The organism is Rhodococcus sp. F64268, from assembly GCF_023015605.1.
Classification (GTDB): domain Bacteria; phylum Actinomycetota; class Actinomycetes; order Mycobacteriales; family Mycobacteriaceae; genus Rhodococcus.
In genome coordinates this window covers 740,805-855,277 of the sequence record NZ_JALKAI010000004.1, presented here as the reverse complement: position 1 = coordinate 855,277, position 114,473 = coordinate 740,805, and the positions used below count along the sequence as shown (strand labels likewise).

At 65.4% G+C, this 114,473-nt stretch carries 111 protein-coding genes and 2 pseudogenes (2 of these 113 cut by a window edge); 43 read left to right on the top strand and 70 right to left on the bottom strand.

Annotation, left to right across the window (positions count from 1 at the left end; all coding sequences use genetic code 11):
• The 4 genes from MWU77_RS14415 to MWU77_RS14400 all read right to left on the bottom strand — a co-directional run.
• Nucleotides 1-241: the 5' portion of an ABC transporter ATP-binding protein gene (locus tag MWU77_RS14415; protein WP_247274041.1), read on the bottom strand. It extends 464 nt beyond the left edge of the window; the window shows 241 of its 705 coding nt (coding positions 1-241); its start codon is at nt 239-241; its stop codon lies off the left edge, out of view.
• Nucleotides 238-981: an ABC transporter ATP-binding protein gene (locus tag MWU77_RS14410; protein WP_169690822.1), complete on the bottom strand. Its 744-nt coding sequence runs from the start codon at nt 979-981 to the stop codon at nt 238-240. The genes MWU77_RS14415 and MWU77_RS14410 overlap by 4 nt, the downstream gene beginning before the upstream one ends.
• The gene (locus MWU77_RS14405) at nt 974-3,244 is read right to left on the bottom strand and encodes an ABC transporter permease (RefSeq protein ID WP_247274040.1); all 2,271 of its coding nucleotides are present in this window, start codon (nt 3,242-3,244) and stop codon (nt 974-976) included. The genes MWU77_RS14410 and MWU77_RS14405 overlap by 8 nt, the downstream gene beginning before the upstream one ends.
• A 62-nt stretch (nt 3,245-3,306) precedes the next feature.
• Entirely contained in the window at nt 3,307-4,683 is a 1,377-nt protein-coding gene (locus MWU77_RS14400) for an ABC transporter substrate-binding protein (protein WP_281499399.1), read from the bottom strand.
• Between the two features lie 309 nt (nt 4,684-4,992).
• Here MWU77_RS14400 and MWU77_RS14395 point away from each other — a divergent pair, with 309 nt between their 5' ends.
• Nucleotides 4,993-6,657, top strand: coding sequence for a class I adenylate-forming enzyme family protein (locus MWU77_RS14395; protein WP_169690819.1), 1,665 nt, complete (start codon nt 4,993-4,995; stop codon nt 6,655-6,657).
• Nucleotides 6,658-6,762: 105 nt separating this feature from the next.
• Here the strand turns inward: MWU77_RS14395 and MWU77_RS14390 are convergent, their stop codons facing one another.
• The 4 genes from MWU77_RS14390 to MWU77_RS14375 form a co-directional block, all read right to left on the bottom strand.
• Nucleotides 6,763-7,638: an amidohydrolase family protein gene (locus tag MWU77_RS14390; RefSeq protein ID WP_169690818.1), complete on the bottom strand. Its 876-nt coding sequence runs from the start codon at nt 7,636-7,638 to the stop codon at nt 6,763-6,765.
• Nucleotides 7,639-7,753: 115 nt separating this feature from the next.
• Complete coding sequence (locus MWU77_RS14385) at nt 7,754-9,127, bottom strand: MFS transporter (RefSeq protein ID WP_247274038.1); 1,374 nt, start codon at nt 9,125-9,127, stop codon at nt 7,754-7,756.
• Between the two features lie 29 nt (nt 9,128-9,156).
• On the bottom strand, nt 9,157-9,504 hold the full coding sequence (locus MWU77_RS14380) for a carboxymuconolactone decarboxylase family protein (RefSeq protein ID WP_169690863.1): 348 nt from the start codon (nt 9,502-9,504) through the stop codon (nt 9,157-9,159).
• A 186-nt stretch (nt 9,505-9,690) separates the two neighbouring features.
• Nucleotides 9,691-10,701: an AraC family transcriptional regulator ligand-binding domain-containing protein gene (locus MWU77_RS14375; RefSeq protein ID WP_247274037.1), complete on the bottom strand. Its 1,011-nt coding sequence runs from the start codon at nt 10,699-10,701 to the stop codon at nt 9,691-9,693.
• 199 nt (nt 10,702-10,900) lie between these two features.
• Here MWU77_RS14375 and MWU77_RS14370 point away from each other — a divergent pair, with 199 nt between their 5' ends.
• The 9 genes from MWU77_RS14370 (at nt 10,901) to MWU77_RS14330 (ending at nt 20,198) form a co-directional block, all read left to right on the top strand.
• Entirely contained in the window at nt 10,901-11,875 is a 975-nt protein-coding gene (locus MWU77_RS14370) for a quinone oxidoreductase (protein ID WP_169690815.1), read from the top strand.
• 96 nt (nt 11,876-11,971) lie between these two features.
• Nucleotides 11,972-12,820 carry a TauD/TfdA family dioxygenase gene (locus MWU77_RS14365; RefSeq protein WP_169690862.1) on the top strand — a complete coding sequence of 283 codons (849 nt, stop codon included), beginning with the start codon at nt 11,972-11,974 and terminating at the stop codon, nt 12,818-12,820.
• Nucleotides 12,821-12,876: 56 nt separating this feature from the next.
• The gene (locus tag MWU77_RS14360) at nt 12,877-13,929 is read left to right on the top strand and encodes a 3-keto-5-aminohexanoate cleavage protein (RefSeq protein WP_169690814.1); all 1,053 of its coding nucleotides are present in this window, start codon (nt 12,877-12,879) and stop codon (nt 13,927-13,929) included.
• A gap of 79 nt (nt 13,930-14,008) precedes the next feature.
• Nucleotides 14,009-14,593, top strand: coding sequence for an alpha/beta hydrolase (locus tag MWU77_RS14355; protein WP_247274036.1), 585 nt, complete (start codon nt 14,009-14,011; stop codon nt 14,591-14,593).
• Between the two features lie 39 nt (nt 14,594-14,632).
• Nucleotides 14,633-16,189, top strand: a complete 1,557-nt coding sequence (locus MWU77_RS14350) for a long-chain fatty acid--CoA ligase (RefSeq protein ID WP_247274035.1) — start codon at nt 14,633-14,635, stop codon at nt 16,187-16,189.
• Nucleotides 16,190-16,324: 135 nt separating this feature from the next.
• Nucleotides 16,325-17,329 carry a siderophore ABC transporter substrate-binding protein gene (locus tag MWU77_RS14345; protein WP_169690812.1) on the top strand — a complete coding sequence of 335 codons (1,005 nt, stop codon included), beginning with the start codon at nt 16,325-16,327 and terminating at the stop codon, nt 17,327-17,329.
• Between the two features lie 76 nt (nt 17,330-17,405).
• Nucleotides 17,406-18,386: an ABC transporter permease gene (locus tag MWU77_RS14340; RefSeq protein ID WP_169690811.1), complete on the top strand. Its 981-nt coding sequence runs from the start codon at nt 17,406-17,408 to the stop codon at nt 18,384-18,386.
• Complete coding sequence (locus tag MWU77_RS14335) at nt 18,379-19,446, top strand: iron chelate uptake ABC transporter family permease subunit (protein ID WP_169690810.1); 1,068 nt, start codon at nt 18,379-18,381, stop codon at nt 19,444-19,446. The genes MWU77_RS14340 and MWU77_RS14335 overlap by 8 nt, the downstream gene beginning before the upstream one ends.
• Nucleotides 19,443-20,198 (top strand): ABC transporter ATP-binding protein, encoded by a 756-nt coding sequence (locus MWU77_RS14330; protein ID WP_169690809.1) that lies wholly within the window; start codon nt 19,443-19,445, stop codon nt 20,196-20,198. Before MWU77_RS14335 ends, MWU77_RS14330 begins: the two co-directional genes overlap by 4 nt.
• An 18-nt stretch (nt 20,199-20,216) precedes the next feature.
• Here the strand turns inward: MWU77_RS14330 and MWU77_RS14325 are convergent, their stop codons facing one another.
• Complete coding sequence (locus MWU77_RS14325; RefSeq protein ID WP_169690808.1) at nt 20,217-20,741, bottom strand: ribonuclease H; 525 nt, start codon at nt 20,739-20,741, stop codon at nt 20,217-20,219.
• A gap of 91 nt (nt 20,742-20,832) precedes the next feature.
• On the opposite strand from MWU77_RS14325, the gene MWU77_RS14320 reads away from it, so the two are divergent.
• Entirely contained in the window at nt 20,833-21,738 is a 906-nt protein-coding gene (locus MWU77_RS14320) for a DNA-3-methyladenine glycosylase (protein ID WP_247274134.1), read from the top strand.
• 58 nt (nt 21,739-21,796) lie between these two features.
• Entirely contained in the window at nt 21,797-22,273 is a 477-nt protein-coding gene (locus tag MWU77_RS14315) for a MarR family winged helix-turn-helix transcriptional regulator (RefSeq protein ID WP_169690807.1), read from the top strand.
• A 3-nt stretch (nt 22,274-22,276) separates the two neighbouring features.
• Here the strand turns inward: MWU77_RS14315 and MWU77_RS14310 are convergent.
• The 12 genes and pseudogenes from MWU77_RS14310 to MWU77_RS14255 all read right to left on the bottom strand — a co-directional run.
• A pseudogene (locus MWU77_RS14310) lies at nt 22,277-22,840 on the bottom strand (acyl-CoA dehydrogenase family protein); the annotation flags it as partial.
• Nucleotides 22,841-22,889: 49 nt separating this feature from the next.
• On the bottom strand, nt 22,890-24,404 hold the full coding sequence (locus MWU77_RS14305) for an acyl-CoA synthetase (protein WP_247274034.1): 1,515 nt from the start codon (nt 24,402-24,404) through the stop codon (nt 22,890-22,892).
• 66 nt (nt 24,405-24,470) lie between these two features.
• On the bottom strand, nt 24,471-25,250 hold the full coding sequence (locus MWU77_RS14300) for an enoyl-CoA hydratase (protein ID WP_206040564.1): 780 nt from the start codon (nt 25,248-25,250) through the stop codon (nt 24,471-24,473).
• A gap of 78 nt (nt 25,251-25,328) precedes the next feature.
• Nucleotides 25,329-26,174 carry an NmrA family NAD(P)-binding protein gene (locus MWU77_RS14295; RefSeq protein ID WP_247274033.1) on the bottom strand — a complete coding sequence of 282 codons (846 nt, stop codon included), beginning with the start codon at nt 26,172-26,174 and terminating at the stop codon, nt 25,329-25,331.
• A 3-nt stretch (nt 26,175-26,177) separates the two neighbouring features.
• A complete protein-coding gene (locus MWU77_RS14290) occupies nt 26,178-28,130 on the bottom strand; it encodes a hydantoinase B/oxoprolinase family protein (protein WP_247274032.1) in 1,953 nt (650 codons plus the stop codon).
• Complete coding sequence (locus MWU77_RS14285) at nt 28,127-30,229, bottom strand: hydantoinase/oxoprolinase family protein (protein WP_169690802.1); 2,103 nt, start codon at nt 30,227-30,229, stop codon at nt 28,127-28,129. The genes MWU77_RS14290 and MWU77_RS14285 overlap by 4 nt, the downstream gene beginning before the upstream one ends.
• 197 nt (nt 30,230-30,426) lie before the next feature.
• Entirely contained in the window at nt 30,427-31,107 is a 681-nt protein-coding gene (locus MWU77_RS14280) for a carbon monoxide dehydrogenase subunit G (RefSeq protein WP_169690801.1), read from the bottom strand.
• A complete protein-coding gene (cutA, locus tag MWU77_RS14275) occupies nt 31,104-33,614 on the bottom strand; it encodes an aerobic carbon-monoxide dehydrogenase large subunit (protein ID WP_169690800.1) in 2,511 nt (836 codons plus the stop codon). Before cutA ends, MWU77_RS14280 begins: the two co-directional genes overlap by 4 nt.
• Nucleotides 33,611-34,285, bottom strand: a complete 675-nt coding sequence (locus MWU77_RS14270) for a (2Fe-2S)-binding protein (RefSeq protein ID WP_247274031.1) — start codon at nt 34,283-34,285, stop codon at nt 33,611-33,613. Before MWU77_RS14270 ends, cutA begins: the two co-directional genes overlap by 4 nt.
• The gene (locus tag MWU77_RS14265; RefSeq protein ID WP_169690798.1) at nt 34,282-35,196 is read right to left on the bottom strand and encodes a xanthine dehydrogenase family protein subunit M; all 915 of its coding nucleotides are present in this window, start codon (nt 35,194-35,196) and stop codon (nt 34,282-34,284) included. Before MWU77_RS14265 ends, MWU77_RS14270 begins: the two co-directional genes overlap by 4 nt.
• Before the next feature lie 87 nt (nt 35,197-35,283).
• Nucleotides 35,284-36,723 (bottom strand): uracil-xanthine permease family protein, encoded by a 1,440-nt coding sequence (locus MWU77_RS14260; protein ID WP_247274030.1) that lies wholly within the window; start codon nt 36,721-36,723, stop codon nt 35,284-35,286.
• A gap of 163 nt (nt 36,724-36,886) precedes the next feature.
• Nucleotides 36,887-38,506 (bottom strand): helix-turn-helix domain-containing protein, encoded by a 1,620-nt coding sequence (locus tag MWU77_RS14255; protein WP_247274133.1) that lies wholly within the window; start codon nt 38,504-38,506, stop codon nt 36,887-36,889.
• Between the two features lie 284 nt (nt 38,507-38,790).
• On the opposite strand from MWU77_RS14255, the gene MWU77_RS14250 reads away from it, so the two are divergent.
• The gene (locus MWU77_RS14250; protein WP_247274029.1) at nt 38,791-39,978 is read left to right on the top strand and encodes a CaiB/BaiF CoA-transferase family protein; all 1,188 of its coding nucleotides are present in this window, start codon (nt 38,791-38,793) and stop codon (nt 39,976-39,978) included.
• 12 nt (nt 39,979-39,990) lie between these two features.
• Here MWU77_RS14250 and MWU77_RS14245 read toward each other — a convergent pair whose 3' ends face one another.
• The gene (locus tag MWU77_RS14245) at nt 39,991-41,352 is read right to left on the bottom strand and encodes an amidase (RefSeq protein ID WP_247274132.1); all 1,362 of its coding nucleotides are present in this window, start codon (nt 41,350-41,352) and stop codon (nt 39,991-39,993) included.
• Nucleotides 41,353-41,511: 159 nt separating this feature from the next.
• Here MWU77_RS14245 and MWU77_RS14240 point away from each other — a divergent pair, with 159 nt between their 5' ends.
• Entirely contained in the window at nt 41,512-42,693 is a 1,182-nt protein-coding gene (locus MWU77_RS14240) for an MFS transporter (protein ID WP_247274028.1), read from the top strand.
• A gap of 15 nt (nt 42,694-42,708) precedes the next feature.
• Here the strand turns inward: MWU77_RS14240 and MWU77_RS14235 are convergent, their stop codons facing one another.
• Nucleotides 42,709-43,605, bottom strand: coding sequence for an alpha/beta fold hydrolase (locus MWU77_RS14235; protein ID WP_169690794.1), 897 nt, complete (start codon nt 43,603-43,605; stop codon nt 42,709-42,711).
• Between the two features lie 90 nt (nt 43,606-43,695).
• Entirely contained in the window at nt 43,696-44,694 is a 999-nt protein-coding gene (locus tag MWU77_RS14230) for an LLM class F420-dependent oxidoreductase (protein ID WP_247274027.1), read from the bottom strand.
• A 58-nt stretch (nt 44,695-44,752) separates the two neighbouring features.
• On the opposite strand from MWU77_RS14230, the gene MWU77_RS14225 reads away from it, so the two are divergent.
• The 3 genes from MWU77_RS14225 to MWU77_RS14215 all read left to right on the top strand — a co-directional run bounded on the left by MWU77_RS14225 (nt 44,753) and on the right by MWU77_RS14215 (nt 46,517).
• A complete protein-coding gene (locus MWU77_RS14225; RefSeq protein ID WP_169690792.1) occupies nt 44,753-45,481 on the top strand; it encodes an MOSC domain-containing protein in 729 nt (242 codons plus the stop codon).
• A 185-nt stretch (nt 45,482-45,666) separates the two neighbouring features.
• Nucleotides 45,667-46,299 (top strand): hypothetical protein, encoded by a 633-nt coding sequence (locus MWU77_RS14220; protein ID WP_247274026.1) that lies wholly within the window; start codon nt 45,667-45,669, stop codon nt 46,297-46,299.
• Entirely contained in the window at nt 46,299-46,517 is a 219-nt protein-coding gene (locus tag MWU77_RS14215; protein WP_169690790.1) for a helix-turn-helix transcriptional regulator, read from the top strand. The genes MWU77_RS14220 and MWU77_RS14215 overlap by 1 nt, the downstream gene beginning before the upstream one ends.
• A 65-nt stretch (nt 46,518-46,582) precedes the next feature.
• On the opposite strand, the gene MWU77_RS14210 is transcribed toward MWU77_RS14215, so the two are convergent.
• The 11 genes from MWU77_RS14210 to MWU77_RS14160 form a co-directional block, all read right to left on the bottom strand.
• Nucleotides 46,583-47,230 carry a CoA transferase subunit B gene (locus tag MWU77_RS14210; protein WP_247274025.1) on the bottom strand — a complete coding sequence of 216 codons (648 nt, stop codon included), beginning with the start codon at nt 47,228-47,230 and terminating at the stop codon, nt 46,583-46,585.
• A gap of 2 nt (nt 47,231-47,232) precedes the next feature.
• Nucleotides 47,233-47,991, bottom strand: coding sequence for a CoA transferase subunit A (locus MWU77_RS14205; RefSeq protein ID WP_247274024.1), 759 nt, complete (start codon nt 47,989-47,991; stop codon nt 47,233-47,235).
• Entirely contained in the window at nt 47,988-49,178 is a 1,191-nt protein-coding gene (fahA, locus tag MWU77_RS14200) for a fumarylacetoacetase (protein WP_169690918.1), read from the bottom strand. The genes MWU77_RS14205 and fahA overlap by 4 nt, the downstream gene beginning before the upstream one ends.
• A complete protein-coding gene (locus MWU77_RS14195; protein ID WP_281499327.1) occupies nt 49,175-50,113 on the bottom strand; it encodes a hypothetical protein in 939 nt (312 codons plus the stop codon). Before MWU77_RS14195 ends, fahA begins: the two co-directional genes overlap by 4 nt.
• Nucleotides 50,056-51,258: a homogentisate 1,2-dioxygenase gene (locus MWU77_RS14190; protein WP_169690916.1), complete on the bottom strand. Its 1,203-nt coding sequence runs from the start codon at nt 51,256-51,258 to the stop codon at nt 50,056-50,058. Before MWU77_RS14190 ends, MWU77_RS14195 begins: the two co-directional genes overlap by 58 nt.
• Before the next feature lie 118 nt (nt 51,259-51,376).
• Complete coding sequence (locus MWU77_RS14185; RefSeq protein WP_169690915.1) at nt 51,377-51,904, bottom strand: MarR family winged helix-turn-helix transcriptional regulator; 528 nt, start codon at nt 51,902-51,904, stop codon at nt 51,377-51,379.
• A 111-nt stretch (nt 51,905-52,015) separates the two neighbouring features.
• Nucleotides 52,016-53,347 (bottom strand): MFS transporter, encoded by a 1,332-nt coding sequence (locus tag MWU77_RS14180; RefSeq protein WP_169690914.1) that lies wholly within the window; start codon nt 53,345-53,347, stop codon nt 52,016-52,018.
• A 36-nt stretch (nt 53,348-53,383) separates the two neighbouring features.
• Nucleotides 53,384-54,844 (bottom strand): FAD-dependent oxidoreductase, encoded by a 1,461-nt coding sequence (locus MWU77_RS14175; protein WP_247274022.1) that lies wholly within the window; start codon nt 54,842-54,844, stop codon nt 53,384-53,386.
• Nucleotides 54,841-55,638, bottom strand: a complete 798-nt coding sequence (locus MWU77_RS14170; RefSeq protein ID WP_247274021.1) for an SDR family NAD(P)-dependent oxidoreductase — start codon at nt 55,636-55,638, stop codon at nt 54,841-54,843. Before MWU77_RS14170 ends, MWU77_RS14175 begins: the two co-directional genes overlap by 4 nt.
• Nucleotides 55,631-56,461 (bottom strand): SDR family NAD(P)-dependent oxidoreductase, encoded by an 831-nt coding sequence (locus MWU77_RS14165; RefSeq protein WP_169690911.1) that lies wholly within the window; start codon nt 56,459-56,461, stop codon nt 55,631-55,633. Before MWU77_RS14165 ends, MWU77_RS14170 begins: the two co-directional genes overlap by 8 nt.
• Nucleotides 56,462-56,514: 53 nt before the next feature.
• Nucleotides 56,515-56,946 (bottom strand): nuclear transport factor 2 family protein, encoded by a 432-nt coding sequence (locus MWU77_RS14160; protein WP_169690910.1) that lies wholly within the window; start codon nt 56,944-56,946, stop codon nt 56,515-56,517.
• Nucleotides 56,947-57,122: 176 nt separating this feature from the next.
• Here MWU77_RS14160 and MWU77_RS14155 point away from each other — a divergent pair, with 176 nt between their 5' ends.
• A complete protein-coding gene (locus tag MWU77_RS14155) occupies nt 57,123-57,785 on the top strand; it encodes an IclR family transcriptional regulator (protein ID WP_206040583.1) in 663 nt (220 codons plus the stop codon).
• 72 nt (nt 57,786-57,857) lie between these two features.
• On the opposite strand, the gene MWU77_RS14150 is transcribed toward MWU77_RS14155, so the two are convergent.
• A complete protein-coding gene (locus MWU77_RS14150; RefSeq protein WP_169690908.1) occupies nt 57,858-58,487 on the bottom strand; it encodes a TetR/AcrR family transcriptional regulator in 630 nt (209 codons plus the stop codon).
• A 92-nt stretch (nt 58,488-58,579) separates the two neighbouring features.
• Between MWU77_RS14150 and MWU77_RS14145 the strand changes: the two genes are divergently transcribed.
• Complete coding sequence (locus MWU77_RS14145; RefSeq protein ID WP_247274020.1) at nt 58,580-59,581, top strand: ABC transporter ATP-binding protein; 1,002 nt, start codon at nt 58,580-58,582, stop codon at nt 59,579-59,581.
• A gap of 121 nt (nt 59,582-59,702) precedes the next feature.
• Nucleotides 59,703-60,380 carry an ABC transporter permease gene (locus MWU77_RS14140; protein ID WP_247274019.1) on the top strand — a complete coding sequence of 226 codons (678 nt, stop codon included), beginning with the start codon at nt 59,703-59,705 and terminating at the stop codon, nt 60,378-60,380.
• A gap of 99 nt (nt 60,381-60,479) precedes the next feature.
• Here the strand turns inward: MWU77_RS14140 and MWU77_RS14135 are convergent, their stop codons facing one another.
• The 7 genes from MWU77_RS14135 to MWU77_RS14105 form a co-directional block, all read right to left on the bottom strand.
• The gene (locus MWU77_RS14135; protein ID WP_247274018.1) at nt 60,480-61,424 is read right to left on the bottom strand and encodes a permease prefix domain 1-containing protein; all 945 of its coding nucleotides are present in this window, start codon (nt 61,422-61,424) and stop codon (nt 60,480-60,482) included.
• Entirely contained in the window at nt 61,421-61,771 is a 351-nt protein-coding gene (locus MWU77_RS14130; RefSeq protein WP_308198799.1) for a helix-turn-helix transcriptional regulator, read from the bottom strand. Before MWU77_RS14130 ends, MWU77_RS14135 begins: the two co-directional genes overlap by 4 nt.
• Nucleotides 61,772-61,840: 69 nt before the next feature.
• Complete coding sequence (locus MWU77_RS14125) at nt 61,841-63,397, bottom strand: polyamine aminopropyltransferase (RefSeq protein WP_247274130.1); 1,557 nt, start codon at nt 63,395-63,397, stop codon at nt 61,841-61,843.
• Nucleotides 63,398-63,428: 31 nt separating this feature from the next.
• Nucleotides 63,429-63,899, bottom strand: coding sequence for a DUF350 domain-containing protein (locus MWU77_RS14120; protein ID WP_169690904.1), 471 nt, complete (start codon nt 63,897-63,899; stop codon nt 63,429-63,431).
• Nucleotides 63,900-63,932: 33 nt separating this feature from the next.
• Nucleotides 63,933-64,343, bottom strand: coding sequence for a DUF4247 domain-containing protein (locus MWU77_RS14115; protein ID WP_169690903.1), 411 nt, complete (start codon nt 64,341-64,343; stop codon nt 63,933-63,935).
• Entirely contained in the window at nt 64,331-64,837 is a 507-nt protein-coding gene (locus MWU77_RS14110; protein WP_247274017.1) for a DUF2617 family protein, read from the bottom strand. The genes MWU77_RS14115 and MWU77_RS14110 overlap by 13 nt, the downstream gene beginning before the upstream one ends.
• Nucleotides 64,834-65,427, bottom strand: coding sequence for a DUF4178 domain-containing protein (locus MWU77_RS14105; protein ID WP_247274016.1), 594 nt, complete (start codon nt 65,425-65,427; stop codon nt 64,834-64,836). Before MWU77_RS14105 ends, MWU77_RS14110 begins: the two co-directional genes overlap by 4 nt.
• Nucleotides 65,428-65,572: 145 nt before the next feature.
• Between MWU77_RS14105 and MWU77_RS14100 the strand changes: the two genes are divergently transcribed.
• Nucleotides 65,573-66,916: a YhgE/Pip domain-containing protein gene (locus MWU77_RS14100; RefSeq protein ID WP_247274015.1), complete on the top strand. Its 1,344-nt coding sequence runs from the start codon at nt 65,573-65,575 to the stop codon at nt 66,914-66,916.
• 4 nt (nt 66,917-66,920) lie between these two features.
• Nucleotides 66,921-68,522, top strand: a complete 1,602-nt coding sequence (locus tag MWU77_RS14095; RefSeq protein ID WP_374229864.1) for a bifunctional 3'-5' exonuclease/DNA polymerase — start codon at nt 66,921-66,923, stop codon at nt 68,520-68,522.
• Here MWU77_RS14095 and MWU77_RS14090 read toward each other — a convergent pair.
• Genes MWU77_RS14090 through MWU77_RS14075 form a run of 4 tightly spaced genes read right to left on the bottom strand, consistent with a single transcriptional unit; the run spans nt 68,459 to nt 70,944 of the window.
• A complete protein-coding gene (locus tag MWU77_RS14090) occupies nt 68,459-69,370 on the bottom strand; it encodes a DNA-3-methyladenine glycosylase (protein WP_247274014.1) in 912 nt (303 codons plus the stop codon). The genes MWU77_RS14095 and MWU77_RS14090 overlap by 64 nt on opposite strands.
• A complete protein-coding gene (locus MWU77_RS14085) occupies nt 69,367-69,954 on the bottom strand; it encodes a methylated-DNA--[protein]-cysteine S-methyltransferase (RefSeq protein ID WP_247274013.1) in 588 nt (195 codons plus the stop codon). Before MWU77_RS14085 ends, MWU77_RS14090 begins: the two co-directional genes overlap by 4 nt.
• Nucleotides 69,951-70,460 (bottom strand): RNA polymerase sigma factor, encoded by a 510-nt coding sequence (locus MWU77_RS14080; protein ID WP_169690898.1) that lies wholly within the window; start codon nt 70,458-70,460, stop codon nt 69,951-69,953. Before MWU77_RS14080 ends, MWU77_RS14085 begins: the two co-directional genes overlap by 4 nt.
• Nucleotides 70,441-70,944: a methylated-DNA--[protein]-cysteine S-methyltransferase gene (locus MWU77_RS14075; protein WP_247274012.1), complete on the bottom strand. Its 504-nt coding sequence runs from the start codon at nt 70,942-70,944 to the stop codon at nt 70,441-70,443. Before MWU77_RS14075 ends, MWU77_RS14080 begins: the two co-directional genes overlap by 20 nt.
• A gap of 93 nt (nt 70,945-71,037) precedes the next feature.
• On the opposite strand from MWU77_RS14075, the gene MWU77_RS14070 reads away from it, so the two are divergent.
• Nucleotides 71,038-71,637 (top strand): ribulose 1,5-bisphosphate carboxylase large subunit, encoded by a 600-nt coding sequence (locus tag MWU77_RS14070; RefSeq protein ID WP_247274011.1) that lies wholly within the window; start codon nt 71,038-71,040, stop codon nt 71,635-71,637.
• A gap of 77 nt (nt 71,638-71,714) precedes the next feature.
• On the opposite strand, the gene MWU77_RS14065 is transcribed toward MWU77_RS14070, so the two are convergent.
• The 5 genes from MWU77_RS14065 to MWU77_RS14045 all read right to left on the bottom strand — a co-directional run bounded on the left by MWU77_RS14065 (nt 71,715) and on the right by MWU77_RS14045 (nt 76,574).
• A complete protein-coding gene (locus MWU77_RS14065; RefSeq protein WP_169690896.1) occupies nt 71,715-72,452 on the bottom strand; it encodes an SDR family oxidoreductase in 738 nt (245 codons plus the stop codon).
• Entirely contained in the window at nt 72,449-73,480 is a 1,032-nt protein-coding gene (locus MWU77_RS14060; RefSeq protein ID WP_169690895.1) for a phosphotransferase family protein, read from the bottom strand. The genes MWU77_RS14065 and MWU77_RS14060 overlap by 4 nt, the downstream gene beginning before the upstream one ends.
• Nucleotides 73,477-74,694: an acyl-CoA dehydrogenase family protein gene (locus MWU77_RS14055; protein ID WP_247274010.1), complete on the bottom strand. Its 1,218-nt coding sequence runs from the start codon at nt 74,692-74,694 to the stop codon at nt 73,477-73,479. Before MWU77_RS14055 ends, MWU77_RS14060 begins: the two co-directional genes overlap by 4 nt.
• Nucleotides 74,695-74,783: 89 nt before the next feature.
• Complete coding sequence (locus MWU77_RS14050) at nt 74,784-75,410, bottom strand: TetR/AcrR family transcriptional regulator (protein WP_247274009.1); 627 nt, start codon at nt 75,408-75,410, stop codon at nt 74,784-74,786.
• 36 nt (nt 75,411-75,446) lie between these two features.
• Nucleotides 75,447-76,574: an NDMA-dependent alcohol dehydrogenase gene (locus tag MWU77_RS14045; protein ID WP_247274008.1), complete on the bottom strand. Its 1,128-nt coding sequence runs from the start codon at nt 76,572-76,574 to the stop codon at nt 75,447-75,449.
• A 156-nt stretch (nt 76,575-76,730) separates the two neighbouring features.
• Between MWU77_RS14045 and MWU77_RS14040 the strand changes: the two genes are divergently transcribed.
• Nucleotides 76,731-77,174, top strand: a complete 444-nt coding sequence (locus MWU77_RS14040; protein ID WP_169690891.1) for an SRPBCC family protein — start codon at nt 76,731-76,733, stop codon at nt 77,172-77,174.
• Between the two features lie 5 nt (nt 77,175-77,179).
• On the opposite strand, the gene MWU77_RS14035 is transcribed toward MWU77_RS14040, so the two are convergent.
• On the bottom strand, nt 77,180-77,806 hold the full coding sequence (locus tag MWU77_RS14035; protein WP_169690890.1) for a maleylpyruvate isomerase family mycothiol-dependent enzyme: 627 nt from the start codon (nt 77,804-77,806) through the stop codon (nt 77,180-77,182).
• Between the two features lie 68 nt (nt 77,807-77,874).
• On the bottom strand, nt 77,875-79,080 hold the full coding sequence (gene hppD, locus MWU77_RS14030; RefSeq protein ID WP_169690889.1) for a 4-hydroxyphenylpyruvate dioxygenase: 1,206 nt from the start codon (nt 79,078-79,080) through the stop codon (nt 77,875-77,877).
• 187 nt (nt 79,081-79,267) lie between these two features.
• Here hppD and MWU77_RS14025 point away from each other — a divergent pair, with 187 nt between their 5' ends.
• From MWU77_RS14025 to MWU77_RS14015, 3 genes and pseudogenes are all read left to right on the top strand, one after another.
• Nucleotides 79,268-79,777, top strand: a complete 510-nt coding sequence (locus MWU77_RS14025) for an Lrp/AsnC family transcriptional regulator (RefSeq protein WP_169690888.1) — start codon at nt 79,268-79,270, stop codon at nt 79,775-79,777.
• Nucleotides 79,778-79,980: 203 nt separating this feature from the next.
• Nucleotides 79,981-81,156 (top strand): ATP-binding protein, encoded by a 1,176-nt coding sequence (locus MWU77_RS14020; protein ID WP_247274007.1) that lies wholly within the window; start codon nt 79,981-79,983, stop codon nt 81,154-81,156.
• 200 nt (nt 81,157-81,356) lie between these two features.
• Nucleotides 81,357-81,779: pseudogene (locus MWU77_RS14015) on the top strand (amino acid transporter); the annotation flags it as partial.
• Between the two features lie 136 nt (nt 81,780-81,915).
• On the opposite strand, the gene MWU77_RS14010 reads toward MWU77_RS14015, so the two are convergent.
• The 3 genes from MWU77_RS14010 to MWU77_RS14000 form a co-directional block, all read right to left on the bottom strand.
• Nucleotides 81,916-82,437 carry a GNAT family N-acetyltransferase gene (locus MWU77_RS14010; RefSeq protein WP_247274006.1) on the bottom strand — a complete coding sequence of 174 codons (522 nt, stop codon included), beginning with the start codon at nt 82,435-82,437 and terminating at the stop codon, nt 81,916-81,918.
• 47 nt (nt 82,438-82,484) lie between these two features.
• The gene (gene rsgA / locus MWU77_RS14005; RefSeq protein WP_169690885.1) at nt 82,485-83,564 is read right to left on the bottom strand and encodes a ribosome small subunit-dependent GTPase A; all 1,080 of its coding nucleotides are present in this window, start codon (nt 83,562-83,564) and stop codon (nt 82,485-82,487) included.
• Nucleotides 83,565-83,822: 258 nt separating this feature from the next.
• Complete coding sequence (locus MWU77_RS14000; protein WP_247274128.1) at nt 83,823-85,382, bottom strand: FUSC family protein; 1,560 nt, start codon at nt 85,380-85,382, stop codon at nt 83,823-83,825.
• A gap of 124 nt (nt 85,383-85,506) precedes the next feature.
• Between MWU77_RS14000 and MWU77_RS25135 the strand changes: the two genes are divergently transcribed.
• Together MWU77_RS25135 and MWU77_RS13990 are read left to right on the top strand one after the other, a co-directional pair.
• The gene (locus MWU77_RS25135; RefSeq protein WP_169690884.1) at nt 85,507-85,776 is read left to right on the top strand and encodes a helix-turn-helix domain-containing protein; all 270 of its coding nucleotides are present in this window, start codon (nt 85,507-85,509) and stop codon (nt 85,774-85,776) included.
• 30 nt (nt 85,777-85,806) lie between these two features.
• Entirely contained in the window at nt 85,807-86,910 is a 1,104-nt protein-coding gene (locus MWU77_RS13990) for a hypothetical protein (RefSeq protein WP_247274005.1), read from the top strand.
• Here MWU77_RS13990 and MWU77_RS13985 read toward each other — a convergent pair.
• The gene (locus tag MWU77_RS13985) at nt 86,849-87,193 is read right to left on the bottom strand and encodes a CD225/dispanin family protein (RefSeq protein ID WP_169690882.1); all 345 of its coding nucleotides are present in this window, start codon (nt 87,191-87,193) and stop codon (nt 86,849-86,851) included. The genes MWU77_RS13990 and MWU77_RS13985 overlap by 62 nt on opposite strands.
• A gap of 157 nt (nt 87,194-87,350) precedes the next feature.
• On the opposite strand from MWU77_RS13985, the gene MWU77_RS13980 reads away from it, so the two are divergent.
• Nucleotides 87,351-88,358 (top strand): ABC transporter substrate-binding protein, encoded by a 1,008-nt coding sequence (locus tag MWU77_RS13980; protein ID WP_247274004.1) that lies wholly within the window; start codon nt 87,351-87,353, stop codon nt 88,356-88,358.
• Nucleotides 88,359-88,452: 94 nt separating this feature from the next.
• Here the strand turns inward: MWU77_RS13980 and MWU77_RS13975 are convergent, their stop codons facing one another.
• The 5 genes from MWU77_RS13975 to MWU77_RS13955 are packed head-to-tail and all read right to left on the bottom strand — an operon-like array spanning nt 88,453 to nt 94,334.
• Nucleotides 88,453-90,003: a bifunctional 3-(3-hydroxy-phenyl)propionate/3-hydroxycinnamic acid hydroxylase gene (locus tag MWU77_RS13975; protein WP_247274003.1), complete on the bottom strand. Its 1,551-nt coding sequence runs from the start codon at nt 90,001-90,003 to the stop codon at nt 88,453-88,455.
• The gene (locus MWU77_RS13970) at nt 90,000-90,350 is read right to left on the bottom strand and encodes a DoxX family protein (protein ID WP_247274002.1); all 351 of its coding nucleotides are present in this window, start codon (nt 90,348-90,350) and stop codon (nt 90,000-90,002) included. Before MWU77_RS13970 ends, MWU77_RS13975 begins: the two co-directional genes overlap by 4 nt.
• On the bottom strand, nt 90,347-92,239 hold the full coding sequence (locus tag MWU77_RS13965) for an acyl-CoA synthetase (protein ID WP_247274001.1): 1,893 nt from the start codon (nt 92,237-92,239) through the stop codon (nt 90,347-90,349). Before MWU77_RS13965 ends, MWU77_RS13970 begins: the two co-directional genes overlap by 4 nt.
• A complete protein-coding gene (locus MWU77_RS13960; RefSeq protein WP_247274000.1) occupies nt 92,236-93,177 on the bottom strand; it encodes a fumarylacetoacetate hydrolase family protein in 942 nt (313 codons plus the stop codon). Before MWU77_RS13960 ends, MWU77_RS13965 begins: the two co-directional genes overlap by 4 nt.
• Nucleotides 93,174-94,334, bottom strand: a complete 1,161-nt coding sequence (locus MWU77_RS13955; RefSeq protein ID WP_247273999.1) for a VOC family protein — start codon at nt 94,332-94,334, stop codon at nt 93,174-93,176. The genes MWU77_RS13960 and MWU77_RS13955 overlap by 4 nt, the downstream gene beginning before the upstream one ends.
• Nucleotides 94,335-94,433: 99 nt before the next feature.
• Here MWU77_RS13955 and MWU77_RS13950 point away from each other — a divergent pair, with 99 nt between their 5' ends.
• The gene (locus MWU77_RS13950; RefSeq protein WP_247273998.1) at nt 94,434-95,078 is read left to right on the top strand and encodes a TetR/AcrR family transcriptional regulator; all 645 of its coding nucleotides are present in this window, start codon (nt 94,434-94,436) and stop codon (nt 95,076-95,078) included.
• 165 nt (nt 95,079-95,243) lie between these two features.
• Here the strand turns inward: MWU77_RS13950 and MWU77_RS13945 are convergent, their stop codons facing one another.
• The 3 genes from MWU77_RS13945 to MWU77_RS13935 form a co-directional block, all read right to left on the bottom strand.
• Nucleotides 95,244-96,092 (bottom strand): SGNH/GDSL hydrolase family protein, encoded by an 849-nt coding sequence (locus tag MWU77_RS13945; protein WP_374229878.1) that lies wholly within the window; start codon nt 96,090-96,092, stop codon nt 95,244-95,246.
• 135 nt (nt 96,093-96,227) lie between these two features.
• Entirely contained in the window at nt 96,228-96,800 is a 573-nt protein-coding gene (locus MWU77_RS13940; RefSeq protein WP_247273996.1) for a hypothetical protein, read from the bottom strand.
• A 155-nt stretch (nt 96,801-96,955) separates the two neighbouring features.
• Nucleotides 96,956-98,401 (bottom strand): PLP-dependent aminotransferase family protein, encoded by a 1,446-nt coding sequence (locus MWU77_RS13935; protein WP_247273995.1) that lies wholly within the window; start codon nt 98,399-98,401, stop codon nt 96,956-96,958.
• A gap of 80 nt (nt 98,402-98,481) precedes the next feature.
• Between MWU77_RS13935 and MWU77_RS13930 the strand changes: the two genes are divergently transcribed.
• The 4 genes from MWU77_RS13930 (at nt 98,482) to MWU77_RS13915 (ending at nt 101,354) form a co-directional block, all read left to right on the top strand.
• Nucleotides 98,482-99,129, top strand: a complete 648-nt coding sequence (locus tag MWU77_RS13930; RefSeq protein WP_247273994.1) for a pyridoxamine 5'-phosphate oxidase family protein — start codon at nt 98,482-98,484, stop codon at nt 99,127-99,129.
• Nucleotides 99,130-99,191: 62 nt separating this feature from the next.
• Nucleotides 99,192-99,821, top strand: coding sequence for a hypothetical protein (locus MWU77_RS13925; protein WP_247273993.1), 630 nt, complete (start codon nt 99,192-99,194; stop codon nt 99,819-99,821).
• Entirely contained in the window at nt 99,822-100,466 is a 645-nt protein-coding gene (locus MWU77_RS13920) for an RES family NAD+ phosphorylase (protein ID WP_247273992.1), read from the top strand. It begins immediately after the preceding gene.
• A 42-nt stretch (nt 100,467-100,508) separates the two neighbouring features.
• Nucleotides 100,509-101,354 carry an aminoglycoside phosphotransferase family protein gene (locus MWU77_RS13915; RefSeq protein ID WP_247273991.1) on the top strand — a complete coding sequence of 282 codons (846 nt, stop codon included), beginning with the start codon at nt 100,509-100,511 and terminating at the stop codon, nt 101,352-101,354.
• A 29-nt stretch (nt 101,355-101,383) separates the two neighbouring features.
• Here the strand turns inward: MWU77_RS13915 and MWU77_RS13910 are convergent, their stop codons facing one another.
• Nucleotides 101,384-102,427, bottom strand: a complete 1,044-nt coding sequence (locus MWU77_RS13910) for an LLM class F420-dependent oxidoreductase (protein ID WP_247273990.1) — start codon at nt 102,425-102,427, stop codon at nt 101,384-101,386.
• An 886-nt stretch (nt 102,428-103,313) separates the two neighbouring features.
• Entirely contained in the window at nt 103,314-103,880 is a 567-nt protein-coding gene (locus MWU77_RS13905; RefSeq protein WP_247273989.1) for a helix-turn-helix domain-containing protein, read from the bottom strand.
• Nucleotides 103,881-103,968: 88 nt separating this feature from the next.
• Between MWU77_RS13905 and MWU77_RS13900 the strand changes: the two genes are divergently transcribed.
• Both MWU77_RS13900 and MWU77_RS13895 read left to right on the top strand, forming a co-directional pair.
• Entirely contained in the window at nt 103,969-104,586 is a 618-nt protein-coding gene (locus MWU77_RS13900) for a bifunctional 2-polyprenyl-6-hydroxyphenol methylase/3-demethylubiquinol 3-O-methyltransferase UbiG (protein ID WP_247273988.1), read from the top strand.
• On the top strand, nt 104,583-105,071 hold the full coding sequence (locus MWU77_RS13895) for a DinB family protein (RefSeq protein WP_247273987.1): 489 nt from the start codon (nt 104,583-104,585) through the stop codon (nt 105,069-105,071). Before MWU77_RS13900 ends, MWU77_RS13895 begins: the two co-directional genes overlap by 4 nt.
• Before the next feature lie 12 nt (nt 105,072-105,083).
• On the opposite strand, the gene MWU77_RS13890 is transcribed toward MWU77_RS13895, so the two are convergent.
• Complete coding sequence (locus MWU77_RS13890) at nt 105,084-105,698, bottom strand: TetR/AcrR family transcriptional regulator (protein WP_247273986.1); 615 nt, start codon at nt 105,696-105,698, stop codon at nt 105,084-105,086.
• Between the two features lie 90 nt (nt 105,699-105,788).
• Between MWU77_RS13890 and MWU77_RS13885 the strand changes: the two genes are divergently transcribed.
• Nucleotides 105,789-106,901 carry an ABC transporter permease gene (locus tag MWU77_RS13885; RefSeq protein ID WP_247273985.1) on the top strand — a complete coding sequence of 371 codons (1,113 nt, stop codon included), beginning with the start codon at nt 105,789-105,791 and terminating at the stop codon, nt 106,899-106,901.
• 25 nt (nt 106,902-106,926) lie between these two features.
• Here the strand turns inward: MWU77_RS13885 and MWU77_RS13880 are convergent, their stop codons facing one another.
• Entirely contained in the window at nt 106,927-108,183 is a 1,257-nt protein-coding gene (locus MWU77_RS13880) for a VWA domain-containing protein (protein ID WP_169689612.1), read from the bottom strand.
• Nucleotides 108,184-108,485: 302 nt separating this feature from the next.
• Between MWU77_RS13880 and MWU77_RS13875 the strand changes: the two genes are divergently transcribed.
• From MWU77_RS13875 to MWU77_RS13855, 5 genes are all read left to right on the top strand, one after another.
• On the top strand, nt 108,486-109,322 hold the full coding sequence (locus MWU77_RS13875) for a CPBP family intramembrane glutamic endopeptidase (protein ID WP_169689662.1): 837 nt from the start codon (nt 108,486-108,488) through the stop codon (nt 109,320-109,322).
• Complete coding sequence (locus MWU77_RS24965; RefSeq protein ID WP_206040252.1) at nt 109,319-110,485, top strand: histidine kinase; 1,167 nt, start codon at nt 109,319-109,321, stop codon at nt 110,483-110,485. Before MWU77_RS13875 ends, MWU77_RS24965 begins: the two co-directional genes overlap by 4 nt.
• Nucleotides 110,482-111,144, top strand: a complete 663-nt coding sequence (locus MWU77_RS13865) for a response regulator transcription factor (protein WP_169689611.1) — start codon at nt 110,482-110,484, stop codon at nt 111,142-111,144. Before MWU77_RS24965 ends, MWU77_RS13865 begins: the two co-directional genes overlap by 4 nt.
• Nucleotides 111,145-111,278: 134 nt before the next feature.
• Complete coding sequence (locus tag MWU77_RS13860; RefSeq protein ID WP_247273984.1) at nt 111,279-111,944, top strand: TetR/AcrR family transcriptional regulator; 666 nt, start codon at nt 111,279-111,281, stop codon at nt 111,942-111,944.
• Nucleotides 111,944-114,473: the 5' portion of an ABC transporter ATP-binding protein/permease gene (locus tag MWU77_RS13855; RefSeq protein WP_247273983.1), read on the top strand. Its footprint extends 47 nt past the window's final position; the window shows 2,530 of its 2,577 coding nt (coding positions 1-2,530); its start codon is at nt 111,944-111,946; the stop codon falls past the right edge of the window. The genes MWU77_RS13860 and MWU77_RS13855 overlap by 1 nt, the downstream gene beginning before the upstream one ends.

Genomic DNA, 114,473 nt, shown 5'->3' with positions numbered 1-114,473 from the left:
GGCGTGCCAATTCTGCCGCGGACGCGCCGTTGACAACGCTTCCGGCCAGCCGGAACTCTCCCGAAGTCACCGGATGAATTCCGGAGCACACCCTCAGCGTTGTCGTCTTACCGCCGCCGTTGGGCCCGAGCAGCGCGACGACAGCTCCCGGTTCCACGACGATGTCGACGCCGCGGAGAACCTCGATCGATCCGTACGCCGCTCGCACATCGACGAGTTCGAGCAACGGTTCGGTGCTCATACCGCCTCCTCCTCGGTTCCGATGTACGCGTTGATCACTGCCTGATCGTTCTTGATCTCGTCCGGGTCGCCGCTGGCCAGAATCGCGCCGTAGTCGAGCACGTGGATCGTCGAGCACAGCTTCATCACCAGAGGGATGTCGTGTTCGACGAGGCAGATCGAAAGCCCTTGTTCTGCAAGGCCGGTGAGCAGTTCGGCGAACTGCTCTGTTTCCTGCTCCGTCTGGCCGGATGCGGGCTCGTCGAGCAACAGAACCCGTGGTGACGTCATCAGTGCTCGCGCCACCTCCACCACACGAGCACGTCCGGTGGGGATGTCTGAGACGTCTTGGCCTGCAATATCGGCAAGCCCAGTGAGCTCGAGAAGCCGGTCGGTCTCGGATTCCACATCGATACGCGCCCGGGTGTTGGCGTTGTGGATGTCGCCTGCCACGCGCAGGTTGTCCCGCACCGACAGCGACACGAACAGTTCGAGTCGCTGGAAGGTGCGGGCAAGGCCCTGCCTGGCTCGCTTGTACGGCGGCGCGGAGGTGACGTCGCGGCCGTCGAGGAACACCTTGCCTGCCGTCGGCTTCTGTAGTCCCGTGATGGTGTTGAACAACGTGGTCTTGCCGGCACCGTTCGGGCCGATCAGTCCGGTGATCGTCCCATTCGAAATCTGGATGCTCACATCTTTGACTGCTTTGTGACCACCGAATTGAACAGTGACACCTCGTGTTTCGAGGATCGGTGTGTCAGCCATTGGTGACCAGCTCCTTATCGCTCCGTGCGGGAGGCGTCGACAGGTACTCCGCTATGCCGAGTTCGCGGTCGATCTCGTCGCGCACCTGCTCGCTGTAGGGCTCGTCCACACCCACACGCTCCGGCACCAGCGGCTCACGGCGCTTCGCTTCCTCTGCTCCGAGCACGGCCTCGGGCATCAGCCATTGTCCGACGACGGGGAGCATGAACACCGTCGCGATGGTGATCGACGCAAACCACCAGTTGTCCAACACACCGACGAGCGCAAGGAGATACGACACCAGGACCACGACCGCGCCACCGGCCAGTACCGGCTTCGCGTTCGCGAGGGTGCGGTAACCCTCGATCACCTGGTGCACACTACCGCTGGGGTTGAGCGCAACGCCGATACCGATCAGCGCCGGGCTCACCGCCGCGATATTGCCGAAGAGCGTCCACATGTCGGCGTGCCCGGGCTGCGACGTCGCGAGGTTCGCGAACGTGGTCATGATGACCGCAAAGCCGATACCCGACATCAGGCCGCCGAACAAGGCACCCGAGACGTAGCCGATGCCCGCCACGACGGTGAGCATCAACAATGACAGGCTCACCATGATCGAGAAGCTTTCGTTCGACACCGACCCCATCGCGCTCGCCATGAAGAGTCCGCCGAGACCGGCGATACCGGACGACAACGCGAAGACGCCGAGTTTGAGCCGGACGAGGCTCTGCCCGAGCATCGCGGACGCCGCAGGGCTGTCCTTCATCGCGGCCAAACGCCGGCCGTAGCCACTGTTGCGCAGGGCGATCACGCCCACGCCGAGTACTGCAAACAGGACCGTCATGGTCATGAGGAACACGGTCTCGTTGCGCAGATCGAGTGGTCCGACCTTCAATGGCGGGATCGCGATGTTGCCGTCGGTGAAGATCGAGAACTGGACACCGAAGAGTTCACGCTGGGTGGTGTCGCGCAGCACCATGTTCGACAGGAACACGCCGAACGCCATCGTCGCCAATGCCAGATACAGGCCGCGGAGTCGCAGCGCAGGCAACGCGATCAAACCACCGATCACCGCGGCCGCGGCGACGCCGAGCGCCACGCCCCACAAATTGAGGTGGGCAGCAAGTCCGGCACCCGATATACCGAAGTGGAACGCAACGATCGTGGAGATCGCACCGAACGACACCGGCGCGAGGTTCATCTCGCCTGCGTATCCGGTGAGAAGCGTCAACGACAGCGCGATGATCGCGAATGTCATGCCGATCGTCATCGTCGTCACCGCCGAAGTCACCATGAGCAGGCGGATCGCGTAGACGATGATCACCAGCGCCACTGCCCACGCCACCGCCTTGCGTACCGACGGCACGTGGTAGCGCTCGCGGGTTCGGGTGACCGCACCGCGCAGACGATCCTGAGGCAGCACGATCAGCACTACGAACAGCGCGATCATCGGCAGTGATACACGGAAATTCGACGTCCAGTTCCAGGAGGTCGGGAAGTACGCGAGTACGTAGGTGGCCGCCAGACCCAGAAAGATCGCTCCGGCGAACGTCCGAGGAATACTGCGCAGGCGGCCGAACATCGCTGCGGCGAAAGCGTCGATGACGAGCAACGTCAGCATGTTGGCTTCGAGCGTGCCGCCATTGATGGGGGTGATCAGGATACCGGCGAGCACCGCGAGCGTCGATCCCATCACCCACGACAGCGCAGCGAGACGATCCGGGTCGTGTCCGTTGAGCCGCAGCAGATCCGGATCGTCGACGACGCCGCGCATCGCCACGCCCGTACGGGTGCGGGTGAACATGATGCGCAGGCCCACTGCAATGAGAATTGCGACGCCGATGCAGATCAGTTCGTGGTAGCGGATGCCGACGCCGAGGATCTCGATTCCGCTCTGGTCACCGAAGAACATCGCCATGGTGCGCGGTTCTTCCGGATGCCAGAACCAGTGCGAGATCGAGACCATGCCGAGAAGGATCGAGACGGTGACGACGATCTTCGTCACCTCGGCCGTGTCACGCATTCCACGCATGATGACCGTGTAGAGGAACAGGCCCATGAGCGGGCCGAGGAGGCCGAGCACGATGAGTAGCGCCACGGGAGTGGGCAGGCCCCAGCCGACTTTGAACTGCCAATAGGCGAAGGCCCCGAGCATCGCCTGCGCGCCGTGTGCGAAGTTGAAGATGCCCGATGTGTTGTAGGTGAGAACAAGGCCCGATGCTGCGATCGCATATACCGATCCGAGCACCAATCCCAGAACTGTGAAGGTCAAGAAGGTGTCCATACGAAAACCTCTGCTCGTCGGTGCCGGCGGCGCGTACGCCGCCGGCACCGGTCGTCATCGGATCAGGAAACCGGCCTGATGACGTTGGGATTCAGGTACTTCGTCGAGATACGGTCGGGGCCGAGCTCGGTTCCCCAAGTGCTCGCGTCGGTCGCAACCAGGTAACGGTCGTCGCACTTGAACGTGCCCGCCTCCGCAGGGAATGCCTGCGAGAACTCCGCACCGGTCATCGTGGTGACCAGGCCACACTTCGCCGGCATGTTGGCACCCGGATCGGTCACCGCGTGCAGTCCGCCGCCGTCCCACTCGTGGATCTTCGACAGTTCGTCGACCATGCACTGGCGGGTCAGATCCGAGCCGCATTCGTCCGCGGCGGTCGCCCACAGCAGGAACGAGGAGGTCGCCTGCATGCCGAGCAGCGCGGTCTTACCGCCCTTCTCACTGATGATGTCGACATAGTCCTGCACAGCAGGAACAGTGTCGGCGGACTCGATCATCTGGAAGGTCATACCGGCGTTGAGGTTGTCGAGCAGACCACCGTTCGCGCCGTTCCACTCGCGAGCAGCGTCGCCGTACCACGTGGCCTCACCCATGAGAATGGGATCGATTCCGACCTGGTCGAGAGCCTTGACGAAGTTGAACTCGGCGGGCACCGGCGACCTCGACGTCCACAAGCCCTTGACGCCGCATTCTTTGAACTTCTCGGCGAATGGGACGTAGCTGGACTCACCCTCGTAGTTGAGGGTTACGCCGCAGTCCTTCAGACGGAAGCCCGCCGCCTCCGCGATCGAGCGGATCTTGGTGGTCGAGGTGATGATCGTCGGCATCGTGGAGTTGACGACGTCGAAGTCGTTCAGCATGTCGGGGTGCATTTCGGCCATCTGGAACCACTGCGACCCGTTGGCGAAGTCCACAGGGAACGGCACACCTTGGAAGGTCATCGGCCCGTTCGCCGCATCCGGGGAGACAGTGAACGCCGGGACCGCCGCAAGGTTGCAGGCGACACGGGTCTGCTCGGACGTCTGATCCATTGCGAAACCGTGCCCGACCAGCATGAACTCGGCGCCGCAGGCGTTCTGCATGACGGCGTTCGCCTGAGTCATCGCGCCGTCGTAGTAGGTGCCCACGATTTGCCGGCCGTTGATGCCGCCCTGCTCGTTGCACCAGTCGATCATCGCGGAAACAGCGTCGCCCATCTCCTTGTTCAGGCCCGGGCTCTTGGTGTAGCCGCTGTCGTCGCCGTAGCCGATACGGATTTCCTTGTCGGTGACACCCTGATCGGTCGCGCCGGCGGCATCTCCTGCACCACAGGGAGACTCCAGAGTTCCGAACTTCACGTCGGACGGCGCGGCGGCCGCTTCCGCGGCAGCGACCGGGGCCAGGCCGGCAGCAGCCGGATCCGTCCCTCGATCCGACGCACAGGCCGAGGTCACCGCCATGGTGGCAGCCAAACCGGCCACCAGTTTGGCCGCAGTACTTCGTTTCACGATGTGGAGCTCCTTCGTCCGGGGCGCGCGCCGAAAATGGCGAGGATCGGGACCTCGCGGCGGCATGTCGGTGCGGCGAAAGTAACCACCGTCACGCAACGGACATCCCGGACTCCCGGTGAGTGAGACTCCCAAGTGATCGTCACCACAGCCCACTCCCGGTCAGTGGTAGCGATCACGCCATACTGGACACCGAGCATGAGATCGTCGCCCCGCAAAGTTGTTCAACCCCCACGGCGACACCGACGAAAGGCGATCGAAGTGACAGCACCAGCGGACGTCCAACAGATGCTGCAGAAGGTCGTATCCCAGCTGACAGGACCCGGCGGACGGTTCGAGATTGCCGTGGAAGAAGTTCGTGGTAATCGCATCCCGGTGATGGTCAATCGCGACCGGCGTGTCAGCGATGTGATCGCGAAGTCGAAGGAGTGGGGAGACCGCGACTACATCGTTACGGCAGATCGACGCATGACCTTCGCGCAGCACGCCGACGCGGTCGCTGCGCTGGCCACAACCCTGCGCGACGACTACGGCGTGGGCAAGGGCGATCGGGTCGCACTCCTCGGAGCCAATTCTCCCGAGTGGATCGTCGCGTTCTGGGCGGCACAGGCCCTCGGCGCGATCTCTGTCGGGCTCAACTCGTGGTGGGTGCCCGCCGAGATCGCCTACGGTGTCGACCTCGTGAAGCCGAAGGTGATCGTCGCCGACGCCAAGCGCGCCGAGTTGCTCGCCAAGGCGGAAGTGTCCGGGTTCGAGTTGCTCACGATGGAAGAGGATGTGCCTCGGATCGTCGCCGCGGCATCCGGCGCCGAACTCCCGGCAGCCGACGTCGCCGAAGACGATCCCGCCGTCATCCTGTTCACCAGCGGCACGAGCGGCCGGCCCAAGGGCGCAGTGCACTCCCAGCGAAATCTGCTAGCCGTCATCGACTACCACCGTTTCAACGATGCAATGATGTCGGCCATGTACGGGCGTCCGTACGACGATTCCACGCCGAGCGACCTCCGCTACCTTCTGACGTCGCCCCTGTTCCACATCGCGAGCCTCCACAACCTCGCTGTTCCCCGGCTCGCCACAGGTAGCGCTCTCGTCATGACCGAGGGCGCCTTCGACGTCGACAAGGTCTTCGCCTTGATCGAACGCGAAAGGGTCACCAACTGGGGCGCCGTCCCGACCATGGCGTCACGCATGCTCGACCATGAGAACACCGACAAGTACGACCTGTCGTCACTGAGTGCATTCGCGCTGGCATCGGCGCCGTCGTCGCCTGCCTTCAAGAAGCGGTTGCAGGAGAAGTTCCCCTTCGCTCAGCAAGCACTGGTGGACAGCTACGGCCTGACCGAGTGCAGCACCGCAATTGCGGTGGCAACCGCACCCGAGATCGAAGCGTTCCCCGGCACGCTCGGCAGTCCGATCCTCACCGTGAGCATGGAGATTCGCGACCCGTTCGGCGAGAAGGTCGACGAGGGTGTCGAGGGTGAGATCTGTGTCCGTAGCCCGTTCGTGATGCTCGGCTACTGGAACAACGACGCCGCGACCGACGGTGCGATCACTTCCGATGGCTGGCTGCGGACCGGCGACTTCGGAACGCTGGAGAACGGCAGACTCCGGTTGACCGGCCGACGCTCGGATCTGATCCTGCGTGGCGGCGAGAACGTGTACCCGACCGAGATCGAGCAGGCCCTCGACGAGCATCCGGATGTCCAGGAATGCGCAGTCATCGGTGTCGACGACGACGACCTCGGGCAGGAGGTCGGTGCGGTAGTTGTACTTCACGCAGGCAGCAGTGCCACCGAAGACGATCTTCGGGACTTCCTGAAGGAACGTCTGGCCTACTTCAAGATCCCGAAGACCTGGAAGATCACGCAGGATCTGCTGCCGCGCAACGCGACCGGCAAGATCATCCGGCGCGACCTCACCGTCTGACACCGATCGGGTCGCCCAACCGAACGTCTTCACAAGAGAAAAAGGCAGATACAGAACTCCGGAAGGTCTGTATCTGCCTTTTTCCGTTGCATCGGGCGGGCGCTGCTATCCCAGGCCGAACAGCGCGGCGGCGTTGTCATGGCACACCTGACGTACCCACGCGGAATCCGGCGCGAACCGCTCGACCGCCTCGAGTTGATGGAGGTAGCCGTACGGGATGTTGGGGAAGTCGGTGCCGAGAAGGATCCTCGACCGGAGGGTATCGAGCCTGGGCAGTGCCGCCTCGGGGAACGGCATGTCCGCTTCCACGAAGTCCGTGAACGCCATCGTGGTGTCGAGGTACACGCGTGGGTATTCGTCCGCGAGGTCGAGGAAGGCCTCGTACTCCGGCATCCCCATGTGGGCAATGATCACCGCGAGGTTCGGGTACCGGCGCATCAGTTCGGCCATCGGATCGGGTCCGGTGTGTGTTCCGGGAGCCGGCCCCGACCCGCAGTGCACGACGATCGGTAGCCCTTCGTCCTCGAGCAGTCCCCACACGTCCGCCAACTGCGGATCGAGTGGTGTGTAGTCGCCGACCTGGATGTGGGATTTGAACACGACCGCACCGGACGAGATCGCCTCGGCGACATAGGACGCCGCGCCCGGTTCGGGATAGAACGTCGCGGTGTGCAGGCAGTCCGGGGTTCGGGAGGCGAAATCGGCCGACCACGAATTGAGCCACGCCGCCATCTCCGGCCGATGCGGGTAGAGCATCGACGTGAAGTACTTGACACCGAACGCACGCAGTCGCTCGACGCGCTCCTCCTCGGTGTGCCGGTAGGTGATGGGCCAGGTCCGTCCGACGAGCGGTCCTGCCGTGTCGAAGTACTCCCAGACTTTGTCCATCACGTTCTTCGGCATGAAATGCGTGTGGACATCGATGAGCTCATCGATGCCGTGCCGTCGACGGAACTCCGCAACCTGATCGATCTCGTTCACACTGCGACCGTACACATGGTGTATCGGAACCATCTTCGATGGAGGGGCCTGAACAGGCCGGGACCGGGTGCGGAAGCGATCCGCACCCGGTCCTGTCGTTCTGCGGAGCGCAGAGTCAGGCCTTTGCCGCTGCGGCTGCACTCTGAATCGCGAGCTTGTCGAGCCCTGCCGCATACAGCCGTCTACCGAAGAACAGCGCCACGATTGCGAGCACGTACACCAGCGGGGTCAACTGCAGTGCGCCGATGAGGCCGAGTCGGTCGGCGAGGATGCCGACGATGAACGGTCCGGTGGCCAGCCCCAGGATGTTGTTGGCGACGGTCAAGGTCCCCAGGCCGGACGCTCGCACCGACTGGTGCGTCAGACTGGCAACCATCGCTGCAGTCGGGCCGGAGGAACCGGCAGAGAAGAAGGCACCGAGCGCGATGAGCGTCAATTGAGCCGCACCGGGTTCCAATTGGAATGCGATTCCGAGGGACGTCAACGAGATGACGCAGTACGCGATGGCACTGGACCACTTCCCGGAGGGGTTGTTGCGACCGACCCGGTCGGTGATGATGCCGCACACCACCATGCCGGTGCCGATCAGCATCACGAAGGCCGCGGCGATCAGGCCCGCCTTGTCCGGGGCCATGCCGTACTCGCGGTTGAAGAAACTGGGGGTCCACGACAGCAGCACTGCAGCAGTGAACATCTGCAGACCGCCACCGAGATACGCGCACCAGACCGCCGGGTTGGTGAACAGGGACGAGACGGGGACTCGGATCGGGGGCGCGTCCGGGCGTGCAGGTGACGCGACATCCTGGTCGACTGCGTGTGCGGCCAACCGGCGTTCGGTGACCACGATGCGGAACAGCGCCACGAGAATGAGTCCGAGCACTGCCATCGCCGCGAACGACCATCGCCAGCTCAGGTGCACAGCGATGACACCGCCGAGCGAGACGCCGACGACCGAACCGAACGAGCCGCCGGCCATGAATGCACCGCTGAGGGTCGAATGGATTCGGGGTGCAAAGACACTGAGCACCAATGCGATTCCGACGCTACCGTACGCTGCTTCGCCGACGCCCACCAGGAAGCGAGCGGCGAGCATCTGCTCGTAGTTGGCTGCTACCGCGCAGAACAGCGTCGCGATGCTCCAGATCACCGCCATCACGGCGAGGCTGCGAACCCTGCCCCAGCGGTCTGCGAGCAGGGACAGCGGGAAGGTCAGCAAACCCACCATCAGCGCGACGATGCTGGTCAGCGACGCGAGTTGAGAGTCCGACAGGTCCCAATCGGCCTTCAGGAACGGGAAGACCGCGCTGAGCACCTGGCGCGACATGTAATCGGACAGCAGCAACGCGAACGTCAGCGCAAAGACCACCCAGGGATAGACGGGGCGGCGGCGGGGCTGAGCAGAGTCGATGCGATCGGAGCCTAGTACATCGGCCGAAGAGTCGGGGCCGAGTTCGACGGAGGTGCCGATCGAGGTGGGAGTGTTTCCCATGAGAGCTCCTCGAGTGGGGGAAGGGGTGGTCAGGACGCTGCCTGGCGCGCCTGATGTGCGTCGAGTTCCTCCTCGAGGATCGGAACGCCGAGATTGCAGGCATGGATTCCGAGGACGCTGACCATCTGCAGAACGGTGAGAATCTCGTCGCGAGAGACTCCGAGATCGAGCGCAGCACGGATGTGCCGCCGTACGCCGGGGGCGTACATGTGGGTAGCGGCAGCGTCGATCGCGATGCTGAGGAGTTCGACGAACTCAGGCGTGAAGATCCCTCGCTCGATCGGGGTGGCATTCATCGCCATGAACTGCTCGGTCCACTCCGGATCCCAGTCGGACAGTGTGTCCCACAAGGGATTCCATTTTCCATCCCGGCGCATGGCGTCGAGGGTAGGGGTGGGGATCGAATCGGATTTCGTGGTCACGCGGCACTCGTTTCACGCAGGGGTCGAAGTGTGGTGTGTCATGCACGCCATCCCACGGCGAACGTGGTGCACATCACGTTATCCCTCACCGAACGCGATTAATTATCCTGCCGGGACGTAGTTCTTCACATTTCGGGACAGTCACTCTTCGGAGCGGTTGCGCCATTCACGGGGACTCATGCCGAACTGCTGACCGAACCACCGGGAGAAGCTACTCGGCGCCGAGAACGACAACATTTCGGAGATCTCCGTGAAAGTGTGCCGCCGGCTCGCCACCAACCGCCGGGCGAGTTCGGCGCGAGTGGCGTCGACGACCCCGGTGAAGGTCTGCCCCGATTTGGCCAGGTGCCGGTGGACCGTGCGCCGATCCACGCCGAGACTCTGCGCAACCTGCTCGACGGAGCAGCGCCCGGTCGGCAGTAGCAGTTCGACGAGCTCGCGCACCCGCTGCTCGAGGGTCGGCGCCTCCGGAGCTGCGAGTTCGTCGAGGGCCTGTCGTACGTAGCCGCGGAGCAACGGGTCGGACAGGCGATTGGGCTGGTCCAGGTCGTTCGCGTACATGACGATTCCGGAGTAGTCACCACCGAAGGTCAGGGGCGCATCGAAGATGCGGCGGTGGGTGCTGTCGTCGTCGGGTCGCTGATGCTCGAAGGACACCGACACGGGTCGCCAACGATCTCCGAGCAGGTGTTGCAACAGCAGATGGATCACGGCAAGGGCGAGCTCCACGGACTGGCGCACGGGCATCGGCTCGCCGGTCTCGACGCGGAGAACGACGGTCGCCAGCCCATCGCGTTCGATGACCTCGATGAACAGCGCTTCGTTGTAGGTGTGCTGATAGCGGATCAGCATCCGCAGCGCACTCCGGGCATCCGGCTCCTCCCGGATACCCATGCTCAGGGGGCCAAGTGTCGACAACCGTCGCCGTTCGGCCAGCCTGAGCCCGAAATCCTGACGTCCCGTCGCTGCGGCCGACAGCTCGAGCAGTCGCGCGATCGACGCGGCCGGCACCCAGCGATCCTGGAGCTCGAGACCCGCCGGATCGAGATTGACGCTGCGCAGCAGCTGGACCGGCTCGACCGACAACGAACGCCCCAGGTCGATGTAGCCGGTCAGCGACGCGTAGCGCGCCAGAGGTTTCGCCGATCCCATCGTCGACCCCTCCCTTCTTTGCCACAGCGCAGATTCGGCTACCTGTCCCGAATCGGCAATAAATATGTCCCCTGAGGGTAAGTATGACCCACGACACCTGATTACTGTCGTGTTATCAGCGTCACACGAACCCTCCGAGGTGGCGGAACACCGACGACGCGGTGACATCAGGCGCAGCGACATCAGAGGAGAAGAACAGATGGCACAGGCGATCCGATTCTACGAAACCGGCGGCCCCGAGGTCCTGAAGTGGGAGTCAGTGGAGGTCGGCGAACCTGGACCCGGCCAGGTCCGGATCCGGCACGAAGCCGTGGGCCTCAATTTCGCCGACACCTACTTTCGCACCGGTATGTACCCCGCCCCGCTACCCGCAGGAATGGGCGTCGAAGCAGCCGGTGTCATCGAGGCGATCGGCCCGGGTGTCACAGACTTCAAGGAAGGCGACCGTGTCACCTACACGGGCAGCCCGCTCGGTGCGTACAGCACCGAACGCGTGATGCCGGCCGAGCATCTGATCGCCCTTCCCGACGAGATCCCCTTCGAGACCGCAGCCGCAATGACCATGCGCGGCCTGACGACGTCGTACCTGCTGCGCCGCATCCACCCGCTGAATTCCGGGGACACCGTTCTGCTGCATGCAGCGGCCGGCGGCGTCGGTCTGATCTTCTGCCAGTGGGCAAAGCACTTGGGCATCAACGTCATCGGTACCGTGTCCAGTGACGCGAAGGCCGAGGTGGCGCGAGCCCACGGGTGCAGTGAGGTCATCGTCTACAAGCGAGAGAACGTCGCCGAGCGAGTGCGCGAGCTCACCGACGGCAAGGGTGTGCCAGTGGTTTTCGACAGCATCGGCGAGTCGACCTTCCAGTCCTCGATCGACTCCCTCGCCCGCCGCGGCTTGCTGGTGGCCTTCGGTACTGCTTCCGGCCCGATCCCTCCGATCAACGCCATGGAACTCGCCGTCAAGGGCTCGCTGTTCGTCACTCGCCCCGCGCTCGCCGACTACATCGCCGACCCTGCCGAGCGCGCCGAACTGGCGAACGAGCTGTTCGGACACGTCGCCGCAGGACGCATCGAGGTCGAGATCAACCAACGGTACAAGCTCGAAGAAGCCGAGCTCGCTCACCGTGAACTGGAATCCGGCATCAGCGTCGGCTCCTCTGTGTTCTCGGTCTGACCCACACCACCCATCGTCATGGACAGGAGGACAACCGCCATGACCACCACAGTCGACCGTGCGGAACCCTGCACCGACACCGCCTCCCGGATTCCGATGAACGCACAACCGTTGACCGCGAGCATCGGCGCAGAACTTCACGACGTGGACCTGGCCGAGGTGTCTCGCGACGACGCGCTCTTCGCCGAACTGAAGGCACTGCTACTCGAACACAAGGTGCTGTTCTTCCGCGACCAGAACATGAGCCGGGCCGAGCACGTGACGCTCGCGGAACGCTTCGGCCGGCTCGAGGATCATCCGGTGCTCGGCAGCGATCCGGAGCATCCCGGTCTGGTCCGCATCTACAAGGACCTCGACAGCCCGCCCGAGGCATTCGAGAATTCCTACCATTGCGATGCCACCTGGCGGGAGAACCCGCCGATGGGATCCGTCCTGCGATGCGTCGAAGGTCCCGCTATCGGCGGCGACACGATCTGGGTGAACATGGCGCTCGCCTACGCGCGGCTGCCCGAGCGTGTCCGGGAACAGATCGCCGGCCTGCGTGCGCGACACAGCATCGAAGCGTCGTTCGGTGCGCGACTCCCGATCGAGAAGCGCCTCGAGCTGAAAGAGCGGTACCCCGACGCCGAGCACCCCGTCGTCCGTACCCATCCGGAAACGGGCGAGAAGGTCCTCTTCGTCAACAGCTTCACCACGCACTTCACCAACTTCCACAACGCAGACAATGTCCGATGCGGTATCGACTACGCACCCGGGGCCGGCGATCTGCTCCGATACCTGCAGAGCCAGGCGACGATCCCCGAATATCAGGTGCGGTGGCGATGGACACCGAACAGCGTCGCGATCTGGGACAACCGGTGCACGCAGCACTACGCAGTCCAGGATTACTGGCCTGCCGTCCGCAAGATGGAACGCGCCGGAATCATCGGCGACCGCCCCTTCTGATCACACCGATCCTTTTTCTACCCAGGACTTTCCACTTCGATCCACAGGAGACTGCCATGCATTTCCACGACGATGCCCTCTTCCCCGAATGCCAGGAAAAGCTGGTCATCACCTGCGCGCCGTACGGACCCGAATGGGAGCCGAACGACTTTCGCGAAGACCTGCCGCTGACAATGGAAGAGCACATCCAGAAGGCGGTGGACTGCTACGAGGCCGGCGCAACCGTGCTGCACATCCACGTGCGGGAACTCGACGGCAAGGGCTCCAAGCGCCTGTCGAAGTTCAACGAACTCCTCGCCGGCCTGCGCGAGGCCGTGCCGGACATGATTCTGCAGGTCGGCGGGTCCATCTCTTTCGCTCCGGAAGGTGAAGGCGCCGACGCGAAATGGCTCTCGGACGACACCCGGCACATGCTCGCCGAGCTCGACCCCAAGCCTGATCAGGTCACGATCGCGATCAACACCAGCCAGATGAACATCATGGAGCTCATGACCGCGGACGACATCGCGGGCACCTCGATGGAACGTCCGGAACTTGCTGCGGCATACCGCGAAATGACCGTTCCCGCCGGTCCCGAGTGGGTAGAGGAGCACCTGCGACGTTTGCAGGCGGCCGGCATCCAGCCCCATTTCCAGCTCTCGTCCATCCCGCAACTCGAGACCGTCGAGCGTCTCATCCGCCGCGGGGTGTACACCGGACCGCTCAACCTGACCTGGGTGGGCATCGGGGGTGGCTTCGACGGCCCCAACCCGTACAACATCATGAACTTCGTGCAGCGTGTCCCGGACGGGGCCTGCCTGACCCTCGAAACGCTCATGCGCTCGGTCCTTCCGGTCAACACCATGGCGACTGCGATGGGTCTGCACAACCGTTGCGGCAACGAAGACACCATTTGGGGCCGCAAGGGCGAGAAGATGACCTCTGTCCAGCAGATCCAGCAACTGGTCCGCATCGCCGGCGAACTCGGCCGCGAAGTCGCCACCGGTAAGGAAGCCCGCGACATCTACAAGATCGGCGAGACCTACCGCGACGCCGACGAAACCCTCGCCAAGCTCGGGTACGCACCGAACCGACGGCCCGGGCAGGTCGGTTTCACGCAGCACGCCTGACCCATCACCGCGACCCGGGCCCGCCGTTCACGCCGGGCCCGGGTCGCGTCCGATATGGACGGAAAGTACGGACGACATAATGAACAACTATTCCGAACCGACCGTGGTCATCGTCCCCGGTCTGCGCGACCACGTCGCCGACCACTGGCAGACCCGGCTTGCCGATCGCCTCGACCGGGTGCGCACGGTACCCCCGCTCGAGCACGACAAGCTGAGTCTGGCGGCCCGGATCGCCGCGCTCGACGCGGTGGTGAGTGAGATCGACGGACCTGTGGTTCTTGTGGCGCACAGCGCCGGTGTCCTGATCGCTGTGCACTGGGCGCAGCAATCGACCAGACCGATACTCGGTGCACTACTCGCGACGCCCGCCGATCTGGAGTCCCCGCTACCCGAGAACTATCCCACGATGGATGATCTGGAAGCCGGTGGCTGGCTTCCGATCCCCCGACGCCGTCTCCCCTTCCCCAGTATCGTCGCGGCGAGCAGCAACGACCCGCTCGCAGAGCAGCGTAGGGTCGCGGGCCTGGCCGAGGTGTGGGGTAGCCGGTTCGTCGATCTCGGGGAGGTCGGACATCTCAACCCCGCGTCGGGATTCGGCGACTGGCCGAGGGCCGACGAGTTCCTGCAGGAACTGCTCGACCGATCCGAGGCAGCCACGTCATGACCCCTCCCTCCCGAGTTTGATCCTGAAAGCGACTCCACAATGCTCAATTTGTCTGCCCTTCTGGAAGATTCCGCCCGGCGATACGCGTCCCGTGACGCACTGGTACTCGGCGACACTCGCGTCAGCTACGCCGAACTCGACTCCCGCTCGAACCAGGTCGCCAACCTCCTGATCGAGCGAGGCATCGAACCCGGCGACACCGTCGCCATGTCGTTCCCCAACGTGCCGGAATTCCCGATCGTCTACTACGGCATCCTCAAGGCCGGCGCGGTCGTGGTGCCGCTGAACATCATGCTCAAGGGTCGCGAGATCGCCTACCACCTCGAAGATTCCGGAGCAAAAGCGTACTTCTGCTTCGAGGGCGGTCCGGACCTGCCGATCGGCGAGTTCGGCCGAGCGGGATTCGAGTCGGCAACACAGTGCCGCAACATGTTCGTCGCGGGCAACGAGTCGGGAACCGGAACTGGCACCGGCGATATTTCGGATCTCGAAGCTGCACTCGCGGAAACCTCGGACGCATTCTCTACGGTGGTGCGCGAACCACAGGATATCGCAGTCATCCTCTACACGAGCGGTACCACCGGAAAGCCCAAGGGCGCGCAGCTCTCCCACTCCAACATGGTGATGAATGCCGTCACCGCGAACCGATTGTTCGACAGCAACCCGATCCGCCACGACACCTACCTGGTGACGCTCCCCCTGTTCCACTCCTTCGGTCAGACCGTGACGATGAACGCGGGACTGTCGGTAGGCGGCACTCTGGTGTTGCTACCGCGATTCGAGGCACGCGCAGCGCTGAGACTGATGACGGACGAGGGCATCACCGTTTTCGCCGGCGTGCCGACGATGTATTGGGGCCTGCTCAATGCACTGGACGAGAGTGTGGACGTCGACCGGATCGCCGCGACGATGCGGCGTGCGATCTCGGGTGGAGCGGCGCTACCCGTCGAAATCCTCACCCGGTTCTCCGAGCGGTTCGGGGTTCAGATCCTCGAGGGTTACGGATTGTCCGAGACCTCGCCGCTGGCCCTGTTCAGCGACCCGGAGCGCGAACCCCGCCCCGGGTCGATCGGCGTCCCGGTGTGGGGAATCGAAGCGCGCCTCGTCGACGCTGAGTGGAACACCGTGACCGACCTCGACGCTGTCGGCGAGATCGCAGTGCGTGGACACAACGTCATGTCCGGCTATCTCGGCCGCCCCGAAGCGACCGCCGAGGTGATGCGCGACGGATGGCTGCGCACAGGCGACCTCGCCCGACGGGACTCCGACGGCTTCTATTACAACGTCGACCGCGCAAAGGACCTGATCGTGCGCGGCGGTTTCAACGTGTACCCACGGGAGATCGAGGAAGTACTGATCACGCACGCCGCGGTTTCGCTCGCAGCGGTGATCGGCGTGCCTCATCGAACCCACGGCGAGGAGGTCAAGGCGTTCGTCATCCTCGAACCGGGCAAGCAGGTCGAGGAGGCCGAACTCATCGCGTGGTGCCGGGATCAGATGGCGGTGTACAAGTACCCGCGATCGATCGAGTTCACCACAGTCCTGCCGATGACCGCGACGGGCAAGATCCTCAAGCGCGAACTCGCCACAAGATAGGGCGCCAATAACACCAGGTCACGAGGGAATCCGAGGCAGAGCTAGCAAAGCTTCCGGGTTAGGTTATGCTACCCATTTTATAAGGTGTTCCAAAGGCCTTACCCATCCTTTGTAAGCAAGCAGCAAGGAAGTTTGATGAACGCATCCCGCCTGTACCGAGGTGCCGTCCTCGGCACATTGGCTGCCCTGGCCCTGACTGCATGTTCGAGCGATCCCGCCACCGAGACCACCGACGACACCGCAACCACCATCACGGTGGAGGACAACTTCGGTACCCAGACGGTCACCGTGCCCCCGCAGTCCGTGGTCGCCACCGACAACAGCACGTTCGAGACGCTCGACACGTGGGGCATCCCTCTCGCCGCAGGCGCAGTCACCCTGATGCCGGACACGATCTCCTACACAGAGGACGAGAGCATCATCGATCTCGGCTCGCACCGGGAACCCAACCTCGAAGCCGTCGTCGCCGTCGAACCCGACCTGATCATCAACGGCGGCCGCTACGCGCAGTACCGCGAGAAGTTCCAGGAACTCGCACCGGACGCGACCATCGTCGAGGTCGCTCCTCGCGACGATGAAGCGTTCGACACCGAACTCAAGCGCGGCGTCACGGTCCTCGGAGAGATCTTCTCGAAGCAGGACGAGGCGCAGGCACTGAGCGATGCGTTCGACGAGTCGATCGCGCGGGTCAAGGCCGCCTACTCTCCCGAGCAGAGCGTCATGGGCCTGATCGTCTCCGGCGGCGAGATCGGCTATGTCACCCCGAGCACCGGCCGCACCATCGGTCCCATGTTCGACATCTTCGGTCTCACCCCTGCGCTCGAAGTTCCCGAAGGAACCGACGACCACCAGGGTGACGACATCTCCGTGGAGGCCATCGCCGCCTCCAACCCGGGCCTGATCATCGTCATGGATCGCGACGCCGCAGTCGCCTCGGATGAAGCCGGCTACCAGCCCGCCGCGACGGTGCTCGAGAACTCCCCCGCACTGCAGAACGTGCCTGCGGTCCAGGACGGCAACATCATCTACCTGCCCGCCGACACCTACACCAACGAGAGCATCCAGACGTACACGGAGTTCTTCAACTCGCTTGCGGACCTGCTCGAGAAGAACGCGGCGCCGAGCACAGAGAACAACTGAGTCACAGCGTCGAACGCCGTGTGCCCGGCCCGATGGCCGGGCACACGGCCGACGTGATTACAGAGCAGAGAACGACATGACCACGCAAGCTCCACTCTCCCGGACGCGGGACACGCTCTTCGACTGGAAGCTCCTCCTGGGCTTCCTCGGGGTTTGCGTCCTGCTGATCGCGTCGCTGTTCACCGGTGTGTTCGACATCTTCGGCGGCGATTTCGGCTGGGAGATGTTCAGCATCACCCGGATCCCCCGCACGATAGCCCTGGTACTGGCCGGTGCGGCGATGGCGATGTCCGGCCTCGTCATGCAGCTGCTCACCCAGAATCGCTTCGTCGAACCGACCACCACCGGTACTACCGAGTGGGCAAGCCTGGGCCTGTTGATCATGCTCATCGTCTTCCCCACCGCGGGCCTCATGCCCCGAATGATCGGCGCCATCGTCGCCGCCTTCATCGGAACGATGGTCTTCTTCCTGTTCCTCCGACGAGTGCAACTGTCGTCGTCGCTGATCGTCCCCATCGTCGGCATCATGCTCGGTGCTGTCGTCGGGTCCATCACCACCTACATCGCCCTCGCCACCGACAAACTTCAGAGCCTGGGCATCTGGTTCGCCGGAAGCTTCACGTCGATCATCAAGGGCCAGTACGAAGTGCTCTGGATCGTCGCCATCGTCGCAGTGCTCGTGTTCGTCGTAGCCGATCGGTTCACCGTCGCCGGTCTCGGTGAGGACGTGGCCACGAACGTCGGACTGAACTACAACCGCATCATCCTGCTGGGAACAGGACTCATCGCCATCGCCACCGGAGTCGTGACGGTCGTGGTGGGCGCCCTTCCGTTCCTCGGGCTCATCGTCCCCAACATCGTCTCGATGTTCCGCGGCGACGACCTGCGCAGCAACCTCCCCTGGGTGTGCCTGCTCGGCATCGCCATCGTCACCGTGTGCGACCTGATCGGGCGCACGATCATCATGCCGTTCGAGATCCCGGTGTCGTTGATCCTCGGCGTCGTCGGCTCCGTCGTCTTCATCACTCTGCTTCTCCGGAGCCGCCGCAATGCCTGAGACAACCATCGAATCGAGCGCTCCTGTCAGCGCCGCTGTCCCCTCGGTCGAGTCCGGGCACACGGGTTCCGGAGCTTTCGCGACCGCGCGGCAGCAACGTCGCTACTGGATTCTCGTAGGCACCCTCGCAATTCTCTCGGTTCTGATCGCCGTGGGCATCGTGACCTGGAACAACCCTGTCCCGTTCGGGACCGCTGGATACTGGCGGATCACGCAGATGCGTGCGGGCAGCCTCCTCGTGATCGTGCTCGTCGTCGTGTGTCAGGCAGTCGCGACGGTGTCGTTCCAATCTGCCACCAACAACCGCATCATCACGCCGTCGATCATGGGGTTCGAAGCCCTCTACGTCGCGATCCAGACCGCCGCCGTCTTCTTCCTCGGCGCGGTAGGGGTGACGCTGTTCCAGGGGGTCGCGCAGTTCGCCCTGATGGTGGTGCTCATGGTGGGCTTCTCCCTGATGCTCTACGGCTGGCTGCTGTCCGGTAAGTACGCAAATCTGCAGGTCATGCTGCTCGTCGGCATCGTCCTCGGTGGCGGTCTCGGCTCCGTGGCGACGTTCATGCAACGCATGCTCACCCCCAGCGAGTTCGACATTCTCACCGCCAAACTGTTCGGGTCGGTGTCCAACGCGGATTCGTCCTATCTCCCGCTGGCGGTCCCACTGTGCGTCGTGTCGGCAGCGATCCTGTGGTGGCGTTCGCGCAGACTCGACATCATTGCGCTGGGCAAGGACGTGACCACGAACCTCGGCCTGAACCATCGCCGCGAGATCATCCTCATCCTGTTTCTCGTGTCGGTGCTCATGGCAACCACGACCGCGCTGGTCGGTCCCCTGACATTCCTCGGGTTCCTCGTCGCGACCCTGGCCTATCAGTTCGCGACCACCCACGAGCATCGCTACGTGTTCCCGGTGGCGATCCTGACCGGGTTCGTCATCCTCGGCGGTGCCTATTTCGTGCTCAAGAACATCTTCTACGCCGAGGGCGCCGTGTCCATCATCATCGAGGCCGTCGGCGGTTCGGCCTTCCTCTACGTGATTCTCCGGAAGGGCAGATTGTGATCGAGATCAAGGGACTCCGCAAGGAGTACAGCAGCACGGTCACGATCGGCGAGATCGATCTGACAATCCCCAAAGGTGGCATCACCGCGCTGGTCGGACCCAACGGTGCAGGCAAGTCGACGATGCTGACGATCGTGGGCCGGTTGCTCGGTGCCGACGCCGGAACCATCGAGATCGCCGGCTACGACGTTTCGAGCACCAAGTCGAAAGATCTCGCGAAGATCGTCTCGGTGCTCCGCCAGGAGAACCATTTCGTCACCCGGTTGACGGTTCGTCAGCTCGTCGGCTTCGGTCGCTTCCCGCACTCGAAGGGCCGCCTCACCCGCAAGGACGAGGAGGCCATCACCCAGGCCATCGAGTTCTTCGGACTCACCCACCTCGAACACCGCTACCTGGATCAGCTCTCCGGCGGGCAGCGCCAGCGCGCCTACGTGGCCATGGTGCTGTGCCAGGACACCGACTACATCCTGCTCGACGAACCCCTGAACAACCTGGACATGAAGCACTCGGTCCAGATGATGCAGCACCTCCACAAAGTCGCGGTCGAACTCGGGCGCACCGTGGTCATCGTGCTGCACGACATCAACTTCGCGGGCCACTACGCCGACCGGATCTGCGCGATGAAGGACGGCAAGGTCGTCGAGTTCGGGACCCCGGACGAGATTCTGGTGGACGAAGTCCTCACCGGTGTGTTCGATACCCCCGTCACCTGTGTCGACGGGCCGAACGGCCGCCTCGCCGTGTACTACTGACCCGAGCGGTTCACCGATTCAGAACAGCGTCATCTCGACGTCTGCAGCGGGGGCCGTCTTCTTGGGCTTGACCACGGCCGGCGCGACCTTCGCCACCTCGATCGGGCCCGGCCGCGCCGCGGCCTCTCGCGCCGCTTCACCGGCAAGCTTGTCGGCGACCTCGTTGAAGTGGTTGCCGACGTGCCCGCGCACCCAACGGAAGCGCACCGGGCCCTTACGCTCGGAGATCTCGCGGTCGATGTCGCGAACCAGGTCGAGGTTCTTCACCGGGGCGCCCGCTGCTGTCTTCCAGCCCTTGCGCTTCCAGCCGGGCAGCCACTCGGACGCGCACTTGATCGCGTATTGGGAATCGGATTCGATGAGCAGCGGGTCTGGCCCTGGATGAGCACGGAGCGCCTCGAGCAGCGCCCGCAACTCCGCGATCTGATTGGTACCGGAGCGATCACCACCCGACGCGCTGGGGCCTTCGTGATTGACCCACGCCCACCCGATAGCGCCACCGGGATTGCGCAAGCAGGATCCGTCGGTGCTCACGATGATCATGCGCGAACCATAGCCTTTCCCTCCGACACCGTCTAAACCCGACTTTCGTTCACGGGCGTACGGTGATTCGGTGCCTGCGTCCACGTTCACCATGGACACCCGTATAAGAGTGCCATGGCCGGTCGACCTCGTGTCGACCCTCCGGCCTCTCCAGCGTGGCGCGTGGGATCCATGTCACCGCGCCGACGGTGCCGCGGTGTGGCGGGTGTCGCGAATGGAATCCGGACCGGTGACCTACCGCCTGACCCAGGACGGCCCGAACGGAGCACGCGCCCAACTGTGGGGGCCGGGTTCGGCCGAACTGCAGGAACAACTCCCCGCCCTGCTCGGTGCACACGACGACCCGTCCGGATTCGCACCCGAGCATCCCGCGCTCGTCGAAGCCCACCGGCGACTCCCCGCACTGCGGATCACACGCACCGGACGCGTCTTCGAATCGCTCGTCCCGGCCATCCTCGAACAACGAGTGCACGGCGTAGCCGCGTTCGCGTCGTGGCGCCGTCTCGTCACCCGTTTCGGCGACCAGGCACCGGGCCCCGCACCGGCGGGCATGCGCGTGCCACCGAGCGCGCAGGTGTGGCGCCGCGTCCCGTCGTGGGAGTTCCACAAGGCAAACGTCGACCCCGCCCGGGCCCGCACGATCGTGCGGTGCGCGCAGCTCGCCGACCGTCTCGAGCGTCTGTGCGACGACACCCCGGACGAAGCCCAGCGGAAACTGAAGACCCTGCCGGGGATCGGAGTGTGGACCGCCGCCGAGGTCGCGCAGCGCGCGTTCGGCGACGCCGACGCACTGTCGGTGGGCGACTACCACCTGGCGAACGTCGTCGGCTGGTCACTGCTCGGCGGACCGCTCGATGACGAAGGCATGGTCGAGTATCTCGAGCCACTACGTCCTCATCGTTATCGGGCGGTGCGCCTGATCACCGAATCCGGTGGGTACTCCCGGATCCCGAAACGCGGACCCAGAACGGCGATCACCGATCACCGCGGCCGCTGAGCGTGGCGCACCGCACGAAACTCGCTTCACGTACATGGCCGAACGTAGACTCCGTCGCATGCCCGCCACCGATGCCTCAACCGGTCCGGCCCGACTCGAGCTCCTTCCGAGCTTCCTTCTCAGTCAGGCTGCGCGACATGTCCACCGCGTCGTGTTCGACCGGCTCGACGCCTCCGATGCTCGCGGACACCACTACCGCGTCCTCGCCGCGCTCGACGAATACGGGCCGTCCAGCCAGGTCGAGTTGGGACGCCGGTGCGGCCTCGACCGCAGCGACGTCGTGTCCGTCCTCGACGCACTCGTCGACCGGCATTTCGTCGAACGTGCTCCCGATCCGAAGGACGGACGCCGAAACATCATCAGTCTCACCCGTCGAGGGCGGAACCGGTTGTTCGACCTCGAGCTCACGCTCACCGCGGTGCAGGACGTGGCGTTCGCCCCACTCGATGCGGACGAACGCACCCAGCTGGCTGCGATGCTCACCAAGCTGGTGGAGCATCACTCCGGCAATGACCGAGTCGTTCGACCGCGGTGACCTTTACAGCGACCGCGCGATGAGTGACTTCATCACTTCGTTCGCTCCTGCGTAGATCCGCTGAACGCGTGCGTCCTCGTACATCCGCGCGATCAGATACTCGCGCATGTACCCGTAGCCACCGTGTAGCTGCACGCACCGGTCGATCACTTCGCACTGCTTGTCGGTGAGCCAGTACTTGACCATGGCAGCATCGGACGCATCCAACTCCGATCGCAAGTGCTTCTCGATGCAGTAGTCGAGGAAGACCCGGCTGGTGCGCGCGATGGTCTGACACTCGGCGAGTTCGAATGCGGTGTTCTGAAACTCGAACAGACTGTGCCCGAAGGCCTCCCGCAACTTGGTGTAACGGACGGTCTCCTCGACCGCGCGTTCCATCGCACCTGCGGCCTGCGCGCCGATGATGAGCCGCTCCTGCACGAGCTGCGCCATGAGCTGGCCGAATCCGAGACCTTCGGACTCACCGAGCAGGTTCGATACCGGCACTCGTACATCGACGAACGACAACTCGGAGGTGTCGGCCGCGTGCTGGCCGACCTTGTCGAGCACGCGGCCCACCGTGTGGCCGAACGTCACCTTCGGCTAGTTGAAGTGACCGAAGGTGACATTCGGCTAATTACGAACGCAGCTCGCGCTTGAGAAGCTTGCCGCTCTGGTTTCGCGGCAGGGTGTCGACGAACCGCACAGCCTTGGGCACCTTGAAGGGCGCCAGACGCTGCTTCACGTGATCGATGAGTTCGCTTTCGGTGACGGTCTCTCCATCTTTGAGCACGACCACCGCGGTCACGGCCTCGATCCACTTCTCGTCCGGCGTTCCGATCACCGCAACTTCGGCGACCGCGTTGTGCGTGTAGATCGCGTCTTCGACCTCGCGCGAGGCAACCAGAATACCGCCGGTGTTGATGACATCCTTGATGCGGTCGACCACAGTGATGAATCCTTCGGCGTCGCGCGTGACAAGGTCGCCGGAGTGGAACCATCCGTCGCGGAACGCTTCTGCCGTCGCCTCGGGATTGTCCCAGTAGCCGATGCACAGTTGCGGCGACCGGTACAACACCTCACCCGATTCCCCGTCGGGAACATCGTTGCCCTCGGCATCGACCACGCGGGTCTCAACGAACAAGATCGCTTTTCCGCACGACGACGGACGCTCCTCGTGCTCCTCGGGGCGCAGCACGCACGCAAGCGGACCGATCTCGGATTGGCCGAAACAGTTGTAGAAGGCCAGGTCCGGATAGCGCTCGCGCAATCGGTTGAGCACCGTGACAGGCATGATCGACGCACCGTACTGAGCCTTGCGCAGCGACGACAGGTCGCGGGTATCGAGGTCGGGGTGGTTGGCGAGCGGCACCCACACGGTCGGTGCGAGGAACAGCGACCCGATCGATTCTTCCTCCACCAAGCGCAGTACCTGCGGAATGTCGGGGGCAGACAACAAGCGGATTGTTGCGCCGATCGCGAGATACGGGAGCATGAACACGTGCATCGCCGCCGAATGGTAGAGCGGCATGCAGATGAGAGGATTGTCGTCGGCTGCGAGATCGAGCGCGACGATCGAGGAGGTGTATTCGAACACGAGCGCGCGATGAGTCATCATGGCGCCCTTGGGCTTCGATGTGGTGCCCGAGGTGTAGAGGAGCTGCACGAGATCGGTGTCGGCCGCAGCGGAATCGACAGCGGGGACGTCGCCGGTTGCAGCGATGGCGAGCAGCGACCCGTCTTCGTCGCGCAGGGGCAGGACGATCTCGGCAGGCACATCCGAGCGCACCGCGTCGATGTTCTCCCGGAGCGCCGGGTCGACGAGTATCGCCCGCGCACCCGACTGCCCGAGCAGATAGACCAACTCTTCACCCCGGAGCGCGTAGTTGATCGGCACGTGCACGAGCCCTGCACGCGCGACGGCGAGATACCCGATGACGTAGGCGTCGGAGTTGGTGCCGTATGCAGCAACCCGATCGCCCGGGCCGAGACCGAGCGACAGCAGGTGTGCAGCAGCGCGGGACACCGCGTCGTCGAGTTCGCGGTAGGTGACGGTGCGGGCCTCGAACCGCAACGCGACACGATCGGGGAAGCGTCCGGCAGAGCGGCGGACGATGGCATCGACAGTGCTCGAGCGAGGATCGGGACTCATATCGACGAGGTTATAGGACGTCCAACAATCGGTCCAGACCCAGGATCGACCGGGTGCCGAAGCCTCTCAACGGCCCTGCCACACCGGGGTCCGCTTCTCCACGAAGGCCGTCATGCCTTCCTGCGCATCGCAGATCATCGCGTTCTGGGCCATCGTCTCGCCCATCGCCTCGTAGGCTTTGTCCTGGGGCAGATCGATCTGGCGGTAGAACGCCTCCTTGCCGATCTTGACCGTCGCGGGAGACGCGCCGACGATCTTCGCCGCAAGCGTCGCCGTCTCGATCTCCAGTTCTTCCGGGTCGACGACGAAGTTCACCAGACCCCAGTCTGCGGCGGTGTGCGCATTGATCGTTTCGCCCGTGAGCAACATCTGCAGCGCACGCTTGCGCCCGATCGCCCGGCTCACCGCCACCATCGGCGTCGAGCAGAAGAGTCCGATCTTCACACCCGGCGTGCCGAACACCGCGGCGGACGACGCAATTGCGAGATCGCATGCCGCTACCAGCTGACACCCCGCCGCGACCGCCGTGCCCTGCACCGAGGCGATCACGGGCTGCGGGATCGCCTGCACTGTCTGCATCATTTCGGTGCACGTGTCGAAGACAGCCCGCTCCTCCTCCAAGGTCCGGCCGATCATCTCTCGCAGGTTGTGTCCGGCAGAGAACACCGGCCCCTCCGCCCGGACCACGATCACCCGGACCGCGGATTCCGCAGACAACGCCCGCAGGCCCAGCGTCACCTCCCGCATGGTTGCCACCGACAGCGGATTCCGCTGGTCCGGGCGGTTGAGGGTGAGCACACCGATGTTGGAGGACTCGGCGACCGCGATGAGCACGGACGCGGGCAGGGACTCATCGGCGGAGCTGCCGTTCGCATGGGGATCCGTCACAGTCCCCTTACTACACCACCGCACCGCTCCGGGGCATCACTTCACTGCGGCCGACTCACCGATCCGAGCAGGTGGACGGCCGAGAAGCGCGTGCAACTGCGCGCTACCGGCAACGAATCCGTGCCGGTCGTAGAAGTCGAACATCGCGGCCAGGCGTGCACGCGCGTCGCCGGTGAGTCCGCGCCCGTGCCGCTCCATCCAGTCGGCGACCGGCACCTGCGATACCATCACCGACCTACGCGCTCGACGACACAACTGCCGAACGCTGAGCAACTCCGGACCACCGAGCTCATAGGTAGCACCGTGGTGGACGTCGGCGCCCTCGCCGAGGACACGGGCTGCAGCCGCCGCCACGTCTGCGAGTGCGACGAACGAGAACCGTGCATCCGGGTCGTACGGCACCTCGAGTGTGCGCACCGACCCCTCGAGCACCGCGGCGAAGTTCTCCGCGTACGCGCACGGTTGCAACACCGTCCACCGCACGCCGCCGAACGTGTGCAGCATGTCCTCGCAACCTGCCTTGTCCAGATGGTGCGGCATCCCGGGCGAATACGGCCACGCAACGGAGTGATAGACGACGTGGTCGACACCCTCCTCCACAGCAGCCGCGAGCACCCGGCGCAACAACGCCGGCTCATCGGGATGCACGTTGGGGGCGATGAAATACACACCACGGCATCCCGAAAGGGCCTCGCTGAGGCCGGCTCCGGTCTCGAGGTCGACGGCCCGATCGTCCGTACGCCGGGCGGTATGCACCACCCGGCGTACGGACGCCTGCCCCTCGAGGGCTGCCACGACGGCGGTTCCCGTCTTCCCGGCGGCACCGATCACTGCCAGATCGGTGCCGCGGAGCTCCGGATCGCGGTACTCGAGGGCAACCACGGGTCAGTTCCCGATGAAGTCGTACTCGGCGAACTTGGCTCCCCCGGAGAGCCTTTCGTAGCCGGGGCCACGATCGAAGAACGGCTCCTCCGTAGCGCGCTCCGAACGCATCCGTTCACGCAGAGCGTCGGTTGCCGAGGTATCCGCGACCGGCGCGTCGAGCGAAGTCTCCTTCAGCACCACACCGTAGTCGTCCCGTGCGCCGTCCACCGAGACCTTGCGCCACAGCACATCTCGGACCACTTCGTCGACGGGACGGTCGAGCGGATCGCCCCAGCCGCCACCACCGGTGGTGCGGATTCGGACCACCTCGCCCGCCTTGATGGGCTCGGCATCGGTGAGCGCGTCGAATTCGCGTTCGTCGGGGGTACCCGGATTCAGGACGACGGAGAACGGTCGTCCTGCCTTGCCGCCCTTGACGCCCCAGCACGAGAGAATCGATCGGTCGGCGATGGACATGAAGTGAGCGTCCTTGAGCATCCGGATGTGCTTCTCGTACCCCAGGCCGCCGCGGTACCGTCCCGCGCCACCGGAATCGATTGCCAGGCCGAGCTTCTCGACGATGAACGGGAACCGGCTCTCGGTGAATTCCGTCGGCAGATTGCGCGAGTCGGGCACAACGTGGATGGTGTCCTCACCGTCCGCATAGTTACGTCCACCCGAGCCACCACCCAGGACCTCACGCATGAGGTAGGAGTGTCCCTCGAAATCTTCGCCGTACACACCGGTGTAGCGGATGGTCTCCTGGTCGGCAGGCATGTTGCCGTCGACTGCCTTGGCGACCACACCGGCCAGCACACCGAGCAGGCGCAGAATCACGAACGTGCGCGCGTTGGTGGGTGCCGGGAAGATCGGCGTGATGAGCGTGCCCTTCTCCGGGAACTTCATCTCGATCAACGGCACGACACCCTCGTTGACGTCGAGCTCGGCCATGCGTTCCGGGGTGTCTGCCAGGTTGCGGAGAATCGGAGCCAGCCACTTGATGAGGAAGTTGCCGTCGGCGTAGTCGCCGCAGTGGTTGATCGGGCCCTTGGCCTGCGGGCCGGTGCCGGTGAAATCGAGGATCAGGCGCTCCCCGCCCTCGTCCTCCGGCCCCGTCTTCGTCAGAGTGATCCGCTGCACGTGCAGCATCGGCTCGTCGACACCGTCGTGCTCGGCGTAATCCTCCCAGGTGTACTCACCCTTCGGGATCTTGCTGAGGATCTCGCGTCGGTAGGTCTCCGTCGTCGCGTCCATCATCGCGTCGAAGCAGGACTCCACGGTCTCCACACCGTACCGCTCGAACAACTCCGTAAGCCGTCGCGCGCCCATGAGGCACGCGGAACATTCCGCGTCGAGGTCCGCGGCCAGCGCGTCGGGTGTCCGTGAGTTGCGGGTCATGATGCGCAGTGCTGCCTCATTGGGAACGCCCTGGTCCCACAACTTGATCGGGGGAACCATCAGTCCCTCTTCGAACACCGTCGTGGCACCCGACGGCATCGATCCCGGGCAGCAACCGCCGATGTCGTCGTGGTGGCCGAACGCCTGCACGAATGCAACGACCGTCGGTTCCGTGTCACCGGGGCGGGTTGCGAACACCGGCACCGTGACGCACAGGTCCGGCAGATGGCCGATGCCACCTTCGGACAGGTAGACGTCGTTGTGGAAGAACACGTCGCCGGGCTTCATGGTGTCGAGCGGAAAGTCGCGCGCGACGGGGTGCACGAGCGCCGAATACGAACGGCCGGTGAGCTTGCGAAGGTTCCGGTCGTGGATTCCCGCGCGGAAGTCGTGGGCGTCGCGGATCATCGGCGACCGTGAGGTCCGCGAGATGGAGGTCTCCACTTCCATCTCGACACTCGCGAGGTAGCCGGCGACGATCTCCACGAGCACCGGATCGGGTGCCGCTCCCCCGGCGTCGGTCAGCCGATAGGGTTTCGCCGCCTGAGCTGCGGCGGAATCGAGGATCGCGGTCATCGGTTCGCTCCGTTCGAATCGGACGTCTTGGTGATGCGGATGTTCCCGAACGCGTCGACGCGCGCGCGGAATCCGGGGTGGACGGGAATGGTGGAGCTGAACTCCTCGATCACGGCTGGCCCGTCCAGCTCGTCGCCTGCGCCGAGCAGGGTCCGGTCGTACACCGCGGTGGTGACCCACTCGTCGAAGTACGCCTCGCGGGTGCCTGTGATCGCGACGTCGGCGCCGCGGCCTGCGGCGATCTCCTTCAGTTCGGGACGCTTGATGGGCCCGATACCACTGACCCGGAGATTGACCCACTCGACATGCTGGTGTGGATCGCCGCAGAAGTCGTATCCGTAGAGTTCTCGGTGGGCCTCGTGGAACCGTGCGGCTGCCTCGTCCATCAGTTCCTGGGTGACCGGTCCGTCGCCGAGTGGTACCCGCACCTCGAAGGCCTGTCCGAGGTACCGGAGGTCTGCCGAGCGTGCGTAGCGACGCTCGTCGGGAGCAAACCCCTCGTCGGCGAGCGCGCGCTCGGCCTCCACCGCAAGCGCGTCCAGTCCGGTCTGCAGCTCAGCGACCCGCAGCCGGTCGTGCCTGCTCACGTGCGTCTGCACGTAGTCGTTACGGACGTCGACAGTGAGCAGGCCGAACGCCGAGACGTTGCCGGGGTTGAGCGGGACCAGGACATCCTTGAGACCGAGGATGTCGATGAGGCGGCACGCGAGCAACGAGCCGGAACCGCCGAAGGTGACGAGCGTGAAGTCCCGGACGTCGAGCCCCCGCTTGACGGTGACCTGCCGCAACGCATTGGCCTGGTTCCACGCCGATACTTCGAGGATGCCCGTGGCGCAGGCTTCGAATTCGAGCCCGAGCCGGTGGGCGAGCTCTTCGACACCCTTGCGGGCGAGTTCGGTGTCGAGGGGGATCTCGCCGCCGAGCAGGTGGGGCGGGATGCGGCCGAGCAACACGTGTGCGTCGGTGATGGTCGGCTCGTCGCCACCCTTTCCGTAGCACAACGGGCCGGGATCGGCGCCTGCCGACTGCGGGCCGACACGGAGGGTGCCTTCCGGAGTCATCCACGCGATCGAACCGCCACCGGCACCGACGGTGACCACGTCGATCATCGGGATCTTCGACGGGTACACGCCGACCCGGCCCTCGGTGGTCAGAGCGGGCTCGCCGCCGACCACCACGGTGACGTCGGTGGAGGTGCCGCCGCCGTCGCATGTGAGCACCTGATCGACTCCCGCGACACCCGCGATGAGCGCCGCTCCGAGCGCACCGGCAGCGGGACCGGACAGGACGGTTGTGATCGGCTGATTCACAACCTCTTTCGCCGACAGCACACCGCCATTCGATTTCATCACGTAGAACGGGATGTCGCGTGATTCGCCGCCGAGCGAGGAGAACTCGCGCAGGCGATTCGCTATGTTGCCGACGTAGCTGCGGATATTGGGCTTGACGGAGGCATCGACAAGCGTCGTGATGGACCGCTCGTACTCACGGTACTCGCGCAGCACCTCGCTCGAGATGCTCACCGTCGCCTCGGGATACTCGTCGAGCAGAATTTCCTGAACGCGGCGCTCGTGGTCCGGGTTCGCGTACGAGTGCATCAGGCACACGCCGATGGTGCGCACGTCACTCTCCCGGAAGAACCGGGCTGCGGCACGGACATCGTCCTCGTCGAGCGGTCGGATTTCCTTGCCTTCGAAGTTGAGTCGACCTCCGACGGTCTTGACCCGGTCGGCAGGCACGATGCGGTCGGGCTTGACCCAGAAATAGGAGTTGCCGTAGCCGTCGGGGACGGACTGGCGGGCGATCTCGAGTACGTGTTCGTAGCCCTCGGTGGTGATGAATCCGAGGTGGCCGACCTTACCTTCGAGCAGTTTGTTGGTCGCAACGGTGGTGCCGTGGCTGACGGCTCCGATCGCGTCGCCGGTCTCGCCGAGTTTCGCGAGCACCTTCTCGATGCCGGCGAGAAATCCCACCGCCGGGTCCGCCGGGGTCGACGGGGTTTTCGTCGTGACGATCGCACCGGACTCGTCGTCCACTGCCACGATGTCGGTGAATGTTCCGCCGGTATCGATACCGACCCGAATCTTCCTGGATCCCACGCTTCCTCCTGGGTTCGTCTCGCCGGTTCTTCCCTGACGCTTGTTGCCATTCCACCCGCTGCGCGACGCTGTTTCTTTGTCACATTTCGCCGAACTCTCTCCGGCTTGTTGGGGGGTTCTGCATCGGCCGCTGTACAGACGACGGCACCCCGGGCCAGCGGGCCCGGGGTGCCGTTTTCCGTTCGTGTCGCACAGCCCTACCTTCGGGCGAGAATCCCGCCCAGCACGACACCGGCGAGCGCGATACCCGCACCCACCGCGGCCGAGACCAGGACAGTGGCAACCGGCGTACCGGCGTCCGTGTGCTGCGACGCGGCAGCCACCGGCATCGGGGCGCCCCCGGCCGCGGCAACCGCCGCTCCTACGCTCTCGGCGCCTGCGCTCACGGTTCCGGCGGGCGCGGTATCGGCAACGGATCCGCCCGCTGCGGGTTCCGGGATGCCGTTGGCGATCACTCCGTCGATGCCGTTGAAAAACACCCCCGCCATCTTCTTCGCGACACCGGTGATCATCCGCTGGCCCACGCCACCGACCATGCCGCCCACCACTGCATCGGCGTCGTAACTCAGGACGGTGCCGCCGTCGCGCTCTTCGAGTCTGACCGTCACATCGGCCTTGACCGTTCCCGGCGCACCCGAACCCGATGCGGTCATCACGAACGAGTCGGGCCTGTTCTGCTGGGACAGAACGACTTCACCGTCGTAGGTGCCCTTGATCGACGCCACCCCCGCGGTGATGGACAGCTTGTAGTGGTTGTCGCTGACCTGTTCGAGCGACTGCACACCGGGGATGGTGGCCGCGAGAACACGGCCGTCCTGCAGGCTGTCGTACACGACCTCCGGCGGTGCCAACAGTTGCGCGGTACCGGCGATTCTCATTCGTTCTCCTTGCTCCGGGTTGCCGCGTGAATCAGACGCAGCTCGAACAACTCCGAGGGGGAAATCGGCATGGACGTGATCGGGATGCCCTCCGCATCCTCGATCGCGGCGGCGATGACGGCCGACGTCGGGATCACGCCCGCTTCCCCCGCGCCCTTCATCCCGAGGGGGTTGAGTGCGGACGGAGTCACCGTGTGATCCATCTCGAGGGAGTCGGGCATCTCGGTGACGAACGGCATCAGGAAGTCCATGTAGGACGCGTTGAGCATCTGGCCGTGCTCGTCGTAGACGATCCGCTCGTACAGTGCGCCGCCGATTCCCTGGGCCACTGCGCCGATCACCTGACCTTCGACGATCCGTGGGTTGATCACGTTGCCGCAGTCGTGTACCACCGCATACTTCCGCACATGGATCTCCGCGGTGACGGGGTCGGTTTCGACGATCGCCGCATGTATACCCGACGCGAACGTCGAGGTGGGCGGCGAATAGTACCCGGTGGCCTCGAGTCCGGGCTGCTCTCCTTCGCGGACGGGAGGCACCGTCATGTCGGTATCGGCCTTGGCGAAACCTGTTGCCTGCCGGGAAGCGTCGTCGAACGCGTAACGCAACGGATTGGACAGCACCGCGACCACTCCGAGCGGGATCGATGTGCCCTCCGCCCCGGGTTCGGTGCCGAGGACGCACACGTGCCCGCCGCGCAACTCGAGTTTCGCCGGGTCGATGTGCAAGTGCTCGGCGGCGATCTTCTTCGCCTTCTCGGCAACCATCTGCGCCGCAACGTGGAACGCCGAACCGGACATCACCGCGCCGCGCGACGCGAACGTGCCTACCGCATATCCGAACCTGCGAGTGTCACCGGTCACGATCTCGACATCCGACACGGCAACGCCGAGATCGTCGGCGACGATCTGCGCGAACGACGTCTGGTGGCCCTGGCCTTGGGTGGTCAGGCCGGTCGCAGCCTTCACCTTGCCCGACGTCTCGACGAGCACATGCGCGCCCTCGTACGGCCCGGGGCCGGTTCCTTCGACGTAGGCGCCGATACCGATTCCGACGGTGCGTCCTTCGGCCTTCGCCTTCAACTTGTACTCGGCGAAGCCGTCCCAGTCGATGAGTTCCTTGAGTTTGTCGATGCCGGCCTGGTAGTTGCCGGTGTCGTAGATGAGCGGGCGGCCGTCCTGGAAGGTGAGATGGAAGTCGTACGGCATCTCCTCGGGTCGGATGAGGTTGGCCTCCCGCACCGCGATGACGTCCTTGCCCAGGTATTTCGCGATCGCATCCATCGATCGTTCCATCGCGAACACACCCTGTGGCCGGCCCGCACCTCGATAGGGAGTGACGATGACGGTGTTGGTGTACAGCGAATAGGCATCCACCCGGAACGATTTCGGCTTGTACGGGCCGAGAACCTGAGTGGAGGTGTTGAGGATGACGATGATGCCGTACGGGAGGTAGGCACCGTTGTCGTGCCAGATGGAAAAATCGAAGGCCAAGAGCCGTCCCTCGTCATCGAACCCGACGGTCACCTCGTGCAGCTGTCCGCGCTCGTGCGCGCTCGAGATGAAGTGTTCACGACGGTCTTCGACCCATTTCACCTCGTTGGAGATGCCTGCCTGGCCGAGCCTGCGAGCAGCCCACGTCACCATCACCTCTTCGGGCCACGGGTGCACGATCTTCACACCGAAGCCGCCGCCGACGTCGGGGGCGATGCAATGCACCTTGTTGTGCGCCATGCCGAGCCGCGCGGCGATCGCGGCGCGGGCGGAAGTCGAAGTCTGTGTGGAAGTCCAGAAGGTCAGGGCCTTCTCGTCGTCGTCCCAGCGCGCGTAGACACCTTTGCCTTCCATCGGCATCGAGGCCGATCGCTCGATCTCGAGGTTCAGCGTCAGACGGTGCGGTGCGGCTGCGAGTTCTGCGTCGACGTCGCCGAATCCGTGTTGCAGGTGTGCGGCGACGTTGTCGGGCACATCGGGGTGGACGCTGCGCTCGGCGCGGCGGGACACGTCGATGCCCACTACCTCGGGCAGAGTCTCGTAGGTGACGTCGATGAGGGCGCACGCGTCCTCGGCGATGTATCGGTTGTCGGCGACCACCATCGCGATGGCTTCGCCGACATGATTGACTTCGTCCTTCGCGAGCGGATACCCGTTGCGAGGGGCGGTGATCGCCGGATGCGGAATCAGCAGCGGCAGATTCTCCGCCATCTGTGGTCCGTCGTCGACGAGATCGTCGTATGTGTAGATCGCGTGCACCCCGGGCACCTCGAGGGCGGCATCGATGTCGATGTCGGTGATACGGGCATGGGCGTGCGGTGACCTGACGAACGCTGCGATGAGGGCGCCTCGCCCCAGATCGTCGAGGTACCTGCCCTCGCCACTGAGCAGTCGGCGGTCCTCACTGCGCGGGATCGGGGTGCCGAACAACCTACCCGACTCCCCGACACTGTCGACGCCGTGCGGCGCCAGGTCCGGGGCCGTGCCGGTCGAAGCGTCGGTGGTGCTCGTCATGCTCGTCCTGCCTTTCCGCCTACGGGGCCGGTGGTGCCGCGGACCTTGTCGTCGAGTGACGCGCGCGCCGCGTCGTCGTCCGGTCCGAGCGGTGAGCCGCCTGCGCGTTCCCTGGTGATCTCCGCGGCGCGTAGCACCGCTGCCCGAATATTCTGGTATCCCGTGCACCGGCAGAGGTTGCCCGCGATCGCCTCGGTCGCCTCTTCCCGGGAGGGCGAGGGATTCTCCTCGAGGTACGCGGCGATGGTGGTGACGAAACCCGGTGTGCAGAAGCCGCATTGCAGGCCGTGGCAGTCGATGAACGCCTGTTGCACGGGGTGCAGCGTGCCGGCGGGTTCGACGAGTCCTTCGACCGTCGTCACCGAACGGCCTTCGAGGCTCGCCGCGAACACGAGGCACGAGCGCACGGGCTTGCCGTCGAGCAGGACCGTGCACGCTCCGCACACGCCGTGCTCGCATCCGACGTGGGTGCCGGTCTGGCGCAGATGGTGCCGGATCGCGTCGGAGGCGAGCGTCCGCGACGGCAGCACGACCGTCTGTGTCACCGAGTTCAGCGTGAACGTCACAGCGACATGTTGTTCGCCGGTCTCGGCCTCCAGCTCGCTCACCTGTTCGTCGAGTGTGCGTTCCGGCGCGCGGCCTCGGCTTCCACGCGGCATCGTGCTCGTCATGACATTCCTCCTGTCGGCATCGGCATTCTGATCCCGTCGTGTGCGGCGTCCTGCGCGGCGGCGAAGCCGACTCGTGCGGTCAGTGCCGCGACCAGCTGCGACCGGTAGCGGGCGGTCGCGTGGATATCGGCGTCGGTCTCGACGGTCTCGCGTGCGACCTCCGCGAGTTGCTGCCACTGGGGATCGCGGTCGTCCGTTGCCGATGCTCCGCGCAGGGTGTCGCTGTAGTCGACAACCTGTCCGAGTTCCCCCGCCGACACATAGGTCATCCGAGCCCCCACGACGAGGCCGTCTTGGATCTCCACCTGTGCCACCACCCCAACGAGGGCGTAATCGCCGTGGCGGCGGGCGATCTCGTCGATCGCGGTGCCGACGCCGGGGCGGGCAGGTGGCACCGTGACGCTTGTCGCGATCTCGTCGGGCTCGAGAGTCGATTCGAGCGGACCGGCGAACAGGGCGTCGGCCTTGATCTCCCGGACCCCGCGCACCGATCGTGCCGTGAGTGTGCCACCCAGCAACGCCAGCACGGCCGGCATCTCCGCGGAAGGATCGGCGTGGACGATGGACCCCACCGTGGTGCCGCGGTTACGGATGGTCGGGTGCGCAACCAGGCGCAGCGCACGGCCGAGGAGCGGCTGCACTGCCGCCGCCCCCGGGTCGGCTTCGAGCACGCTGTGTGTCGCCAGGGCGTCGAAGGTGACACCGAGCTCCGGCGAAGCCGTCACCGCGGCGAAGCGCGGTATGGACCCGATGTCCACGACGTGTGCGGGCGCGGCCAGCCGCATCGACAGCAGCGGAACCAGCGACTGACCACCGGCGAGCACCTTGCCCTCAGGGGCAACCCGCGCAAGGATTTCGCAGGCCTCGTCGATCGACCGGGGCCGGTGATAAGTGAGTGGCGACGGTTTCATTCTGTAGATCCTGCCCGCATCGTGTGATCGGCGTGTCGTGAAGAAGTGACAACGCTCACGCTCTCGCTCTGTCAAAAGTAATAGTGGTCACGCCGGCTGTTCGACTCGGCTCCTCGCGGTGCCGCCGTCCGGATCTGCGTCCGGTTCGCGATGCAGGCCCATACCGTCATCGGTGTCATCGGAGTTGTCCTTCGGCGCGATCGCGCGGCACACGTGGTAGAGCACGATGACGACGATGGTGCCGAGCGCGATGCCGCTTAGCGAGAAGGTGTCGGTGAACTGCAGTGACGTGTCGCCGATCGCGATGATCAGGCCCGCGGCGACAGGCATGAGGTTGATCGGATTACCGAAGTCCACACCGTTCTCCTTCCAGATCTTGGCACCGAGCAGGCCGATGATGCCGTAGAGAACGACGGTGATCCCGCCCAGTACTCCACCCGGTGTCGCCGAGATGACGGCACCGAACTTCGGGGAGAACCCGAGCAGCAGCGCGATCACGCCTGCCGCGGCGTAGGCGGCGGTCGAGTACACCCTCGTCGCTGCCATGACACCGATGTTTTCCGCATAGGTGGTGGTCGGCGAGCCGCCGACGCCCGTTGCCATGGCGGTGGCGAGGCCGTCCGCGGCGAGCGCGCGCCCCATCATCGGATCGAGGTCGGTCTTCGTGATCTCCGCGACGGCCTTGACGTGGCCGGCGTTCTCCGCGATCAGGGCGATCACCCCGGGCAGGACGAGCACGATGAACGTGAGGCTGAACGACGGCGCGTGGATGCCGACGATGCCGTTCGCTTCGTCGGTGAACGGCGGCAGCCCGAACCACGATGCCGACGCGACACCGTCCCAGTTGACCCGGAAGTGCTCGGTCACCGCGTCGGCAGTCGCGTCGTACGAGGTGATCGGTCCGGTGACCAGGTCGAGCACCCACGACAGCGCGTAGCCGAACAACAACGACAGGAAGATCGCGACCCGGCCGAGGAAACCGCGGAGGACGACGCTGGAAATGACGAGCACGATCATGACGATCAGCGCCACCCACTGATCCTGCGGCCAATAAGTGCCCGCCACGACCGGAGCCAGATTGAATCCGATGAGCATGACGACCGCGCCGGTGACGACCGGCGGCAGAACCTTGAACACCACCGAACCGCCGAGGAAGTGGATCGCGACGCCGATCGCCGCGAGCACCAGACCCGACACCATGATCGCGCCCGTCACTTCCGCACTGGTGCCGCCCTGCGCGTGGATCGCCGCGATGCCGCCGACGAACGCCGCCGAGGTCCCGAGATAGCTGGGGATGCGGCCCTTGACGACGAGTAGGAAGAACAACGTACAGAACCCTGAAAGCATCACCGCAAGCTGCGGATTGAGGCCCATGATGATCGGGAAGACGAAGGTCGCACCGAACATCGACACCACGTGCTGACCGCCGAGCCCGATGGTGCGGCCCCAGCTCAGCCTTTCGTTCGGTGCGACCACCCCTCCCGGTTCGATGGTCTTTCCGTCTCCGTGCAACGTCCATATGGCCATGGCGGACCTTTCAGGCAGAGTGTGGTGCCAAGAGAGTCGACGTGGATTGTTACGGTTGTGTTGCCGCTCACACATGCACCCGGATAGGCGCAAACGTTAATTGAGTGGGGACGTTCGAGGATGGGAACAATCTGCCAGTGCGAGACGGCAGATATTGGCAATATCAGGAATTGATCCCGCGCATCGCGATGATCTTGAGGGCGAGCGAGAGGTCGAGACGCAGCTCGGGATGCGCGGTGAACGGGCCCAACATCTTCTCGAGCTTCGCGACCCGATAGCGTAACGTGTTGTAATGAAAATGTAACTGGCGCGCGGTTTCTGCGATGTTGATGTTCGTCGCGAGCAACACTTCGAGGGTGCGACGCATGTCCTGCGCCTCTGCGGTCTCGTCGGTGAGGTCTTTGAGCGTCTCCCGCGCGAACGACTCGAGTTCGTCGGTGTCCTCGACGAGACTGAGCAGCCGATATACACCGAGATCGTCGAAGTGGGTGACGGCCCACGCACCGGTTATCTTGCGCCCCACCTCGAGCGCGGTCCTGGCCTGACTGTAGAGCGCGGGCAGGTCGGCCGTCGACGACGCCGCCCGCGAGACCCCCACTCCGAACGGCAGACGGCCACCGCCTCCGGCACCGCGCACCTGGGCAACGAGTTCGTGGACGAGCGTCATGGTGTCGCTGCTTTCGCCCATGACGATCACGATCTCCGTCGCGAGCGCGGTCACGGCCGCTCCTGGATCACGTCCGGCGACAGCGCCGACGAACGCCCTCGCCTGCCGCTCGAGGACAGGCAGGCGTGCGGGCGCAGTCGGCGCATCGTCGTCCAGGACGTCCGGTTCGACCGCGACCACCACGATGTTCCGGTCGAGATTCCAGCCGAACATCTGCGCGTGCACGATGACCTGCTCGGGGTCGCCACCGCGCCCGCGCAACAAGTCGCGGACGAAGTTGGCGCGGTGTTTCTCCTCGACTGCGGAGACTGCCAGTTCCCTGCTCACCACAAGCGCACATACCGTCGCGGCCTGCTCGACGAGGTACAGATCCTCACTCGCGAGAGTGCGTCCCGGACAGAACAGTACGAGACGGCCGTGGTCGATGCCGTTCGCCGAGATCGCTGCGATCGCCACGTACTCGTCGTCGAAGCGGTGCAACCCGAGCCCGCCGTCGAGGGCATCCGTGCGGACCCGGCCCGTCGAGTCCAGGGCAGCAGTCGATGCCAGCCAGCAGAAGTCCGCGTCGGCTCCGGCACGGCAGGTCTGGCGGCCGTCCGGCGTGGTGATCAGTACCGCACCGCCGAGGCTCTGCGCGACACCATCGGCCAGCGCCTTGTACCCCCCTCCCGCCATCACGATCTCGAGGAGTCCTCGGCGCAGATGATCGGCTCTCAGGACGGAATCGACCTGCGTTTTCGCCATCTCTGCGAGGCCCTGAGCGAACTCGTGGCCGGCGACGATGTCATCGGAGGTCGTCACGATCGGAAAGGCGACATCATCCGCGATGCCGCCCGGAAGCTCACAGCCTTCCTCGAGCCGAACCACGAGGCCTGCGATCTTGTTCCGACCCAACCGCGCCGTGAAATCGCCGATAGTTCCTGCGAGGCGCGCGAGCACCGTGGTCGAGGTGACGAGAAGCTGGTTCGGACGCAACCACGGCCCGATCTCCGGAAGCATCATCACGGCGACAGCGGTGATGTCGCGTGCGGTCGCCGGGTCGCCCGCGATCACCGTCGGATCCACCAGCAGTCCCGATGCAACGACGTCGGTGAACGAAGGGGGGTCGACGGTCATCCGATGGGCGCCGGAGTCGCCGTTCTGGGAGGCATCCGTCTTCCGCACGATCACAGCAACACCCGCTCACCTGCCAGTCGTCCATCCCGCCGGGCGCGAGACCATGACCATAGATTCCCCGGGACGGGGCCGTCAACACCGACACCCGACAAGAGCGTGGTCGATCCTCGACGTTAGATGCCGACCTTCGGAACACCAGCCACAGATTGCGCCGAAATCGTACGCACCCACTTGTACATTGTCGCCGTCGCGGTGAGGCATCCCTCTCGACCATCGTCGTGACGATGAAGCCTCTACTCCACGGCGTCCGCGTTCTCGATCTGTCCCGAGCCCTCGCCGGCCCCCTGTGCACATCACTGCTCGCCGACTTCGGCGCCGACATCATCAAGGTCGAATCCATCAGCGGGGGCGACAGTTCGCGCCAGTGGCCTCCGTTCGACGGATCCGACAGCCTGTACTTCGCATCGGTCAACCGGAGCAAACGCTCTGTGGCGCTCGACATGCGATCCGACGAAGGGCGTGAACTGCTGCGCCGTATGGCTTCCGACGTCGACGTGGTCGTCGAGAACTTCCGGCCCGGAGTCCTTGCCGCGATGGGGCTCGACCAGGAATCACTTCGACGAGACAACCCCGGCGTGATCGTGATGAGCGTCAGCGGCTTCGGGCCCACCGGACCCGACCAGTTCGCGCCGGGCCTCGATCAGGTCGCGCAGGGCATGTCAGGACTCATGTCCGTCACCGGCGCCGGTGACAACACACCCATGCGAGTGGGCGTACCCATCATCGATACGGTGTCGGGAATCTATGCGGCACTGGGCATCACAGCCGCGCTCGTCGCTCGGTCGCGCGACGGCGAGGGCCACCATGTGCAGACCTCACTGATCGAATCGGCATTGTCGATCATGACCTTCCAGGCGCAGGACTATCTCAGCACGGGAAGGGTTTCCGAAGCCAACGGCAATACCCACCCGACCATCACCCCGTACGGCTGCTTCGACACCGCCGACTATCCGATCATCATCGCAACCGGTTCCGACAAGCATTGGGAAGCTCTCTGCTCGGTACTCGGCGACCCCGATCTCGCGGCGCGCCCCGAGTACGCCACCGGAAAATCCCGCCTCGAGCACCGCGACAGGCTCACGAAGGAACTGCTCGAACTACTGGCACACAGATCGGCAGCCGACTGGGTATCGACCATGCGGGAAGCCGGAATACCCTGTGGTCCCGTTCATTCCGTTGATCAGGCGTTTGCAGATCCGCAAGTGCAGGCACTGAACATGGTTCAGAACGTGCCCACGCCCGACGGTAAGGAAATGCCCCTGATTCGCGGACCGTTCTGGGTCGATTCCGAAACGCTGCCGATTCGGAACGCCCCGCCGATGACCCTGGGGCAAGACACCGACGCGGTGCTCGCCGAGTTCGGGGTCTCCGGTGACCAGCTCGAATCCCTGCACCGATCCGGGGTCATCTGATCCGGGGCCTGCTCACAGTGTCGCTGCCGCTGCCAGCGCAACGTGCTCGCGGAAGGGGCGGGCGACGAGCTGCACACCGATCGGCATGCCGTCGCTCGTCTTTCCCACCGGCACCACCACCGACGGGAAGCCTGCGACGCTGATCGTGCGGCAGCTCGCCAGCGCCTCCTGCCACGTGAGGGAACGACCGTCGACGTCGAACCGGTCACGGCCGAGGAGGGGAGCACCGATCGACGCGACCGGAAGCACGAGCAGATCGCCCATCTCGGCGAGCAACCGGTGCACGAGCCGGGTACGCGCAGCCCACAGGTCTTCGACATCGATGCTGCGCGGAGATACTTTGGCGGACAATATCTCCTGGATACATGCGCCGAACTCGCCCGGAGATGCGAGGGCCGTGATGTCGGTGTGCGTCTGCGTCGCACGCAACCTCCCGAACAGGGCGTTGCCTTCGCTCAGCGCCGATCCACGGTAGCGACGAGCACGGAGTCGGCCTGCCGTCTCCTCCACTGCCGCCACGATGTCTGCGACGACCGGCACGGTGCCCTCCCCCGGCGCCCAGGTGATGTCGAGTTCGCCGACGTCGACCGTCGCCGGATCGAGCCACGCGACGTGCGGCGCCGACACCGTCCGCAGCACGAGGGCGGCGTCGTTCAGGCTGCGCGCCATCGGGCCGATGGTCTGGAGCAGCCCGTGGACCGTGTGGGGATTCGCCAGCACATGATCGCCGGACCGCACACCGGGGTACTGACCGTCCCCGGATACCCGGCCTGCGGTCGGGCGGATCGAGGTCAGCCCTGTGCAGTGCGCGGGCCACCGTACCGATCCACCGAAATCCGTACCCAGTCCGAGCACGCTCATGTCCGAGGCGATCGCTGCCGCTTCCCCGCCACTCGACCCGCCCGGGGAACGCGGCAGATCAGCGGTTCCCAAAGGATTCACCGTCGGTCCGAACAACTCGTTGTCGGTGAGACCGGACGTACCGAACTCGGGGGTGTTGGTCTTCCCGATCAGAATGGCCCCCGCTGCCTTCATCGCCGCAACCGCCGGCGCGTCGACGCCGGGCACATTCTGCGCGAGAGCGCGCGACCCTGCCGTGGTGCACACCCCGGCCGTGGTGATCAGGTCTTTCGCGGTGAATGGGACCCCGGACAGCGGTCCGGTCCGCTCGCCGCGCGCGATCCGGTCGTCGAGCGCATCCGCGTCGCGCCGGGCCTGCTCGGCGGCAACGGTGACAAGTGCGTTCAGCCTCGGATTGCGGTCCTCGATGTGCGCGAGATGCTCCTCGACGACTGCACGTGCCGAGGTCTCTCGCCGGTGCACTGCACAGGCAATCGTGTGGGCGTCCGCTCCGACCCAGGTACCCGCCGTCACACGACCGCTCGTCTCCACGCATCCTCCTTCGTTCCGATGGACGTGAACGCTAGGTGCGGGTGGTCCGGACCGCCAACGTCCAGTGTCCACAGGATCGCGAAGGTCGCACTGTGAACAGTTGATACGTCAGGGCGGGGAGACACCTGACAGGATCGGTCCATGTTTGTGCCGTGGGCTCGTCTGTCGTTCGCCGTGTTCGCGGTGAGCTGGGGCGCCAATCAGTTCGCTCCGATGCAGCTCGTCTACCGCGAGCATCTGGGTCTGGGCAGTGGGTCGTTCACCGCCATGCTGGGCTCCTACATCCTGGGACTGATTCCCGCGCTGTTGTACTTCGGCCGGGTCGCCGATCGGATCGGCCGGCGTCCGGTGATCCTCGCGATGGTCCCGGTGAGCATCGTGTCGTCGGTGGTACTGCTTCTCGGCGCCGAGTTACCGCTGTTGCTGTATCTGGGCCGGGTCCTCGCGGGCCTGGCGTCGGGGATGGCGTTCGGCGCGGGCACCGCTTGGATGAAGGAGCTCAGCGCTGACGCAGGTGCGGGGGTGGGCGCACGTCGCGCCGCGGTATCGCTGTCGGCAGGCTTCGGCTGCGGAGCGCTGTTCGCCGGGCTCATCGCGCAATGGCTGCCCGCGCCCGAATTGCTGGCTTATGTCGTGCACATCGCACTCATGGCAGCGGCTCTGGTGCTGGTGTGGTCGGTGCCCGATGGCCACGTGCCGCGCACGGTGCAGGGTTCGTGGCGATTGTCCATCTTGTCGAACCCACGGTTCCGGTGGGGTGTGGTGCCGTGGGCTCCGTGGGTGTTCGGATGTGCCACGGTCTCCTTCGTGACGCTTCCGCCGCTCGTATCCGACACCGTGAGCGAGGTATCCATTGCATTCACCGGCACGATCGCCGCGCTCACTCTGCTCACCGGCGCATTGATCCAGCCCTTGGCGCGGCGCATAGCCCGACATGACGAGAGTCTCGGGGTGCGGATCGGGGTCGGGATCGGCGTACTGGGATTCGCCGCGGGCGCCGGTACCGCATACACCGACGGGCCGTGGTCGGTTGTGGTGATCGTCGCCGCAGCTGTTCTGCTCGGCGCGGGTTACGGCATCCTGCTGATCTCAGGCCTCGTCGCAGTGGAGCACATCGCTCCGGCCGACGAGCTGGCGCAGAGCGTGGCGGTCTTCTACTGCCTGATCTATCTCGGTTTCGCGGTGCCGTTCGTCATCTCGCTCGCTGCCCCGCACCTGGGATTCGGTGCGTGCTTCGCCGCAGCTGCCGCGTTGATGTGTGCGGGCCTGGCCATCGGGCGGATACATGCCGCAACGGGATCCCCCGTCGAAGCACGGACGTGAAGTCGTCCTCCCACGTCAACCTGCGGCAGAGAGTGTAGCGTTGCGAACCCGCTCGAGCAGGTTGTCGAGAGCCCCGGCCACCGCCCCCGCGCTCTCCGAGAGCACGCGGTGCCCCGCACCGGGGATCCGGACCAACTCGGCTCCGGGTAAGTGTGAGGCGATCATTTCCGAATGGGTGATGGGCACGAACCGATCCGCCGTTCCCGCCGCCACCACGACGGGGACGCCGGTGAGCGCACCGATCGCATCGAATTCGTCGAGCACCGCGAACGCCGCCAGCAGCCGCGACCAGGTGACGACCGATGTCTCGTTCGCCAGCACCATTCCGAGCATGCGAAGCCACGATTCCGCCGGACGGCGACGCCCGAGCATCGTGCACACCGCGCCGCCTGCGCGCTTCGACCGTTCCATGGTTCGTGGCGCGCGCAGTACTGCGCGGTGCAGGAAAGACGCAGCAGGATGCGTCAGGTACCGGCCCACACCGTTTTCGGCGAGCCCGCCGGCGGCAGTCGACACCAACGCAAAACCGACGATCCGGCCCCCGATCGAACCGGGGTGCAGCCGGGCATAGGCCAGCGACACCATGCCGCCCATCGAGTATCCGGCCAGCACCACGGGACCACGCGGCACCAGCGCACGAAGCACCGAGTCGAGGTCGCGCGCCAACTGGTCGAAGGTGAACGACTCGACGTCGCCGATCCCGGAGCGGCCGTGGCCACGCTGGTCGTAGCTCACGGTCCGGATTCCGGGCGCACCCAATCGGTCTCCGACACCGTCCCAGCACGACGAGTCCTGGCAATGGCCGTGGACGAACACGACAGTGAGCGCGGCATCGGCCGGACCATCCACATACGCGACGAGCGGCACACCGTCGTCGGCCGCGACGGTGAACCGGGAAGGTGAATCGGGCATGAACACTCCTTGCAGCGACCTGCCCGATTATTCGTCTCCGCGTTCCCTTCCGTTAACCGCCGCAACCGGATCGTGACTACCCGCAGGGCGTCAGCGCGGTGCGAGGGCCCTCACCATCGGCGTCGGATCGCCGGGCGCGACGAGCAGGATCGCCGGCGTCGTCACCCCCGCCTCCGTGTACCGCTCGATGTGCTCACGGCATGCATCCGGATGCCCGTGCACGATGAGATCGTCGACGACGCTGTCCGGGATCGCGTCGAGCGCGGCCTTACGATCGCCTTCCGCCCACAATCTCCACATGCCTGCGAACTCGTCGGACCGTCCGAGGAATTCGTGGAACGCCCGGTAGACGGGCACGTTCATGTATGCGGCGATCATGCGCCGGCCTATCGCACGGGCGGTATCGGTGTCGTATCCGGGTAGCACGAAGATCCGGGCGACGATCTCCTTACCTTCACCGCCTTCGTGGACGTACGGCGCGACGGTGCGTACGTCGTCCGCCGACAACCAGTTGACGATCGCCCCGTCGGCTTCCCGTCCGGCGAGCCGCAGCATCCCCGGTCGCAGTGCCGCGAGCAACACGGGCGGAACGGGGTCCGCGACCATACCGGCGCGGAACCCGTCGACCGAGAAGGTGTCGTATTGCTGGGTCACCTTGTCACCGGCCAATGCCGACCTCAAGAAACGCAGTGTGTCGCGGGCGCGCTTGTAGGGCTCGTCGAAAGGGATGCCGTTCCATTTCTCGACGATCACGTTCGACGATGTACCGACGCCGAGCACGAACCGGCCCGGAGCAGCGGAAGCCAGGGTCGCAGCCGACATCGCGAGTGTGGCCGGGCCTCGGGTGTAGACGGGAACGATGGCGGTACCGAGTCGCAACGTGGGCGCCCACGCACTTGCGAGTGCGAGCGGTGTGAAAGCGTCGGCCACATTCGCTTCGGACGACCACACGTCGGTGTAACCGAGGTCGGGAAGTTCTTCGATGAGACTCCGCTGATCGGCCAGGGGGATGCCGTCGAGGGGAACGGTCAGCCCCCACCGTCGTGTGGCACGCCCCGTCGCTTCGTTCGCTTGCTCGGTATCCGTCATGGCCGTCACCCTAGAGCACGTTCCCGCGGGTCACACAGCATCCGTATGCTGGGGATTTGTGCGCATTGGTCAGTTGTGGCGGTATCCGGTCAAGTCGTTCGGCGGCGAGCAGCTGACAACGGCGACCATCGAAGCCGACGGCCTTCGCGGCGATCACGTGTGGGCGGTCGTCGACGCCGAGTCCGGAGTCGTGGCGACTGCGAAGAAGTTCCGTCGATTCGGGGTGCTGCTGACGTGCGGTGCGCGTCTGACGGACGACACCGACCCGCGCGACCCGGCATCGCTGGAGCTGACGTTCCCCGACGGCATCGTGATGAGAGGCGACGACCCGGGCGTCGATGAGATGTTGTCGGATCTGACCGGGCATCCGGTGCGGCTCGAAGCCAGAACCCGCTCCTACGATGCCGCTCCCCTGCATGTGGTCACCTCGTCGTCGGTGAATGCGCTGGACACAGGCGATCCGATCGAGGTTGCGGTTCGCCGGTTCCGGCCGACGATCGTCGTCGACACCGAGGGCATGGACGGGTTCGTGGAGAACGACTGGTTAGGTGTTCAGCTCGCGCTCGGTGACGTCGTCATCGAACCGAACAAGCGCACGGATCGGTGCGTGATGGTGACGCTCGATCACCAAGAGATCCCGGCTCGACGCGAGATGCTGCGAACCGTCATGTCGCGCAATCGCGTGCTGACCCGTGAGGGTGGGAAGGAAGCACCGTGCGTCGGCGTGTATGCCCAGGTCAGTGCGCCGGGGGCCATCCACTGCGGCGACCCGGTCGACACAATCTGACGCCGACAACTTTCCTCCGGTTCCACGGGTTTCGACGGGTCGATGACCTGCGGAAACCCGGACTATCGGAGGAAAGTTCCGGACACCGCCGAACCCGAACCCCTGGACATATCGTTTATCGATGCGTATAACGATTATCGATGCATCGATAATCGATATGAACCCCACGAGGCGCGGGAGACGACATGGACACGACCGACACCGGACCGATCACACCGACCGACACATCGAAGAAGGATCGTCGCGACCTGTGGGCGTCGATCGCGGTCTTCGCCCTCACCGGCGGCGTCGTCCTCTTCACCTACGTCACCCGACTTCTCCACGAACTGAACTCCGGGATCGTCACAGCCCGCGTCGAGTTCGACGAGCCTCGGACATTGACCTCGCTCGACGGCGTCGGGATGCAACTGGGGTCACCCTCGACCATCGAGGTATCGACGGGCACACTCTCCCCCGTCACCGTCGGATTCCTCCGCAGCGCAGAGGGACTGCAGACGCTCGGCTATCTGGCCATACTGGCGCTGCTGACGTGGATGGTTGCGCGCTTCGTGCGGGGCCGGTTGTTCGACCGCCTCGCGGTTCGACTCGTCTGGATCGCGTCCGTCACCGGAATCGCCGCGATCCTCGTTCCTCAGATACCCCGAACTCTCGGCACCAATATGCTGCTGCGGGATGTGGAGGCTCGGGAGATGCTCGACTTCGCAGAACTCGGGCCTGAATTCTGGTACGGCTACGTGTTCTGCATGGCTCTCTCGGCGGTGGCCATCGCCCTGCGCATCGGAAGCCGGATGGCCCGCGACAACGAGGGTCTCGTCTGATGCCACCCGAAACAGAGCATGCCGTCCGCTGCCACCTCGACACACTGCTGGCCGACCGAGGTATGACGTTGGCGCAGTTGGCCGACGAGGTGGGGGTGAGCGTCGTGAACCTGTCGGTGTTGAAGAACGGTCGTGCTCGCGCCATCCGGTTCTCCACCCTGACAGCACTGTGCCGAGTTCTGAATTGTTCTGTGGGAGATATTCTCTCGGTCGACTGAGAGTCTGCAAAAAACAGCGATACCCGGGTCCTTGTGGGTCCCGGGTATCGCTGGTGGTCCGGCTGTCAAGCCAGGGGCGCTCCTGTTGCTGCGCGGACCTGCTCTTCGGTCACACCCGGCGCGCACTCACGCAGGGCCAGACCATTGTCTGTCACATCGATGACGGCAAGATTGGTGATGATCCGTTGCACCACACCCTCACCCGTCAACGGAAGCGAACACTTCTCCACGATCTTCGGGTTGCCCTGCTTGTCGGTGTGCTCCATCAACACGATCACCTTGCGGGCACCGTGCACCAGATCCATCGCACCGCCCATACCCTTGACCATCTTGCCCGGCACCATCCAGTTCGCCAGATCACCGGTCTGCGAGACCTCCATGCCACCGAGCACAGCGGTATCGATGTGGCCGCCACGGATCATGCCGAACGACAACGCCGAATCGAAGAACGCCGCACCCGGATTGACCGTCACCGTCTCCTTACCGGCATTGATCAGATCAGGATCGATCTCCTCGTCCGTCGGATACCGGCCCGTGCCAAGGATGCCGTTCTCCGAATGCAACGTCACTCGCACACCCTCGGGCAGATAGTTCGGGATCAGAGTCGGCAAACCGATACCGAGGTTGACGTACTCACCCGGAGACAGTTCCTGCGCGGCACGCGCTGCCATCTCGGTACGCGACCAGCCGAGCGTCTCCACAACAGCAGTCATGCTCAGGCCACCTTTCCGGCGCTGACGGTGCGCTTCTCGATCTGCTTGTCCTGGATGCCGGTGTGCACGATGCGATCGACGAACACACCCGGCAGATGCACCTGCCCCGGATCGATCTCACCCGGCTCGACGAGCTCCTCGACCTGCACGATGCACACCTTGCCCGCCATCGCCGCCAACGGATTGAAGTTCATCGCGGCCTTGTTGAACACCAGATTGCCCTCGGTATCACCGCGCAGCGCGTGCACCAGCGAATAGTCGGCGTTGATCGACTCCTCGAGCACATACCGCTTGCCGCGGAACTCGCGGATCTCCTTNGCCGGCGACGCGATCTCCACCGAACCATCGGCGGCGTACCGCCACGGCAACCCGCCCTCGGAGATCGGGGTACCCACACCCGCGGGGGTGAAGAACGCCGGAATCCCGGCGCCACCGGCGCGGAGCTTCTCCGCGAGGGTGCCCTGCGGTGTCAGCTCCACTTCGAGCTCACCGGAAAGATACTGGCGTGCGAATTCCTTGTTCTCACCGACGTACGACGCGGTGACCCGACGGATCCGCTTCTCACCGAGAAGAATCCCGAGTCCGTGCCCGTCGACACCGCAATTGTTGGAGAACACCTCGAAGTCGGTGGCGTCGCCCGCAGCAATCGCCTTGATCAACTCGTCGGGGATACCCGACAGACCGAACCCGCCGACGGCGAGCGAGGCACCCGAGGGGATATCGGCGACCGCGTCGGCCGCCGTAGCGAAAACCTTGCTCACTTGCTGTCCCCTGTGGCGGGCAGAATGCGGTTGCGCACCTCACCGAAACCGATACGCGAGCCGTTCGGTCCGGGAGCGGTAGCGGAGATGGCGATTTCGTCGCCGTCCTCGAGGAAGGTGCGAGTCTCGTCACCGACCTGGACGGGTTCTGCTCCGCCCCAGGTGAGTTCGATGAACGCACCGCGCTGATCCTTCTCCGTGCCGGAGATCGTGCCGGAACCGAACAGGTCGCCGGTGCGGGTCGCGGCACCGTTGACCGCGGTGTGCGCCAGCATCTGCGCGGGCGACCAGTACATCTGGGCATACGGTGGACGCGACACGACCTGCCCGTTCCATTCGACCGCGAGATCGATGTCCAGTCCCCACTTCTCGTCGCCCTTCAGGTATGGCAACGGTTCGGGGTCCTGAACCGGGGTGTCGATGCGCGCGGCCTCGAGCGCGGCGATCGGCACGACCCACGGTGAGATCGACGTTGCGAACGACTTGCCGAGGTTCGGTCCGAGCGGCACGTACTCCCAGGCCTGGATGTCGCGGGCCGACCAGTCGTTGAGTATCACGGCGCCGAAGCAGTGATCAGCGAACTCGTCGGGAGTGATCTGCTCCCCCATCTTCGACCCCGCGCCGACGATGAAGCCCATCTCGGCCTCGATGTCGAGCCGGATCGACGGGCCGTACACGGGCGCTTCGTCGTTCGGTCCCTTGCGCTGGCCGCACGGACGGACGATGTCGACACCCGAGGTGACGACGGTCGACGAGCGGCCGTGGTAACCGACGGGCAGGTGCTTCCAGTTCGGCATGAGCGGGTCAGGATTCTGGGGACGGAACAACCGGCCCAGGTTCGATGCGTGGTTCTCCGACGCATAGAAGTCGACGTAGTCGGCGACCTCGATCGGCATGTGCAGCGTGACGTCGGCAATCGGGAAGACGGCGTCGTCGGCAATATCGCCGGCGATCGTCTGCTTGATGGTGGCGCGCACCTCGTCCCAGCGCGCACGGCCCTGCGCCATGAAGGCGTTGAGGGTCGGCTCGGCGAAGACCACGTCGTCTTCGAACACGCGACTCAGGTCGAGAACCGAATCACCCACGCGCACACCGACACGCGGCTCCGAATCAGCGGTGGAGAAGATGCCGTAGGGCAGGTTGTCGGGTCCGAAGAGCGAGTCGTCCGGGATTGCAATGGTGGTCATTCGTGCGTTCCTTCGCTGATCGGGGATACGGTCGACGGTGCGAGGCCGAGGTCGAGCAGGTCGGTGAGCGGGTCGGCGATGCTGCAGGTGCCGTACGAGCGGAACCGGCTGCGCACCTCGGTGGCGCGCTCGTCGGACAGCTCTTTCAGGCGCGACGCGAGCGCCGCACCGTCACGGTCGGCGAGCACCTCGGCGATGGCGGCGTTGTCTCCGCCGTCCAGCGCCACGGCGACCGCAGCAAGGATGTTCAGGAAGCCGTGCTGTTCGAAACCGGTTTCAGGGTCGGTGTTGCGCACCGCGTGATGCAGTCCCGCGGTGGCCTTGAACGGCACACCCGAGGCCACAACCGTGCGGATCGCGTCGGCCAATTCCGCTTCGTCCGGGTATGCCTCGGCAACGATGCCTCCGGTACGGAACTTCGCCGAGTACGGCGTCTGCGCGAGACGTGCCAGGATCTCCGGGCGACGGTCGTCGCGGGGCACCTCGACGAAGATGTCGCGTTCCGTCTCGGTCGAGGAGATCTCACCGAGCGCGGCGAACAGTTCGTCGACCGTCTGCTCTGCGGGAACGGCGATCTCGAGGGCAGTGACGGACACCGAATCGAGTGTCGCTGCCTTCGCCAGTGCGGGTGCAACCGCGGCGGTGCCTGCTGGCACCGTCAGGCTCAGCTCGAGCTCACCGCTGTACGGCGTCTGGGCGAGCAATTCGGCGAGCTCGCCGAGACGGCCGGCGGGGAAGACGAACGAGCCGACGAGCGGCGCGTGATCGGCGGCGGTGTGGACGGCATGTGCGGGTACCGCATCCGCGATCGGCGCATTGCCCGGCGGGAAGAGTGCGGCGTCGTCGCACAGATTCGTGAGCAGAGGTCCGAAAGTTGTCACTTGGATGCCTCCCGATTGCGGTTCCAGCTGCCCGCGTAGGTGGTGTCCTCGCATGCGAGAGCACCTTCACCGAGCTCGAGCGGGCGGAAAGTGTCGACCATGACGGCGAGTTCGTCGAAGAACTCGGCGCCGATGCTGCGTTCGTACGCGCCGGGCTGCGGTCCGTGAGCGTGGCCACCGGGATGCACCGAGATGGAGCCCTGTCCGATACCCGAACCCTTGCGGGCTTCGTAGTCGCCACCCACGTAGAACATGACCTCGTCCGAGTCGACGTTCGAGTGGTAGTAGGGCACCGGAATCGACAGCGGGTGGTAATCCACCTTGCGCGGCACGAAGTTGCAGATGACGAAGTTGTGGCCCTCGAACGACTGGTGCGCCGGCGGCGGCTGGTGCACGCGACCGGTGATGGGCTCGTAGTCGTGGATCGAGAACGTGTACGGGTACAGGCAGCCGTCCCATCCGACGACGTCGAACGGATGGTTCGGCATGAGGTAGCGGGTACCGACGATGCCGTGGGAGGTGCGGTGCTTGACGAGCACCTCGACATTCTCCCCCTCGACGATCAGCGGCGCAGTGGGACCGTGCAGGTCGCGTTCGCAGAAGGGCGCGTTCTCGAGGAACTGGCCGAACTTCGACAGGTAACGCTTCGGGGGCACGATGTGGCTGTTCGCCTCGATCGTGTAGGCACGCAGCGGTTCGTCGCCTGTCGGTACCCAGCGGTGCGTGGTGGCCATGGGCAGCAGCACGTAGTCGCCGGGCTTGGCTTCGAGAGTCCCGAATACGGTCTCGACGTTCGCGGTGCCCGACTCGACGTAGACCATCTCGTCACCCACCACATTGCGGTACAGCGGCGACGGCTTCTTCGAGACTGCATACGAGATGCGCACGTCGGGGTTGCCGAGGATCATGCGGCGGCCGGTGACGACGTCGGTGTCGTTCCAGACGCTCTCGGGGAACAGATCGTGCAGCTTCAGGTGCCGCGGCTTGAGGGGATGGTTCGGCGTCGTGGCCTGGTCCGGGACCGCCCATTCCGTCGCTTCGACGATCGCCGACGGGATGTACTTGTGGTACAGCAGCGACGAGTCGGACGAGAAGCCTTCCTCACCCATCAACTCCTCGTAGTAGAGGTTGCCGTTGTCGTCGCGGTGCTGGGTGTGACGCTTGGGCGGGATCACGCCGAGCTGTCGGTAGAACGCCATGGTTCAGCTCCTCGAAAAGGTGAATCGGGCTGCGCGGGTTCTGTCGCCGCCGGTATTAGTAAATACATTAACTAACTTGGGAGCGTGAGCGCAACCACAGGATGGAAATTGCCCTGAGTCAGTTGCGTCCGCGTACGTCGAACTGGCTGCGGTTGGTGATGAGTTTGTTCAGCAGCATCACAAGAATCTGCTGCTCGGCGTCGCTGAGAACGTCCACCCACGCGAGTTCACGCTCGTTCTGCGCACCGAACGCGTCGACGATCTCCTTCTCCCCGGCCTCGGTCAGCGACAACTGCACCGAGCGGGCATCGTGACTGACCGGCGTCTTCTCCAAGATACCGGCTTCGACCAGCGGTTTAGCCAGATTCGACACGGCCGCACGACTCATCCCCGTCAGCCTCGCCGCCACGTTCGGCTCGACGGGGCCGGCCAGCCACGTCACGAACATCAGGCGATACGCCGACCACGAGCGCCCTCGGGGACGATGCACGCTCGACTCGAGGTCGTAGGTGACGATGTCCGAGGCCCGGTTCAGCGTGAGCAGCACTTCGGTCGCGCTGCGGTGGTGGTCGCCGAACTTGCTGTTGAGACGTTCCTGCGCGAGTTCGACGAAGGACCAGTAGTCGAGGTCGCGGGGTGCGGACATGCGGTCACAGTACCGCAGACGACGAGATTGTTCACACATTTACCATCTGCGAACAGCGAACGCCGACACCCACGATCGGGTGCCGGCGTTCGTTCGAGAAAGAATCCGACGTCAGTCGGTCGGCAACTCGATTCCCTTGGTCTCCTTGATGAGGAAGACCGCACCCAAGGTGAGCAGCGCCGTGAATACGAAGTACCCGGCCGGAGCCAGCGAGTTCCCGGTGACATCGATCAGCCACGTGGCGATGAACGGCGCGGTGCCACCCAGACACATGTTCGTGACGTTGTTACCGAGCGCGATGCCGCTGTACCGCACCGATGCCTTCAGCATCTCGACGTAGACGACGAAGGACGCTCCGTTGACGATCGACACACAGATGAACAACACCGACTGGCCGAGGACGGCCTGCCACAGGGTTCCGCCCGACATCAGCATGAACATCGGGACACCGAGCACTGCCGCAGCGAGGCTACCCGCGAACAGCACCGGCTTACGTCCGTACTTGTCGGCCATGTAGCCGGAGATCGGCAGCGTGATGACACCGAGTACCAGCGCGAGCGACGTCGAGAGGAACGCGGCCGCGGACGACTGCCCTCCCTCGGTCTGCAGATACGTCGCCGCATACACCGACGCGACGTAATAGCCGCCGACGATGAGCGCCCCGAGCATGATGATCTTGACGACGCTTCCGCCGGAGGTCTTCAGAAGCTCCACGACCGGCAGCTTCTTCGTCTCACCCTTTTCGGCCATCTCCTCGAACTGCGGCGTGTCTTCGAGGTGGTTCCGGATCCAGACGCCGACGACACCGATCACGACGCTGAGCAGGAACGGAATGCGCCAGGCCCACTCGAGGATCTGCTCCTCCGAGAAACTCGACGTGATACCGAGTGCGACGAGCGACGCCACCAGCGACCCGAGGTACGTGCCGGAATTGACCATCGAGGTCTGCGTCGCACGCCACCGTGCAGGTGCGGATTCGGAGACGAACGCGTTGGCGCCCCCGAGCTCACCGCCTGCCGCGAAGCCCTGCAGACAGCGAGCGAGCACGAGCAGGACCGTCGCCCATACGCCGAGTGTGGCGTAGGTGGGCATCAGGCCCATCGCCGCCGTGGCCACCACCATCAGCAGGATAGTCCAGGACAACGCGGTCTTACGGCCGTACTTGTCGCCGATGTGACCGAAGACGATGCCGCCGGGCACCCGCAGGAAGAATGCCACCGCGAAGGCCGCGAACGTCCCCAGCAGGGCGGCAGTCTCGTTCTCCGAGACGAAGAACAGTGTGGCGACCATGGTTGCCATGTAGCCGTAGATACCGAAGTCGTAGTACTCGACGATGGTGCCGACGACCGCCGCGCGGATGACCGTGGCCGTCGACTGTTTCTTCGGTGCAGGGTCTGCGTGCGACGGCCTTTCCGCAGCGGTGGCCGCGTCGGATCCAAGCATGGTGTGTCCTTAGTGGTTCGGGGGGACGGTCGGGCGTCAGACGCCGGCTGTCCCGAGTTCAGACGACGGCGTGGAGCCGACGGAGGACGCCCGTGCCGCGTTGCGGCCTGCGATGCGTCCCATGGTCAATGCATTGGCGACGGCGTTTCCGCCACCCACATAGCGCAGGCCGAGGATTCCGGCTCCCGCTTCTCCGGCCGCATACAGGCCGGAAACGACGTTCCCGATCTTGTCGAGAACTTCGGCGTTCTGATTGATCTCGAGCCCCGCGTGCGTACAGACAAGTTCGGCGGGCAGCATACGCACCGCGTAGAACGGTCCGCGAGCGACGGGGTCGGGGTCGGAGGTCGAGCCCTTGTTCGCAAGGGTCCGGTGACGCAGGAAATCGTCGTCCACACCGTGGGGAAGCTGGGCGTTCCACCGGTCCACCGTCGCCACCAACGCAGCAACGGGCACGTCGATCAGCTCGGCGAGTTCCTCGAGCGTGTCGGCGCGTACAGTACGCCGCGCGTCGGCTTCCGCTGCGATGCGGTCGGCATCCCAGTCCGCGTAACCGGCGGGGAGCTCCGTGCGCGCCTTCTCATCGAAGATCGCCCACACGGGCCCGTCCTGCGCGTCCATCAGGCCGCCGGACACGGCGTACGAGGCATCCTCGTCCATGAACCGGCGACCGGTCTTGTTGACGTAGATCCGCGACTTGGGCGGGAAACCCGCCTGCCAGTGGTGGTAGCGCTGGAAATAGGCGGTGGGCATGGTCAAGCCCCAGTTCTCGCCGACAACCGCGGAATCGACCTGCTCGCCGAACCCGAAGTGATCGCCTCGGCTACCGGGTGCGGCGACGACGAACAACGAATCGCCCGCGGCGAGAGGGTACGGGTAGTACTGCTCGAGCAGCGCAGTGCTCTGAGCGAATCCGCCGGACGCCACGACCACGGAGTGCGCGCGGACCTCGATATCATCCGCGACGACACCGACGACCCGACCGCCCTCGACGAGCAGACGCTGCACCCGGGTGCCGAGGATCGCCTCGACTCCGTGCGAGCGACACGCTCGATCGAGCGTCTGCACAAGTCCGTAACCCTGGTCCTTCGGCACATGGCCGCGCCACACGTCCTCCACACCGGCCTGGCACAGACCCGGCATGTGGGCATTCGACGAGACCCGCGCCGGGATCTCCACACCGAGTTCGAGGAGCCACTCGAGGGTGGGACCGGCGTTGTCGCAGAACGCCCGTACGAGACCGGGGTTGAGAATCCAGTGGTTGAGGTCCATGTAGTGCTGGAAGAACTTGTCGGCAGTGTCCTCGATGCCGAGTCCTGCCTGCACGCTTGTTCCCGCAGCGGTGAAGAGCCCGGCCGACAATTGCGTCGACCCGCCCAGTTCGGTTTCGGATTCGAACAGCAGAACGCTCGCACCGGCTTCGGCAGCGGACACCGCCGCAGCGAGGCCCGCGCCGCCGCCGCCGATCACCACGACGTCGATGGTGTCGTCGCTCATGACAGTTGATCTCCCGTCTCCGCGATGATGCGGTGGTAGAGGCCGTTGGAGGTCATTCCGCCGTCGACGGTGACCTCGCTGCCGGTCATGTACGTGGACCGGTCGGACAGCAGGAACATGACAGCGTCGGTGACCTCGTCGACCGTCGCCATCCGACCGAACGGAACGCTCTCCAGCGCGGCGCCGACGAACGCGTCGGCACCTCCTAGCAGCGACGTTCCGACGAGCCCTGGATGCACCGAGTTCACTCGGATTCCCCACTTCGCGAAGTTGCCTGCGGCCGATTTGGACAGGCCCCGCACTCCCCATTTGCTCGACGAGTAGGCCGGGGAGAAGTAGCCGATCTGCCCGGAAATCGAGGAGACGTTGACGATGGATCCACCTCCGCTGTCGCGCATGAGGGGTGCTACGGCCTTCATCCCGTAGAAGGGACCGAACAGATTGATGCGCATCGTGGCTTCCCAGACATCGTCCGGGGTGTCCATGAACTCGAGCCGCCGCGAGATCCCCGCGTTGTTGACCAGTCCGTCGAGTATGCCCTTGTGTGAACGGATCTCGTCCACCACCCGGGCCCACGATGCCGGGTCGGCGACGTCGAGTGTGTGGGCAGACGCCGAGCCTCCCGCAGTTTCGATATCCTCGACGACCGCTGAGGTATCTGCAACGTCGGCCAGGCACACATGGACACCGCGAGCCGCGAGCACACGGGAGTGGTTGGCACCCATGCCCGCAGCTGCTCCGGTGATGAGGACGACCGACGGGTACGTCACGGTTTCCAGGACCGGATCAAACATGGCGTGAGCCACCGTCGACCGCGATCGAGTGGCCCGTGACGTAGCGGGCGCTGTCGGACAGGAGGAACAGCAGCGGGCCGAAAACCTCTTCCGGCGAGCCCAGACGGTGCAGCGGCACGACGTCGAGTGCGTGCTTCAGCGCTGCCGGATCCTCCTGCACCCAGCGGGTCATCTCGGTGTCGATGTAGCCCGGAGCGATCGAGTTGACACGAATTCCCTTGTCGCCGAACTCGACTGCGAGCGACTCGGTGAGGTGCGCGACGGCAGCCTTCGACGCGCAGTAGGCACCGCGACCCTTGCGCACGCGCAACGCCGACACCGACGACATGTTGACGATCGCGCTGCCCGGCTGCATATGCCGCGCCGCGGCCTGCGCGCCGAAGAGCACACCCTCGACGTTGACGTCGAGCGTTGCTGAGATCTGCTCCTTCGAGATCTCGTCGGCGAGTGCGAACGGGAAGATGCCCGCGTTGTTGATCCAGAAGTCGATCCAGCCGAATTCCTGCAGCGCAACCTGGGCGAGCGCCTCGTGCTCGGCCGGGTCGGTGACGTCGATGCGCGCACCGACCACGATGCCGGGGGTAGCGGCGAGGGACTCGGCTGCGAGTTCGGCGTTGATCTGTTCGGCGGTTTCCTTCATCTGAACGTCGTTGATGTCGCCGCCGACGACGTTGACGCCGCGCGACGCAAGTCCGCGGGCGAACTGCGCGCCCATTCCACGTGCAGCACCGGTGACGACAGCGACCTTGCCTGCCATCTCCGGGTACTGCGCGACGATCTGCGCGGTGACGGTGCGGCCCGGGTTCTGGGTATCAGCGGACATAAGGGAATTCCTCCGTTGGTGCGAATCTTAAAGCGGTGCGGCGACGCGGTGACTCAGGCGTCGTCGCGAGTAACGGTGCGGCGGTGGATCAGCCACGCGCCGTCGAGTTGCACGAGTTGGTCGTCGATCGTGGTGAATCGAACGAGCCGCGATTGTCCGCCGCGCGCGGTGGCGACGATCTGCAGGTACGCCCGGGCACGCAGGGTGTCGTCGTCGACTCGGTCGACGGCCACGTTGGTGACGACATGGCGATGCACCTCGCCGGCCTCGGCAGCCGTGGCGTAGAAGCGGCCGGCGAATGCTTCGAGATCGTCCGTGCCGGAGACAGGTGCCGGGTAGCTCGGCGAGCAGAACTCGCCGTCGGGTGTGAACGTCTCCGCCCACGCCCGCGCCGAGCCACCGTCGATGAGATGGCTCTGCCGTCCGTAGAGCTGGTGGATCTGCGCGAGCAGCGCCGCGTCGACACCGTTGTCAATGCGTGTCATGTAGTGGGAACCCATTCGTATATGTGCGATAATCGCACTCGATGTGCGATTAATGGCAATGCTAGGTGTTACAGTTCACAGACGTCAAGGAGGTACTGGGCAAGATGACCCAAATGCAGGATGTGGCCGCGGCCGTACGAGGTTTCGATGCACCGCGGATCGAACCGGATTCGGGCATGTCGAAGACACTGCACAACGGGTTGGAGATCCTCGAACTGCTGGCATCACACCCGCACGGGTTGTCCGTCAGCGAGATCGCCGAGGGCATCGGTGTCCACCGAACGGTGGCCCATCGGCTGATCCGAACTCTCGAAGCACACAGATTGTGCCGCCGGGACGACCACAAACGGATCTCGCTCGGCGCCGGACTCGTCACACTCTCCGAATCGGTCGAGCAGGATCTCCGTACGCTCGCACGTCCGATCCTCGAGGATCTCGCCGACACCGTGGAGGCCACCGCGCACCTCGTCGTGCGCGAATCAGACACCACAGTTCGCGCGATGATGGTGATCGAACCGCGACGGTCCCAGGTACACATCGCTTTTCGGCCCGGTCAGGTCCATCCCGTCGATCGTGGATCCGCCGGCCTGGCGATCCTGGCATCGCTGCCGCCCGCCCCCAACGAACGCCCCGAGGTCGAGCAGGCTCGCCGACTCGGTTATGCGGTCTCGGCGGGTGAGGTCGTCTCCACCACCATCGGTATCTCCGCCGGCGTACGGGGCCGCCCCGGAGGGGCGCAGGCCGCGGTCGGGGTCTCGGTGTTCACCGCGGCCGACGAGAAGCGGATCGGCGCAGCGGTGGCGGCGGCAGCGAAATCACTCGGGGACATCCTGCGCTGAGCTGTATCCACCATCTGCGATGTCCGACTGTCGGTCGGGCTGCGGGGCACGCGTGCCCCGCATGGCCCAGCGTCACGCCTCCGGATCGCCCTCGGTAACGGCTCGTGCCGGATCGACCAGGCGGCGCATTCCTGCATTGAAAACTGCGGCATCCGGCATGAGGTCTCCGGCAAGCAGGAGCAGACCGGCGCCTTGATCCAGCGCAGCCAGTAGCTTGCCGACATCCGAGACAGCAAGCGTCTCTCCGTCGGGACGGGCCTCCTGAGCAATCGCATCGTAGCGGCCGAGGACTGCCGTGAGGCGCTGATGCAACTGCGGAGCGAGCGCCTCGTCACGGGCGGCGCTGGCGATGAACTCCAGCGTAGCCAGCGCGAAACCCTGCGTTGCCTGCAATGGGTAGCCCTCTCGTTCCGCCAGCTCCATGCCGGTCGAAGCCGGATTGGTCGGCTGTTCGAACGGATTTCTCGAGTCGGCTCCTGCCAGCTCCAGGTTCTGATCCATGACCGCCAGGAACAGGGCGGACTTGCCGTCGAAGTTCGAGTACACGGCGCCTTTCGAGAACCCGGCCTCGCGCGCGATCCGATCCAGACTCGCCGCGTGATAGCCGTCCTCTGCGAACACCTCGCGCGCCGCGAAGATCAGCGCCTCGCGCGTCTGCTGCTGTCGATCCCGCCGAGAGAGTGGGCCGCGAAGTTGTGTCATGCCTCCAAGAGTAGAACGCGGACCACGATTGACATACCAGCAGTATGCCAATACCGTCAGTATTTATATTCCGACGGTATCCGAGGAGCTGTATGAATGCCGACGTCTTGTGCATCACCGGTCTCACGCGACGCTATGGACACATCGCCGCGAACGACGACATCTCACTTCGCATCCGCTCCGGGGAAGTCGTGGGCCTGCTTGGCCACAACGGCGCGGGCAAGACCACGCTGGTCTCCCAGGTGGTCGGTTTGCTGAAACCCGACGCCGGCGAGATCCGGGTGGGACACACCGACGCTGTGAAGAATCCGGGCGCCGCACGCAGGCATGTGGCCCTGCAACCGCAAGCACAAGCACCCATCGACGGACTCACCCCGCGTTCGGCGATCGAAATCGCAGGCCGCATCCGCGGGCTCTCATCCCGCGATGCCCGTACGGTCGCCACCGACCTGGCCGAGGAGCTCGATATCGGCCCCTGGCTGGACCAGCGTGCCCTGCCCGAGGGTGGCGGCCTGTCCGGCGGGATCCGGCGACTGACGGGTTTCGCCATGGCCGTGGCGAAACCCACCCCGCTCCTCATTCTGGATGAACCCACCAATGACATCGACGCGTCCCGGCGGCGCCTGCTCTGGGATGCAGTGCGCCGCCGCGGCGATCTTGGCAGCGGCGTACTGCTGGTCACTCACAACGTCGCCGAGGCCGAGCGGATCGTGGACGAGCTGGTCATCCTCGATCGAGGCCGGCTGGTCGCCGACGGATCGCCCGGGCGTCTGCGGGGAACCCAGGACAGCGACCTGCGCCTGGAACTGCAGCTGACTCCTGACGGAGCGGACCCGACCGAGAAGGACCTGCCCCTGCCGGTGCTGCGCCGGGTCAGAACCGGACGGCGCACACTGCTCACCGTTGCTGCAGACGAGGCGGCGAATGCCGTCGCATGGGCCACCGCCCAACGCGCCAACGACCGGATCGAGGGTTTCTCGCTCGCGCCGGCGACACTCGAGGACGCGTACCTGGCCCTCACAGCACAACCTGGCCGTGCGACCGACACCATCCCCAATGCCACACCGACCGGCCAGGAGGCAACCGATGCATGAGACAACCGCCGCCCCAACGATAGCCCCCGACCTGCAACTCGGGCCGATCGCTCCGGTCCAGGTGAGCCTGTGGAACAGTTTTCGCACCATGATGCGCTGGTCACTGGCATCGATCGGAGCGATGTTGCCGCTCATCGTCATCATCCAATCCATGCTTGCCGCCGGGATCGTCGTCGGGTTCGGCTTCCTGATTCCCGACATCTCTCCCGACAGCGCACTTTTCCTGTCCTCCGGCGCGCCGACGATTCTGCTGCTGACCATCGGTCTGGTCATCGTTCCGCAGGGAGTCTCCCGCGCCAGGGCTACCGGCGCGCTGGACTATCAGCGCGCACTACCGGTTTCGCGGCCGCTGCTACTGATTGTCGACCTCGCGGTGTGGACGCTCATCGCGCTGCCCGGGGTAGCGATCGGGCTCCTCGTAGCGGCAGTGCGCTACGACCTGACCTTCTCCTTCGACTGGCCGTTGCTCATCCTGGCCTCGCTGTTGGTGACGACGATGGCCACCGCCGTGGGGTACGCGATCGCGGTGACCTTGCCTTCGATGCTGGCTCAACTCGTTTCACAGGTGCTGGTGTTCTTCGTCCTGCTGTTCTCGCCGATCACATTCCCGGCAAGCCGGCTGCCGGACTGGTTCCAAACGTTGCACGTCATCTTGCCCATCCAGCCCGCAGCAGATCTCTTGCGGGCCGGGATCGCGTCCGAAGTCTTCACGGCCGAGGGACGCGACCTCCTTGTTCTGACGCTTTGGACGGCGCTCGGCCTGCTGGTCACGACGCGTGCGCTGGTGCGACGGAAGTGAACTGCGCCATACGCACACCGGCTTGCGGGCTTCTGCGCAGTGCCGTAGCAACGTAACGGCACGAAGCGGGTACGCCGCCCTATCGCGGAATGATGGCGATCAGCGGGAGCGCAGCACCTTCCACCAACCTTCACCGATCTCCCACACCGCCACCCCGATTGCAACGACGATGACGATGGTGTTCGCTACGCGCATCGAGTCGCCGGTGTCGCCGAACGCCGCCTCGAAGTAGTCGGGCTGGAACAGTCGGTCGACCGACGCCAGCCAGACCAGCGGGATGGTGAACAGCAGGTTGAGCACGGTGTTGACGACAGCGAGCGTGACGGTCCAGTGCCCCACTGCATACTTGACAACCTCGAACACGGCGCTGAGCACGAGCACCGCGATGAGCGCGGGTAGCCAGAACGACCATAGATCGGGGTCGAGGATCGGGATGGAGGATCCGTCGGCATCGCTGTAGGCCGAGAAGTTGCGCTGCAGGAACACCAACGCGAGCCCGACGACGAGAAACGCGATCGTCCAGACGGTGTCGCCGAGAGACACGCGGCGGTTCGTGTCCGTCTCCGGAAGCCTCTCGACCGTCCATTCGCCGGTGAGGTCTCCGCGTCGAGATCCGTTGCGCTCCAGGACGGCAAAGACCAAGGTCGTCCAGAACGCGATCTGCAGCGCAACCACCGCGGCTGTCCAGATACCCGATGCAACCGCCTCCCCCGACGATGCGCCGTCGAGTAGGTCGACGACCAGCACGACGACACCGGGAATCGGCGCGATCCACAGCAGAACCGAAAGCAGCCGTCTCCAGTCGAGGTAGAGACCGGGCCCGATCAGATACAGCGGGCGCTCGAGGTATTCGGCCGCCAACCGGTCGGGATCGCCGAGCTCGGTGAGCACCTCGGTCTCGGCGTCCACCGGGTCGGCGCCGGATTCCACCCGCGCATCGACAGCGTCTGCGATCGACCCGCGCAGTTCACGATCGATGTCGTCGCGTTTGTCGCCGGGGATTCTGCGCAACGTCGTAGCGACGTAACGATCGGTGAGGGTCATCGCACATCTCCTTCGGTGTGGGAATCGATCGTCGTCAGGCTGCGCCCGAGCGCGGTCCACTCGTCGAGCAGAACCGCCGCAAGCTGCTCCCCCGCCTCGGAGGTCCGGTAGAACTTGCGCGGACGCGCCTCATCGGTGTTCCACTCGCTGACGAGAAGTCCCTGCTTCTCGAGTCGCCGCAACAGCGGATAGAGCGTGTTGGCATCGACAGCGACGCCCGCAGCAGCCAGCGCTTCGAGCAGGCCGTAGCCGTACCCGGGGGTGCGCAGCATCAGAAGACTCGCGACGACGACGGAACCTCGTCGCACTTCTTGACTGTGGCCGGTGGAGATCTCAGGGTCGATCACACGTCACACGATAGTGTGTGTCGCACACTATCGCAACAGAAACAAGCCGCCGGCCCGGACAGGTATTCCTCAGAACTGGTATCCGCGGCGGACGTCGTCGACGATCCGCGGCCGATCCAACGTCGACGGCTCCATCTCGCGAGGTTGCCGATCGAGCGGGAACGCCGATGCCGCCGTGAGGGTCGCGGAGTCGAGGAACCTCCGCGGCGCAGCATTCGCCGACAGCGACGGAACAGGAGGTGGACCGGCCTGCGCGACGACGAATCCCCAGTCACCGAAACTCGGCACGTGCACGTGATAGGGAGTGGTGCCCAGGCCCGCCGACCTCACCGTCGACACCGTCCGCCAGTACGCGTCCGGAGTCGAGAACGGACTCCCCGACTGCACCGTCATCAAGCCGTCGGGACTCAACGCCGACGCCACCAATCCATAGAACTCCATCGAGTACAGACGACCCAGCGCGGGAGTGTCCGGGTCGGGCATATCGACGACGATGGCGTCGAAGCCGGGACCGGTGTACTCGCGCAACCACCGGAACGCATCGTCGACGACCACCTCCACCCGGTCATCCTGCAGCGCCCCACCGTTGAGCGCGACGAGCCGGGTCGTCGCGAGGTCGAGGACCATCGGATCGAGTTCCACCTGCACCACCTCGCGCACGTGCGGATGACGCAGGATCTCTCGTGCGGCGAGCCCGTCGCCGCCGCCGAGAACGAGGACACGTGCGGGGTCACGAGCGAGGGCCGGATACACCAGAGCCTCCGTGTAACGATGCTCGTCGCGGCTCGAGAACTGCAGGTCACCGTCGAGATACAGGCGTACATCGTCGCCGCGCTCGGTCAGCACGATCTCCTGATACTGCGACCGCTGCGCATACACCACCGGATCCGGGTAGAGCCGCTGCCGCGACGTGGTCTCGATATCGGACGAGCGCAGCAGCAGGATCCCCAGCACAGTGGCGGCGAGCAGCAGCACCACCAGCGACAACGCCCGGGTCACCGGCCGCAGATGCCCCCGCAGAAGGAACAACGCCGCGACGGCCGCCGCAGCCAGATTCACCATCCCGGTCAGCGCCGCACCGCGGATCATCCCGGCCGCGGGCAGCAACAACAGTGGCCACGCGAGGCCACCGATCAGCGCGCCCGCGTAGTCTGCCGCGTTGAGATTCGCAAGGACTTTCCCGGTGTCGCGGGCATCTGCGGTACGGCCGGTCTGCATCAAGGTCATGAGCAGGGGCACTTCGGCACCCACCAGCATTCCGATCGCCGCAGTTGCGACGACGAGCACCCAGGTCGACGACCCGACGAACGTGAACGCCACGTACAGCACCGTTGCGCTCAATCCGCCGATCAGGCCGAGCGCGACTTCCACGCCGATGAATGCCGGTGCTGCGTGCGGCAACAACGGTTTGGCGGCGAGCGCACCCAATCCCAGCGCAGCGACGAATCCCGCCACGATCAGGGAGGTCTCGGTGATGCCGCCGCCGGTCAAACTCACCGAAAGGGTAAGCAGTGCAAGCTCGTACACCAGCCCGCACGCGGCACATGCGGCAACCGCCGCGAGCAGCACCACGCGGGTCCGGCGCCCGAGGGCCGGGCCGCTCGAATCCACGGCGACAGTGGTCACCTCGGCTGCAGGATCACGCGTAGTCACAGGTTCACGACAGGGCGACCGCGTTGACGAGCCCCACCGACAGCAGCGTGACCGCCACAGCCCACGCGGCACCGCTCATGTGCGGCTCGGCGACGAGTGCCGTGATCCTCCCCGGCAGCACACGGTTCATGATGAGCAACGCCGCCGCCTGCAACAGCACACCGACCAGGCCGTAGACGAGCGAATCGGTGATCCCTTGCGCAAACCCGTCGGCACTGGTGGCGATCGCGGTCACCACGATGATGGCCAGTGCCAGATGGTTTGCGCCGAGCAGCAATGCGGCGTTGGGATTGCGGTCCACATACACCTGATGACGCAGATTTCCAGGGGTCAGGCCGTCGAGCACGGTGAATCCGAGCGCCAGAACACCCACGCCGATGATGAAGTAGATCAGCGTCCCGACCACCCCCTGCACAAGCAGGGACGGGTCGACCGTGCCGAGTTCGAGGTCGGCGGCCAGTAAGGTGACTCTCATATCGTCAAGGTTCCGATCTGCTGAGTTCGTTCGTCATTTCGCGCTCCCCGATCCACCGGAAGTGTTTCCTGCCGCCGGTGAACCGGGCGTGAAACCCGGCCCGAGGAAAACGAATCCGCCGCTGCTGTAGCGGCCGTCGAGATCCTCGACCCTGATGGTGCTGCCTCCCCCGGCCGCAGGGCCGACGGTGACGATGTCGTCGTTGTACCGGAGATACTCGTTGCCACCGTCCGCCTTCCGCGCCGCGGGATCAAGGTTCGCGACGATATCGGACACCGTGGTCCCCACCGGATCCGGCGAATTGTAGGTGTCGATATCCCCGGAACTGCCACGGTGCTCGTAGGTGTCGGCGATGTAATCGCGCACCTGACTGCCGCACCCCGCGGTCGCGAGCACAGCGACAACGAGCGTGAATCCGGCTGCCACCCTCCTCACGGCCGCCACCGGCTTTCGGTTTCGACAATCACACCCGAGTCGGCGTGGGGGTAGAGATGCCAGGTGCGCCAATACCATTCACCCGACTCGGCCGTGCCTGTGAGTACGGTGAGCGCGTCGCCGTCCCCCGGGAATCCCGCACACAACCAGCCTGGCCCCGACGACGCTGCGTCGCGGAGTTCCTCGGCTCGCCGGGCCAATTCGTCGCGCCGCACCGTGATTGCCCGGCTCCGGAAGCTGTAGCCGCCGCGGTCCTCACGATCGGGCAGCAGGCGGCCCCCCGCATCTAGGGCATCGCATGAAACCTGCTCGGTGAGCATGTGTTCGCCCGATACAGCAGTAACCACGTGCGATGCCCCCAGCACGCCGAGGGTGAGTATACCCGCGGCAGAATCGGTCAGCTGCTCGGACACCAACGGCGTGGGCGCGGGCGCATCGAGGACGAGTCCCAGCGCCGCGGCGGACACGTCACGCGGAGCGATATCCAGCATGTGGTGGCTCATCGGGCGGGGCCCGCGTGGATGACGGTCAGCTCACTGCGCGTGACCGTACGTCCCGTGGACACCTCCCACGACCCGCCGCGAGACCACCGCTCGAACGCGATCAGGCCGGTGCTGTCTGCGGTTGCATAATCGGCGTAGTCCATGGTGCCGCTCGGCGCCGTGCCGGTCGTTCCTTCCGCAGTGAATCGGGCGGTGCCCGCTTCGAGCTGACGGTGGACGCGGTCGTCGAGGACGACATCTCCTCCGGGCTCGAGGCCGGTGCCCTCACGTCGCATCCACAAGGTCATCTCGAGTTCGCCCTCGTCGTTCTCGACGGTGAGCCAGCGGCGACCGGTCGAACCGTCGAGCAGGTGCTCGTGCCAGCGATAGCCCTCCTCGTCGAGGGACAGTGTGCCGCGCACCACGTGGTCGATACCCGCATACGTGATGATGTCGCCGACACCGATCGCGTAGGGATCCCAGACTTCCGGGTAGTCGGCGAGCGGATCCACCCGCGCTGCAGGTGCAGACGGCTTACGGGTGCGGATCACCACGACGACAACGGCCACGACGACAGCGACGATCAGCAGGACAAGCAGGACTTCGGTCATCGAGTACCCCAGGTCGACAGCAGTTCCGTGGCTCGACCCTACCGGCCGACGTGAGCCCCGACCCAGCCGTCCCGTCGTCGTGCGCTCGAGCACTTCGTCCCACTCATCGGACACAAATTCGCACACGCGTGTGCACAATCAATGGGTGAGTTCAACAGGCACCGTGACCGATCCCCACCGCAATACGCTGCGGAGCCCCCGATTCTGGCTCGCACCGCTCGTCGTCGTCACCGCAGTGATGTCCGCGCTCGGCTACTTCTACCTCGCGAGCATGGTCAATCCGTCGGAGAACCTGCGCGAATTCCCCATGGCGATCGTCAACCAGGACGTCGGGGACGTGATGCCCGGCGACGAAGAACCGCGGAACCTCGGGACCGAGATCACCGCGGCGATCCTGGACGGCCTGAATCCGGAAGAGATCGCCATGCAGGAGATGGGTATCTCCGCCGCCAACTCCGGCCTCGACAACGGGTCGTTGTACGGCGCGATCGTGATCCCCAGCGACTTCACCAAACGCACATCGATTCTCGCGCAGGGCAGTGTCGTACCCGGCGACATCGAAAGGCCCGTCATCACGGTCTACTCGAATCCCCGGACCGGGACGTTCTCGACCGGCATCGTCGGCATCATCGGCGACACCGCCATGACCCAGGTCAACGAAACGGTCGGGGAGCAACTCACCACGCAGGTCACGAACACCCTCGCCGAAACCGCACCCGACCTGCAGTTGTCGGGAGGAAGCCTCCTCACGCTCCAAGATCCGATCAACGTCCTGAACGTCGAACACAAACCGCTGCCCGACGGCACCGGCGCCGGCCTGTCCGCGTTCTACTTCACGTTGCTGCTGATCCTCGCGGGGTTCACCGGCGCCACGATCGTCAACACCCTCGTCGACACCGCTCTCGGGTTCATCCCCACCGAATACGGGCCGCTCTACATCAACAGAGAGACCACCCGGATGTCCCGCTTGACCGTGTTGTTCATCAAGTGGGGGATCATCGTCGTCCTGTCGCTGATCGTGTCCGCGCTGTATCTGTGGATCGGCACGGCACTCGGCATGCCGGTGCCGCGCGCCCTGCTGATGTGGGAGTACGGGGCGCTCGCGATCAGCGCGGTCGGCATCACCTCGGTGTCGGTGATGTCCGTGTTCGGATCCGCAGGCCTGCTCGTGAACCTGTTCATCTTCATCGTGCTCGGGTTGCCCTCGTCCGGCGGCACGGTCCCGATCGAAGCGATGCCCAAGCTGTTCGAGTGGCTGTCGACGTTCGAGCCGATGCATCAGATCTACATCGCGACCCGCGCGATCCTCTACTTCGACGGCCACGGCGCTGCAGGACTGACGCACGGAGTCGCGATGACGTTCGTCGGGCTCGGTGTCGGCGTGGCACTCGGGGCGATCGTGACGTGGCTGTACGACCGTCGCGGATTCCACCGCTCCACCGAACTGCTGGCGGGCGATACCACGTCTTCGACCGATAGAGCAGACTAGGTCGGTGCGTGCCGTCGTCGTTCCCCATCCCTCCGAGAGCGGGGGTGTACGCGGCGGCACCATCGCACTGGTCGACGACGCGGGCACTCCGGTGAGCGGCACGCGAGACTGTCGCGATCTGGCCGCGACCGTCGCGGAAATCGAATCGACCCGCAGCCCGCGCTGGGTGTGGACTTCCACTGCCACCGTGTACCCCGGTCTGCTGCGCGCCGGTGTGCGGGTGCAGCGATGTCACGACCTCGCGACCACCGCTGCGATCCTGAATACGCGTGACGGCATCCCACCGGAACCCATGGAGGAACCGGCCGATGAACGGCCGGGGCTGTTCGACGCGGCACCCGCCACCGACATCGCCGCCGTGATCGAGCGATTCGTCGAGCAGCGACGCCGCACAGTCGTCGATCGACGCCTCGATCTGCTGGTGGCAGCAGAATCCGCGGGCACGCTCACTGCCGCAGAAATGGGCGTCAGCGGGCTGCCTTTCTCCGCCGACGCGCACCGTGCACTGCTCGAACGCACCCTCGGTCGACGTCCACTCGGCTATGAACTTCCCTCGCGGATCGCCGAGGTGGTCGCGGAGATCCAGCTCGTGTTCGGTCGGGCTGTGAATCCGGCGTCGCACGTCGAGGTGCTCGACGCGTTCCGCCGCGAGGGCATCGAAATCGCGTCGACCCGCAAGTACGTGCTGCGTGAACTCGACCATCCCGCAGTGCCGTTGCTGCTGCGGCACCGCGACCTGTCGAAGCTGTACAGCACCAACGGGTGGAGTTGGCTCGACACCTGGGTACACGACAACCGCTTCCGCCCCGTCTACGTGCCGGGAGCTGTGGTCTCCGGACGGTGGGCAAGCCGCGGCGGCGGCGCCCTGCAGATCCCCAAAGCATTGCGGTCGAGCGTGATCGCCGACCCCGGGCATACCTTTGTCATCGCCGACGCCGGGCAGCTCGAACCCCGCATCCTCGCTGCCATGTCGGCAGATCCCCGCATGGTCGCAGCAGCAGGAAGCGATGACCTCTACGCCCCGGTGGCGGCCACCGCGTTCGGCGGCGACCGCGCGAAAGCGAAGGTCGCGGTGCTCGGTGTCCTGTACGGCGCAACCTCCGGAGATTCCCGTGCGCTGCTGACAGTGCTGCGCAAGAGCTTTCCCGATGCGGTGGAGTTCGTCGAACGCGCGGCCCGCGCCGGGGAACGCGGAGAGGTGGTGCAGTCATGGCTCGGGCGTGCCTGTCCCCCAGCAGAACCCGGATTTCTCTCGCACGGGGATGTGCGCGCACGCGGACGATTCACCCGAAATTTCGTCGTCCAGGCCACGGCGGCGGAGTGGGCGCTGTGTGTGCTGGCCGAGGTTCGTCGGCGGCTCGCGGCGGCTCCGGACGGTCGCGACGGAGAACTGGTGTTCTTCCAGCACGATGAGGTGGTGGTACACACCCGGAACCCCGATGCCGCGGTCGCGCACATCGAAGCTTCGGTCGAGGCGGCGACTCGGTTGATGTTCGGCGACACCGAGGTTCGGTTTCCCATGTCGACGTCGGTCCGTGCCTGTTACGCCGACGAGTCGGACGACGAGGCCGCCGCCGGGGACGAGGATGTACGGGACGTCGTATAGGCCGCGTGCGTCCACAGGTGAGACACGGCGTAAGCGCGCCACGGCCGCCAGGTTTCGGCGCGCGCGGTTGCCTCACCGGCGGAGATACCTCCCAACGCTCGACGCAGCACGAGGTCGCCGGAGGGAAACGCGTCGCGGTCGCCGAGGGCCCTCAACGACAGGTAGTCGACCGTCCACGGTCCGATTCCCGGCAACGCGAGTAGATCGGCACGAAATTCCGGACCCGAAACCGGGTCGAGTCCATCGGCTGCAGCGTTCGCCAGCGCATGCACCGTGCGTGAGCGCGCCCCCGTGATACGCACCGTCGACTTCAATTCGTCCGGATCGATACCCGCGAGACGCTGCGCCGTCGGAAAACACCGCAGCCCGTCGAAAGCGTTTTCGCCGTATGCTGCAACGAGTCTCGTCGTGAACGTCGCGCCGGCCGCAAGGCTCACTTGTTGCCCGAGCACTGTCTGCACAGCGGTGGAGAACCAGTCGGTGGCGCCGAGCACGCGCAGGCCCGGCCGTCCCGATACGAGGGGTGCAAGCAGCGGGTCTACAACCAGCGCCGCGTCGATCGCGGTCGATGCGGCGTCGAGGTCCAGCCAGGTGCGGATGCACTGTTCGATTTCCGGCACATCGCGGTCGTCGGCGGCGTCGATCCGTGCAGTGACGTGCGCGGACTCCGGATCGCTCGCGAACGTCACCGACACCACCGCAGGGCCACCACGAGCCCGGACGGCCCGGCTGTGCGTGCGGGCCTGTGCGTCGTGGCGCTCGTAACCCGTGACCGTGTGGCTTCGCAGCGCATCGAGCATCGCGGACGCCGCGAACGGCGGCGTCAGCGGCAGTTGCAGGATCGTCATGCCGCGGTCTCGAGGCTCAGCAGAGTTCGTTTCGCCTCGACACCCCCGACATATTGTCCGATCCCGCCGTCGCTGCGCACTACCCGATGGCAGGGAACGATCACGGGCAGAGGATTCTTCGCGCAGGCAGTACCCACTGCACGCACAGCCCTCGGGCTGCCTGCCGCCGCCGCCACTTCGGCGTAGCTGGCGGTGTGCCCGTATGCGATGTCGGGGAGGTGCGTGATCACGTCGCGCCGGAACCCGGTGGCGAGCCGGAGATCGAGCGGCAGATCGAACGATGCGCGTCTGCCGTCGAAGTACTCGTCGAGCTGCGTCGCCACGACGTCGAGTCGTCCCGGCGCTTCGAGGATGCGAGGGCTGATCCGCGCCGCGAGGTCTTCCAGCACGTCGTCCTGTCCGTCGGCGACAAACGCGACCCGAACGAGTCCGGCCTCGGTCGCAGCGAGCAGCAGCGGACCGACCGCCGAATCGACGATCCGGTAGGCAACGTCGAGGAGACCGGCGACTTCGGCATCGATCGTGAGTTGTCGATGCAGCCACGCAAGATCGGACTTCGCGACCGGTGGCGTCGGAAAGGTCATGACACGCTCCCTGTCTCAGTGCTGTAGTGACGACGCAATGCTGCGCGGCCGTCGGATGCGGCACGACGTGCAGCTTCTGCGGTGTTGCCCAGCAGTTCACCGATTTCCGCGTACCGCAGTCCGCCGATGTAGTGGTAGACCAGCGCGGCGCGCTGGGTGAACGGCAGGGCCGCAACCTCGCCCCACAGTTCGTCGTCGCCGGTGCCGGGAAGGTCGGTGGTCGATGCCCGCTCGGGTAGCACCTCGGTAGGTATCGGTGTCCGCCCGTGGACGCGGTGGACATCGATGGCCTTGCGGTGCGCGATGGTCACGAGCCACGCCTCGAGGTTGGCGCCCGGCTTCAGATCCGGGTACGCACGCAGTGCCGCGAGGAACGTCTCCGACCATGCGTCGTCGGCGTCGGCGGCGCTGAGCATAGCGCGACACACTCGCAGCACCGTCGCACCGTGCTCGGCCACGACCCGTTCGAACGGTGGCAGATGTGCCTCAGGCCGGCGTGGGGGCATGGGCTACCCGCTTCTCCTGCTCGAGGAGGAACAGTTTGCGTTCCACTCCCCCGGCGTACCCGGTGAGCTTGCCGCTCCTGCCGATGACACGATGGCACGGAACGACGATGCTCAGCGGATTCCGTGCGTTGGCCGCGGCGACAGCACGGACGGCGGTGGGGCGGCCGATCGCGGCTGCCACTTCCCCGTAGGTCGAGGTGGTGCCGAATTCGATGGCTCGAAGCGCTGCCCACACTGTGCGCTGGAACTCGGTGCCGACCGGCGCGAGCGGGATCGTGAAAGCCATGCGTGTGCCGTCGAAGTACTCGCGAAGCTGGCCGGCGGCCTCGTCGAAACCCTCGGAGGTCTGTGGCCCGAAGCTGTCGCGATCCGGTGCCGGATGATGATCGGGCATGTAGAGGCCCGACAGCACGCCGTCGGTGTTCACGAGGGTCAGCTCGCCGATCGGCGAGTCGATCACGGTGTGGGTACGTGATGCAGTCACGGCTTCGATCCTTCCATCCGGTGCGGGGTCTACATGGGGTAGACGCACAGGGTGGTGAAAACGTGAGGTGGCTCGTTCCTGCACTATGAGCGGATGATCTCGCTGCCCGCATTGCCCCTCGTCGGACCGGTCGCCGGGATGGCTCGTGCTCTCGTCGACCGCACCGCCGACACCGTCCTGTTCGCCGTATCGGTCCCCGGGCGGGTCGAAGCCCTGCTCGACACCGCCGAAACACTCGTGGCACGAGTGGACGGCGTCGTCACCGACGCTGCCGCGGCCGTCTCCCGCGCTGCCGCGGTGATCGAGTCGACGACGCAGGTCGTCGAGGAAGCCGCGGCTACCGCTGCCCACGCCAAGCAGGTCATCGAGTCGGCGGGTGCCAGCACCGACGTCGCGGGGGAACTGCTCGATACCTACGCGCCGCTCGCGAAGCAGGCGGCACCGCTGGCGTCGCAGTTCCTCGACGAGTTGTCGCCCGACGAAGTGCGCGCGGCGATTCTGATGCTCGATCAGTTCCCGGAACTCTCCCAGCGAATGGTCGGCCTGATGCCGGTCCTCGCGACCCTCGAGACCGTCGGGCCGGAACTTCACGAACTGCTCGACGTCGCCAAGGACGTGCGTCAGGCCATCACCGGAATGCCCGGCTTCAATTTCCTGTTCCGCCGCGGCGAAGACAAGGCCCAGGACGACTGACGCCCTCATCGACCGAACGTCACCTTCATGCCGTTGAACTGCATGAAGGTGACGTTCGGTCACAACCGCAGGGGCCGTCAGGCCTCGTACATGCTCGCTCCCGCGCGGCTGAGCACCAGCCTCGGCAGCACCGCCCGCGACGACAACTTGAGCAGCGCGTCGACCAGTTCGACGACGTCGTTCACCTCGAGCATCGTCTCTGCGGGGATCTTCTCCTTGATCCAATCCGACATGTCGGTGTCGACGTACGCCGGTGCGATCGCCGACGCGGCGACACCGTTGCCGGACTCTTCGAGATTGAGGGTCTCCACCAGGGAGATCAGCGCCGCCTTCGTCGCTCCGTACGCCGCGAGACCGGCCTCGGCATACACGCCGGTGATGGAGGACAAGGCCACCACTTTCGCGCCTCGGGCAGGGTCTGCTGCCGCGGCGGCCCGCAGCAGCGGCAGCGATGCCTGGAGTAGCGCGAACGGTGCGGCGAGGTTCACCGCGAGTGTCTTGTCGAAGCGCCGTGCCGGAAATTCTGCGATCGCGCCCGCGGTGCCGACACCGGCGTTGAGGATCAGTGCCCGCATCGTGCCGAACGATTCCTCGTGCGCACCGACCACTCGTGCCGCCACTTCGGGATCGGCGAGATCGGCGGCGACCGCGCGCACTTCGGGCGCACCCGCCTCGCGCAGTCGGCCTGCGGCCTTCTCGAGCCGCTCCTCGTCGCGCGCCGAGATCGTGAGGGCGTAGCCCTGCTCTGCGAGCCTCACCGCGACGCCGAACCCGATACCGCGTGACGCCCCGGTCACCAGTGCACTCGCCGTCACGAGGCTGCTCCCTTCATTGCGTCGAGACCGGCTGCGACGAGGGCGGGAACTGCTTCGCCTGCCTTGTCGAACCCGTCTCCTACGGTCGCGCCGACACGCCACCGGTGGTTGATGCCTTCGGCGATCACGGCGAGCTTGAAGTACGCGAGCCCCATGTAGAAGTCCCAGTGCGCGATGTCACGACCCGACGCCACCGCGTATCGCTGGACCAGATCGTCATCGGCGGGCAGGCGCGGACTCGTCCACGCGGCAGGGAATCCGAGCACATCGTCGAGTGCCGGATGCCGATACACGCACATCAGCGCGAGGTCGGTGAGCGGGTCGCCGAGCGTCGACAGTTCCCAGTCCACCACTGCCGCAATCTTTCCGACGTCGTTCCGGTCGAGGATGGTGTTGTCGATGCGGTAGTCGCCGTGCACGATCGACGGCGCGGGCGACTCGGGTATCGAATCGGCGAGTGACGCATGCAGACGTTCGATGTCCGGAAGTTCACGGGTCTTGACCCTGCCCCACTGGCTCGCCCACAGCTTCACCTGCCGTGTGACGTACCCGTCGGGGCGGCCGAGTTCACCCAGCCCGACGGCACTGAAGTCGACATTGTGCAAAGCTGCGATGACGCGGACGAGTTCGTCGGTACAACGGGCGATCTCGTCGTCGGTCATGGTGTCGAGGTCGTCCTTGCTGCGGATGACACGTCCGTCGACATGCTCGACGACGGTGAACGGTGCGCCCATCACTGCATCGTCCTCGCACAACGCGATCGTCCGCGCTACCGGCACTCCGCTGTCCTGCAGCGCGGACGTGATGCGGAATTCACGGGCCACGTCGTGTGCGGACGGGGTCAGGCCGGCGGTGGGAGGACGGCGGAGTACCCACTTCGATGTGTCGTCGAAGATGCCGTAGGTGAGGTTGGATTTGCCGCCTGCGATGAGTTCCGCACGCAGTTCACCGTCGACAGCGACACCGGATTCCGACAGGAATCGTTGGAGCGCGGGAAGATCGAGTCCTTCGTGGTGCACCGTGGTCATGACGTGGCCGCCTTTGCAGCAGCAGCCTTGCGAGCGGCGCCGACGGTGCGCTTGGCGATTGCCCAGCGGTGCACCTCGGAGGGTCCGTCGTACACCCGGAAGGGTCGGACTTCACGCGAGAGACGGGCGAGCGGAAGATCTTCCGATACGCCGAGACCGCCGCACATCTGCACCGAGCGATCGACGATCCGGAAGATCGCCTCGGCCGCGAAGGTCTTGGCGATGGAGGTGGCGTTGGCGGCGTGCGAGCCCTGGTCGAGCTCCCAGCATGCCTGCGTGAGCAAAGCACGGGTGGCGGCGATGTCGATCTCGTTGTCGGCAACCATCTTCTGGATCATGCCGAGGTCACCGAGCTTCGAGCCGAAGCCTTCGCGCTCGGAGACGTATCCGACAGCGACGTCGTGACCGCGGCGGGCAGCGCCGAGCCAGCGCATCACGTGGGTCATGCGCGCCGGGCCCAGCCGGACCTGTGCGTAGGCGAAGCCCTGGTCGACTTCACCGAGCACGGCGGAGTCGGGGACGAACAGATCCTCGAACGTCACCTCGCAGTGGCCGCCGAGCATGGACTTGTCGAGGGTGCCGATGTGCCTGCCGACCGTCAGACCCGAGGTGTCCGCCGGGGCCAGGAACATGGTGGCGCCGCCGCGTTGGCCGGGCTCACCGGACGTGCGCGCCATGATGATGAAGAAGCCGGCACCATCAGCACCGGTGATGAAGTGCTTGCGGCCGTTGATCTTCCATCCACCCGAGACCTTCTCGGCGCGGGTGTTGAGCGCGTTGGGGTCGGCGCCTGCGCCGGGGGCGGGTTCGGTCATCGCGAACGCGGATCGGACATCGCCCGCCGCGAGCGGGGCGAGGAACTGCTGCTTTTGTTCGTCGCTCGCGATGTGCGCAAGCATGTGCACGTTGCCCTCGTCGGGCGCGGCGATGTTCAGCGCGGTGGGTCCGAACAGCGAGTAGCCCGCGGCTTCGAAGACGGGTGCGCGGTCGGACATGCCGAGACCGTGCCCGCCGTACTCGATGGGGGCGTGGGGTGCAAAGACCCCCGCATCCTTGGCGGCCTTCTGCAGGTCCGAACGGACGGCGTCGCCGCCCGCAGCGGTGATGTCACCACCGTTGGCGTCCTCGATGGGCAACACGTGGTCGCGGATGAATGTTTCGGTCTTCGTGACCAGGCCGGTTACCTGATCCGAATACGACAGATCGACTGCCATGATCACTCCCTCTCCACACCGACCGATCGATCGCTCGGTTCTGGATACCGTGACATACACGCGCCGGTCCGGTCAAGACGAGCCGAAGCTCAGCGAGCCCCTACAGCACTGCGGGCAATGGCGAGATTCCGCTGGACGAGCTCATCGGGGGTGAGCGCGCCATCCGGGCGATACCAATCGGCCACCCCGATGCACATCGTCGCCACCGCGCGTCCCGCATCCTTGGGGAACGGCGTGGTGAACTCGCCCGACTCGACCCCCGCCTCGATGATCTCGTCGATCATGCGCTGCTGTTCGTCGCGCAGCGCGACGTATGCCTCGCGACTCTCGGCCTCCATGCTGCGCATCTCCGTGGAAGCGACGAATGCCTGGTCGCGTCGGAACATGTGGAACCGCAGCAGCGACTCGACCACCGCGTCGAAGCGCTCGGACGGCGTCGGTCCGGCCTCCGCGAGGGCACGACGGCTGCGGTCCAGCAACTCGTTCATCACGGCCTTCGTCAGCGATACCAGGAGCGCCTGCTTCGACGGGTAATGGTGATAGAGACCGGGGACGGAGAGTTCCGCGCGCGCGGCGATCTCCCGGATGGAGGTGCCGTCGTAGCCTCGCTCGGCGAACGCGTCGAGTGCAGCAGCCAGAGGTTTCGGTAGCGACACCGGGCCGTAATCTCGCCACGACCCGGTGTCGCCGGAGACCTGATCCTCACGCGTGTCCATGGACATCACGGTAAAGGACGGCCATCTCATACAGACTCAGTAGTCGTCCTCGCCGTAGACGATGACCCCGCGCAGGTTCTTGCCTGCGAGCATGTCGGCATAGCCCTCGTTGATGTCTTCGAGCTTGTAGGTCTTGGTGACAAGACCATCGAGTTCGAGTTGATTGTTGCGGTACAACTCGAGCAGCTTCGGGATCTGCGAACGCGGCCCGACACCGCCGAAGATCGCGCCCTGCACCCGCTTCTGCAGCAGCGTGAGCTCGAACAGACTCATGGTGACCTCGGTATCCCGCGCGTCACCCATACCGACAACCACGACTTGGCCGCCCTTCGCGGTCACCGCGAGCGCAGGCGCGATCATGTCGCCGTGAATCTCACCGACGGTGATGATGGTGACGTCTGCCATTGCGCCCCAAGTAATCTCACCTATCACCGGCGCGGCCTCCTCGAGCGACGCGAAGGTGTGCGTCGCACCGAATTCCTTGGCCTTGTCCCGCTTGAATTCGACGGGATCGATCGCGATCACGAAGCGCGCACCGGCGTGGGCCGCGCCCTGCACAGAGTTGATACCGACGCCACCGACGCCGATCACGACCACCGCATCACCGACCTTGGTTCCGCCGATTGCCGTCGCCGATCCCCAGCCGGTCGCGACACCGCAACCGAGAAGTGCCGCTTTCTCGAGCGGGATGTCCTTCTCGATCTTGATGACCGAGGCCTCGTTGACCGTGACATACGGGGCGAAAGTCCCGAGCAGGCACATCTGGATGACCGGCTCACCGTCCAGCGTCACACGGTTGGTCTTGTCGGAAATCGCCTTTCCGGTGAGGAGTCCGGCGCCCTCGTCGCAGATGTTCTGCAGGCCCTTCGCGCACGAGCGACACCGTCCGCATGCCGGGATGAACGCGAGTACGACGTGGTCGCCCTCCGCCACCGAGGTCACGCCCGGACCGACCTTGGTGACGACGCCTGCACCCTCGTGACCACCGAGCGCAGGGAACGACGGGAGTGGTGACGCTCCGGTACGCAGATGTTCATCGGAGTGGCACAACCCGGACGCTGCGAGCTTGACCTGCACCTCACCCGCCACCGGGTCGCCGAGATCGATCTCCTCGATCTCCCACTGCTGGTTCACGCCCTTGACCACTGCCGCCTTGACCTTCACCGAAGCCTCCTATGCGATGGGAACCACGCGATCTACCGCAGAGTGAAACAGGTTTTCCGGCATTTCGGGAGAGAACTTCGGACGCGCCTCTTCCCGCACCGAAAAGTAATAGCTACCCTACGTAACAGAAACAAGTGTCGAAGGGATCTACTCACCATGATCGAGGTCCGCCACAGCGCCGTCGCGAATGTTCCTGTCGACGTCGCGTTCGACTACGTCGACGACCATCGCACCGTCCCCGAGTGGATGTTCGGCGTCGTCCGATTCGAACCGGTCGGAGCACAGATCCAGGGCCTCGGCGCGAGGTTCGACGCCACCATGCGAGTCGGCCCGAAGAACCTCGATTCCCGCGTCGAGATCGTCGAATGGGAACACAGCAAGGTGATCGTGTTGTCGTCGGTCTCGGGTTTCCGGACGTCATCATCGTGGAAGTTCACCGAACTCGACGGCAGGCAAGCCCGCCTGGACGTCATCTTCGGCTACGAACTTCCCGGAGGCCTCGCCGGCCGCGCCCTCGGCAAACTCATCGAGCCGATCGTGGGCACGGCCGTACGACAGACCGAGCAGGCGCTGCGCACCCGCCTCACGCAACTCGCCTGACAGGTTCACACCCCCGCGGTGAACCGTCCGCTCTGCTCCCCTGACAACAGACCCGGCGGAAGAGTCCGGCCCGCCAGGACCAGCAGGAGATGCTGAGCCGATCCGGTGACCGTAGAGCCCGTGCCGAACGACCAGTCATGATCGTCGGCCTCCAATCGGACACCGGTCAGATCGGCGCCGAAGAACTCGATGGCCTTGGGATTCAACGATCCGATCATCATCTCGATGCGCTCGCTCGGCACCGTTCGGTCGATGCCGAGCGCGACGGTCATGTCGAGGCCATGAATCACTTCGTGGAACAGTGTCGCCTCCGGCCCATCTCCCGGCGGATGCCACGGATGCTCGATGTTCCTCCGCAGACTGTCGAGTAGCTCTGCGTCCGACAATGCACGAGTGTCGGCACGGGCACACGCGTCGGACGCGCGGTTGATGTCACCTCGCGCCTTCACCATTGCGAGAACAAGCTTCGGAATGCTGTACCTGAACGCTGTGGTGGTGTGCGCGAGCACTTCTCGAATCCGCCACCCTTCACACAGCGACGCGGTGGCCCACTGCTGCTCGTCGAGTCGGTCGAGTACCTCGAGGAGGTCTCGCCGCTCCCCGGCAACATACGGATGTGCAGACTTCGGCATCGGCCGGTCCCTTCACTCGGAGTTTCTGCCAGTGCAGACCAGCCCGAGGTGAGGAACTCATCGCGCGATCAGAAATTGCCTCGCGCAGCCTGCTCCCGCTCGATCGCCTCGAACAGCGCCTTGAAGTTCCCCTTGCCGAATCCCAGCGACCCGTGGCGTTCGATGAGTTCGAAGAACACTGTCGGGCGGTCGCCGATCGGCTTCGTGAAGATCTGGAGCAGATATCCGTCCTCGTCCCGATCGACGAGGATCCCGCGCTTCTCGAGTTCCTCGATCGGGACCCGCACCTCACCGATCCGGGCGCGCAGCTCGGGGTCCTGGTAGTACGCGTCGGGGGTCGCGAGGAATTCGACACCTTCGGCCCGCAACCAATCCACTGTGGCGAGGATGTCGTTTGTGGCGAGCGCGAGATGCTGCGCACCCGGACCCTGATAGAAGTCGAGATACTCGTCGATCTGCGAACGCTTCTTGGCGATCGCCGGCTCGTTGAGCGGGAACTTGACGCGGTGGTTGCCGTTGCACACGACCTTGCTCATGAGAGCCGAATAATCGGTGGCGATGTCGTCCCCGACGAACTCGGCCATGTTCGTGAATCCCATGACCCGGTTGTAGAAACCGACCCACTCGTCCATCCGACCCAACTCGACATTGCCGACCACGTGATCGAGTGCCTGGAACAGCCGCTTCGGGGCGCCGTCACGCTTGCGGAAAGTGGAGGTGCGCTCGACGTACCCGGGCAGGTACGGCCCGTTGTAGCGCGACCGGTCGACGAGGGTGTGGCGGGTATCGCCGTACGTCGCGATCGCCGCGGTACGCACGGTGCCGTGCTCGTCGGCGATGTCTCGGGGCTCTTCGATGATCGTCGCGCCCTGCAGGCGGGCATGTTCGATGCACTTGTCGACATCAGGCACCTGCAGTGCGATGTCGACGACACCGTCGCCGTGGCGTCGATGATGCTCGATCAGCGCACTGTCCGGGTCGACCGCACCCTTGACCACGAATCGCACAGCACCGCTGCGCAATACGTATGCGTGATGGTCACGGTTTCCGGTGTTCGGACCGGAATAGGCGACGAGTTCCATTCCGTAGACGGACTGGAAGTAGTGCGCGGTCTGGGTGGCATTACCGACCACCCACACCACCGCATCCCAGCCACTCACGGGGAACGGGTCACTGTCACTGTCGTATTCGACGAGCCCGACGAGTCGATGCAGTTCGTCGGCGTCGAGGTGGGCGAGCTTCTCGCTGTCGGTGAGGGTGTATTCGAGCGTCATGTCGTGAACCTCCTGCCGCCGTCTGCGGCACCGGTCGATGTGTCGTGTATCACCAGGAGAAACCCATCGAACGGGGTCGCGCAACGTCCCCTTTCCCAACTGGTCGCGTTGGCTCGAATCCACAGGAGAGTGGCCATCCAGCTATACAATCGGCATAGAATTTGCGGCTCGATGGGAAGGACCCGCCATGCGCGAGCCCGTACAACTGGACGAGTTGGATTTTGCGCTACTCGACGCGCTGCACGCCGATCCGAAGATCGGTGCACTCGAATTGTCACGCCGCCTGACGGTCGCGCGCGCGACGGTCTCCGCGCGCCTCAAACGACTGGAGGGCACCGGCGTCATCGCCGGCTACGAACCCCGAATCAACCTGGCTGCAGCAGGCTTCGAAGTTCAGGCCTTCGTGACGATGGAGATCGTTCAGGGCGCACTCGAAGCGGTCACCGAAGTACTGGAGGCGATTCCCGGAGTGCTCGAGGCATTCGCCACGACAGGCGCGGGCGACATCCTGTGTCGCATCGGCGCCGATTCACACATCGGGCTACAGCAGACTCTCATCGAATTGAACAGGTCGTCGATCGTCGCCCGGTCGACCAGCGTGATGGTGCTGTCCGAAGTGGTGCATTACCGCGCGATGCCGCTGCTGCGAACGCTCGAGCCCGAACGATCGGCGAAGGCACCGGCGTACCGCCGTTGACCTGATCCACCAGCACGAATCGATACAACTGTGCGGATTGCACAGAAAATTCGACCGAGACGGCTCCGAACCTTCGCTCCGTGCACAGTTGCAGTTGCCTGAACCGCACCCGCGCCGAGATGACGTAGGGCGCAGATCGGGGAACTTCGGGGACAGTATGGTTAGGTATGGGAAATTCCCCATAGCTGCCTATACTCCTCCATATGGATCTGGAACTGAACCCCTTCAAGCCCGGATCAGGGTTGCGTCCTCCCGCGCTGGAAGGCCGGGACGAGCAGATCGACGCATTCGACCTGCTCGTCGCTCGAAGCAAGCGACGCAACTACGACCGGGGCATGGTCCTGTCCGGCCTACGTGGAGTCGGTAAGACGACCTTGCTGAACACTCTCGCCGAACACGCCGACCGGCAGGGATGGCTGACCATCGGTATCGAAGCACGACCCAACGCTGCCGGCACCGCCGCCGTGCGTGCAAAATTGGGCCAGGAACTGACTGTCGGCCTGCGCCGGTACAGCCGCAAGCACAAGATCCAGAAGCTCATCGACCCCTTGATCGAGCTGGCCCGCGGATTCTCCCTCGAGTTCGGTCTCGGACCGGCCACCGTCAACGTCGGCACCTCTCAACCCGCCGCTTCGAGTGGTGACATCGACCTCGACATCGAGGAACTCGTCGAAGCGATCACCACCGCACTCAAACCGCGGGGCAGCGCCTTCGGCCTGTTCATCGACGAAATGCAGGACCTCGACACCGACCTTCTCTCGGCGCTCCTGACCGTCCAACACCGGGCTGGCCAACGCGAATGGCCGTTCTTCCTCATCGGCGCCGGTCTTCCCAACCTGCCTGCCATCCTGGCCGACAACCGCTCCTACGCCGAACGCCAGTTCCTCTACAGCACAGTCGGCCCGCTCGACAAAGACGCCGCCTCCGACGCGCTGAGGATCCCGGTCCGCCACCACGGAGGTGACTTCACCGACGACGCGCTCGAAGTGCTCGTCACCGCCAGTGGCGGCTACCCGTACTTCCTGCAGGAGTACGGCAAGGCCATCTGGAACCTCGCACCGGAGGCACCTTTCCAAACAGAAGACGCAGAACTTGCCGTCGAGGTCGGGCGAAGCCACCTCGATGAAGGTTTCTTCCCCTCCCGGTGGAATCGGGCGACGGAGAGGGAGCGCCGCTACCTGACGGCCCTCGCCGCCACCGGCGAAGATGCACCTCGGTCGGGCAAAGTGGCCGAACTGATGGGAGCGACTGTCAGCGGTGTCAGCGACGTCCGCGAGACCGCGATCAAGAAGGGCCTAGTTTGGGCGCCCGAGCACGGACGGATCGCGTTCACCGTGCCCGGCATGGCGGATTTCATCCGGCGCCAACCCGCCGCCTGATACGCGAGAAGGGCCTCACCCCAAGGAAATCTCCGGGGTGACGCCATTCTCCTATTCGAACCGTCTCCGCCCATCGTCGGTGCTCCGACACCTGCTCGGAGTCAGCGGTCGGCGGCGGCGTCAGCGACCGTCTCGAAGCCCGGTACCGCGAGCACCGCCAGCAGCGCGACGGCGAGCGTGACGGCGAGCCGGCCCTGCACCGAGGTTCGGCATACCCCGCATTCGGGCGCACCTCGAGGAACGGGGTGCCCCGCAACGCGGTGCTCGCGTCGGTCGCGTTCGGATTCGTCACCGTCGGACTGAACTACGCCTACCCGGAGAAGGTTCTCCCACTGCTGCTCAATGCGGTCGGTTCCACCATTCTGGTGCTGTGGACGTTCGTTGCGGTGTCGCACATGGTGTTGCGACGTCGCGCCCGACGAAACGGAACCGAAGATACTCTGCCACTGAAGATGTGGGGATTTCCGTACCTGTCGTACGCGACACTCGGCCTGCTCGCCGGCATCGTGGTGCTGGCGCTGTTCGACAGCGCCGCCCGCACTCAGCTGCTCGCGACCGGCGCCCTCACGGCTGCCATTGCCGGTGCTTGCACGGTTCTCCACCGTCGCCGTACGAAGCGATGAGTCTCCGGTAGCCGACGGGCCCACTCTGAAGACACATTCGACAAGCAGAAGGGCTTCGGTGCACCTGGGCTCGCCCGGCATGACTGCGGGCGAGCCCAGGGCAACGGGCAAGTGGAGCGGAGCGTTTCGGCTCGGGTCAGATACCGAAGGGCGCTGCGTAGCGAACAGTGCCGCTGGGCAGCGGTTCGGAGCTGAGGCTCAGTGCCATCAACGCCTCGTCCGGGACATCGATACTGAGCCGGATGCCGTACTCGGAAGCGCGGGTGAAGCCGAAACGCGGGTAGTAGTTCGGATGCCCGAGAACGATCACGAAGTTCTCACCCGCCTGCTCCGCGGCCTCGAGAACAGCACGGATCGCAGCGGAACCCGCCCCGGTGTTCTGATGTTCGGGCAGGACCGCGCACGGCCCCAGGCACAGGGCCGGAGTGTCGTCGACGTGACAGCGAGTCAGCAGCGCGTACCCGACAGGCTTGCCGTCGGGTCCCGCACTGAAGATGGACAGGCCGTCTATCCATGCCGGATCGGCGCGTAGGGCGTCGACAAGGTCGGCCTCCTCTGCGGTATCGAATGCTGCGAGGTTGATCTCGCGGATTGCAGGGATCTCGGCGTCGGTCTCGGCGCGGGAAATCCAGTCGGTATGAGTGCTCAAAGCGTTCATCTCCGTTCGAGATAGTAAATGGCACAGCGATAGCGTCACGGTCGGGGTTATCGCTGGCGGTCGCGGAATCGATAGGTCGCGCGTAGGTCGCGCGTGATCTGCTTCTGGGTTTTGTTTCTCTTGCTCGACGCACGAGCGTCGTTGCCGCGAGAGGCGGCCCACTCGCTTTCGCGTAACAGCTTGCGGTATCGATCGAGTCGGCCTACATCCAACCTGCCGTCGACTATGGCTTCCTGAACCGCGCAGCCTGGTTCACTGCGATGTTGGCAGTCACGGAAAGCGCAGTCGTGTGCGTAGGCCTCGATCTCGGAGAACGCCCGCTCGACCCCGTCTGCGGCATCCTGCAGCCCGATACCTCGCAGACCCGGGGTATCGATGAGCACTCCGCCGCCCGGCAACGGCAGCAACTCGCGGTGCACGGTGGTGTGCCGGCCCTTGCCGTCGCCGGCCCGCACTTCGCTGGTGTCCATCTGCTGACTTCCGAGCAGCGCGTTGGCGAGTGTGGATTTCCCTGCTCCTGATGGGCCGAGGAGGACAGTGGTCCCGGTCAGCATCTCCGACAGGACGTCCAGGCCCGCACCTGTGGTGGAACTGGTGGAGACGATGTCCACGCCGGGAGCCAAGGCAGTGATGACGTCCTGCGCTGTTCCCTGATCGTCGGCGACATCGGCTTTCGTGAGTACGATGACGGGCTTTGCTCCGCTGTCCCAGGCCAGCGCGAGGAGGCGTTCGATCCGGCCCGCGTTGAGCGGTGCCGCGAGCGATACCGCGATGACGACGGAATCGACATTCGCCGCCAGAACCTGCTGGTGGGACGTGCGATCCGATGATGCCCTGGTGATTGCGCTGCGCCGGGGCAGCAGTGCCACCAGTTCCGGTTCCGGACCTGGGCGCAGCGCTGCCCAGTCGCCCGTGCACACGGACAGGACGGGGTCGAGGGAGGCGACCGCCACGCTGGCAGCGCGGACAGGACCCGATTCGGTGAATGTGTCACAGCGGCCACGGTCGACCCGCACGACGCGAGCCGGAACCAGACCAGCGGCCGCATATTCTGCGAATAGCGCTTCGAACGAGTCGTCCCAGCCGAGTGCGGACAGCGGAGACGGGGAAGGTCGAGATGAATACATGGTGAGACCCTTGGGTGAGGGGCCCCGCTCGAGCACCGAAACCATCGAGGCTACGAACCGATACGGTTCGCGCCGCTGTCGACGATGGGAATCGATCAGACCGGAGCCCAGGAAGTAAGGATGATCCGGGCGCTGCACAGCGCAGCGGTCTTCACCGCAATCATCAACTCACCTCCCGATCTCTACGTCGAACTCGGACGCACGACCTTAACACTCGACGATTGCGTCCCACCAGTCATTTATCGGCTCCCTCGGCCGTCATCCGCGGTAGGGACCGCCGGAGGACGTCAGAATCCGGTAGCCGAGTTCGTGTAGACGACGGTGCTCCGGCCAATGATCGCGGGCCCATACAGGTTCGGTGTGCGCGGCCGTGATGGCTGCGACCGTGGAGGCGTGTAGGTCGAACTCGAGGTCGCGGCGCAGCTCGGAAAGGTCCTCGCCGTCTGTCGCGGCGGTCATTTCCGAGACGCGGTCACGGATCCGCGCATCCGCGAATGTGAGGTGCCTGCGATGCGCGCGGGGCAGCACACACCACATGACAGCCACGGCCACAGTCACCCCGACCACCGTTTCGAGGAATCGGTCCTGAGCAACCGTCGCCAGATCGCCCGGCGCTCCGAGTACACCGAGGATCACCGCGAGCGGGGTGATGAACACCATCGCCAGTCCGTAGTTGCGCACCAGGAAGTTCTCCGTCCCGGCCATCGCCAAGGCCAGAACGGCCACGAGCGCAGCACCGTGCAGATCGAACCACACCAGTCCGGCGAGTAATGAGAGACCGAGCACCGTGCCCACGAACCGGTGAACTGCCCGGTACGTACCGAGGATCCGGTCCGGTCCCTGGTGCAGGATCATCGCAGCCGTGATGACCGCCCAATCCGACCTGCCGACGCCCAGCGCAACGGCGATTGCCCCTGCCGCCGGACAAGCGACAAGCAGCCGCAGCACGATGGTCGTCGACCGTGCTCGAAGGTGCGCGGCACGAGCGAGCCGGTAACGCACCGAGGGTCTGCGCAGCGGAATCTGCGGCCTGAGGTGGTCCGCAGGGGTTGCTTCATCGTGGTGCCCCGTGTGGAGAACTGCGGTACAGCGCAGGTGGGCGGCATACAACGTTTGCGTCAGCGGATGGTCCGGGAAGCTCTCCGGATCGGTGTTTCCCGCCGACCCGGCGAGCCCCGCATCGTGCAGGCATTGCCATGCGGCGTGCAGATCATGCACGGCGGTGCGGCGACGCATCGCCGAGTTCTCCGCCATCACGGCGTCGACTGCGGCAACCGCCGCAGCGACCGCGATACGTTCCGGGGTGCGCGGCCGGACCATCACGCCGGACATCCCGACTACGAGCGCCGTGCCCGCGCCGATCGCAGTCCACGTCACGACCGACGCGACGGACATACCCGAGGCAGGCAGAAAGGAGGCGATTTCCAGGGTGAACAGCAACAGGAACGCTCCGGGCGCGCCGAGACGCAGCGCATCGACGACGAATGCGCACACCGCCACGACGACCGTCATCGCGAGTGCCACGGCCATCGTGCACCACGCGGATCCACCCGCGCTCACGACCCGATGGACTTCCGATCCGATGGCGGCGCCGACCCCTGCCAACGCAACGAGAGCGAGCCCGACGATCATGATGACTCGCCACCGTTTCCGGTAGGGCCGGCCTTCGCCGTAGACGACGGCAAAGGCGCCGAGGGTGGCGACTGCCGCAACCGAACCGAACCCCAGCGCGACACCGATGAACCCGGGTAATGCAACGGTCAGGGCGGCACGTGCGGCACCGGGCCATCGGCGCCCGTGGGGCGGCACTGCCAGCATCGCCGTCCGCAGCGAGCCCGGGGCGGGGATGGGGAGATCTGTGGCCAGCGTCTGCTGACCATCTGCTCCGTTCTCCACAATTATTCAGACTAGGAAGTGGGCGAGGCCATCCCCGAATCCGTGAATGCCGATGAGGCGCATCTCACGGCGTCTGCTCCGGAGTTCATGGTCAGGCGGAGGCTGTCGCCGAGCGCCCCTGCAGGGTGGACTCGACCAGGTTGCTCTTTGCGAGCGTCGCCTGCACGAGTCGCGAGTGCTGCTCGAAACCACCGACTGGGGCATCGACGCCGTCGCGTCCGTGTGCGGCTTCGGGAGCACCGTGACGTTCCGGCAGAATTTCGCGTCGGCCTTCGGAACCACACCCAGCTCCTACCGACGTCAGTTCTCCGGCTGAAACGCCGCCGATCCGGTTGAATCAGATTTCGTGGCGGTCGGATCCGGGAACGCGAAGCGGCACGTACTGCGCACTGCCTACGGCAGCACTTACGCCGAGGCCTTTCTCGTCATCGCCATCATCACGATTCTCGTCACCCGCCTCTACCTGGAACTGACCGGCTACCCGCAGGTGGGCGGCGAGACACTGCACATCGCGCACGCGCTCTACGGCGGGGCCGCAATGATGACGGCACTCCTGATCGGCTGGCTCTTCCTCGGTTTCGGGCCACGGCTGCTCGCAATTGTCGTCGGCGGCATCGGCTTCGGCCTGTTTCTCGACGAGATCGGCAAGTTCGTCACGAAAGACAACGACTATTTCTACGGTCCGTCCGCAGAAATCATGTACGTACTCATCGTCGTCGTGCTCGTGGCGAACCGACTGGTTCGGATCACCCGCGCTCCGACTGCGCAGGAGTACCTCGCCAACGCTGCTGCCATCGCCGCCGACGGACTCGCCGGTGGCATCCCACCGCACCGACGCGAGGCCGCCGCACTCATGCTCGACCAAGCACAAACGCTCGGTGCCGACACACACACGATCGAGGGCGTGCGCGCGGTACTCGACGCAGCAGAACACCGCGATGATCGTCTCGAAGCAGGCCAGCGGTTGGCGGCCCGCATGATCCCGACGCTGTTCCGCAGCCCACGCTGGGTTCCGGTCGTCGGATGGCTCATGGTGCTGGCCGCCGCAGCGGGCGTGGCACTCGGCATCGTGCAGATCGTGACGCGTGGAGTACACCTCGGTACCGCAGACACCCGGATCGACATCGACAGCATGAGCATCACCAGCGGCATCCTGTTCGCAAGTGCGACGATCACGCTGACAATGGCACTACCAGCCATGATCGCGGTGCATCGCAACGACTCGCTGCGCGGGCTTCGCGCCCTGCGCACCGCGGCGCTGATCTTCACTGCTCTCAACGCGCTGGCCGAGTTCGCCACCTCAGGATTCGGTGCCCTGCCCAACCTCGCGGTCGGCCTGTTCAGCATGGCCGTGCTCTCACACCACATCACCGTCCGGACCGAACAACTCACCGATACGACGGGTACTCCGTCACTGCCTCCAGGCTCGCCATCGCCGCAGCGAAGATGACGACGTAGAGCACGATGAGCAAAACAATGACTATTGCCCAGACGAGCAGCGCGATCTTGCCGAGTTTCTTCGCCTGCGCCGACGCACGGGCGGCACCCTCGTAATCACCCATCATCCACAGTGGGAACACCTTGGAGGAGTTGTCGAACGCCGAGAATGCGAGCGGCCAGAAGAAGAGGAGTGCGGCAACCGCCCAACCGGTGTTCTGCGCGGGCAGCGCCGGTCGCGAGGGAGCTGCGACCTGGCCGTACTGGAAACCTGCCTGAGCGAACTGCTGGGACATCGCGCCTCCGTGTGTGTCTGCATGCGCGGAGGCACGCCGCCCCCGTCACATACTTGGATGCGTAGAATCGCGTTTTGGTTCCCTCGCACGGCAAATTGGTTTCGCACACCGTGACTCACCCCACCAAGATCGAAAGCTCTAAGTTAGCCTCACCTACATGCTCAGATCATGGTCTCGCGTCGGCGTCGCAGCCCTCGCAGTTGCATTGCTCGCTTCCTGCGGCTCGACCGATACTGCCGGGCAAGCTGCCGGCAACGCCGATGTCGCGACCGGCGGGGAACGGTTCAGCACGGCAGACACCGAAACGGCGAAGCTCGGCAGCGACGCCGAACCCGGGGTGTTTCCACGCACCGTCACCCATGCTCTCGGTGAGACCGTTATCGAGAGCAAACCCGAACGGGTGATCGTGCTCGACAGCGGTGAGCTCGACGACGTCCTGTCGCTCGGCATCACCCCGGTCGGCCTGGCCAGCCCGGAAAGCGCCTCCGGACAGCCGTCCTACCTGGCCGACAAGCTCGACGGCGTCGCCGATGTCGGAACGATCAACAACCTCAACCTCGAAGCGATCAGCGCCCTCCAACCAGACCTGATTCTCGGCAGCCAGCTGCGCGCAGACAAGCTCTACCCGCAGCTCTCGTCGATTGCACCGACCGTGTTCAGCATCAGGCCCGGATTTCCGTGGAAGGAGAACTTCCTGCTCGTCGCAGACTCCGTGGGCGACGAGAACGAGGCGGTGGAAGTTCTCAACAACTACCAGGCGCGCGCCGACGAGGTCCGCGCATCGATCGATGGCGACCCCACGATCTCACTCGTTCGGTTCATGTCGGGAAAGATCCGCCTGTACGGGAACTTGTCGTTCATCGGCGTGATTCTGCAGGATGCCGGACTCCCCAGACCTGCAATCCAGGATATCGACGAGCTCGCGGTGGAGCTGAGCCCCGAGACGATCACGGAAGCCGACGGCGACCAGATCTTCTACACCAGTTACGGCCGGCCCGAAAGCACCGACGAGGCCACCGTTGTCGCAGGGCCGCTCTGGAATCAGATCGAGGCCGTCAAGGACGGTCGAGTGGAGCGGGTCAGCGACGAAACCTGGTTCCTGGGACTCGGCCCCACCGGCGCGATGCTGGTGCTCGACGACCTGCAGGAGATGCTCGGATCCTGACAGATCCGCAGCATCCTTCCCGCGCACCAGAACGTTTCCCACACCCGAAAGCGTCAGTGTGGGAAGCGATTCTGATCGCGGGAACCGCGACCGGTCACCGGGTTCGCTGTCGAACCGGCCGAGTATGGAACGACGGCATCCGGTACGCGAGCGCGGACGCCGACCGGCCCGCGGCCAGCACGGTGTTGTCGGGGCGGACGAGCGCGGCGCGGGCGTTGCCTGCACTCAACCACCCGTGCAGGGGCGTACCCGGGGCGGCATCGACGACGGTCCCGCCGCGTTCGGTGACCAGCAACCGCGTGTGCTGGCTGACCGGCGCGGCCGTCACGAGCGAGAATCGGCCTGCGGCGGGCCCGTCGTCGAAACGTGAGTAGGTACCCGCTGCGTCCGTCGGGAGGTTCGGGCACAGGGTGCCGGCAAGTCCGTGGCCCCCTCGGTCCAACGCGACAGTGCGTCCACGTAGTGGCGGTGTTGTGCTGTCCGTGACCCGGTGGCTCAGACCGGGGACCCGGTCCAGCCGGGGCGCAAGCACCCCGCGGGCGATGTCACCGAACCGGCCCCCGCCCGTCATGGCGCGTCCCATCCAAACCGCGAGGGTGATCAGGCCTTTCGCATGTGGGCGGCGCTCGGTTTCGTAAGTGTCGAGCCACCCCTCGTCGAGACCGCCCCAGAGCACCCCCGCCACCTTCCATGACAGGCTGAGAGCGTCGCGCAGGCCTGCACCCATACCTTGACCGATGAACGGCGGCGTCAGGTGCGCGGCGTCACCGAGGAGAAAGATCCGCCGGTCCCGCCATCGATCCGCGATCTGTGCGCGGAAGGTGTAATCGGTGATCCGGTGCAGGACCAGATCTTCGACGGGAACGGATCCGGTCCACGGCGCGACGAGCGGTGCAAGCGCGTCGGCAGTCGCGAAGTCCGCAGCACTCTCGCCGTCGAGGAGACGGAATTCCCAGCGATGCCGCCGGTCGCCGATGCGCATGTACGTCGCCGCGCGGTGGGTGTCGCACACCTGGTGCACGCCCTCCCACGCGCCGAGTTCGTGGTCGGTCTCGATGTCGACGACCAGCCAGCGCTGCTCGAAACCGAGATCGGTCATCGTTGCGCCGATACTGTTGCGCACCAGACTGTTCGCGCCGTCGCACCCGAGTACGAACGCGGCCTCGGCCACTTCGGCGGTGCCGGTCGCGCGGTCCTCGAAGACGACCCGCACCCGGTCGTGTGTGACCTGGTCGACGGCAGTCACCTCCACGTCGCCGCGGAAGGTGACCGTAGGCAGGGTCGCGAGATGTGCCCGGAGAATCGCCTCCAACGCCGGCTGGTCGAACATGTTCGCCTGTGGGTAGCCGTGGATGCCGACTCGACTGTCTCGTGTGAACTCGGCGAGGACGTGGTGATCGCTGTCGAGGAGTCGCAGTCCGAGCGCGGGCCGGGAGACGGCCGCGAACGCGTCGGCCACGCCGAGCCGGCCGAGGATCCGATACACCTCGTCGTCCAGGTGGACAGCTCGGGGCATCGGATAGACGTCCGACCACCGGTCGAGTACCAGGCAACGAACGCCGTACCGAGCGAGCAGTGCCGCTGCAGTGACACCGGTCGGTCCTGCCCCGACCACGATCACGTCAACAGGTTCCGTCGTCCTCATATACTCGCCCCGACAATGCCGTAGAGCACAACCAGCATGGCGGCGACCAGCGCCGGTGCCGCACCCTTCGGACCGTCACCGCTTCTCAGGTGGAGCACCGCACCCGAGAGGACCAACACCAGAAGGCACCCACCCGCCGCGACCCCGATCAGGGGAAACGCCAGGCCGACGAGGAGTCCGGCCGCGCCGAGGATCTCCAGGACGCCGATACGTCGGTAGGCCGCCTCGGTGAATCCGAGGTGAGCGGCTCGCTCTGGCATTCCGAGTCGTCCCGTGACCTTGGCGAGCCCGAACATGATGAAGGGCAGGGCCGCGAGCACCGCGAGGACAACTGTCAGTGCGGTCACCGGGTGGCCACCCGCCATGTCAGTGCGAAGGCGTCGAGAATCTGGGCCAGCGCTGTCTGGTCGGTGCCGGGTTGGGCGACCACGGTGACCGTCACGCCGCCGTCCTCCACGTCGGCCGTCACCTCGACGGCGCCGTCGTGCTCTGCGAGGGCCGCGGTGACGGCGCGGCGGGCAGCGTCGGCCCGCAACGGCAGCTTGTACGGCTTGCCGACCGCCGTCACCGGAAGCATGTCGACGACCTGCACCGACTTGGGGGCGGCGGCAGGTTCGGCGACGTGTTCCTTCGCCCATGCGACGAGGTCGGCTTCGGTGGTGGGAGCGCTGAGGGTGACGTAAGCGACGGGGACCTCCCCGGCATGCACGTCGGGCATCCCGACTGCGGCCGCACCCGTGACCGCGGGGTGCGACAACAGGGAATCCTCGACCTGGGCCGGGTCGATGTTGTGGCCACCGCGGATGATCAGGTCTTTCGCCCGACCGGTGAGGTACACGAACCCGTCCGCGTCGACGGCGCCGAGATCACCGGTATCGAGCCATCCGTCGACCAGCTTGCCCAGTCCGTCGAGGACGAGTCCGCTTTCGACGTCGCGGCCGACGACGTACCCCGGGAAAACGGCCGGGCCGCTGATCGCGAGCACGCCGGAGTCACCGGCAGGCAGGTCGGTCCAGGTGCCATCGTCGTCGATGCGGACCGCCTTGATCCGCTGGTACGGCAGCCGCTGCCCGACCGATCCGGGCCGGGGGTGGTCGAGGAAACTGCGGGCGCTCGCGCACGTCGCCTCCGTCAGGCCGTAGCCCTCGAGCAAGGTGATCCCGGTGTGCTCCTCGAACGCACGGCGCACGGCGGGCGGCAGCATCGACGCACCGACGACCGCCATTCGCAGCGAGCTGATGTCGGCGTCGACGGGCACATTGGCGAGGACGGCGTAGACGGTGGGCACCGCACTCATCGTGGTGATCCCGTAGTGCTCCACAACCTTCCAGAAGCACCCGTACAGCGGTAGATCGCGGTAACCGAGCGGTCCCGCCCACACCGCGTGCTGACCGCGCAGCGTCGGCGCCAACAGTGTCACCACCAGTGCGTTGACATGGAACAGTGGCAGCGCGGCGAAGATCGTCGTGTTCTCGCCCAGCTCCGAAGCTGCCGCGACCGACCAGGCGTCGACGATCTCGTTGCGATGGGTGTGTGCGGCCAGCTTCGGTGCACCGGTAGTGCCACCGGTGTGGAACAGTGCCGCCACGTCGTCCGCGGTCGGCAGCTCACCATCGAATCGCTCGCCGCCGGTTTCTGCGGCGAGCGCAGCGAACGAGAGCACGGCCGCTCCCTCCAGTTCCGCTGCGACGTCCGTTGTCTCGCCTGTCGGGGCGATAAGCAGCACAGTGTCGAGCACGTCGGCTGCGACCAGCGCCCGCACCTGCTCCCATCCCGCCGGGTCCAGCGTGGAGTCGGCGGCAATCAGTACCCGGGCACCTGACCGTTCGAGCAGGTGCCGGATGTGGGTGTCGGCCAACGCTCCGTTGACGGGCATCGCGATACCGGCCAGCTCGGCAGCGAGGGTGGCAGTGATCAGTTCGTCGCAATTCGGCGACATGATCGCGACGACATCGGAGCGGTGGACGCCGAGCCCGTGCAGCGCGTTGGCGTAGCGGTGCACGTCTACCAGCAGTTCGCGGTATGTGCGGCGCGTCGGCGACTGCCACCTTTCGGCGTCGGGAAGCACGGTGATCGCGGTACGGTCGGGCCAGAGGCTGCCGGCCCGCGCGAGGGCCTCGTAGGTCGTCTCGGGCAGACCCCGGTCGTCCAACGGCACCGCTTCGACGGCGGCGAGGTCGCCGGGATGGTCGAAGGTCGCGGGCCAGAGCACAGTGTCCTCGGTGTCGACGGTCATCGGGCGTACCTCACAGTGGTGCGCTGGGTGCCGAGGTCGATCTTGCCGTCGGGGGTCTCGATCGTGATCTCGACGACGTCCTCGTCCTCGAGGTAGTGAGGGTTTTTCGCCTGGGACTTGAAGAATGCTTTCCACTTCATTGCGGGAGGGAGCAGGGCGCCGATTTTCTCCACCACGCGCGGCGGCGCCTTCAGCGCGGTTCCTCCTGGAGTCCCGGTGAGGACGAGGTCACCCGGTGCGAGTCGCTGGAAACGGGCCAGCGCCGCCAGCGCCTGGGCCGGGGCGTAGATCATGTCGGCGCCGGTGTTGTCCTGGCGAGTCTCGCCGTTGACCGCGAGCCGCAACCGGAACTCGCGGAATCGTTCCAGCTCGGACGCGTCCAGGAGAACCAGCACGGGCCCGGTGGGGGTGAAGGTCGGATACGACTTCGCTTCGTAGAACTGGGTTTTGGGAAGCTGGACGTCGCGCGCAGAGACGTCGTTGGTGATCACCACCCCAGCCACGAAATCCGTCCAGTTGTCCGAGTTGATCTCGACGCCGACCTCGAGCGGGCGTCCGATCACCAGGCCGAGTTCCACCTCGTAGTCGAGGAACTTCACGTGCGAAGGGCGGACGATGTCGTCGTGGGGGCCACTGATCGAGCCGGATGCCTTGCGGAAGAACGTCAACGGGATCGTCTCCGGATCCATACCCGATTCTGTGACGTGGCTGACGTAGTTGGTCATCTGCGCGACCACGCGGCACGGATTTGTGACGGGGGCGAGCAGGTCGAGGTCGTCGACCGGGGTGCCGGCGGACGATGCGGCGGCCGCCTCGACGGCTGCGCGGTCGGCGAGCAACTCGGCAGTCGTGGTGGCGGCAGTGTCGACGCGGGCGGCGGTCCCATCGGACGTCAGGGCCCACCAGGCGTCGGCGGTGCGAAGAACAGAGGTACTCACGTTGCAGCTACTTTCATCAGTCCGCGGAGGCGTTCGAGGTCCCACTCGTTGTCCTCGCGCAGGGAATGGATCATGGATCGGAACTCGGCGGCCGATTCTTTTCCCGGCGCGATGCCGAGGAAGTCCTTGGTCGCGGGCGGACCCCACTGGGCCAGGCCAGAGGCGGTCATCGGTGCCCAACCGGGAGCGAGGGAGGCGTCGAACATGTCACCGTCGCTGAAGTGCTCGACGAGGAAACCGTCAGGGTCGCGCCAATAGTCGAAGATCTGGCTGCCCTGGATGTGCCGGCCGATGCCCCAGGAGCGCCGGTACCCCTCGTCCCGCAGGTACTCACCGCCTGCGGCGATCGCGTCGAGGTCGGCCACCTGGTAGGCGGAGTGGACATATCGGTTGGCCGGGCCGAGCGTCATCGCCAGGGTGTGATGGTCAGTGGGTTCCGATCCGCGGTCGCAGCGGATGAAGCTCATCGTCGGACCACGGTGACGCTGGCCGTCGTAGTAGAGGAAGTCGCTGACGATCAGCCCGAGATGCTCCAGGTACCAGTCGAGGGTTCGGCGATAGCGGGTGGACTGCAGAACGACGTGGCCGAGTCGCTGCACCTGGGCCGGCACACGGGGCGGCCGCTGGGTGCGGTTGACGCGGTGCAGTTCACCACCGAAATTGTGGGTCAGTGCAGGCTGCACGGGCAGCTCGTCCAGCTCGCGTGTGTCTGCTACGACGCGGACCGGAAGCCCGTTCGGGTCGACGAGTTCGACGCCGAGACCGCCGATGGACTCCGGCAGGGGTCGCACTGTGCGTTCGGTCGCGTCGGCCAGGCGCAGCAGGTCGGCCACGTCCGCAGCGTGGAAGGTCAATCCGACGAATCTCGACCGCGCACCGGCGCGGATGATCACGCACGGCGCAGCCCGCTCCGTTCCCCGCAAATGCAGTTCGCCAGGCGTCTTCGCTGCCGTGGCGAACCCGAATGCGTGCGCGAAGCGTTCAGCTCCGCGCAAATCCGGCTTCTCGAACTCGAGCCATGCCAAATCCCGGACCTTGATGATCGGGTTCCGTGCTCGGCCCGGGTGCTCTCCCGGAAGCCCCGCCTGGTCGCTGTGTATGCGGACATGAGCGTCGTGGCCCACCGCCGGGCTGGCGTGTGATCTGCGTTGGGGCACCGTTCACCTCCTATGTTGACGAAATCGTCACATGTGACGTGTGCATCAGTCAAGATGTTCTGACGAAATCGTCAGCAATGAAGGTGTGAGAATGGGGTGGTGCCGACACAGACCCGTTCCGATCAGCGCCGCGCCCGCACCCGCGCAGCGCTGATCGCCGCCGCGCAAAAGCTGCTAGCCGAGCGGCGGACGAACGTTCCGGTCCTCGAGATAACCCGGCTGGCCGACGTGGGCCTCGGAAGCTTCTACAACCACTTCACCGACAAAGACGAACTGTTCGAGACAGCAGTCGACGAGGCGCTCGAACGCTTCGGCAGCATCCTCGACCTCCTGTCCGACCACGAGGATCCCGCTGTGGTGTTCGGGCAGAGCCTCCGGCTGACTGTGCGACTCTGCCGCCGAGAGCCCGCGCTGACACGAGTACTGCTTCACCGCGGCCTGGAAATCACAGTCGCCGACCGCGGACTCGTCCCGCGAGCACGCCGCGACATCGACGCCGGCATCGCCGCCGGACGCTTCAGGAACACGGACAGCCGTATCGCAGTGTCCATCGTCGGAGGCGGTGCACTTTCGCTCGCAGCGCTTCTCGACGCCGACCCGTCACTGGACGCAGACGCCGCTGCCGACGACTTCGCAATCAACATCCTGTGCATGCTCGGACTCTCCGACTCGGACGCCGTCGAGATATGCCGAATGAACCTGCCCGACGTCGACGACTTGCTGGTACGGACGGAAAGTGCGTGACAGTGTTAGCTCAGCAGCATTCTTCCCGCGCACCAGACCCCGTTTCCCACACTCGAAAGCGTCAGTGTGGGAAGCAATTATGATCGCGGGAACCGCGACGTCGCGTCACGCAAGCGTCGAAGAAATGGCTACGGCGCGCCGTAACAGCGCCAGGGCACGTATCGCTTACCCGGTCCGGTGCAGGACATCCACCACCCGCCGGGCCATGTGCCGCATTCCCGCTTCGGTGGGATGCAGCTGCCGCGCGAGCGACAACGAGTACCGTCCCTCGAAGAAGCTGGAACCGGGCAGGGCGCATGCGTCGTGCCCCTCGGCCCCGACGGTGACGTCGACGAACTGGGCTCCGGCACTTGAAGCAGCGCCCGCCAGCACACGATTCATCCTGGTGAAGAACCCGTTGACGAACGCGGCGTCGGGGTCGCTCGTGGGGATGTTGGGCCAGCATCCGCGGGTGCCGAAGATGCCGCCGTGCCCGACGAGAAGAACTCGGGCATTCGGTGCCTTCCTGGAAACCGCTCCTAGGGTGGCGGTCACCTTCGGGCCGAGCGCGCCGAGCGCGGCATCCATGCGAGAGGTCACTGCCGGATCGTTCCTGCAATTCGCATCGACGCCGGGCGCGTCGGTGTAGCACGCGGAAACCAGGTTGGGCCAGGCAATGTCGTTTCCACCGATGCTGACCGTGACCAACGTGGTGTCCGGAGTAAGCGATTCGAGTTGGGGCGGTACCGGACCGGCCGACGTAGGCTGCGGCACCGACGTGACATGTTCGGTACGCGCCCCGGTGCACGACACATTCGTGAAGGATTCCGGATGGAGTATCTGCGCCACGACCGCGGGGTATCCGAGATTCGACCGCGAGCACCCGTTGGCGTGGGCTGCGGCGTCGAGATACGGTCCGGCCGCTCTCGAGTCGCCGAGCGCGACGTAGCGGATGTTCGGATCCGCCGAGCCCAGAGCCGGACTCGACAACACGGCGATCGCAGCAACGATCGCCGCCACCACGAACGCGCGCACCGCGGGAATTGGATTTCGTCCCTCGGTCACTTCAGATGCACCAGCCTTCACGAAGGTCATTATCGGTTAACGATGCTGTGACGGCAGTGCAAACGACAGAGTCGCTATGCGGAGATCTACCAAAGCAAACCCGGTTCATCGTTGCGCGGCCTCGTCCAGTTCGGGGACGATCTGCCCAGCGCTCGCAGGTTTCGCCGTGGCAGCGGCCGTGCTCACCGGCGCTACAGTGCGCGCCGTCGTCGCCGCCTCCGTCGACATCGGAACTGTCAGCGGAGCGGTTTCAGTAGCGCGAGTCGACGACTGCGGCGTCGTGACCGCACCGTCCTCGGATGGCGCATCGAGCCCATCGGAGATGTCGCTGACGATCCCGATGAGCACGAAGAAGGCTGCTACAACCACGGCGATCACGACACCGCGACGCGCCTTCGACGGCGGCGGTAGTGGAGGCGGAGGCGCGAAGGCTGCCGGATGCCCGGCCAAGAACGCGCGGTGCCCTGCCTCTGCTCGGGCAGCGAGTGCGTCGCGCTCGGCTGCAACCCGCAAGTAGTGCTCTCGTATCAGCTTGCCGACAGCGAGGTAGACGAGACCGACAGTGAACATCAACTGGACGAGGGCGGGTCCGACGTTGCCGTGGATCAATTCCACGATTGCCAACCACAGCGTGATGCCCGCGAACATCCCCGCGAGAACCCTCAGGTAGGGCTTCAAGTGCGCTCCTCCGGCTACCCCGGCCACACGCACATCGTCGGCGCGGCCTCGCAGAGGAAATCGAACCCGATCACCACGCCGTTACCCACGACCTCGTCACACCTGCCCGGCGCCGCTCACGGGTCGACACCCTCACCGAACCAGCGTGGTCTCCCCTATCCGGCGATTGCCTGCCGCACCGCGGTCGCGATGGCCGTCGCAACCTCCTCAGCTGCGGATTCGGGCAGGCAGGCGTAGCCGCACACCAGCCCTCGCGGTCCCTGCTCGCCGGCGAGCTGCACCGACACCGGGGTCGTACGGACTCCGAGTTGCTCGGCAGTTGCCGCGACCGCCACGTCGTCGAGGCCGTCGGGCAGACGCAACACCACGTGCAGTCCTGCATCGATACCCACCACGCTCACCCCGTCCAAACCATCGGTCCGTCGTCGGAGGGCGCCGACGAATGCGGCGCGGCGAGCCCGGTAGGTGCGCGCCGTTCGCGCGAGATGCCGAGTCAGGGATCCGTCGTCGATGAATGCGGACAATGCGAGCGCCGACGTCGCGTTCGCCCCCTCACCGCACACGGATACGGCCTCGGAAATGTTGGCGCGCAGGGGCTCCGGCGGTATCAGCCAGGAGAGCCGTAGCGTCGGTGACAGGATCTTCGACGCGGTCCCGAGGTAGGCGACGCAGTCGCGTCCGCCGTCGACGCTGCGCAGAGCAGGCAGAGCCGACACGTCGTATCGGAATTCGCCGTCGTAGTCGTCTTCGATCACGAGCATTCCGGTAGCGGTCGCTCTGTCCACCAGCTCGGCGCGACGCGCGACAGGCATGCGCGATCCCAGCGGATACTGATGTGCGGGTGTGCAGTAGACGGCGGCGTCGGTGTCGGCCAGGAGTTGCGGAGGCAGTCCGTCGTCGTCGACGCGAACCGGTCGGATACGAGCGCCTTCGGTGGTCAGCGCGCGGCGGGCTCGATGATATCCGGGATCTTCGAAAGCGACGTCGCGTCCGTCGAGGCCGGCGGCCACCGCGAGGACACGCGTAGCTGCGGCAACGCCGGGGAGTATCACGAGATCATCTGGAGTAACCGCGATTCCGCGGGTCCTGCGCAGGTGCACGGCGAGTGACCGTCGAAGTTCGGGATGGTCCAGCGGATCGACGCTACCGGTGGCCAGCGGTGCACTCGCAGCTCGGCGCCAAGCTCGCCGCCACGAAGGTTCGGCGATGAGTGCTGTGTCGGGGAGACCAGGACGGAGGTCGACGACCGCCGGAGCGGGGCGGGTTCGGGCCGGCGGTATCGGTGCCGTGTCGGGCGCGACCGGATGAGGTTGCGTGTGTGCACGGGCAGCGATGTCGGCCCCGGCGGCGATGCGAGTGGCAGACCCAGGCACTGCAACAACGAATCCGGAAGCGGCGAGCTCGTCGTATGCTTCGACGACTCCACCTCGCGCCACTTCCAGCTCGGCGGCGAGCACCCTCGACGACGGGAGTGCATCGCCGACCCGTAAGTGCCCGAGCCGGATCTGCTCGACGATCGCTTCGGCAATGCGGTGTCGCAGCGGCGTCTTCCCCGCAGTCACGGTCAACGACAGGTGGACGGGAGGGGATACGCGTGGCACGACTACCAGAATACTGGTCTGCTGGTATTGCCGGATTGTGGATCTGTACTCCGGTCCAGATTCCCGGCAGTGTTGATGCCATGGAGACGTTGACTCGCTATCCCGACCGTGCCCGCACCGACCGCGAAGACCTCGATCGCGTGCTCGATGCCGCGACGACCTGCACGTTCGCCACTGTGCTCGACGGACAGCCATGGCTCGTACCGATGTTCTACGCCCGCGACGGCGACCGGATTCTGCTGCACGGCTCCACCGGAGCCGGCGCGCTACGACACGTCACTGCCGGAGCGCCCGTTGCCGTGAGCGTGATGCTCCTCGACGGAATTGTCGTCGCCGAAGATCTGTATCACTCATCGGCGAATTACCGGTCGGCAGTGGTCCGCGGCACCATCGAACAACTCAGCGGAAACGAGGCGATCGACGCCCTGAACCGACTGTCCGACACCTTGATTCCCGACCGCAGCACCGAGGTCCCCGGCCCGTCACCGAAGCAACTGGCCGCCACTTCGGCGCTGGCACTGACGATCCGGCCCGGCGGATGGACCGTGAAGGAACGGAATGCGCCGCCGACCCGGACCGACGCGCCGGGGCCGTGGGCCGGGGTGGTACCGCTACGCACCGTCGCCGAGCGCCCGGTTCCGGCGCCGTGGATATCCGACGATGCGCCACTCCCCGCGTCGGTGCTGCGTCTGATCGCCGGTTACGGTTCGGCGTCACGAACACAGTAGCGTCCCCCAGCTTCTCGCTATCATGAATTTGTTCGTGATAATTAGCGAAAGCGAGGGTGGGTGTGATTGACGAAGCCGCGGATGCGAGCACCGAAGCCCGCTACCTGCGTGGTGATCTCGGTTTCGAGGATGCGCTGCGAGAGGTGACCGGCACCGATGTCGGCCGGGAGTTCTTCGCCCAGATCCTGCACAGCCTGTCCGACCGGAACCCGGCAGCACCGCCGCTGTCCGACCACGACGCGACCCTGCTCGATCAGGCCGGATTCGTCGAAGACCCGGCCGCGGCGGCGACCGTACGGGTGGGTCGCGACATTCGCATGCAGGAACTGATCCGCAATTCACTGTCGATCGCTGAGGCGGCAGACCGTCTCGGGGTGACCGCGGCCCGGATCCGGCAGCGCCTCGGGGACGGCACCCTGTGGGCATTTACGTCGGGCCGTAACCGATTGCTTCCCCCCGCCCAGTTCACTGACACCGGGGTGGTGCCGCACCTCGACCAGGTGGTGCCGTTGCTGGCGAAGGATCTGCACCCGCTGACCGTGCAGGCGTTGCTGACCCTCCCACAACCGTCCCTGACCGTGGAGGGCCAGCCGGCGTCGATTGTGGCATGGCTGTCCGGCAGCGCAGGAACTGCCGCCGATATCGAACAGGCCCGAGGCGTGATCACCGCCGCCGAATGGGAATCGGCATAGATGGGCTCGATGCTGCCCGCACCACCGACTGTTGCGGACCTTCGTGGTGCGGGCGTGCGCCCCGAGGAAGTGTTCACCTGGCAACCGGCCGAAATCGTGTGGCGGGTGCATCGCACCACCGGACCCAATGTGCTGCCGTGGAACAGCATGCGCACGTTCGGCCCGATCCTGAGGTTCGACCACCACCCGCCCCCGCGCGCCGAACATCCCGGCTACGGCGTCTGGTACGGCGCCTCCAGTCCCCGCGGCAGGCTGGCCGAGGCGTTCCAAAGCTCCCGTGTCATCGACCGCCACCGCGGCGACCCGTATCTCACAGGGCTGCGATTCACCCGCCCGCTGAGCCTGCTCGATGTGTCCGGCATCGGCGAGGGGACATGGGCGACCCGGGTCGGCGGCAACCATGCCCTCGACTCCGCAGCGCACGACCGAACCCAGCACTGGGCCCGCACCATTCACCGCGCCCACGACGATCTCGACGGCATCGTCTATCGCGGTCGGTTTGCCGGGAGTGTCTGCATCGTCATCACCGAACGGGCCGCCGATGCGTTCCCCGCGCTGCCAGCGGTGTCCCTCCCGTTGTCGCATCCCGGGTTGTCCGGGCCGATCGACAACGCGGCCTATCAGCTCGGCTACGCCATCACCTGACCCTGCAGTCCCCAGTCATCCAGTTCCGTAGAGTGGATGCACATGCCCTCCGCACTCGACCGCCTGACCCAGCCGCAACAGGCAACACTGCGTGGCCGATTTCCCCAGTTCGACGTGGTCGCCGACATGAGCTGGAATCTCGTCGAGACCACCGTTCTGCAGATTGCCACACCCGAGGGACGGTTCGTCGTCAAGGCCGGCGGCGCTGCGGATCATCACATCGCCCGCGAGATTCGGGCTCACGAGACATGGACGGGCCCGTGGGTCGCGACCGGCCATGCTGCTCGGATGGTCCACTCGGATCGCGACGCCAAGCTCGTGGTGACCGAGTTCCTACCGGGACGGCTCGTCCAGGACGATGACACGATGTCGAGCCTCGATACGTACGCGCAGGCAGGCCGGCTCCTCGCTACGTTTCATGCACAAGAAAGCATCAAGGACGACGGGTACGAGCGTCGCGCCAACGACAAATCGTTGCGTTGGCTCGCAGCGCCTCACCGCATCGAACCCGACGTCGCTGAACGCCTGCGGGCAATGATCCAGTCCTGGCCCACCCCCGCCGCGACGCTGGTACCGACACACGGCGATTGGCAGAGCCGAAACTGGATCATCGACGACGGGGTCGTCCGGGTGATCGACTTCGGGCGAGCGGATCTTCGACCCGCTATCGAAGACTTCGACAGATTGGCGGCACGGGAGTTCGTCCACGTCCCAGGAGCCGAAACTGCTTTTCTGGACGGCTACGGCACCGACCCGCGCGAGCCGAACGCCTGGTTCCGGCAACGCATTCGCGCCGCCATCGGAAACGCCGTGTGGGCTTTCCAAGTTGGCGACGATGGTTTCGAGGCCGAGGGGCACCAGATGATCCCGCAACTACTCGGAAGATAGTGTGGATTCCCCAATCGAAACGCAGACCGTCACGCATCCACGATGGCGCGCAACTTCTCGATCTGCGCGACACGGCCCGCCGCGTCGGGTGCGAGGGCCCGGACGTTCAGCGTCGTCGCGCCGGACTCCTTGAACGCCGCGACCCGTTCGCGGACGTAGCCTTCAGGCCCGATCAGCGAGATCGCCCGGACCAGCTCGTCAGGCACGGCCGCAGCGGCCTCGTCTTTCTTGCCGTCCAGGTACAGATCCTGGATGGTCTTGGCTTCCGCTTCGTATCCATATCGGCATGCGAGGTCGTTGTAGAAGTTCTTGCCACGCGCACCCATTCCGCCGATGTACAGGGCGAGGTGCGGTTTGACCGCATCGAGCAGGTGATCGACGTCGTCACCGATCGCGAGCGCGGGTCCGGCGTAGACCTCGAGTTCGCCGAGTGACGAATCACGACGTGCCGCGCCCTTCGCCAACGACTCGCCCCACACATCCTGCGCCCGCTCGGGATGGTAGAAGATCGGCTGCCAGCCCTCGGCAACCTCAGCTGTGAGCGCCACGTTCTTCGGTCCCAGTGCTGCAATGATGATCGGGATGCGGTCGCGCACCGGATGGTTGATCAGCTTCAGCGGTTTGCCCAGACCGGTGCCCTTCTCCGCCGGGAGAGGGATCTGGTAGTGCTTGCCGTCGTGGCGGACGGGTTCGCGGCGCCACACCTGCCTGCAGATGTCGACGAGTTCGCGGGTGCGGCCCAGCGGGGAGTCGTACGGCACGCCGTGAAAGCCTTCGATCACCTGCGGACCTGATGCGCCGATGCCGAGCACGAACCGGCCGCCCGACACGTAGTCGAGACCTGCCGCGGTCATCGCCATCAGCGACGGGGTGCGCGTGTAGATCTGAAAAATTCCGGACGCCAGCTGCACCGTCTTGGTTTTCGCCGCGAGGTAGCCGAGCTGACTGACGGCGTCGAACGAGTACGCCTCTGCCATGAAGATGATGTCGAGTCCGGCGCGTTCGAGATCAGCTGCCTCCTCGACGGTCTCGGCGAACCCACCGCTGTAGGTGATCATCGTTCCGATGCGCATCGGCAGTACTCCAATCGAACGATCCGGTGTCGAGAACGGATCCGAGTTTCGCGAACCTGAGGATTTACGCAGTTCAACAGTTCGCGGTGCGTGACGCAAAGACACATCGCCGATTCAATACATCAGCAATGCCTATGCCGAGACTCCGGTGGGGTCCCGTACCAGTTGACGGCTTGCTCCGCACGTGGGACCATCCCTCCACTGACCTTGAAAATAGGTCGACCCCGGCCGGTGCGCCAACACCGAACCGGGGTCTGGGCACACGACAGAAAGAGCTGTCATGCACCGTACGGTGGATTCTATCCACACGCCCTGCAGAGGCGTGCACCAGCGACGAGCCGCGAGCGCCTTCTCACGCGCCGGCCACCTCTTCTGGCCTCCAGGTTCATCGACGTCCTGACCTTCTCGCCCCTCGATCCTGCTCCGGCAGCCGGTCGAGGGGCCCGAGGTGTTTGCCGCCTGCACGGCGTGCACAAGGGCCGTTCCGGTAACCACGGCACAGCGGGCAGGCATCGTCGCTCATCTCCCACAGTCCGACGTCAGCGCATCGACGCTGCGAACCGGGGTGCCATTCCCACGGTTCGAAACCGACTGGGCACCAGTATTCCTCGTCTCCACAGCTGGTGGTGGAGCACCCGATCGTGAGGGTCGACACGAACGACCGGGTCCAGCGTAAGCCACACGTCACTCTCGACGTGGGGCCAGAAGCGCTGGCCGAGAAGGTCTATCGGGACATGGTGACCGGGCAGCGTTGGGGAAGGGGCCGAAGGCAAGCTCAGGGACCCGTAGGGTCTCCGTATGGTCAGGCACAGCCGCCCGCAGGGCGTCCTTCTCGAGTTGCCCAGCACGACACGGATCGCCCCTCAGCTTCCTGCGGTCGTGGTGTTCAAATATCGGTGACGTGGACACGTTCGCCCTGCACGCTGTACAGAGCGATGATCTCGGCGGGTCGGTCCTTGTGGGCGTTGGCGATCCAGTGCGGGGTCGTGGTGGCGAACTCTGCCGCCTCGCCCGCCCCGAGGGTGGTGCGCTCGTCGGACAACGCCAAGGTCACCGTGCCGCTGAGGACGTAGAACCACCCTCGCCCCGGATGGGTGTTGTACTTCACCGTGCTCGCCACACCACTGGGCGGGTAGATCACCTTGAATCCCCGTATGCCCCCAACGTGGACGCCGAGCGGGATGAATGTCAGGCCGTGCTTGCGCACAGGTTTCAGATGGACTCTCGGATCACCGACGCGCGGGGCAGCGACGAGTTCGTCCAGTGGGAGTCCATAGACCCGGGCGAGCGGAAGCAGCTGCTCCAAACTCGGACGCACCAGGCCCCGCTCGAGACGGGAGATCGTGCTGGCCGTAATCCCGCTACGTGCGGACAGCTCGTCGAGGCTCAGCCCGAGCGATTGCCGGAACCCTCGAAGCCGTGGACCGACCGCGCGGAGCACCTCGTCATCCATCGCGCCTCCTCGACCCTACCGAGCCCTCATTTTGCAATCCTGCAAGGCCCCTGGCTTCGATGCAATGCAGGGTGCGAGCGTGGATCCCATGACCAGAGCTTCCAAGACCACTACCAAACCCTATCGGGTTGCGCCGAACGCGCGCCTCGTCGAGATGACCTCCCGCCTCACCCCCGGCGACGTGCTGGAGCTGGGCTGCGGCAACGGCGGCGACGCACTCTGGCTCGCCGAGCACGACTGGAACGTCACCGCCCTCGACATCTCGCAGCGCGCAGTCGAACAGCTGACAGCACTCGCCCAGAAGACCCGCCTCACGCACCGGCTCGTCGCGACTCAGTGGGACCTCGACGCGGGAGTCCCGTCCGGGGAGTTCGACCTGGTGAACGCCCATTACCTGCACGCCGCCTCCCAATTGGATCGGGCGGCCGTGTTCCGGGCCGCAGCACATGCACTGCGGCCCGGCGGTCATCTGCTGGTCGTGGATCACGGCTCCATCGCGCCGTGGTCGTGGAACCAGGACCCGAGCACCCACTTCCCGAGTTCTCGAGAGCTCCATCGCGAGATCGCACTGGAGCCCCCGGAGTGGGAGCTTGTACGCGCCGAGGCGGATCAACGGATCGCGGCCGGGCCGGACGGACGCAAGGCCGAGGTCACCGACCACATCCTGATGATCCGCCGCGCCTCCGACCGAGGACGATCGGCATGACCGTGAACCGACGCCGCGACGCCCCGCCACCGAAGACCGGCAACACCGAGGCGGAGGTGCTGCGCGGCTTCCTGGACTACCTCCGCACATCGATCGCAACCAAGGTCGAGACCACCCCCGAACCCGAGGTGCGCACCGCGGGCGTTCCGTCGGGCACCAGCCTGCTCGGCCTGCTGAAACACCTCGCTCACGTCGAGGAGTCGATCTTCCTGGGCCGCCGAACCACCAATTGGCCGAAGACATTCCGTTGCGATTCCACAGACACCGTCGAGAGTGTCGTTACCCGCTACCGCGCTGCCGTCGAACAGTCCAACGCGGCGCTGGACGGGTGCACGGACCTTGCCGCGCCGATTCCACACGGAGCCGGTGAGCGTCCGGGGCCGAGTGCGCGGTGGGCGCTGGCGCACATGATCGAGGAGACCGGCCGCCACGCCGGGCACGCAGATATCCTCCGCGAGCTCATCGACGGAACCACGGGCCGATAGTGTGCGCGCACCTCACAGCATCTCGACCGCGGCTGCAATGTAGGCATCGCCGTCGAAGTCGTCGTACAGGGACTGCTGCACAATGAAGCCCTGGACCACGCCGAGCACCACCGGTGCATATCCGGCCGCCCAGGCGTGAGAGTCGACAACTCCGGCGGGAAGCACGTCCGGATCTGCTTCCGCGCATTCGACGAGTGCATCGGTGACTGCCCCGAGTAGCCGCCCGATGACGAACTGTGCGAGTTCGCGGATCTCGGGGTCGATGGTGGCTTCGGCCCACACCTGCAGGATCGCCCTTCCGTAATCGCCGCCCGCGAAGGTGTGCAGGTCTTCGGTAAGCGTCCGTATGATGCCGACAGCGACATCTCCTGGGCTCCTCGCTCCTGCAAACACGCCGCCGGTGTCCAGTGCAGTGTGCCGGTCGCTGAGGATGTGGTCGGCGACCGCGACGAGCAATTGCTGCTTGCCGCTGAAGTAGCCGTAGATGGCACCGGCCGACAAGCCGGACTCGGCAATGATGTCGGCCATCGATGTGCGCTGGTAGCCCGCACGGGTGAAACACCGTAGGGCCGCGTCGATGATCTCTGCCCGCCGCGCGACACGATGCGCCTCACTCACCCTCGGCACGACATTTCTCCTGTTCACAGCATCGTTGTTGACAAGCCACTCTAGCCGACCTCACTATAAAGAACGAATATTCTTTTTGATTGGAGCATCATGAGCGCCACCCCACCGGCGACAGGTACGCCACCGATTGCACGCGCCATCGCCCTCGCCGCCGGCGCAGCCGTCATCGTCGGCGTCGTCCTGCTGGCATTCGCGTGGCCGGCCGTCACCTCCGAACCGCGCGACGTGCCCGTCGGAATCGTCGGTCCCGCCGCATCCGTCGCACAGACCACCGGGATGCTCGAAGCTCAGTCCGGCGACGCACTACTCCTCACCGAGGAGGACACCCGCGACGCAGCGGTTGCCGCGATCGAGCGACGCGAGATCTACGGCGCGATCATCCTCGGCGACAGCCCCACCGACGCGCCCGAGGTCCTCGTCGCCACTGCGGCGAATGCCCAAGTCGCGGCGATGCTTCAGGGCATCGCGACCGGCATGCAGCAGCAGATCGACGCGCAACTGCGGACGGCTACCGAAGCCGCGATCGCGCAGCGTCTCGCCGACCCTGCCGCCGCGAACGCGCCGATCTCCTTCACCATCCCGCAGGCCGAGGTTCCGGTGACCGACGTCGTACCCTTCTCCGATTCGGATGCGCGCGGGGTGAAGCTGAGTGTCGCCGCGTTCCCGCTCGTTCTGGGTGGGATGGCAGGCGCCGTCCTCATCTCGTTCGGTGTTTCGCGCGCATCCCACCGCCTTGCCGCGCTCGTGGCATACGGAGTGGTCGGGGGACTGCTGCTCGGCGCCATCCTGCAGGGCATGTTCGGGGCATTGCAGGGCAACTACTGGACGAACGCCGCTGCAATCGGGTTCGCGCTCGTCGCGATCACGGCACCCATCGTCGGACTCCGCAGCCTGATCGGCGCTCCCGGCATCGGGATCGGCGCCGTGCTGATGATGCTCGTCGCCAACCCCATTTCGGCTGCCACCATGCCCGTCGAGTTCCTGCTCTCACCGTGGGGCGCGATCGGCCAGTGGTTCCCGCCCGGCGCGGGCGCGACACTGCTGAAAGAACTCTCGTACTTCCCAGACGCGAGCACTGCCTTCGCCTGGGCTGTACTGGCGGGGTGGACGGCAGTCGGCGTGCTGCTCACCGCGATAGCCGTTGTGCGCGAACGGCGCACCCCCGACTCGGTCGACGCTCCGGAACTCGTGCCTGTCGGCTGAGCGAGCCCTCCGGGCGGCACGCGCACTACCGAACGATGCCCGCCGCTCGGGCTGCACGCAGCCAGTCCGGAAATTCGCTGAGCAACCGGCGGTAGAGCTCTGCGTCGCTGATCTTCCCGATGTCGTCGACGCTGAAGAATCCGGCGTTGTCGACAACGCGTCCCTCCATGGTGTCGAGACTTTCGAGGACCCCGTAGTCGGCCTTCCCGAGCCCGACGAACTGCCAGAATGCAGGCAGCGCGGCCGCTTCTTTCATCAGCGCGCTGATCTGCTTCTTCTGACTGAAGCCGCCGTCGGTGAAGAACAACACCAGGGTGGGCATCGTTGCTCCTGGTCTGAGCGAGGAGATGATCTCGCCCATGATCGGCAGTTCGTCGTTGAACCCGCCGATGCGCTTGTAATCGATACCGCCATGCACACCGCCCAGGTGCAGGTAGGTCGACGACCACTCTTCGACTTCGTGGACAGCGATGTCGGGAAGCCGAGCAAACGACACCGCGTACAGGTAGGGCTCGAGCTTTCCGTCGTCGTCGACCTGCACGGCGATCGGCACCATGCGTTCGACGACTTCGTGGATGCGCTTCTTCGAATACTGGCGATGCATGCTGCCGGTCTTGTCGATGACGAGAACGACGCGTGCCCGCACCCCGGGCGCCCCCTTGTCGAGGAGCACCTTGGCGACCTCACGCTTGCGCAGGTCGAGCTTCTGGCGCTTCTCGAGCGACAGCTTCTCCTCGCCCGCGACGGTGCGCACGCCGTCCTCGGCCGGTGCAGGCGCAGGAGGCGCGTCGTCGACCTGCACACCGTGCTCGGTGACGAGACCGGACAGGCCGGAATCCCAGCCGGCGGAGACATTGCGGATCTTCCACTCACCGTTGCGCCGGTAGACCTCGAGGAGCACTGCAGCGCGTTCGCTGGTCAGATCGAGAGCTTTCGCAGTCGCAGCGCCAGTGGGATGAGCGACGTCGACTCCGAGTCCGGGTACGGAGGCGAGACTGCCGGAGACGCTGTCGTCGAGTGCAACTGCGATCGAGAGACGTTCGATCGCGGGCGGGATGGCGGTGAGGTCGATGGAGACGCGGTCGGCGGCGACCAACCGGACGGCACCTTCGGGCGATGCTGGCTGGTTGAAGAACACGAAGTCGGTGTCGCTGCGGACTTTGCCGTCGGCCCCGAGTTGGAAGACCATCAGGTCGACGGTCCCCTGCTTCGCTCCCGTCACCGATGCCGTCACAGCTCCGGTGCCGATGGTGGTGTTCTGTCCGCGCGCCAACTCAGCCATGACTGATTCTTACCTCGAGCTCTGCCGGAGAGACAGTTGAGTGTGCAGTTGTTGGCGGGTTCAGGACCAAATCATGCCGATAACTGCACACTCAAAAGGATTTCGAACGACTCGTAAGCCAAATTCCCGTCACGTCAGGTCCGGTCAGCGGGAACCGTGTCCGCCACCTTCTGGAGCGACGTTGTCCCCCACGAGAGCTACGCGCAGGTCAGTACTGTCGGGTGACGATTTCGAGGCACTGGATCCGTAGGTTCGAAACGATCGCGGCGCTCGGGGCCCGCGGCGCCGACGAAGGGATCTTCATGAGATTCGTCCTACAGCTCCTGGCCGTCGCGGCGGTGTCGTTCATCGGCAGTCAGGTCCTGTTTGCTGTAGACGGGAATGCTTGGCTCACAGCGTTTGTCGGCGTGTGTGCGGCAGTATCTGCCCTGTGGGTCTACCGCTGGGTGGTGCGACGCACCGAGCACCGGCCCACCACCGAACTGGCCCGACGCGGAGCCTGGCAGGCCATGGGGTGGGGGACGCTCATCGGTATCGCGCTTTTCGCCTTGGTGATTGTGAATCTTGCTCTCCTCGGAAACTACGACGTCGAGGGTTGGGGCTCGGTAACGGGGGCGTTGGGGATGATCGGGTTCATGGCCGCAGCTGCCGTCACCGAGGAGTTGCTCTTCCGCGGCGTCCTGTTCCGGATCGCGGAGGAACGCGTGGGTACGTGGATCGCGATGGTCGGGACCGGCCTCCTGTTCGGCATGGTGCACCTGTTCAACGAGCACGCCACCGTGTGGGGTGGCCTCGCGGTCGCGATCGAAGCCGGTGGCATGCTCACGGCTGTATACATTGCGACCCGCAGTCTGTGGCTGCCGATCGGGCTGCACTTCGGCTGGAACTTCGCCGCGGCAGGCATTTTCAGCAGCGAGGTTTCGGGAAACGCCGCCACATCCGGACTGTTGCAGACTTCGACCTCAGGTTCCACGCTGGTCACCGGCGGTAGTTTCGGCCCGGAAGGAAGTCTGTATTCGGTCGTGTTCTGTGTGCTGGTGACGCTCGCGTTCCTGTGGCTGGCGCGACGCCGCGGCCAGATTGTGCCGCGGCGTGGGCGCGCCGACCGAAATGCTGCCCCCGCTACACTCGGCCGGTGATCGGACTCGGACCGGTGCTCGGGCAGACAGGACAGGCCTGGCGCCGTCTCGATGTCACCGCTCGGGATCTGGCCCTCGGGGTGGTGCTGATCGTCATCTCGTATCTGCCGGGCTTCCGCAGCAACGGGACCCAGATCGGCGATCTGGCGACCCGCCCCACCGATGCGCTGGCATTTGTCGCACTTGCTCTGGAGTGTCTTCCACTCGCCATTCGCCGCCGGTTGCCGGTCGTCTGCCTCGCCTTGGTCTCGCTCGGCTTCTGCCTCGACCAGCTCCGCGGCTACCATTCCTTCGCCGGCATCGGCCTGTGCATCGCGTTGTTCAGCGTCGGCGCCCATCTGCATCGGTACCGGTATGTCACGGCAGTCGCGTTCTCGGTGGTCTACGTGGCATTCGCCGTCTCGCTCACCTGGATCGGGGCAGGTGAACCGCCCAGCGAGTTCGTCACCTTCTACCTGGCGTTGACGCTTCCTTGGGGTATCGGCGCCTGGGTGCGCACGGCCCGCATCGCGGAGTCCGAGCACCGTCGACGCGTTGCCGAGGACACCCGCACTGCGGAACGCATTCACATCGCCCGCGAGTTGCACGATGTCGTCACCCATCATGTGACCGCAATGATCGTGCAGGCCGAAGCGGCGCGCTATCTGACTGCGGCTCCCGAACGCCTCGATGGGGTGTTGACCGACGTCTCCGACACCGGTCGCAAAGCCATCACCGACTTGCGGCATATCCTCAACCTGCTCGACCCCGATCACGGGCTCGGAGACCGGACGCCGGCCGTGGGTCGACTGCACACACTCATCGAACAGACCCGCCGTGCCGGGCAACCGGTCGAGTTCACCGAGGAAGGCTGCCCGGCTGCGTCCGCGGGAAGCGCCGACCTCGTCGCCTACCGCGTGGTCCAGGAAGCTTTGACGAATGCGCTCAAGTACGATCACGGCGGCCGGACCTCCGTCCAGGTTTCTCACGGAGAGAAGGAGATAACCGTGACGGTCGGGACCGACGGTAGCGGTTCGTCCCTCCCGGACCCCGGAGGCAGCGGGCGCGGACTGGCCGGGCTCCGTGAGCGAGTCGACATTCTGGGCGGCGACTTCCGCACTGAGAACTTGATGGACGGCGGCTATCTCGTTTCTGCCCGCATCCCGGCGGGGAATCCTTCGTGACCGACCCGATTCGTGTCTTGGTCTGCGACGACCAGATGCTGGTCCGCACCGGACTCGTGACGATCATCGATGCCCAACCGGACATGGAGGTGGTGGGCGCATGCGGCGACGGCCGGACTGCAGTCGACCTGGCCGGCCAGGTGCACCCGGATGTCGTCGTGATGGATATCCGTATGCCTGTGCTCGACGGCATCGAGGCTACCCGGTTGTTGTCCGGGGCAGGGGTGGCCCGACCGGCCAAAGTGCTGGTGGTGACCACCTTCAATCTCGACGAGTACGTGTATGACGCGCTGCGTGCCGGAGCTTCGGGGTTCCTGCTCAAAGAGGCTCCTCCGGCCCAGCTCCTCCACGGCATACGTACGGTGGCCGGTGGTGCGGCGCTGCTCGATCCCGATGTCACCCGCCAGCTCGTGGGCCGCTACGCCACCCGAATCCGCCCTGCCGACGGCGCGGCCCTTCCCGACGTGCCGCTGACCCCACGCGAACTGGAGGTTCTGCGTCTCATCGCCGACGGGCTCTCCAACAGCGAGATCGCCGGGACCCTCCAGATCAGCCCCGAGACCGTCAAGACGTTCGTCTCCCGCATCCTCGCCAAGCTCAACGTGCGCGACCGTGTCCAGGCCGTGGTGTACGCCTACCGGAACGGTCTGGCTGTCTGACGCGCGCAGTTCGGCACCCTCCCCATTTCCGAGCCCTTGCCACACTCCGGGAAGTGAGCTTAGACTCCCCTAAGTTACGGGGTGCAACTTAAGGGAACGGGGGCGACGAGCAAGTGGCCGAGCCGGGCAGACGCGTGCGCAAGATCGACATCGACGACATCGTCCGAGTCGGTCGCGAACTGGGCATGCGCCACCTGAGCCTGAGCGCGGTCGCCGCCGAACTCGACGTGTCCACCACCGCCCTCTACCGGCACGTCGACGGACGCTGGGGTCTCGAGCTGGCGGTGGGAGAAAGCCTGCTGGATGACCTCGTCCTGCACGACGACCCAGCCCACGACGCCACACAACACCTGCTGTCGTTCGGATTGCAACTCAGAGCCTTCGTTCTGGCCAACCCCGGGCTCGGCACCTACATGCAGACACTCTTCCCGCGCGGCGAAGCCGGCCGTCGCCTGATGGTGCACGAGGTGGCCGCCCTGACCCGACGCGGATACACACCCGACCTCGCCGTCATCCTGGCCAGTGCGGTCGCGGGCAACACCATCAATTACGCGGTGGCAGACGAAAACCAGCAGGAAAGAGCAGAGGGACTCGAGGACCAACGCCGCAATGTCACGAACCAGTTGGCCACCGACGCAGAGCTGGGCACAACCCACCGCGAGCTACCGACGTTCACACACGACGAGTACGTGAAACTTGTTCTCACAGCAATAATTCGAGGCCTTGTCGCGGTCGCACCTCCAGGTCGGCCGTTGGAGCAGGTGATCGCCGATCTGGCGGCCACCGGAATGGGGATCTGATGGCCAAACGGGGGTTCCAGGGCGCGGTGATGCGCGGATTCGGTGCCCGCGTCCACGACGCGGTCGTCACCGGTACCGAGCAACTCGCACCGCACTTCCTGCGTGTGCGGTTCACATGCACAACGCTGTTCGACGATGCCGATCCGGGACCGACCGCATATCTACGGTTCTGGGTCCCCGACCCCGACGACCCCGACACGGAACATCAACGGGGATACACGTTCTCCGAGGCAGATACGGAGGCAGGCACCTTCGCGGTCGATTTCGTGCTGCACGAACCGGCGGGGCCGGCATCGGTGTGGGCGAAACACGCAGAACCCGGTAGCACCATCAGCATCACGTCGTTCGGTTCCAAGCAGTTCACCGTGCCCGACGAACTGCCCGCCGGCTACCTGTTGATCGGCGACTCCGCCTCGATTCCCGCGATCAACAGCATCATCGACGTTCTCCCCCGCGATGTCGCCGTCGAGGTGTACCTCGAACAGCACGACGACGCCGACCTCCTGATCCCCATGTCCGATCATCCGCTGATGAACACGCACTGGGTCCCGCGGCTCGGCCCCACCTCGCTGGCCGCGGCGATCGAGGATCGCGACTGGTCCAATTGGAAAGCATGGGCCGGTACCGAATCCAAGGCCCTCAAGCATCTGCGGACCCGTTTGCGCGACGATTTCGGATTCCCCAAATCCGAGGTGTACGCACAGGCCTACTGGTTCCACGGCCGTGCCATGGGCACGTACCGCTCGAACGGCAACGCCGAGCCGGAACCCACGATCGAAGAGGCACCACCGGCGCCGCAGCCCACCCGGAGCAGTCGCGGCTCGTGGCAAGCGGAGTCCGGGAGCAAGCTGATCGGCACGCTACGCAACACATTCGTCGCTGCCGGCGCCCTGCAGGCCTTGATCACCCTGATCCAGCTCGCCCCGTTCGTACTGCTCACCGAGCTCGCTCGTCGCATGCTCGACGGAGCACCGGAATCACAGCTGTGGACGATCGGTATCTGGGCGATCGGACTGATGGGCGCGGGCACGCTGCTCGCCGCCGCACTGTCCTTCTGGCTGCACACCGTCGATGCACACTTCGAACGTGGCCTGCGGAAACAGCTTCTGAGCAAACTCGCGAAACTTCCTCTCGGCTGGTTCGACGACCGCGACTCCGGGCAGGTGAAACGTGTCGTGCAGGACGACACGTTGTCGCTGCACTACTTGGTGACACATGCCGTCACCGATGCCGTCGCCGCGGTGGTGGCGCCCGTTGCTGTACTGATCTACCTGTTCACCGTGGACTGGCGTCTGGCGCTTCTGATGTTCGTGCCGATCCTCGTCTACGTCGTGACGACGGTGATCATGGTGGTCCAGTCGGGAAACAAGACGGCGCAGGCGATGCGCTGGGCCGACCGCATGAGCTCCGAAGCGGGTGCCTATCTCGAAGGACAACCGGTGATCCGTGTGTTCGGCGGAGCAGCGGCATCCACGTTCCGCGCACGACTACGCGAATACATCGAGTTCCTCGACGGTTGGCAACGCCCGTTCAGCAACAAGAAGTCGCTCATCGACCTCGCGACGAGACCCGCCACCTTCCTGCTGCTCATCACTGTCGCGGGGACCGCTCTGATCACATCCGGAAGCATGCAGCCCACAGCTCTGCTGCCGTTCCTGTTCCTGGGGACCACGTTCGGAGCTCGCCTTCTCGGCCTCGGGTACGGTCTCGGTGGCCTGCGCGGAGGCATGCTCGCTGCCCGTCGAATCGGTGTCGTCCTCGACGAGCCCGAACTCGGCACCCGTGAAAGCGACTCCGCGCCAGCCCGTCACGCAAGCTCCGTCGAGTTCGACCGCGTCTGCTTCTCCTACCGGCCCGGTGTCCCCGTGATCGACGACGTCTCCCTCGCCCTGAGTACCGGAACGATCACCGCGCTCGTCGGGCACTCGGGTTCCGGGAAATCCACGATGGCGGCACTGCTCGCCCGGTTCCACGACATCGACGACGGCACCATCCGCATCTTCGGACGCGACATCCGCGAGTTCGATGCCGATTCCCTCTACGAACAGGTCGGATTCGTCTTCCAGGACACACAACTCGTGATGGGAACGGTGCGAGACAACATCGCGCTCGCCGTTCCCGACGCCACCGACGAACAGATCGAATCGGCTGCACGGTCCGCGTACATCCACGATCGGATCCTCCAGCTGCCCGACGGATACGACACCGTGCTCGACGCCGATCCACAACTGTCCGGCGGTGAACGACAACGCATCACGATTGCTCGTGCCATCCTTGCCGACACTCCGATACTCGTCCTCGACGAAGCAACGGCCTTCGCCGACCCCGAATCGGAATACTTCGTCCAGCAGGCACTGGGCAGGCTCACCGCGGGCCGCACCGTACTGGTCATCGCACACCGCCTGCACACCATCGTCGACGTCGACCGCATCGTCGTCCTCGACCGCGGACGCATCGCCGAAACCGGCACCCACAGCGAACTGCTCGCCGCAGACGGCCGCTACCGGCAGATGTGGGACGCGGGTTCCC

Coding starts and splice junctions, on each gene's coding strand:
- cutA (WP_169690800.1), bottom strand. CDS start 33,614: ATGACGAGCACCACCGACGCTTCGACCGGCACGGCCCCGGACCTGGCG.
- MWU77_RS13980 (WP_247274004.1), top strand. CDS start 87,351: ATGCTCAGATCATGGTCTCGCGTCGGCGTCGCAGCCCTCGCAGTTGCA.
- MWU77_RS14175 (WP_247274022.1), bottom strand. CDS start 54,844: ATGAGCGACGACACCATCGACGTCGTGGTGATCGGCGGCGGCGGCGCG.
- MWU77_RS14360 (WP_169690814.1), top strand. CDS start 12,877: ATGCATTTCCACGACGATGCCCTCTTCCCCGAATGCCAGGAAAAGCTG.
- MWU77_RS14250 (WP_247274029.1), top strand. CDS start 38,791: ATGAAGCCTCTACTCCACGGCGTCCGCGTTCTCGATCTGTCCCGAGCC.
- MWU77_RS14290 (WP_247274032.1), bottom strand. CDS start 28,130: ATGACCGCGATCCTCGATTCCGCCGCAGCTCAGGCGGCGAAACCCTAT.
- MWU77_RS13895 (WP_247273987.1), top strand. CDS start 104,583: ATGACCGTGAACCGACGCCGCGACGCCCCGCCACCGAAGACCGGCAAC.
- MWU77_RS14070 (WP_247274011.1), top strand. CDS start 71,038: ATGATCTCGCTGCCCGCATTGCCCCTCGTCGGACCGGTCGCCGGGATG.
- MWU77_RS14410 (WP_169690822.1), bottom strand. CDS start 981: ATGGCTGACACACCGATCCTCGAAACACGAGGTGTCACTGTTCAATTC.
- MWU77_RS14000 (WP_247274128.1), bottom strand. CDS start 85,382: ATGCTGGCAGTGCCGCCCCACGGGCGCCGATGGCCCGGTGCCGCACGT.
- MWU77_RS13920 (WP_247273992.1), top strand. CDS start 99,822: ATGGGCTCGATGCTGCCCGCACCACCGACTGTTGCGGACCTTCGTGGT.
- MWU77_RS14215 (WP_169690790.1), top strand. CDS start 46,299: ATGCCACCCGAAACAGAGCATGCCGTCCGCTGCCACCTCGACACACTG.
- MWU77_RS14265 (WP_169690798.1), bottom strand. CDS start 35,196: ATGAAACCGTCGCCACTCACTTATCACCGGCCCCGGTCGATCGACGAG.
- MWU77_RS14155 (WP_206040583.1), top strand. CDS start 57,123: ATGTCGAAGACACTGCACAACGGGTTGGAGATCCTCGAACTGCTGGCA.
- MWU77_RS14170 (WP_247274021.1), bottom strand. CDS start 55,638: ATGTTTGATCCGGTCCTGGAAACCGTGACGTACCCGTCGGTCGTCCTC.
- MWU77_RS13910 (WP_247273990.1), bottom strand. CDS start 102,427: ATGCGCATCGGAACGATGATCACCTACAGCGGTGGGTTCGCCGAGACC.
- MWU77_RS14320 (WP_247274134.1), top strand. CDS start 20,833: ATGGACACCCGTATAAGAGTGCCATGGCCGGTCGACCTCGTGTCGACC.
- fahA (WP_169690918.1), bottom strand. CDS start 49,178: ATGACCACCATTGCAATCCCGGACGACTCGCTCTTCGGACCCGACAAC.
- MWU77_RS25135 (WP_169690884.1), top strand. CDS start 85,507: ATGCCGATGAGGCGCATCTCACGGCGTCTGCTCCGGAGTTCATGGTCA.
- MWU77_RS14370 (WP_169690815.1), top strand. CDS start 10,901: ATGGCACAGGCGATCCGATTCTACGAAACCGGCGGCCCCGAGGTCCTG.
- MWU77_RS14040 (WP_169690891.1), top strand. CDS start 76,731: ATGATCGAGGTCCGCCACAGCGCCGTCGCGAATGTTCCTGTCGACGTC.
- MWU77_RS14375 (WP_247274037.1), bottom strand. CDS start 10,701: ATGGGATCGGCGAAACCTCTGGCGCGCTACGCGTCGCTGACCGGCTAC.
- MWU77_RS14035 (WP_169690890.1), bottom strand. CDS start 77,806: ATGCCGAAGTCTGCACATCCGTATGTTGCCGGGGAGCGGCGAGACCTC.
- MWU77_RS14345 (WP_169690812.1), top strand. CDS start 16,325: ATGAACGCATCCCGCCTGTACCGAGGTGCCGTCCTCGGCACATTGGCT.
- MWU77_RS13985 (WP_169690882.1), bottom strand. CDS start 87,193: ATGTCCCAGCAGTTCGCTCAGGCAGGTTTCCAGTACGGCCAGGTCGCA.
- MWU77_RS14365 (WP_169690862.1), top strand. CDS start 11,972: ATGAACGCACAACCGTTGACCGCGAGCATCGGCGCAGAACTTCACGAC.
- MWU77_RS14380 (WP_169690863.1), bottom strand. CDS start 9,504: ATGCGCCGGGATGGAAAATGGAATCCCTTGTGGGACACACTGTCCGAC.
- MWU77_RS14340 (WP_169690811.1), top strand. CDS start 17,406: ATGACCACGCAAGCTCCACTCTCCCGGACGCGGGACACGCTCTTCGAC.
- MWU77_RS14120 (WP_169690904.1), bottom strand. CDS start 63,899: ATGAGAGTCACCTTACTGGCCGCCGACCTCGAACTCGGCACGGTCGAC.
- MWU77_RS14025 (WP_169690888.1), top strand. CDS start 79,268: ATGCGCGAGCCCGTACAACTGGACGAGTTGGATTTTGCGCTACTCGAC.
- MWU77_RS13880 (WP_169689612.1), bottom strand. CDS start 108,183: ATGGCTGAGTTGGCGCGCGGACAGAACACCACCATCGGCACCGGAGCT.
- MWU77_RS13900 (WP_247273988.1), top strand. CDS start 103,969: ATGACCAGAGCTTCCAAGACCACTACCAAACCCTATCGGGTTGCGCCG.
- MWU77_RS14280 (WP_169690801.1), bottom strand. CDS start 31,107: ATGAGAATCGCCGGTACCGCGCAACTGTTGGCACCGCCGGAGGTCGTG.
- MWU77_RS14210 (WP_247274025.1), bottom strand. CDS start 47,230: ATGACTGCTGTTGTGGAGACGCTCGGCTGGTCGCGTACCGAGATGGCA.
- MWU77_RS14230 (WP_247274027.1), bottom strand. CDS start 44,694: ATGACGGATACCGAGCAAGCGAACGAAGCGACGGGGCGTGCCACACGA.
- MWU77_RS14240 (WP_247274028.1), top strand. CDS start 41,512: ATGTTTGTGCCGTGGGCTCGTCTGTCGTTCGCCGTGTTCGCGGTGAGC.
- MWU77_RS14255 (WP_247274133.1), bottom strand. CDS start 38,506: ATGACCGTCGACCCCCCTTCGTTCACCGACGTCGTTGCATCGGGACTG.
- MWU77_RS13875 (WP_169689662.1), top strand. CDS start 108,486: ATGAGATTCGTCCTACAGCTCCTGGCCGTCGCGGCGGTGTCGTTCATC.
- MWU77_RS14400 (WP_281499399.1), bottom strand. CDS start 4,683: ATGGCGGTGACCTCGGCCTGTGCGTCGGATCGAGGGACGGATCCGGCT.
- MWU77_RS14010 (WP_247274006.1), bottom strand. CDS start 82,437: ATGAACGCTTTGAGCACTCATACCGACTGGATTTCCCGCGCCGAGACC.
- MWU77_RS13915 (WP_247273991.1), top strand. CDS start 100,509: ATGCCCTCCGCACTCGACCGCCTGACCCAGCCGCAACAGGCAACACTG.
- MWU77_RS14405 (WP_247274040.1), bottom strand. CDS start 3,244: ATGGACACCTTCTTGACCTTCACAGTTCTGGGATTGGTGCTCGGATCG.
- rsgA (WP_169690885.1), bottom strand. CDS start 83,564: ATGTATTCATCTCGACCTTCCCCGTCTCCGCTGTCCGCACTCGGCTGG.
- MWU77_RS13905 (WP_247273989.1), bottom strand. CDS start 103,880: ATGGATGACGAGGTGCTCCGCGCGGTCGGTCCACGGCTTCGAGGGTTC.
- MWU77_RS14050 (WP_247274009.1), bottom strand. CDS start 75,410: ATGGACACGCGTGAGGATCAGGTCTCCGGCGACACCGGGTCGTGGCGA.
- MWU77_RS14160 (WP_169690910.1), bottom strand. CDS start 56,946: ATGACACGCATTGACAACGGTGTCGACGCGGCGCTGCTCGCGCAGATC.
- MWU77_RS13930 (WP_247273994.1), top strand. CDS start 98,482: ATGGAGACGTTGACTCGCTATCCCGACCGTGCCCGCACCGACCGCGAA.
- MWU77_RS14350 (WP_247274035.1), top strand. CDS start 14,633: ATGCTCAATTTGTCTGCCCTTCTGGAAGATTCCGCCCGGCGATACGCG.
- MWU77_RS14325 (WP_169690808.1), bottom strand. CDS start 20,741: ATGATCATCGTGAGCACCGACGGATCCTGCTTGCGCAATCCCGGTGGC.
- MWU77_RS14235 (WP_169690794.1), bottom strand. CDS start 43,605: ATGCCCGATTCACCTTCCCGGTTCACCGTCGCGGCCGACGACGGTGTG.
- MWU77_RS14185 (WP_169690915.1), bottom strand. CDS start 51,904: ATGTCCGCACCCCGCGACCTCGACTACTGGTCCTTCGTCGAACTCGCG.
- MWU77_RS14085 (WP_247274013.1), bottom strand. CDS start 69,954: ATGACCTTTCCGACGCCACCGGTCGCGAAGTCCGATCTTGCGTGGCTG.
- MWU77_RS14385 (WP_247274038.1), bottom strand. CDS start 9,127: ATGGGAAACACTCCCACCTCGATCGGCACCTCCGTCGAACTCGGCCCC.
- MWU77_RS13885 (WP_247273985.1), top strand. CDS start 105,789: ATGAGCGCCACCCCACCGGCGACAGGTACGCCACCGATTGCACGCGCC.
- MWU77_RS14110 (WP_247274017.1), bottom strand. CDS start 64,837: ATGAGCCACCACATGCTGGATATCGCTCCGCGTGACGTGTCCGCCGCG.
- MWU77_RS14020 (WP_247274007.1), top strand. CDS start 79,981: ATGGATCTGGAACTGAACCCCTTCAAGCCCGGATCAGGGTTGCGTCCT.
- MWU77_RS14105 (WP_247274016.1), bottom strand. CDS start 65,427: ATGACCGAAGTCCTGCTTGTCCTGCTGATCGTCGCTGTCGTCGTGGCC.
- MWU77_RS14135 (WP_247274018.1), bottom strand. CDS start 61,424: ATGACCCTCACCGATCGTTACGTCGCTACGACGTTGCGCAGAATCCCC.
- MWU77_RS14055 (WP_247274010.1), bottom strand. CDS start 74,694: ATGGCAGTCGATCTGTCGTATTCGGATCAGGTAACCGGCCTGGTCACG.
- MWU77_RS14220 (WP_247274026.1), top strand. CDS start 45,667: ATGGACACGACCGACACCGGACCGATCACACCGACCGACACATCGAAG.
- MWU77_RS14165 (WP_169690911.1), bottom strand. CDS start 56,461: ATGTCCGCTGATACCCAGAACCCGGGCCGCACCGTCACCGCGCAGATC.
- MWU77_RS14180 (WP_169690914.1), bottom strand. CDS start 53,347: ATGCTTGGATCCGACGCGGCCACCGCTGCGGAAAGGCCGTCGCACGCA.
- MWU77_RS14090 (WP_247274014.1), bottom strand. CDS start 69,370: ATGACGATCCTGCAACTGCCGCTGACGCCGCCGTTCGCGGCGTCCGCG.
- MWU77_RS14270 (WP_247274031.1), bottom strand. CDS start 34,285: ATGACGAGCACGATGCCGCGTGGAAGCCGAGGCCGCGCGCCGGAACGC.
- MWU77_RS14195 (WP_281499327.1), bottom strand. CDS start 50,113: ATGCGAGGACACCACCTACGCGGGCAGCTGGAACCGCAATCGGGAGGC.
- MWU77_RS14190 (WP_169690916.1), bottom strand. CDS start 51,258: ATGGCGTTCTACCGACAGCTCGGCGTGATCCCGCCCAAGCGTCACACC.
- MWU77_RS13975 (WP_247274003.1), bottom strand. CDS start 90,003: ATGAGGACGACGGAACCTGTTGACGTGATCGTGGTCGGGGCAGGACCG.
- MWU77_RS14080 (WP_169690898.1), bottom strand. CDS start 70,460: ATGCCCCCACGCCGGCCTGAGGCACATCTGCCACCGTTCGAACGGGTC.
- MWU77_RS14335 (WP_169690810.1), top strand. CDS start 18,379: ATGCCTGAGACAACCATCGAATCGAGCGCTCCTGTCAGCGCCGCTGTC.
- MWU77_RS14150 (WP_169690908.1), bottom strand. CDS start 58,487: ATGACACAACTTCGCGGCCCACTCTCTCGGCGGGATCGACAGCAGCAG.
- MWU77_RS14305 (WP_247274034.1), bottom strand. CDS start 24,404: ATGAGTCCCGATCCTCGCTCGAGCACTGTCGATGCCATCGTCCGCCGC.
- MWU77_RS14260 (WP_247274030.1), bottom strand. CDS start 36,723: ATGGCCATATGGACGTTGCACGGAGACGGAAAGACCATCGAACCGGGA.
- MWU77_RS14145 (WP_247274020.1), top strand. CDS start 58,580: ATGAATGCCGACGTCTTGTGCATCACCGGTCTCACGCGACGCTATGGA.
- hppD (WP_169690889.1), bottom strand. CDS start 79,080: ATGACGCTCGAATACACCCTCACCGACAGCGAGAAGCTCGCCCACCTC.
- MWU77_RS14315 (WP_169690807.1), top strand. CDS start 21,797: ATGCCCGCCACCGATGCCTCAACCGGTCCGGCCCGACTCGAGCTCCTT.
- MWU77_RS14140 (WP_247274019.1), top strand. CDS start 59,703: ATGTTGCCGCTCATCGTCATCATCCAATCCATGCTTGCCGCCGGGATC.
- MWU77_RS14355 (WP_247274036.1), top strand. CDS start 14,009: ATGAACAACTATTCCGAACCGACCGTGGTCATCGTCCCCGGTCTGCGC.
- MWU77_RS13965 (WP_247274001.1), bottom strand. CDS start 92,239: ATGACCGTCGACACCGAGGACACTGTGCTCTGGCCCGCGACCTTCGAC.
- MWU77_RS14060 (WP_169690895.1), bottom strand. CDS start 73,480: ATGACCACGGTGCACCACGAAGGACTCGATCTTCCCGCGCTCCAACGA.